The sequence below is a fragment of the Neisseria weixii genome (genome assembly GCF_002327085.1).
Taxonomy (GTDB): domain Bacteria; phylum Pseudomonadota; class Gammaproteobacteria; order Burkholderiales; family Neisseriaceae; genus Neisseria; species Neisseria weixii.
This window is the reverse complement of the sequence record NZ_CP023429.1, coordinates 1499457-1613135: the sequence shown is the minus strand read 5'-3', so window position 1 is coordinate 1613135 and position 113679 is coordinate 1499457. Positions and strand designations below refer to the sequence as shown.

Below are 113679 nucleotides of genomic sequence, written 5' to 3'. Positions count from 1 at the left end.
TGTGTCGTGATGTTGTGCTAAGCCCAGTTTAAAAACGGTTTTGGAGCCATATATATATGAGCAATAGCCGCAGCCACTACGAATCGGAAACATTGATAAGTGACCGCCAAACCCTGCCGCCGAAACGTTACGGCGTTTTCCTGTTAAATGATGATTACACGACCATGGATTTTGTGGTGGCGGTGTTAACAGAAATTTTCATGCTGGGCGAAGAACAAGCCGTCGCGGTGATGCTGCTGGTTCATCATGAGGGCAAGGGCTTGTGTGGCACGTACACACGCGACATTGCCCAAACCAAACAGCAGCAAGTCATGCAGCGGGCTAAGGCAGAAGGCCATCCGCTGCAATGTATCGTTGAGGAGATTTAATCCATGCTGTCACCAGAATTAGAACGTATTTTACAAGTACTTTATACCGAAGCACGCGGTGAACGCTATGAATTCATCAGCTTAGAGCATTTGTTGCTGGTGTTGATTGATGAAAACGAAGCCGTCAGAAACACGCTTACCGAATGTGGTGTCGATTTGAAATTATTATCCGACCAGCTTACCGACAGCGTGACTGAAAACACGCCGCAGATTCCTGAGCATTTGTTGGACAATACTGAAACGCAGCCGACATTAGGCTTTCAACGCGTGATTCAACGCGCCATGGTGCATACCCAGTCGGCAGGCAAAAGCGAAGTCTCGCCGCTGGATTTGCTGGTGGCGCTTATGAGCGAGAGCGACAGCCATGCCGTGTATTTCCTGAAGCTGCAATCCGTCACCCGCTTTGAAATCTTGCGCAGCATTGCGCATGGCGGTTTGAATGCCGCTGCGCAGGAATCTTCAGGCGGCCAAGATGCCGAAGCAGGCGGACAGGGAGAAGAAAAAGGTAATCCGTTGGCCAAATACTGCGTCAATTTAAATGACGAAGTCAACGCAGGCCGCATCGATCCGCTTATCGGCCGCAAACACGAAATGGAGCGTTTGGTGCAGATTTTGTGCCGCCGCCGCAAAAATAATCCTTTGCTGGTGGGCGAGGCTGGAGTGGGTAAAACTGCGCTGGCAGAAGGGTTGGCGCATCAGATTGTCAATGGTGGCGTGCCGGAAACACTGCAAAATGCCGTGGTGTATTCGCTGGATATGGGCGCATTGTTGGCAGGTACCAAATACCGCGGCGACTTTGAAGCGCGGGTAAAAGCCGTGTTGAAGCAATTGGAAAAAGTCGGACACGCCATTTTGTTTATCGATGAAATCCACACCATCATTGGCGCGGGCAGCACCAGCGGTGGCACGATGGACGCATCCAACCTGCTCAAACCTGCATTGGCCAAAGGTTTATTGCGCTGCATCGGCGCGACCACTTACGATGAATACCGCACCATTTTTGACAAAGACCATGCCTTGAGCCGCCGTTTCCAAAAAATCGACATTGTCGAACCGACTGTGGACGAAACCGTGCAAATCCTGCGCGGCTTGAAACCGATGTTTGAAAGCTTCCATCAAGTGCGCTACACCCAAGGCGCATTGGAAGCCGCAGCCGAGCTTTCCGCACGCTATATTACTGAACGTTTCTTGCCCGACAAAGCCATTGATGTAATGGACGAAGCCGGTGCGGCTCAACGCGTTCAGCCCAAATCCAAGCAGAAAAAAGTGATCGGCAAGGCGCAAATCGAATCGGTGATTGCCAAAGTTGCCCGCATTCCGGAAAAAACCGTGTCGCACGACGACAAGCAAGTGCTGCAATTCTTGGCGCGTGATTTGAAAAATATGGTTTATGGCCAAGACGATGCCATTGAAGCTTTGGTTGCTGCCGTGAAAATGTCGCGCTCCGGTTTGGGCTTGCCCGATAAACCGATCGGCAGCTTCCTGTTTTCAGGGCCGACCGGCGTGGGTAAAACCGAAGTCGCCCGCCAATTGGCATTCTCACTGGGTGTGCCGCTGCAACGCTTTGATATGTCGGAATACATGGAGCGCCATGCCGTATCACGCTTAATCGGTGCGCCACCGGGCTATGTCGGTTTCGATCAAGGCGGTTTGCTGACAGAGGTGGTGAACAAACAGCCGCATTGCGTGTTGTTGTTGGACGAAATCGAAAAAGCGCATCCTGATATTTTCAACGTGTTGCTGCAAGTGATGGATGCCGGTCGCTTAACCGACAACAACGGCAAAAGTGCCGATTTCCGCAACGTCATTCTGATTATGACCACCAATGCCGGTGCCGAAAGCCTGAGCCGGCCGACTTTCGGCTTTACCGGCAAGCGCGAGCGCGGTGACGAAATGCAGGCCATCAACAAAGTGTTTACGCCTGAATTCCGCAACCGTTTGGATGCGATTATCCCGTTTGCGCCGTTGTCCGAGCCGATTATTATCAAAGTGGTGGACAAATTCATGCTGCAATTGGAGCATCAGCTGCTTGATAAAAAAGTCGAAGCGGAATTCACACCGGCATTGCGTCAATACTTGGCCGAAAAAGGGTTTGACCCGCAAATGGGCGCGCGCCCAATGCACCGCCTGATTCAGGACAAAATCCGCAAAGCCCTGGCCGATGAACTGCTATTCGGCAAGCTGGCCGATGGCGGCTACGTCAAAATCGACTGGAGCCGCGAGAAAGGCGAAGTGGTGCTTAAGTTTAAAAAAAGCACTGTTAGGAAAAAGCGCAAGAGACTGTCTAAAAAAGATTGCTGATCGTGGTTGGGTAGCACTCAGGCCGTCTGAAACAGGGATAATCGGTTTCAGACGGCCTTTCGTCATATAATTAAACTGTAAGCAAATTTTGTTGATTTATCAATATGAAAATCCTGATTTGCTTGTTTGCCTTTTCCTGACGCTGTTGGTTTATGCCACGGGTACTTATGGGTTATATTGCGTTATGGCCGTGTGCAAGGCTTGTTGAAACTCGAAACATGAAAATGTGGCACTTATCCACAATTCGGCGTTTAGCAAGGCGCTGGTGCAGGCTTTGCCAGAGTGCCGTCTGAAATACGGCGGCGCAGGCGAATGCAGGGTTGAAAACCGTGTATTGAATCTTCGGCGGCTCACGCTAAGAAAGGACATTGGGCTGAAATGCTGCATAAATTCAAGTTAGAATAAATAAAAATGGTTTGAAAATACATGATCTGATCCCATAATCACTTCCAAGCTGGCATTTGTTTTATAATTAAATCTGAATTTGAAAATCATCGACAATCACCATGAAGAAAATTCTCTCAGCATTGATACTCAGCGGTTTGGCCGCCACTGCAAGCGCCGCCGATACCTACGGCTATTTGGCCTTTTGGCAAAATCCGAGCGGCGGCAGCGATGTATTGCATATTAAAACCACACGCGAAAATCTCAATCAGCTCGATGCCAGCAACGAATTGGCCGCTTATTGCCGCGGGCAGGATGCGTTGGCCGGTGTGCAGAAAGATCAGGCCACCGGCTGCCAATCGGTGATGCCGCTGCAAAATACCTGTGTGGCTGTGGCTTATCCGCGAGCGCACAATCGCATGACGACCGAAAACGTGGTGGTCATCAGCTCGCCTTTGTTTAAAAATATCCATCAAACAGCGATTACCCAATGCAGCAAAAAATTCGGTACCGAAGGGCAATGCGCCATTGAAGCTTCATATTGCACGTCAAGCGATTATTATGGCGGCGCAATCAAGACTTTATGGAGTAGAATCAAGTCGTTGTGATATTGAACATGATTTAGGCCGTCTGAAATCTTTATGATTTCAGACGGCCTAAATTTTTGAAAAGTGAAGATTAATCCATACTATGTTTCGTCTGGTCTTCAAATAAGGCGAAGGCCTTTCAATCTTTCAATGCCATAAACTTGCCCACAAACACCGCCGCCAGCTCGCCTTCAGAAAACACGTCAATTTCCAACACTATTTTACCCTTGCCGCGTTTGGCAAACATATCATTCATCTGCTGCCAACTTTCGACGGCAACAGGGCGGGTTTGGATGGTTAAATCACCGTGGGCAGGGCGTAGGTATTGGGTTTCGCCTTGTTGAATCACGATATTGCCGGCCGCTTCGGGCAGATGACTGTGAACCAACGCCCAGCCGCAGGTGGTTGCGCCTAGCGCGATGGAGCCGCCGAAAGCGGTATTTTTGTGATTGCGGTTGGAAGCATGCGGCATGGTAAGGACAACATGTTCGCGGTCGGCTTCTTGTACTTGAATCTGAAGCGCGGCGGTAGCGGGGATGTGGGTGTGTAAAAATGCTTGTAATAATTGAGTTGTCATGATTGGATTGCCTTGCAGTTTGGTATAGAATTTCATGATTGGTTAAATTGAAAGATTCAATCTTTAAGCAGGTCGGCCGTAAGAGAATGTTACTGAGATTTAAGATGGCGGCAGGCGTAAAATAAAACAAGCTTCGGAGTCAAATAATGCGGACTTTTTTCGGCGTATGTTTGTTGGTCATCGGTGGCTGGGTATTGACGCTTTTGGATATGTTGCTGTTTTTTGATATTTTGGCCGAAATCCGCGGCATGTTGTTTGGTATTTTGGCTTTGTCTGCGCTGGCGTTGATTGGCTTGGGCGTGTTGGCGATGAAAGCACGGCGTTATTATGTGCTGGGCATGACTTTGTTGCTGTCGTCTTTGGTGATGTGGGCAACGGTCATCGGTTTTGGCATTATTGATTCACACCCGCACTGGAGCCGCTATCTGCCGACGGATTTTACCGAATCGTTCAGCAATCTCTCATCGGTCTTTACGTGGCTGTTTTTGAAAACGTTGGCCGGCTTCGGCTTGGTGTGGCATTATCGTAAAACATAATATTTGTAAGGCCGTCTGAATATTTCAGACGGCCTTTGTCGCTTAATCAATCAAGCCGAATTCACCTGCTTTAAACGCGCGGATTTTTTCTAAGATTTCTTCGCGCGTGTTCATCACAAACGGACCATAACCGACCACCGGCTCATCGATCGGTACGCCGCCGAACAAGGCCAGCTTCACATCTTCGTCTTGCGCCTGTAAATCAATTTTACCGCTTTCGATTTCAAACGTGACCAGTTCGGTCGGCTTAACCATACGTCCATTCACCGACACATTGCCGCGCAGGCTCACCAGCATCACGTTGTGATTGGCGGGCAAGTAAAATTCGGCATGGCCTTGTGCGGGCAGGTCAACCGTCCATAAATTGATTTCGCTGAATGTGCGTGCCGCGCCTTGGGTACCGTTGACTTCGCCCGCAATCACATTGACTTTGGCATCGCCTTGTTGTACCACCGGAATATTTTCTTTAGGCAAGGCTTGGTATTCCGGAGCGACTTCTTTAAATTCGCGCGGCAGATTGACCCAAAACTGCAATTCTTCCAATACGCCGCCACGTTCGCTGAACTCTTTACTGTGAAATTCTTCATGCACAATACCGCGGCCGGCAGTCATCCATTGCACATCGCCTTCGCGGATAATGCCGCCGCCGCCTGAGCTGTCGCGGTGGGCCACTTCGCCTTGCAGCGCGACGGTAACGGTTTCAAAACCGGCATGCGGGTGGCTGCCTACGCCGCGCGGTGCGCCGAAATTGGGGGCAAATTCGGTGGGGACGCCGTAATCGAGCATCAGAAACGGACTGGTGTGTTTGCTCACTTCATCCATGTGGGAAAACAGCGGAGAAACGTGAAAACCATCGCCAACCCAATGTTTTGGCGGAGCTTGGTAGATTTGTCGGATGGTACGCATAATGTTCCTTAGTTTATTAAAGTGATGGAGTGATTATAGGGGCTATTTTAAAGAAAACAATTCGGTTATGGGAAACGATTGTTTTCTTAAAAGGAAACAAAAGGCCGTCTGAAACCTATTGTTTGCAGACGGCCTTAAAAGAAGCATTCGGATTATTTCACCCACGTCACCAATTCATCAAGCGGACGGCGGAATTTGTGGGTGATTTCTTTGGCGCGGTAGCCGAAGGTACAGGCTACGGAAACCCCCCATTCTTCGGGATCAAACAGGCCTTCTTCGACCAAAACGCGGTTGAATTCCTTGTAGTCCATACCTTCTACCGGACAAGAGTCAATGCCGATTAAAGCGGCACCGGTCATCATATTGGCTAGGGCAATGTAGGTTTGTTTGCCGGTCCAGTCAAAAAGTGCGCGCTCGTTTCCGTAGATTTCGATGTCGTGCTTTTGGAAATTTTCATAAATCGCCACACTTTTGGCCATTTGTTCGTCGGTCAGCCCGCGTTTTTCCAAACCGGCGCGCAAGAAACCGGAATCATAAGTGGCATTTTTCTTTGCCAGATACACCACCAAATGGCTGCACGCATCCAGCTGCCGCGCCATGCCCCAGCTGAACGGTTTCAGTTTCTCACGCAATTCAGGGTTTTGAATTACCAGAAATTTCCACGGTTCTGAACCGACCGAGCTTGGCGACAAACGCGCCAGTTCCAACAGATAATTAAAGTCTTCATCGCTGATTTTGCGTTCTGGATCGTAGTAACGGCAGGCCGAACGGAAGGTAAAAGCGTCTAATACTTGTTTTTTAGTAATACCAAACATATTGATTCCTTTAAGGGTTTGGAAGTTGGGAAAATTGTTTTCATATTATAGGCCCGTCCGGGCCGTCTGAAAAAGCATCTGAAAAAATTGGTATGTAAAGTTCAGACGGCCTCAATCTGCTGCCCGACAAATTCCACAAACGCCCGCACAATGCTGGAAGGATAGCGGTGCGCCGCGTAAATCATCGACACATCGTAGCGCGGGAAATCCACATCGGCCAATACTTCCACCAAACCATGTTGTGCCATCATCCGATTGGCCGAATAATCCGCCAATTGGCACACCGCCTTGCCTGCGACAGCCATATATTCCAAGGCAGAGCTTTCGTTGCAGGCAAACACATAGGGCACAAAATGCGCCTGCTTACCCACCATCACTTTAAGCATGTTTCCGCCATTGCGTGCCCATCCCGCCACGGGTAAAGCGGCTAATTCGGCCACGGTGTGCGGTGTGCCGGATTTGGCCAATAAATCAGGGTGTGCTACCCATTTCGCGCCGACCGACAATACTTTTTTGGCAATGAAATTGTCGCCGTGCAATCCGCCCATGCGGAACGCCACGTCAATGCCGTCGGCTGTCATGTCGAGCACGCGGTCGGTCATGGTGCAATGAATCTGCACTTGCGGAAACTGCGTTTGAAATTCGGCAATCCAATCCAGTACGGGCGTGCAACCGGGTGGGGCGGAAATGCGCAACAAGCCTTTCAGACGGCCTTGTTCGGCAAACAATACCTGTCCGGCATTGACCAGGTTATCCATGCCGGCATACACCTGCTCATACAGCCGCTGCCCGGCCATCGTCGGCTTGACACCTGATTTGAAGCGGTCAAACAATTGGATATTCAGCGATTTTTCCAGCCCGCTGATTTGGCGGCTGATGGTGGCAACCGGTACATCAAGTTTTTCCGAGGTTTTCGACAAACTGCCTTCTTGCACAACGGCAACGAAAAGGCGTAAAGCATTGAGGTTCATAAAATTTCCGTTTATGGAATACAAGTTTCCATTTTAAGGAGTTTTTATTTTGTTTTCAACAAAATAAACTGGGTGCCGTTGCATGATTCAATAAAGAAAAGAGAACGCCATGTTAGATTTTGAAACTACCGTTAAAACCCGCCAGTCTATCCGTAAATTTTTGCCGGCCGAGATGACCGAAGCGGAAATCAAACAAATCCTTACCGATGCGCAAAATGCGCCGTCAGCCTGCAATACCCAGCCGTGGCTGGTGCATATCGCTTCGGGCGAAACCTTGCAGCGCCTGCACAAAATCATCGGCGAGCGTTTCCGTGAGGGCAAATTCAGTCCGGATTTCGAGTTTGACCAAAGCAAGTTCACCGGTATTTATGAACCGCGTTGGCGTAACCAATACGCGCATGTATTCACCACCAGCTTCGGTGTGCCGCGCGAAGACAAAGCCGGCCGCCGGCCGGTCATCGAGCAAAACATCACCGGCTACGGCGCAGCGCACATGGCGTTTTTGTTTATGCCCGGCGTGGATAATCACGATGTCAACATTGCCGCCGATATGGGCATGTATTCGCAAACCTTTTTATTGTCGCTGACCGCACGCGGCTTCGGCGGTATTCCGATGCTGTTTTTAGGTTTGTTCGCCGACGACATCCGCCGCGAATTAGGCGTATCCGGTGATTACAAACTGCTGCACGGTATCGCTTTCGGTCATCCGGATTGGGACGCGCAACAGAACAAAACGCATTTAGGCCGCGTGCCGGTTGAAGAGAGTGCGGTATTGCATTGGTAATGATGAGGCCGTCTGAAAAGTTTCAGACGGCCTGATGCCCTTTGTAAAATCCCTATCTTTGGCACATTTTTTCATTATGCACTGCTCGAAATACTGCACTATATAATTGATAGGTCTACTTTCTATGCTGTTCCAATTTCGAGCTGCACTCAAATCCAGGAATTTTGCAAAGGTATCGGATTTTCTATAGCTAATTTGAGAAAATTAAATTTTGAACAATATAATAATGTGATAGAATTGATTTTATTTAATCTAGATTACTGTCATGTACGAGCAACTCAAGCTTTCAAACCAATTGTGTTTTCCGCTTTATGCCTTATCCAAAGAAATCACCCGCCGCTATACGCCTTTTCTGCAAGCGCTGGATTTGACCTATCCGCAATATCTGGTCATGCTGGTGTTGTGGGAACACGGCGAACAAAGCGTGGGCGGGCTGGGTGAAAAGCTGTACTTAGACAGCGGCACGCTCACCCCCTGCTCAAACGCCTGCAAGCCAAAGGATTGGTTGAACGCACACGCAGCGTTGAAGATGAACGCAGCGTCATTATCCGCCTCACCAACAGTGGCAGGGCCTTGGAGCACCAAGCGGTGGAAATTCCCGGAAAAATGGGCGCGTGCCTGAATTTATCGGCGGACGAAACCGCATTGTTGCGCAAAATCGCCGCCCAATCCGCCCAATAAAAGAAACGGCTCCATTATAGTTTTAGTTGTCTAACCAGATTGTGAAAATATAATTTTATTGAAAGCTAAACACACTTGGAAAAATTATCCAAAATTCAAACTTCATGATTATTCCCTTAACGCCTGTAATACCACTTCAAACGCTCTTGAATGGTGCTTTCGGCTAGGATAATAAGCATAAAATGGCTCATAAGTCATTTTAAATTCGCCCAAAATTTCAACCAGTTCGCCCGATGTTAATTCATTTTCCACCATAAAATATGGCATAAACCCAATACCCAAATGATTTTTGACCGCAGGCAAAGGATTGCTGTTTAAAATTAGCTGACCTTTTGGCACATACGACACCAATTTGCCCGCCACCCAAAAATCCCACGCAATCGGCTCACGGTCAGTCTCCAGGCGCAAGCCAAGCAAGCGATGATTATCCAGTTTTTTGATTTGTTTTGGGATTTCTTTGTTTTGCAAATAACTAGGCGTGGCAACAAGAACGGTCGTCAAAGGGGGTGAAATCTTGACCGCCACCATATCTTTTGCCAAATCATCGCCCAAACGTACGCCCATATCAAAGCCTTCACCCACAATATCCACAAAACGATTTTCGCTAAAAAGCTCAATGTTGATGTGGGGAAACTGCTCAAAAATGGGGGCGAGTTTGGGCAAAATCGCCATTTCTATGGCAACTTGGCTGGCGTTAATGCGAACCGTGCCTGTGATGTTATCTTGGTTTTCGGATATCTTTTTTATTGATAAATCAATAGCTTGTAGGTAAGGCGAAATGTCGTTTAACAGCATTAAGCCTTCGGGCGTGGGCGAGATACTCCTTGTAGTGCGATTGAGCAGGCGGATATTTAAGCGGTTTTCTAAATTACTCAAACAATGTGATACTGCCGATGCCGACACGCCCAACTTTTCACCTGCTTTGGTAAAACTTTTGTGCTGGGCAACCAGCACAAAAGCTCGTAAGTCGTTGAGATTTTGCATAAAAATGGTCAAGTGAGAATTTGGCTTATTATAAGGTATTTTTGAATTAAATTCACAAGTTTATCAAATTTTACCCCGCTAATAAAAGACAATTGGGTGGTTTATAATAACCCGAATAAAATCGCTAACAGAAGAGTATTTTATGAAAAAATTGATGCTTGCCACCGCCCTTTTTATGGCATTTTTAACCGCTTGTAGTACAGCCCCACAAGGCTTAAACATCGCCAAACAAGGTAGTTTTAGCGTGGGCGGGTCGTATGTACAACATACAGGTACTTTTAAGCCTGAAAACTTCATCGCTCCTGACGGTCAGCGTGCTTATGGCGATTTTGCCTATGTCAAATACCAAACACCTGTCAATGCCAAACGCTATCCTTTGGTTTTTCAGCACGGTGGGGCACAGTCGTCCCGCACTTGGGAGAGTACGGTAGATGGGCGTGAAGGGTTTGATAGCCTGTTTGTGCGTAAGGGATACAGCGTGTACCTTATTGACCAGCCAAGAAGTGGCAAATCCAATCTCTCCACCCAAGCCCTAACCCCCGATACCCCTTGGGCAAGCAACCCGATGTATGGCGATAAAACCTTGTGGGTTTTATCCAGAATGGGGCATTTTGATAAAGACGGCAAGCCTATTGCCAATGCCCAATTCCCACAAGGCGAAATGGCTTATCAAGCCTTTCAGCAGGCATGGACAATCGGCTCAGGACCTTTGGATAATGATTTGAACGCCGATGTTTTGGCAAAACTTGTAAACCAAACCAATGGAGCGGTTTTGGTAACGCATTCTATGGGCGGCACAATCGGCTGGCGTACCGCTTTGCGTAGCGATAAAGTTAAAGCGATTGTGGCATGGGAACCCGGCGGTACGCCATTTCTGTTTCCTGAACATGAAATGCCAAGCGTAACCAAAGCCAAATTTGAAGCATTAAGTGGTTCGGCAATGGGCGTGCCACTAGATGAATTTAAAAAATTAACCCGAATTCCGATTGTACTGTACTATGGCGATTACATCAAGGTTGGTTCAAACAATGTTGGTGAAGACAAATGGGGAACAGAACTTGAAATGGCGAAACAATTTGTTGCTACCGTCAATAAATACGGCGGCGATGCGACACTGGTTCATCTACCCCAAATCGGTATTAAGGGCAATTCACATTTTTTAATGGGCGAAAAAAACAATACTCAATTAGCCGATTTAATGGCGGATTGGCTCAAACAAAAAGGGTTGGATAAATGATAAAACACTTTAGCCTAACAACACTGCTGGGCATATCGGCTTGCACTTATGCCGATACTGACCCATCTGAACAGGCTAACAAGCAAATGGACAAGCAAGCAATAAGCGATGAACAGGTTTTAGCGAACATTTACCGCCAAATCAATCAGGCGATGTTGGATAAAAATACCGAAACGATTGGTAAACTGACTACCAACGACTTTACCCTAACCCATATCACAGGTTACAAACAAAGTAAGTTTGAATGGCTAAACCATATTGAAACAAACAAAATGCAATACCACCAAATAGACGAACAAAGCGTAATGTCCGAATAGATGGCAATACGGCTGATGTGATTGGTCGAGCTTATACTCGTGCAACCATTTGGGGAGCAAACGGTACTTGGAATTTACAGCTACATTATCAAGCAGTCAAAACCAATAATACTTGGCAAATGCAAAATGCAGTTGCCGCCTTGTTTTAACTATTTTCCACTTCAACAACGGAGCAATTTATGAATGTTAATCTCCAAACCGAACGCCAAGCCTTAAAAGACTTGGTAGATACTTTTTCTAATTTGGCGGACGAGAAAAAAGTCGCCGAGCAAATGCCATTATTTACGCCTGATGCTGTGGTGCATACCTATATCGGCGGTAAACTTGTGTTTGAGATGAATGGCACGGACGAGATTGAAAAAGTGTTCACAGAATTTTTAACCCCATTTCACAGCGTGTATCATCTTAACGGTCAGCATACAGTTACGTTTGTTGATGACAGCAATGCGACCGCCATTAACTACTGTTTGGTAAAACTTGTTGAGACCAAAGACGGACAAGAAATCTTGCAAGAACACAGTGTCCGCTATGCTGACACCTATGTCAAGCAAGACGGCAACTGGCGAATTGCCAGACGTATCGCTAATTTTATGATTAGTCAGACGCAGGTCATCGCCTAGTCATTGCCGTCTGAAATTTTCAGACGGCATATTGTTTTCATTTTTAGAAAGCATCTTTCAAATTTTCACTATTCCCCGTTTAATATGCAACCTATAAACTGGTTCAATATCTCAACACACAGGATTGTACATAAAATGCAGCCCCATGTGTTGCCCTGATCCGGAAGGGGTTGCACCCCTTCCGGATAAACCCTGATTCCGCCGCCCTGAAAGGCGGTTTCAACCGGTAAGGAAATTTTGATGAAAACCCTACTTAAAACCACCGCCACCATCCAAAAAATCAAAACCCAAGACGGCTTAAACCTGCATTTGGTTAAAAACCATCCCCAGCAAAAAGCTAAAGCCGTTTTGGTGATTTCACACGGCTTGGCCAGCCACTCCGGCGTATTCGACGGTTTTACCCAACGCATGACCGGCAACGGCATTGCCGTTTACCGTTTCGATGCGCGCGGACACGGCAAATCAGACGGCCGCGACAGTATTCACATCAACAGCTATTTTGAAATGGTCGAAGATTTGCGCCGTGTTGTGGAAAAAGCCAAAGCCGAAAATCCGAATTTACCGGTTTTCGTGATGGGGCACAGTATGGGCGGCCACATCACTGCCTTATACGGCACCAAGTATCCAAAAGGTGCGGACGGTGTGATTTTGGCAGCAGGCGTATTGCGCTACAATCAAATGAACTTCGGCTACCTGCCGCGCCCGGAGCCGGAAGGCAGTTTTGTGAACGGCTTTGAAGCCGCCCATAAGACGCTTAATCTGCCCGTACCCGATACCGGCGCAGGTTTGTCGCTGCCAAACGATCCTTTAATGCTGGAAAAATTCTCGGTATCCTTCCGAACAGCTTCAAAGAAGGCATTCAATACCTGAAAGACAACAATGACAAATTTGTTGCCCCTGTTTTGCTGGTGAGCGGTGGTGCCGATTTGTATGTGGTGCCGAAAGATGCCATCCAATTCTATGAAGAAACCAATTCAACCGATAAAAGCTTGCGCTTATACAATGGCTTAGGACATTTGCTGATGCTCGAACCCAATGGACAAATCGTTACCAACGACATCGCCGATTGGATCAACTGCCGAGTAAAATAATCCCCAATCCCACCGCTTGTTGCACTGCAAACGGTGGATTAGGCCGAATGGCAAAACAGCGTGGTTTGATCAACGCCTTTGAAGTGCCAAAAAGCAAAGAAGCCGATGCCTTGCAATCGTGGCAAAAATCCCGTGATTTTTTGCAAACCCAAGACGGCTGCATCAGCACGCAGTTGCACCAAAACCTTGACCAATGGTAAATTTCATCTGGTAGATGTCGCTCGCCGGCGTAGTGCCGATGATTTTAAAAATGGTACCGCCAAAATGCGTGAAGCCCTTGCCTGATAACCAAGTGGAAGGCGTGGTGTTTTATCCGGGTTTGTTTAAAGTGATTGAATCGGAATGCCTTTTGAGCGGAAAATGGGGAAATAAGCGATGAACACCGTCCATAATGGGCGGTGTTCTTGTTTTTCAGCCTTACAAAATTATCTTTCCAAATTCAAAAATAATCCTCTCAGAAATCACCATTCTAATTTAAAAATAAAAAATATAATAAGCCCATACTTTTTAAACAGAGAAACAAAATGGCTGATTATCTTGATAACACAAATAAAAAGATGAAACTGGCGTTGCAACTGGTGTCGGGCTACGGCGGAGAGTTCCAATCATGGCGACTTGCCGACAGCAACGAGCGTGCCTATACCGACATTGATTTTTATGTGGAAATGGCAAAAACCGCCGAGCAAGGCAAAATTCATACGCTGTTTATCGCTGATACGCCGTCCTTTGGTGGGGCTGGCGGTGGCACGGACATCAGCACCCGCACGCCTGCTTTTCCGCTTGAACCAATGGTCATGCTCTCGGCGGTAGCCTATGCCACGCAAAAAATAGGTTTGGTGGCAACTTATTCCACCACTTACAATTTACCCTACAATTTGGCACGCCAACTCAAAACACTGGACACATTAAGCGGCGGGCGTGTCGGCTGGAATGCGGTTACCACAGGCACACGCGAGACCGCCTACAATTTTGGCAACAAACCTTTGCCTGACACTGCCACACGCTACGAAATGGCGCACGAAATGGTGGAAGCGGTGCAAACCTTGTGGGGTACATTTGGTGAACACGCTTACATTGCCGACAAGCAAACAGGGCAATTTGCCGATATGAGCCAAATTAAGCCTGCCAATTACAAAGGCAAGCATTATCAAGTCAAAGGGGCATTGCCCATTCCTGCCACACCACAAGGGCAACCGCCGGTTTTTCAGGCAGGCTCAAGCCCAGAAGGGATTGAGCTGGCAGGGCGTTTTGCCAGTGGCGTGTATGCCAATCCGTTTTCCATTGATGAAGCCCGTGCCTACCGCAATGTTATTAAACAAAGTGCCATACAGCATGGTAGAAACGCCGATGACATCAATATGTTTAGCGGGTTTATGTTCACGATTGGCGATACGTACGAAGAAGCGTTGGCTCGCCGGATGCAGCTCATTGATTTTATGAGTGATGATGAATTTTATGGGCAAATCCGCTATTTGTCGGCGATGATCGGCGTGAATTTGCACGGTTTGGATGTCAATGAACCGTTGCCAAAATCCCTGCAAAATCAGGCGACACCTCACCCACACGACCCCCGTTCGCCACGAGCGGTGGAGCTCATCAAGCAAGGAATGTCGCCCAAAGAAGCCCTTGCCAATGGCGTGATTAATTATCATCCTGTGGTGGTTGGTACGGCAAAAGATGTGGCGGATTTTATGGAAAAATGGTTTAAAGCAGGGGCGACAGACGGCTTTTCGCTTGCCCCGACAGCCAAAAAGGCGTGCAAGATTTTGTGGAAAAAGTCGTGCCGATTTTACAGGAGCGTGGGATTTATCATACTGATTATGAAGGCTCAACCTTGCGAGAGCATTTGGGCGTGCCGTATCAGTATGGCTTAATTGAATCAACCAACTAAGGAGATGAATATGGGAAGATTAGCCAATAAAGCCGCCATTATTACCGGCGCCGCCAGCGGCATGGGCGAGACGACCGCCCGGGTGTTTGCCCGTGAAGGTGCGACCGTGATTATTACCGATGTGCAAGAGCAGGCGATTAAAGATTTGGTTGCCGACATTCAAGGAGAATATGGCATGTGGCGTTGGGTATTGTCCACGACATCGCAGACGAGCAGTCTTGGACAAACGTTACCCAAGAAGTTGTGGCTAAATTCGGCAAAATTGATATTTTGGCCAATAACGCCGCCATTGGCGGAAAAGACTGGAAATACGAAAATGCATCTTTGGAGGAATGGCAAAAAGTGATGAAAGACAATGCCGAAGGGGCGTTTTTGGGGATTTGTGCCGTTGTGCCTTATATGAAGAAAAACGACATCAGCGCGATTGTCAATATCAACACGCTGGGCGTACACGTGGCAGCGAAGGCATTGCCGGCATTCCGTATTCGGCGTCCAAAGGGGCGGTTGATGCCTTGACCCGTGCCATGGCTTTACGTCTTGGCAAATACAATATCCGTGTCAATTCAGTATCGCCCGGCCCGATTTTGACCCCTATGGCCAAGCAGTATTCCGGCGATGAAAAATTGGCAGAAATCGCCAGCTTCAACCCGCTTGGACGCATGGGCGACCCGCTCGATGTGGCACATACCACGCTGTTTTTGGCAAGCGATGAAGTCAAATTCATCACAGGGGCTGAGATTTTGGTGGACGGCGGCTTTAAGATTCATAAGCCTTTGTAAGACATTTGAATCAGCCTGTTCTCAATCGAGAAGTAAAAACATGCCGTCTGAAATTTTTCAGACGGCATGTTTATGATTTAAGGTTTCCAATAATGAAAATTATATTTCGATTTATCGCTATTCTTATTTTTATTTTAGAAATATAAAATACACCCATCCTAATCAAGAAACGAGAAAATATCATGCAAAACCGCATTACCGAAATCCTGAATATCAAACACCCAATCGTGCAAGCGCCGATGTCTTGGCTGACCGACGCGCGCTTGGTGGCGGCAGTGGCTGAAGCCGGCGGTTTGGGTTTTTTGGCGCCACACGCAGGGCAGACCACGAATCCGACTTCCAATGAAGACGTGATTGAGCGTATGCGCAATGAGATTCGCAAAGTGAAAGCGCTGACAGACAAGCCGTTTGGCGTGCCGTTTATTGTGTCTTACGATTTTTCCCTGATTCCACATATGGTGGATTTGTTTATTGAAGAGCGTGTACCTGTGGTGCTGGATAATGGCGCACTTGACCCAGAGATTTACGCCAAATTCAAACAGGCCGGCATCAAAATCATTTGCCGTTTGCCGAATCCGAATTTACCCGATGCTTTGAAAGCGCAGGAATTGGGCGCGGACATTTTGGTGTTGACCGGTTTTGATGAAGGCGGCACCTTGCCGGTGAAAGAAATAGGCAGTTTTTCCGTATTGGCCGAATTTGTCGGTAAAGTCGATTTGCCGATGATGTTGGCGGGCGGCATTGCCGATAAACGCAGCGTGCAGGCGGCTTATACCTTAGGTGCAGAAGGCGTGTGGATTGGCACGGCTTTTATCGCCACCGAAGAATGCCGCGCCAGCGAAAAAGTGAAAGATTGGATTGTGGACTCAAGCGCCAATGATTTATTGCTGTTCCGCACCGAGCCTTATTACTATCGCTCGCTGCCGACCGAATTGGCCAAACAATGTTTTGAATTGAGCGAAAGCGGTGCGCCGCGCAGCGAAATCGCCAAACTGATGAACGCCGGCACAGGCATGCGTTTAGGCATGCTGGAAGGCAATTTTGAACACGGCTATGTGTCGGTGGGCAACGGCATTTCCGCCATCGATAAAATCAAAACCGTGCAGGAAATGATTGATGGATTAATCAACTGAAATGCTTAAATCGAGGCCGTCTGAAAGTGATTTTTCAGACGGCCTTTTGCGTTAAAATACGCTTTTTCCGATGGAAAGAGTGTTATGAACAAATGGGACGAATGCTACGCTGCCGACGAATTTATTTTCGGCACCGAACCGCATGAGTTTATCCGCCGCATTCAGCCACATTTGCCCAAAACAGGGCGTGCATTGGATTTGGCGACCGGCGAAGGGCGCAACGGTGTGTTTCTGGCGCAGCAGGGTTTGCAGGCGGAAGGGGTGGATTTGTCAGAGGTGGGCATTGCCAAGGCGCAAAAGTTGGCGGCGTTGAAAAGCGTAGAGTTTGCCGCACGTGTCGCCGATGTTGCCCGGATGGCGATGCCGTCTGAAACCTATGCGCTGATTAGTTCGGTCAATTGCCATTTTGCCGAACCGGTGCGCAGCCGAGTGGCGCAGAACATTGTTAAGGCACTGGTTTCAGACGGCCTGTTTGCCGGTGTATTTTTCCATCCTGAGCAGGCGGCATTGGATAAAGGGCCGAGCGACATCAACATGCTGGCTGATTTGCCCACGATTCAGACGGCCTTCCGCGGCTTGGATTGGTTGATTGCCGAACATTATCGCACCGGCGAAGGCAATGATGCCAAATCGGTGATTTATTTATTGGGACGAAAGGCCGTCTGAAAATAAAGTATTCTACTTTCAGACGACCCCAGTCTTTTATCTGCAAGCCGACAGCGTTATCATACTGATCATTACGAATTAAATGACGTAAATTGATATGGAAAAACTATTCGACATCAACGAGCGCGGTTACAGTGTGCGTTGCAAATTATTTTACGAAAAAGATCTGCATGCGGTGGAAAACGTGGTAATTGTCATGCATGGTTTCGGCAGCAGCAAAGACGGCCGCTCGACGGTGAAATTCGGCGAACGCTTGATGGCCAAGTATCACCATTATGCCGCGTTGGCGTTCGACTGGCCTTGTCATGGGGCGGATGCACGTAAAAAATTGCTGTTAGATGAGTGCCTTGCTTATTTGGCTTTGGTGGTTGAGTATGCGCAAAAACATCTTGGCGCCAAGCGCGTTTATGCGTATGCCAACAGTTTCGGCGGCTATCTCACGCTGAATTACATCGCGCAAAACGGTAATCCGTTTCACAAAGTGGCGTTGCGCGCGCCGGCGATTCAAATGTACCAGACCCTACTGGACAATATGTCGGCAGACGAGCGCAGCAAGGTGGAGAAAGGTAAGGAAGTGTTGCTCGGCTTTGAGCGCAAAATGAAAATCAGCAAGGATTTTTTGGATGCTTTGCAGGCGGCGGATGTGATGCGGCATGATTATTTGGATGACGCGGATGATCTGTTGATACTGCACGGTACGGCAGACGAGATGATCGGCATCGGTGTGTCGAAAACCTTTGCTGAAAACAATGTGGTCGAACTGATTGCAGTGGAAGGCGCAGACCATCCGTTTTCCCAACCCAAACACATGGACGTGGCGATTCAGAAGATTATCGGATTTTTCGCGGATTAAGGCCGTCTGAACGCCGAATTATTTTTTGCTTATGCCATTGAGCCGCATATTTTCAGACGGCCTTTGTTATAATATTAACTGATTAATTTTTTGAACTCTGTCAACATGACCGAAAGCAACAAAGACCTGCTCGGCTCCGCTTGGATTATTGTGGCCGCAGTGGGTTTTACCATTATGAACCTGTGCATCAAAGCGGCTTCGCAGGAATTTGGTTTGAACAGCGGCGAGCTGGTGTTTTGGCGCATGAGTTTTGCCGCGCTGGTGTTGGGCTTGATGGCCAAAATGCGCGGTGAGAAATTCGGCTCGCCGCATTGGAAGCTGCATCTCAACCGCAGCGTGGTCGGCACCTTGGCGATGTTGTGCCTGTTTTATGCGGTGATGCATTTGCCGCTGGCCACGGGCGTAACGCTGGGCTATACCTCGTCGATTTTTTTGGCGGTGTTTTCTTTATTGGTGTTGAAAGAACACATCGCTCTGTATACGCAGGCGGTATTGGTATTGGGCTTTATCGGCGTTGTGGTGTTGCTGAACCCGTCGTTTGAGAGAGGTCAGGTGTTTCCGGCGCTGATTGGTTTGGCCGGCGGCGCGATGTCGGGCTGGGCGTATATGCAGGTGCGCGAGTTGTCACTTCTGGGCGAACCGGGTTGGCGCGTGGTGTTTTTCCTGTCGGTTACCGGCATGGCCGTGTCGGCGGTGTGGGCAAGTCTTTCCGGCTGGCATGCTTTGTCGTGGGGCAGTGCGCCTTATTTGCTGGGCATTGGTGTCAGTGCGACGGTGGCGCAGTTGTGTATGACTCATGCTTATAAAGTGGGTAACAAATTTACCGTGGCCTCGTTGTCATATCTGACAGTGGTGTTTGCTGCTTTGTCCGGTATGTGGTTATTAGGCGATAAAATCACTTGGCAGGAAGTGCTCGGTATGATTATTATTGTGGCTAGTGGTGTATTAAGCGGTATTAAGCCGGTTTGGATTAAGCGGCTTTTTTCAAATAAAACGAGGAGCAAAACATGATTTCTATCCGCGAGCAGTCTTACGGCCTGAATGTGGCCTTATACAACGAATTTACCTTGGATGATTTCCGCGAGTTGGAGCAGGCTTTGCTTAACTGCAAACAAAAAATCCGCCTGCCCGATATGCTCTTGGATATGACGCTTTTGAAAGATTTCACCATTGATATGGCGGTGGAGCAGATTAAGTTTTTAAACGAACATGAAGACGATTTCGGCCGCGTGGCGGTGGTGACCGACGATATTTGGATTAAGCTCGGCGCGCGTTTATCCAGTCTGATTACCAACCAGCATCCGAAATATTTTGACGATGTGGCTGAAGCACAAGCCTGGCTCTTGGAGCGTAATTCGAAATAATAATCTCAAGGCCGTCTGAATATGATTCAGACGGCCTTTCTCTTTACAAAACATAAAGGAACGGATATGCATTACTATACCATTAACCAAGATTTAAGCATGAGCCGTTTGGTGCATGGCTATTGGCGTGCGCATGAATGGCAATTAGATGCGCAAGGCTATGTGAAGCTGATTCATGAGGTGTTGGATTTAGGTATTAATACTTTCGACCATGCCGCGTGTTACGGTGGTTTCATCAATGAAGGGCAGTTTGGTGGGGCGTTGAAATTAGAAAAAAGCCTGCGCGATCAAATGACGATTGTGAGCAAATGCGGTATTTCATTCCCCAACGAAGCGATGCCGCACATGAAAAGCAAACACTACGACAACAGCGCCGAACACATTATCTGGTCGGCCGAGCGTTCCGTAAAAGAATTGAATTGCGGCCATCTCGATTTATTGCTGATGCATCGCCCGTCGCCGTGCCTGAATCCTGAAGAAGTGGCGGCCGCGTTTGATAATCTGCATTCGCGCGGCTTGGTACGCTATTTTGGTGTATCGAACTATTCTGCCCAAAAATTCAATATGTTGCAATCGTATGTCAACCAAACTTTGGCTACCAACCAAATCGAGGTTTCTCCTTTGCATATTGCGCCATTTGAAGACGGCAGCTTGGATTATCTCTTGGAAAAACGCGTCAAACCGATGGCATGGTCACCTTTGGCCGGCGGTGCATTGTTTGATGATGGCGATGAACGAAGCCAACGCGTTGCGCGAGCTTTGTTGCAGGCAGGCGAAGCCTACAACGAAACCCGCATCGACACGCTGGCCTATGCTTGGTTGCTTAACCATCCGAGCGGCATGATGCCGATTGTGGGTTCAGGAAAAATCGAGCGTGTGAAAAATGCGGCCGATGCCCTTACCATCCGCTTCAGCGAAGAAGCATGGATTAACGTATATTCAGCTGCTTTGGGGCATGAAGTGCCGTAAATATTCAAGATGAATAGACCATGTGAATAATACGGTCGGGCGGATTTTTTTACTGCAAATCAAAAACCTATGTTATGATTAGAGTAGATGTACTAATCGTCATGACAGACATCGCCATTTATCACCAGTAAATCATAGGAGCAACTTATGCTGCAAAAATCCACCATTTTGATGGCCGTATCTGCTGCTTTGGCGTTGAGCGCTTGTGCCGCCCCACACAAACACGACAAAGCGCACAAACACCACCAAGGCGAACGCGCCTGCAAAAAGACCAGCGAAGCAGAAATCGTTGCCTTATTTGAACGCTGGAATGATGCCTTGAAAACCGGTGACGAGAAAAAAGTGGTGGCCAACTACGCACCTAAATCGATTTTGCTGCCAACCGTATCCAACACGCCGCGTTTGACTGCTGCCGAGAAAGAAGATTATTTCGTACATTGGCTGCCGAACCGCCCGTCAGGTGTGATCAACAGCCGCCAAATCCAAATCGGCTGCAATACCGCGTTTGACGCCGGCATCTATACCTTCACCTACGCCAACGGCAAAAAAGTGCCTGCACGCTATACCTTCACCTACAAATGGGACGGCCAAAACTGGCTCATCACCAGCCACCATTCTTCAGGCATGCCGGAAGCGGTGAAATAAGTTTGATTTAAGATAAAAGGCCGTCTGAAACATTTTTATTCAGACGGCCTCTAAAATTTAGTTATTTCAACGCATTTGTTTTAAAATGATTTTTCCAAAGCAAGCAAGCCAACATCACACAAGCGCCGATGCCGCACCACATCATATCGGCCTGCGTATCCCACTCATAGCCTTGCGTGCCTAAAAATGCTTCCGCGCTTTGGCCGCCCAAGACTGCTGCCAGCCATTCAATCAATTCATATACCGCGCTAATGGCCATGCACACGCAAAAGCTGAGAAAAACCAACCATTTCCGGCTGGTGACTACTTGGTTTCGCCATAAAATTTCTGCTGCGATGACTGCCGGTGAAAAGCCCTGCATAAAGTGGCCGAGTTTGTCGTAATTGTTGCGCTCCCAGCCCATCGGTTCTTTCAGCCAGTCAAACAGCGGCACCTCGGCATAAGTGTAGTGCCCGCCGACAATCAATACCACTGCGTGAAACGTCATCACCCAATAGGCAAAATCGCTGAGGCGGAAGCGGCGGTAAGTGGCCAGCAGCAAAACCGCGCCGATAACGGCCGGAGATACTTCCAAGCCCCAAGTCGGGTAGTCTTTCGGGTTGATGCCCGACCAAATTAGGGCAGCGCTGACTATTGCCAGCATCAGATGATAACGGTTCATAAGTATCTTAAAAGAAATAAAGTGGCATAATAGCAAAAAGGCCGTCTGAAAAATACCTTTTCAGACGGCCTTAATTGCATGACGCTGCTTACATCACATCCAGCGTTTCAATACCGAGTAAATCCAAACCTTGTTTGAGCGTGTTGCCGGTGAGTTTGGTCAACTGCAAACGCGTGTTGCGCGCCTGACCTTCGGCTTTCAGAATCGGGCAGGCTTCGTAGAAGCGTGAGAACAATGTTGCCACTTGGTAAAGATAGGCGGCCAAGTAGTGCGGGTGGCTGCTCTCGGCGGTGCTACGCAATACGTCTTCAAATTTCAGCAATTCCAGCGCCAGTTGTTTTTCCAAAGGCTCGGTCAAGGCCGGAGGGGCGGCCGCATCCCAATCGCCGGCTTTTTTAAACACGCTTTGCACGCGGGTGTAGGCGTATTGCAGGTAAGGCGCGGTGTTGCCTTCAAAGCCCAACATCGCATCCCAATCGAACACATAATCGCTGGTGCGGTTTTTGCTCAAGTCGGCGTATTTTACAGCGCCGATGCCGACGGTTTGGCCGATTTGATCCACTTCTTCCGCGCTCAAATCAGGGTTTTTGCTTCGCACCAACTCAGTGGCGCGCTCGACCGCTTCATCGAGCAAATCCACCAGCTTCACCGTGTCGCCCGAACGGGTTTTGAACGGTTTGCCGTCCTTGCCCATCATGGTGCCGAAGCCGATGAATTCCGCTTCTACGTTTGGCGTCAGGTAGCCGGCTTTGCGCGAAGTGGTGAAAAGTTGTTCAAAATGCAAACCTTGGCGGTGGTCAACGATATACAGCAAGCGCTCGCCTTTCAGGCGGCCGACACGGTAGCGCATACAAGCCAAGTCGGTGGAGGCATACAAAAAGCCGCCGCCTTGTTTTTGCACGATAAACGCGGCCGGTTCGCCTTCTTTGTTTTTGAATTCTTCCAAAAACACCACTTTCGCACCGTCATCTTCAACCGCCAAACCTTGCGCCACCAAGTCATCGACCACCGGCTGCAAATCGTCGTTGTAAATCGATTCGCCCGCCACGTCTTCAGGGCGCAGCTTCAAGCCCAGCGTGTCGTAAACGGCTTGCGCGTGGCTTAAGGAAATCTCGACAAACTGCTTCCACAAGGCTGATACGGTTTCATCGCCGCCTTGCAGTTTCACCACATATTCGCGGGCTGTGTCGGCAAATTCCGGGCTTTCGTCAAAGCGCACTTTGGCGGCGCGGTAGAATTGTTCCAAATCGGCAAGCTCAAACGCAGCATTGTCTTTTTGCTGCTCCACCATGTAGGCCACCAGCATGCCGAATTGCGTGCCCCAGTCGCCGACGTGGTTTTGGCGGATAACTTTGTCGCCCAAAAATTCCAATACGCGCGAAATGCTGTCGCCGATGATGCTGGAACGCAAATGGCCGACGTGCATTTCTTTGGCCAAGTTCGGTGAAGAATAGTCGATAACCACGGTTTTCGGCTCGGCATTTTCAGCCACGCCCAAGCGGGTGCCGTTTAAAGCCATCTGAATGTTTTGTGCCAAAAAGTCAGCATGTAAACGCAGGTTGATAAAGCCGGGGCCGGCCACTTCGGCAGATTCGATAACGGCATTACCGGCCAGCGCGTCGGCCACTTTTTGCGCCAGTTCGCGCGGATTTTGCTTGGCCTGTTTGGCCGCACCCATCACGCCGTTGATTTGGAAATCGCCGAAGTCGGCATTTTTGGCCGGTTGCAACACAACAGGCGCACCGGCAATACCGGCGGCGGCGAAAGCGGCTTCGGCTTCACGCGCTACGGTTTGGTGTAAATTCATGGTGTTTCAGTCTCTTAAATAAATGCAAATCATGCGGTCATTTGTTCAGGCGGTATTTTAAGGGAAACCGGCGTTTTAAGACAGCATAAAGGCCGTCTGAAAGGATTATTTTTTCAGACGGCCTTTAATAGGTATATTGAGAATTGTGAAAATCGCCATCTTTGGCACATTTCTTCGTTATGCGTTGTGTTTGCTTCGAGCTATGTCCGAATCAGGGTTTGAAAGGCTTCAGGCCACCGGCGGCTGTCGTCTTGGCACGGAATGCCATCGTTGTCACCGTCCATTTTGGTGTCCGGGCAATGGCGGATAAAGAATTCGGCTTCTTCACGCGAACTCATCTGCGCACACTATTGCTGCCCGTCGCAGCTGAATTGGGCTGACGGCTTGGATGAAGCAGGCGGTTTGACGGCATGATTCCATGCTTTGCGTTCGGCTTCCATTTACGCAGCAATGGTGGCAACCATAGAATCGGACTGCTTGGTAGTGTGAACCGTTTGCGCGCGGTGGTTTTGCCAAACCTGCCAGCCGTACCAAGCGCCGCCAAGTAGCGCCGCAACTAATAAAATCGCCAGCAACACACCGCCTGCACGCGAAGGGCAGCCTTGCTTGCGGTAGGCTGCATAAAATGATGATTCGGCCTCATCGTCAAAGTCATCGGCAAAGCGCACATCTTGGGCTTCGCTGCGGCCTTGGCGGCCTTTGGCGAGATAAAAGGAAACCCGCTGGCCTTCAAAAGGGCCATCGGGGTTGCCGTTGAATGCGGAAAGCGCGACAAATATTTCGTTTTCGGTGCTTTCTTCACGTATTGCACCGAAGCGGCGGCTTTCGTTCCAACGGACAATAGTACCGTAATAACGCATAATTTTTTAAGATATGAATAATTACTTGGAATATTTTAAATCAATCTGCCCGATAATGTGATGTTTAGTTGTCAGATTTTCATTCAGACCTGATTTTATGCGTAAAGGTTTCCAAGGCCGTCTGAAAAATATTGATTTTTAGAAAAAATCACTGATTTGTTATGATTTTTTTGTTCATAGTGTCAAACGTAAGTATCTGGCGGGTAAATTGCGGGATGGAGGCAGATGGGGTGCCGACGGCTTATCTTCACAACAGCGGCTGATGGCGCATAATTGCCCGAATCACGGCGCGGTTGGGATGCAGCGCGGCTTTCAGGCGTGGCGGCAAAGGTTGGGGCAGGTTTAAGATTTCCGCGGCCAGCGATGCGGCGCAAATCGGCGCAGTCGCTAAACCGCGCGTGCCGTGGGCGGTGTTGAGCCAGACATTGGGCAGGTAAGGGCAGGGGGCGTTGAGGCGGTAATGTTTGTCCAAAGCCAGTTTGGCGTACACGTCCTGCATGGCGGCAATGTCGCCCACCGCGCCGACCATCGGCAAATGATCCAGACTGTCGCAGCGTAAAGCCGCGTGGCCGCCGGCTTCAGCCAAGGGATTGAGGCCGTCTGAAAACAGCGAATCAGCCAAAACCGGATGTAAATCATGCAAGGCAGCACGGTTTACCGATTCTTCGTGTTGATGCCACGCTTCATCGCTGCTGTTTAGAACAAACGTCGCGCCGTAGCAGTGTTGCCCTGCCAGCTCGGGCTGACGTAGCATTCGCCTGATAAGGCACAACGCAGCCTGGCCGAAAACGCGCTTGCTTTGGCGACGCCGGTTTGGCCGCGGATTTGGCGGAACGGCAGTTTGGAAACGTTGCGCTCGGGCGCGTTAGGGCTGTGGGCGCCCATACAGTAAATCAGGTGTTGTGCGGTGAAATTACCTTGTGTGGTGTGCGCCGTCCAAGCCGTGCCGTCAAATTCCGCCGAAAGCAGCGGTGCGTGTTCGTGCACGTCAATCAAGGGATGTTCCAATAAAGCGCGCACCAAAGCGGGCGGATTGAGCCACACGCCGTGCGGCCAATAGAGGCCGTCTGAACCGACATCCATGCCTGCGAGTTCCTCCGCTTCTTGTTGGGAAACGGAGCGGTATAAATGCGCATGATGGCGCTGCAAACCCAATGCCTGATTGCGCTTGCGCTCGGCTTCATTAAAATTGACGTGCAACACGCCATCGCCGCCCCAAGCGTGTTGTTCGGGCAGCAAATCGGCCAACAGCCGCCTCGTGTAGCCATAGCCTGCCAGCAGCAATTCGGTTTGCTCGGTCGGGTGCGGCGAGATTTTGGCATACAGCAAACCTTGGCGGTTGCCCGAACCGCCATTGGCAATATGTTTGGCTTCAAGCACGGTTACGCGCACGCCGTGTTCGGCCAATTCCCGCGCGGTGGCTGCTCCGGCTATGCCCGCACCGATGACGATGGCGCCGGTGGGTTTGGCTTGGTTCTCAATCGGGCTGAACCAGGGTTTGACAGCGGTTTCGCGTTGCGTGACGGGGGCGGTCTGCCATTGCAAGGCGTGCGGAAAATGCGTTTGAATATCGGCAGCATGTTCAGACGGCACCAGCCACAAATGCACATCGGGCAACACATTCGCCAGCACATTCACGGCATTGAATTGCAGGCAGCCGATTTTGCGCGCAATGGCTCCGGCTAAAGTCTGCTCTAAGGCGCAAGGGTTTTCAGACGGCCTGAATAGCGGCATTTCCCGCGCAGGCAGGCACACCGCCCAATAAAGCGGTTTAGCATGGCTCTCGAGCGTGCGCACGAGTTCGGTAAGACTGGGAATGCCGTTCCAAGCAAGGTAATTCATGATGAGGCCGTCTGAATAAAAAGCGTATTGTAATGCGGAAATACGTTTTGTTGATTGCGCTGCCGCAAAACCGCTTATTTTTCAGACGGCCTTTGCTTTATAATAGGCCGTCTGAAAAGCTGAACCTAAGGAACACGCATGACCCGAATCCGAACCAAGATCTGCGGTTTTACCCGCCCCGAAGATGCCCGCGCTGCCGCGCAGTTGGGCGTCGATGCGGTCGGATTGGTGTTTTTCGCCAAGAGCAAACGCGCGGTCAATATCCAACAGGCGCAAAAGATTGTAGCCGCGCTGCCGCCGTTTGTGACCGTGGTGGCGTTGTTTGTCAATGAAACAGCCGGGCAGATCCGCGAAACGCTGCGCCAAGTGCCGATTGATGCGATTCAGTTTCACGGCGATGAAGACGATGAATTCTGCCGCCGGTTTGACCGCCCTTATTTGAAAGCCGTGCGCGTGCAAAGCGCGGTAGACATTCAGACGGCCTCAAGCAAATTTCCCCATGCCCGCGCGGTGTTGTTTGACGCCTATCACCCCGACGAATATGGCGGCACGGGTTTGCAGTTCGACTGGAAGCTGCTTGCCGGTTACCGCGACAAACCGTGGGTGTTGGCAGGTGGTTTGAACGCCGGCAATGTGGCCGAAGCGGTTCGGATCAGCGGCGCGGCGGCGGTGGATGTGTCCGGCGGAGTGGAAAGCAGCGGCGGTATTAAAAATGCGGAAAAAATGGCGGCATTTTTGCAAGCCGTGATACAAGCGGATGCGTAGCGATGAACGGCAAGCCTATTGTTGAAACCCATCCTTTTGCGCCGATTCTGCCACCCAATGCGACGGTGATGATGATGGGCACGTTTCCGCCCAAAGAAGACAAACGTGCCATGCAGTTTCATTATCCGAATTTTCAAAACGATATGTGGCGCATTTACGGCGAGGTGTTTTTCGGCGACAAAACGCATTTTCAAAGGCCGGCTGAAAAAGCCTTTGATAGGGAAAAGATTATTGCTTTTTTACATGAGCGCGGCATTGCATCTTGTCCGACGGTGTGGAAAGCTGTGCGCGGACAGGACAACGCTTCGGATAAGTTTTTGAAAGTGGTCGAAGCGGTGGATTTGGCCGCGGTGCTGCACAAGCTGCCGCATTGCAGGCATTTGTTTACTACCGGCGGCAAAGCCACGGAAGTGCTGCTCGGTCTGCTGCCCGAGAAAACCGAACTGCCGAAAACGGGCGAAACCATTGATTATGTTTATCAAGGCCGCGCCCTAACGCTCACGCGGCTGCCGTCCACTTCGCGCGCGTATCCTTTGGGTTTTGACAAGAAAACGGCGGCGTATCGGGCGTTTTTTGAGTTTGCCGGATTGTTATAGGCCGTCTGAAAACAAGGATTTTTGCAGGCGGATAAGCGCGTTCGCACGAAAAATATGTGTATAATCGGCATTCATTAAAGTTATTGTTTTCAGACGGCCCGGAAATAAATCAGGCCGTCTGAAACCCCACAAAGGAATTCATTCATGCAAAATTATCAAGCACCCGACCAACAGGGATTTTTCGGCGAACACGGCGGCCTGTATGTATCAGAAACGCTGATTCCCGCTCTGGAAGAATTGAAACAGGCTTACGCCGAAGCGAAGCAGGATCCTGCATTTTGGGCGGCATTCGAGCATGATTTGAAACATTATGCCGGCCGCCCGAGCCCCGTTTATCATGCCGAACGTTTGAGCAAACATTTGGGCGGCGCGCAGATTTGGTTGAAACGTGAAGACTTAAACCACACCGGTGCGCACAAAGTGAACAACACCATCGGTCAGGCTTTGTTGGCCAAACGCATGGGCAAAAAGCGCGTGATTGCGGAAACCGGCGCGGGGCAGCACGGCGTGGCTTCGGCCACCGTGGCGGCGCGTTTCGGCATGACTTGCGATGTGTATATGGGTGCCGATGATATTCAGCGCCAAATGCCCAACGTATTCCGCATGAAATTATTGGGTGCCAACGTGGTGGGTGTGGAAAGCGGCAGCCGCACGCTGAAAGACGCGATGAATGAAGCCATGCGCGAATGGGTGGCACGCGTGGGCGACACTTTCTACATCATCGGCACCGCCGCCGGTCCTGCACCTTATCCTGAAATGGTGCGCGATTTCCAATGCGTTATCGGCAACGAAGCAAAAAAACAAATGCAGGAAGCCATCGGCCGCCAACCTGATGTGGCGGTGGCCTGCGTGGGCGGCGGCTCGAATGCGATTGGTTTGTTCCACCCTTATATCGGAGAAGAAAACGTGCGCTTGGTCGGCGTGGAAGCGGGTGGCCGCGGCGTGGATACGCCGCAACACGCCGCGCCGATTACTTCACGCGCGCCGATTGGCGTGTTGCACGGCTTCCGCAGCTATTTGATGCAGGATGAAGACGGCCAAGTGTTGGGCACGCATTCGGTATCCGCCGGATTGGATTACCCGGGGATTGGTCCTGAACACAGCCACCTGCACGACATCGGCCGTGTGGAATATACCGTGGCCAATGACGAAGCGGCTCTAAACGCGTTTGATTTGTTGTGTCGATTTGAAGGTATTATTCCGGCTTTGGAATCCTGCCATGCTTTGGCTTGGGCAGTAGAAAATGCACCAAAAATGGATAAAAGCCAAGTGATTCTGGTGAACTTGTCCGGACGTGGCGACAAAGACATCAACACCGTGGCAAAGCTCAAAGGGATTGAGCTGTAAGATAAAATAAAAGGCCGTCTGAAAAAAGAGCAGGAATAACTGCTCTTTTTTCATTTGCCATATGTTTCAACACACAGGGCTGCACATAAAGCGCAGCCCTGTGTGTTGCCCTGATTCGGAAGGGTTGCACCTCTTCCGGATAACTCCCGATTCTGCCGTCCTGAAGGGCGGGGTTTCAACCGGCAAGGAAGTTTTTGATGAAACTTTTTGGGCTTTTATTACTCAAATTTCATTGAGAATGATTTTTATCATCTCAATACGGCAGGTATCAAACAGTAAAGGAGACAAAGATTATGAATGACTCATTCGGCTCAAGAACCCCGCTTTACGTTATAGGGCATGATGGCGCGAATCCGGTTACGAATACTGTAGTAGTACGGGGGGAGCGTCCGGATTCCTTTGCGATGATGAGAAGGCAGGAAGAAGTATCCGGGCAGATTCAGGCGATGAACGACCGGTACTTTTTAGACAGTTTCAGAACACCTGTTCCGCCTGATTTCCAATTTGAAGCCAAACCGCAGCCCGAGCCTGAACCTGAGCACAAGGAAGCCGTAAAGCCCGATGAAGCCCCCAAACATCCTGAAGAAATTGCCGCCCAGGCCGTCGGTAATGCCGTTACCGTGACAGGCGGTGCGGCGGGCGGCATCCACCGTCATTTTATGGAGGAAGCCGATAAGCTGAAAAACACCATATCCGCCACGACGTACAAAACGGCTTGACCCGGGTAATGGCCGGTATCGAACAGGATAAAATATCGTCTGCCGAACTCAGGGATTTCTATGTGAAGCATCCCGAAGCCTTGAAAGAGGCTGTGAAAGAAATCGCCGACAATAGCGCGGAAGTGAAGCAGCAGCATGGCGATTTGAGCGGCAAGGCTTACGGCATCGGTATGCTCACCAAAATCACGGGCGGTGTTTCCCATGTAACGGACGGCTTGGAGCTGGGTAAAAGATTTGGTGCGGCATGGGACAGCGGCGATTGGAGCCCTGTGGTCGGGCAGGTGTCCAAAATCGTCGGTTCGGCGGCGGCGGGTGCGGCCAGTATGGGGCTGGTGCGTACGGGTGGGTTGATATTGGCGGCTGCTATTGGAGGAACAGGAACTGCTGTGGTCATTGGAACAGCTATAGCAGGAGCTGCTATCGGATACGGTATTTCTATTGCATTTGAGGCATTAGAAAAAGACATATCACAATCAGGCCAATATGACTTAAATAAGGTGATGAATAAAGATGGTGAACCTTATGAGGATTTGGCTGTGGTTGGAAATTTCAAATCTTCCGAATCCCTCAAGCTGTCTGCCAAAAACGAAATGACGCTAATCGGCGAGCAACATTTCAAAAACGTGGAGTTGGAAGGCAAAGACATTTCCGTTATCGGCAACGTGAGCGCAGACGAAAACGTGTCTGTCAATGGCGACAATATCCGAACCTACAGCGACGAAGCCGTTAAGGCCATGCTGGCGCCGGAAGACGCAAATCCTGCAGAGCAGATTCCGCATCAGCCTGCAGATACGCAGACTGAAACGGCAAACACGGTCAACGGAGACGAAATCCGCGCAGCCTTAGGCTTGAGGGAAGAGTATCTGGATTTGGAATATCTCGGCCAAGCTGCCGCTAAAGCAGGCGAGAACCCCACCGAATATGCCCTCAAAATCTATAATCTGGCTGAAGAATTGGTACCAAGAGTTTTACGACGAGTATGATGAAGAGTGGGAAAGGATAACGGGCATGATACCGGTACCAAACCAACCGGCCGGTCTCGGCAACGATGGTGTTTACCAAGCTGAGCCGCCGCCTGTCAATTCCATAACTGATGATTACAAAATGCCTTCGATATAAATAAACTTCTTATGGAGAACAGGCTGTCTGGAAATTTTCAGACAGCCTGTAAGGATACTGATATGGACAAAGATAAACTTGACCGTATATTTTTTTATATATTAATTCTTTTTCCAATAGTAATATTTGTTCTAACCCCGGCTGATGCTGTTGGTAGAGTGTCTGTATTGGTTAATAATGTTTTAGATGCTTATTTGTTTGGTAATGGGTATTATAAACCCGACAGATACCCTTTTGCGGCAAAAGTTACTAATATTTTTACCGTAATTTTTGCCCTTTTTATGGATTATTATGCACTATTTTATATGGTAAAGAAGCAGATATAGTACCTAAAGAAAATAGAAAAAAAGGATATGCCTTTATTTTTTTGATGCTTGTATTGTTCTTATGGGTCAGTATATTGCCTCAAGAATTTTCTAGTAGCAGTGGACGTAATTTTGGATTAAGCAGGTCATTTCATAATAACCCCTTTACTTTTCTTTTTTTAATTTTTATTAAACAAATTATGATTTATGTAGGTGTCCGAGTCTTCGGTGGCGTCATATGCAAATTATTTTCAAAGAGCAAAATATAAAGCCTATTTTGATGGGGCTTTCAGATCTCCTTTAGCATGAATCAGATTTATAGTAGGAGTAGTTAATGAGCAGAAAAACAGGTCATATGATTTTTTATATGTTGTTAATTCTGCCAACATTAATATTTTTATTTATACCCGCTCATGCAGCTGCTGACTGGGCGATTTCATTAAACAGCTTTCTAGATGATTATTTGTTTGGAAACGGTTACTACAAACCTGACCGTTATCCCTTTGCTTCTAAAGTAACCAATAGTTTTACTGTTGTTTCGGCGGTTTTTTCAGGTATCTATTGCGGAATATTTAGCAAATACGATCCTGATTCTATAACCGGAAAAGATAGGAAGAAGATGCATGTGTTTTTCTTTGTCGCTTTATCACTTCTATTATGGGTAAGCATATATCCTCAGGAATTCAGTACCAGTATAGGGAGAAGTTTCGGAACAAAACAGTCTTTTCATAATAATTATTTCTATTTTCTGTTTTTAATGACCGTGAAAGAAGTAATGATTTTTCTATCAATAAGCTATTTTGTCCGGTTGTTTTCAAAACGGTTTGAACGGATTAAAAATCCTCGTCAATAAGTATTAGCTGTTTTAAAGCGGCTGGCAATACGAGAATTTCGAGCATCTATAGAAACCATTTCAGCTGTCTGTAAAAGTGCAGGTTCTGTAGCAGAGATAAACTTTTTATTGAAAACAGGCCGTCTGAAAATTTTCAGACGGCCTGTAAGGAGAATCTTATGACAAAAAAGCAGGTGGGAACGGTATTTTTCTACATACTTATCGGTTTTCCGATATTGGTTTTTATACTTATGCCTACGCATGCAATTGATCCTTGGGCGGTTTCATTCGAGCATTTTCTGGATAAATATTTGTTTGGTAACGGGTACTTTAAGCCTGACCGCTACCCTTTCGCCGCCAAAGTGACGAACAGCCTGACGGTTTTATTGGCAGTTGTATTAGGTATACTTTATGCAACTGTTTTTAGAAATGAACCTTACCATATTCCAAAGAAAGACCGAAAAAAAGTTTTAATGGGGTTATTCGTACTTTTTTTATTTTGCTTATGGTTGAGTATCTTTCCTCAAGAATTTTCAACAACTACCGGGCGTGGTTTCGGAATAAAAAGATCCTTTCATAATGATACGGTATTTTTCTTATTTATGATTATTTGCATAAAATTTGCAATTTATACAGGTGTGGTGTTCCTCGGTCAATTTTTCTTTCAAGGTATCAGATGGCTGAAATTAAAAAAATTCAAATAATAACGGGAGGGAAGCTGTTTGTCTGATGATTACGAAATGCCTTCGGTATAAATAAACTTCTTATGGAAAGCAGGCAGTCTGAAAACGAAGTTTTCAGACTGCCTTTTTGTATCTGCGCTACATTTGTTTCACAAATTATGGTTCTGTAGTCAAAAGTAAGTTATACGATAATGTACCGGATTCGGATAAGTTTTTTATTTTTGAATTATAATGCCAAATAAAACGTGTTTGAAAATATAAAATTCTTTTTGTCATTATTATTTGCGTTTCTTTCTTTTTACATATGAACACAAAACGATTACTCCTGCGCTTTTTGCCGCGTTATGCCGTTGGGCGTATTTTGATTTACGCGCAGTTAATGCGTGTCGAAAAACCCATCGGCACCTTATTATTACTGTGGCCGACCTATTGGGCGATGTGGGTGGCGGCTGAAGGCCATCCCGGATATACCATTTTTTTCGCCTTTACCATCGGCACGTTTCTCATGCGCAGCGCCGGTTGCGTGATTAATGATTTTGCCGACCGTAATTTTGACGGCGCGGTCGAGCGTACGAAAAACCGGCCGTTTGCCCGCGGACAGGTCACCAAAGCCGAAGCACTGCTGCTGACCTTGATTTTGTGCCTGCTGGCGGCGATGTGTTTGGTGCCGATGAATACACTGACTTGGCTGATGAGTGTGCCGGCTTTGTTTTTGGCGATGACTTATCCGTTTACCAAACGCTTTTTCCCCTTACCGCAATTTTATCTGGGCTTGGCATTTTCATTCGGTATCCCGATGGCTTTTGCTGCCATCACCAACAGCGTGCCGCCGATTACATGGTTGATTTTTGTGGCTAATGCCTTGTGGACTTTGGCTTATGACACGATTTATGCCATGGCCGATAAGGAGGATGATTTGAAAATCGGCATCAAAACATCAGCCGTCACTTTCGGCCAGCATGATATTGCAGCGGTGATGCTGTGCCATTTTTGGTTTACCGCGCTAATGGTGGTGCTGGGGTTGCAAATCGGCGCGACATGGCCTTATTGGTTGATGTTGCCGGTAACGGTTTGGTGGCAGATTAACCAATACCGCGCAATTAAAACCCGAGACCGCCAAGTGTGTTTCCGCACTTTCTTAGAAAACAACCGTATCGGCTTGGCTTGGTTTTTGGGTTTGGTCGGTCATTATTTGTGGAAATTGGTTTAAGTAAACATGCCCGCCGCCGCAACGGCGGGTATGTTTGTTATGGCCGGATAAGTTTGACGGACGAAAACAGGTTAACGGAGTTTGAAAAATCTATTGATGCCGGTTTGAGAAATAGCGCGAAGCAATGATATGCTGATGGGTTAAATATTTAAATAATCCTCTCATTTTAATGGGTTAAGATTAGGATGAAGCAGGGTGGTAATGTTAAGAGCCATTAAAATGCCGCCTGAAAGCGTAAGGCTTTTAATGTAAATTGTACGCTTAGGATTGAGATTTGTGCCGACTGTCGGTACAATTCGTCTTGTTTTGCTACCTCTTAAAAGAGATTCCTATGAGCCTGATTGGCGAAATTCTACCGTTGTCCCATATTGAATTGGATGTGGAAGTCAGCAGCAAAAAGCGCTTGTTCGAACAAGTGGGTTTGTTGTTGGAAAACGAAGCAGGGCTGCCGAGCGCAGATGTATTTGAATGTCTGTTTGCCCGCGAAAAATTAGGTACGACCGGCTTGGGGCAGGGCGTAGCGATTCCGCATGGCCGTGATGCCTGTGTGCAAAAGGCGGTAGGGGCGTTTATCCGCACCAAAGAGCCGATTTCTTTCGATGCGCCCGATGGCAAACCGGTTTCGCTGGTGTTTGTGTTGCTGGTGCCGGAAAATGCCACTGGTGAGCATTTGGAAGTATTGTCGAAATTGGCCGGCAAATTTTCCCAAAAAGCCGTGCGCGAAGCTTTGATGACTGCTTCGAGCGCCGAAGAAGTGCAAAAATTATTATTAACTGAAGAGTAACATGCCGAGTATATCCGTCCGCCGTCTGTATTCTGATAATCAGCACAAGCTGCAACTGGCTTGGGCAGCAGGTAATTCAGGCGCGGATAACCGCATCGGTGTTGAGGCCGACAAGCCCGTTTTGGCGCTGGTCGGCCATTTGAATTTTATCCACCCAATCAGATTCAAGTGGTTGGTGTGGCTGAAGCCGAATACCTTAATCGCTTGGAATCGGGCGAGCTCAATTACGATTTCGGCGAATTATTCGATATTCCGATGGCCTTGGTGATTGTTGCCAACGGCTTGCCCGTGTCATCGAAATTGCGCGATTATTGCCATACCAACAGTATTCCGCTGCTGACTTCAAAGCTGGAAAGCCCGTATTTGATGGACGTGTTGCGGATTTATCTGCAACGTACCTTGGCCACATCGGTCACCAAACACGGTGTCTTTTTGGATGTATTTGAAATCGGCGTGTTGATTACCGGCCATTCCGGCTTGGGTAAGAGCGAATTGGCTTTGGAACTGATTTCGCGCGGCCACAGCCTGATTGCCGATGATGCCGTCGAATTGTTCCGAACCGGCCCCGAAGTGTTGGAAGGCCGCTGCCCGCCGATGTTGCGCGATTTTTTGGAGGTGCGCGGTTTGGGCGTATTGAATATCCGCCATATTTTCGGCGAAACCTCGATTCGTCCGAAAAAAGTTTTGCAATTAATCATCAACTTGATTCCTGCCGACGACGAATACATGAAGCAGCTTGACCGCTTGAGTATCCGTACGGAAACCGAATCCATTCTCAACGTCAATGTACGCTCCGTTATGCTGCCTGTGGCGGTGGGTCGGAACTTGTCGGTATTGGTTGAAGCTGCGGTGCGCAATTATATTTTGCAATTGCGCGGAAAAGACAGCACGCGAGAATTTTTAGAACGCCATCAAACACTACTGAAAGAAAACGAACAAAGTCATGAAAATAGTATTAATTAGCGGTCTTTCCGGTTCGGGAAAATCTGTTGCGCTCAAACAACTGGAAGACTTAGGTTATTACTGCGTCGATAATCTGCCCTTAGAATTACTGCCCTCATTGGTATCGCATCACGTTGCGCGAAATGAAGTTGATAGCTTAGGCGTGAGCGTCGACATCCGTTCCAAAATCGATATTGATCAAGCCGAAGAGCAAATCCAGTATTTGCGTGAACAAGGCCATCAGGTTGAAGTATTGTTTATCGAAGCGGAAGAGAGCGTGTTGGTGCGCCGCTTTTCCGAAACCCGCCGCGGCCACCCGTTGTCCGGCCACAATTTGACCCTGCTGGAAAGCCTGCGCGAAGAACGCGCATGGTTGTTCCCATTGCGTCAGATGGCCTATTGCATCGACACATCCAAAATGAACGCGCAGCAATTGCGCTATGCCGTGCAACAATGGATCAACATCGAGCGCCACGGCTTATTGGTGATTTTGGAATCATTCGGTTTCAAATACGGCGTGCCGAACAATGCCGATTTTATGTTTGATATGCGCAGCCTGCCCAACCCCTATTATGACCCTGAATTACGCCCGTTTAACGGCATGGATAAAGAAATTCAGGATTATCTCGATCAACAGCCGCCGGCACAAGAAATGGTTAATGACATTGATCAATTCATTAACCGTTGGTTACCGCGTATGCAGCAGGAAAGCCGAAGCTATGTCACCATCGGCATCGGTTGCACCGGCGGTCAGCACCGTTCTGTATATGTGGTGGAAAAACTGGCCGAACGCTTGGCCGGAAAATACGAATTGCTGGTACGCCACCGCCAAGCACAAAACCTTGCCAGCCGTTGATTTTCAGACGGCCTCGACAAAAAGGACAAAATCATGACTGCGAAAATCGTGTTCCCATTAGGAGTCGCTCTGCTATTAGCCGCCTGCAACACCACCACCGTCAGTCCTTACCGCTGGCATCAATCCGGCATGAGCGAAAGTGACGTTGCCCGCCAGCAACGCATCTGTGTTTCACAGGCCAATCACGATGTGAAACAAGGCAAACAGCCTAAATCGCTGGAACAATGCATGGATGAAGCCGGCTACTACCGCTACATTACCGGCAATATGTAAACACGAAACATACCAAAGGCCGTCTGAAAGGGCTAAAATCCCTTTTCAGACGGCCTTTCATGCTGAATCAGCCGATTTAAAAATAACCCATTACAGAAAGCACAACATGGCAATCCAATGGTTCCCCGGCCACATGAACAAGGCTAAAAAAGCCATCGCCGACCGCATCAAATCCGTCGATATGGTCATCGAAATGCTTGACGCGCGTCTGCCCGCTTCAAGCGAAAATCCTTTATTGGCGCAATTGTCGCGCGGCAAGTCCAAGCTTAAAATTCTGAATAAACAAGATCTTGCCGACCCAGAGCGTACTCAAGTCTGGCTCGACCACTACAACAGCCAAACCGATACCCAAGCCATCGCCCTTGATTCCACCGAAAAAAACGCACACGGCAAAATCACCCAAGCCTGCCGCAAAATGATGCCCAACCGCGGCGGCCTCGACAAACCCCTGCGCGTATTGATTTGCGGCATTCCCAATGTCGGTAAGTCCACCTTAATCAACGGCATGATTGGTAAAAAATCAGCCAAAACCGGCAACGAACCCGGTATCACCAAAGCCGAACAACGCCTGTTCCTCGCCGACGATTTCTGGCTTTATGACACGCCCGGCATGCTGTGGCCGAAAATCATCGTCGAAGAAAGCGGCTACAACCTTGCCGCCAGCGGTGCCGTCGGCCGCAATGCCTTGGACGAAGAAGAAGTCGCGCTCGAGTTGCTCGACTATCTGCGCCGCCACTATCTCGCTTTACTGCAAGAGCGCTACCAAGCCGATAAAGACCCAAGCAGCCATTGGGATGATGTGGCATGGTTTGAATGGATTGCCAAAAAACGCGGTTCCTTACTCGGCGGCGGCCGCATCAATTACCAAAAAGCCGCTGAAAATATCCTGACTGATTTCCGCGACGGTCAAATCGGGCGCATCACCTTGGAAATACCGAACCAATGGGAAACTTGGCTGAAAAAAGCCCGCCAAAAAGAAGCCGAACTCAAGGCCATGCGTGAAGTGTGGAAATTGGAGCGTAAAGGGCAAAAACCGCAGGAAAGTGGCGAATAAGATTTTGTTTAAGCCAGAGTTGATAAAAAAATATTTCAGACGGCCTTTGGATAAGGAGATAGGCCGTCTGGAAAAATATTCAGGTAGTTTTAGATTGAGAATTAATCAAGCTGTTGATTGTTAATAAGTTTTATAAATCTAGGCTTGGCGAATAGGGGATATATGAAAGTCAATCCGTTTATCTGGCAAAATTATAAAGATAGTGAACAGGGTAAAGCAGCGATTAAATTATTCGATGACTTGAATCCGCTAATTTATGAAAAATATCTAATTAACTATTTCTTAGATGCTGAAACAATCGACAATATGGTCGATGAACTATATCACTATTCAGATTATCAAGAAGATTATGAATGCTCTGTTGAAAGAATTATTCATAATCTTCTTGAAAAAGGTATTGTATTTAGAGATGAAAATGGCACGTATGATGAAATAAGCCTTAATTTTTCTTGGTATTTGGATTATATTGTGCCACTTTCATCATGGTTATATTTGCTGAGTCCTACTTATTTTAAACCTTATTTCTTTATACATAATGCGGATGAATTAATAAAAATATCAGATAGCTTTGGGCTTGAATTGCCTCCTATGCCAATTAAGCGTAATAAAAGGGCTAGGTTTGAATATTATTTCTTGATGTGTCAGATATTTCATGACTTTGAGCAGGAAAATGGGTTCAGTCCTGAAGAAATGTGTGCATTTCTCTATGATTTCTGCCCTAAATATTTTGGGCAACAAAGAGTAGATAAGCCTGAGCTGCCTGAACCAACTCAGGCTTGGTTTATTGGTTCAAATAAGCAAGATTTTGATTTTTTAGATAAATTTTCGCACGGTGATATTCATTTTTGGCAAGGAAATGTAGATACTAAGTGTAGGGGCATTCTTGTAATGTATTGTTTGTCGTCACGAAGTTATATCCATTCTATTTGGAGAGCGGAGAGAGACGGTATTGCCTCACCGTTTTTCCATTGGTACAGCAGCATTTATATCGGTAAAGGTCAAAAAATTTCTCCTATTTTTTTGAATGATTTAAAGAAAATTCTTATTTTTCTGAAAATAAGTTGGTTCGAAAAAACTTTCAGGGAGTCAATGGTTATGCATTAACTTCAGATGATTATGCAGAGCTGTTGAATCTAATAGAAAAAAATGGGGATAATATAGAGAATCTGCCGCAACTGTTCGCACCGAGTTATCAGAAAAATCTTGAGTTAAAAAATGAGCGAGATGTGGAAGTTGAGCTGATTGAGCCTTTATTGAAGGATATAGGCAAAAATAAGGTTTGGACAAGACAACTTACGGTGAAAATGGGGCGTGGAGAGCGTGTTTTTCCAGATTATGCTTTGTTGAACGAACGACAAAAAAGTTATGAGCAGGCCAGTATTTTATTGGAGGCTAAATACCATATTCAAAGTAATCAGGAATTAGAAGCGGCTTTTAGACAGGTGTGGTCTTATGGTTTGCGGCTTTCGGCTAGATTGTTGATTATTGCTGATAAAAATTCGCTTTAGTTATATGAGAGAACAGAGCAAGGATTTGACCGAAGTAGATACAGCAAATTTTATTGGAAAACTTTGGAGAAGCCAGATGAGTTTAAGAAAATTAAAATATTGGTGTCTGCTTATTTTGAGTGATGCAAAGGTTGGTTATCGTTTTGGAAACCATGTAGATTTCCAAAAACTTGATTACCAGTAATCTTAATAGTGCTGGGTTTAACCCAATATTGAATACACATGAAACATTAAAATACATCCTTTCAGGCGGCCTATCCACCAAAATGCCGTCTGAAAAAAATATTAAAACCACAAATCCTCATGAACGATCAAAAAATCCCCCCGATGCGCTGATTGAAGCCGCGCTTTTAACCCAAACCGAGCCTTTGAGCGAAAAGGCGATGCGCGAATTATGCGTGCCGCCGTTATCGCAGGATAAGCTGATTGATGTGTTGTCGAATTTGAAAACACGCTGGCAAAACCGCGCGCTGCAATTGGTGCATACGCATGAGGGCTGGCGCTTTCAGATTGCGCAGGCGGCATTTGAGCGGTTGGGCAGTTTGCAGGAGCAGCGTGCGCCGCGCTATTCGCGTGCGGTAATGGAAACGCTGGCGATTATCGCCTACCAGCAGCCAGTAACGCGTGGCGATATCGAAGGCATTCGCGGTGTGGCGGTGTCGCAAAATGTGATGCAGACTTTGCAGGATCGGGGCTGGATTGAAGTCATCGGGCATCGTGATTCAGTCGGCAGACCATCGCTTTGGGCAACCACAGCGCACTTTTTGAGTGATTTGAATTTAGACAGCTTGGAAGAATTGCCGCCGCTGACCGAGTTGGGTGAACTGGTGTTGCCGGATTTAATCGAGGCTCCTCCGACAGGCGATGAAGACGAAGAGCAAACAGAATCTGCCGGGCATTCGGGCAGCTTTTGAATTGAATCAATGCCGTCTGAATTTTTCAGACGGCATTTTTTAGTAAGTTGATAATAAATTTAATAAAATCAAGCATAAAAGGTCGTCTGAAAATTCAGGCGGCCTTTGCTTTTCTATTTATAATGTAGACTTGTTATGGTGTTTTACGCCCAGAAATCACGCGGTGCATTGGTAACGGGTTTCACAATACCGGTGCGTACCGAAAAGTCGCCGAAGCTTTCATTGGCTTCGCGGCTTTGTGCCCATGCGCCGACCCATTGGTTGATGATGTCTAAAATTTCCGGCTCGGTGATGTTTTCTTTAAACAGGCGCGGAATGCGGGTACCTTCGCGGTTGCCGCCGGTGTAGAGATTGTAGCGGCCGACGGCTTTGCCGACTAAGCCGATTTCGGCCAACATGGCTCGGCCGCAGCCGTTTGGGCAGCCGGTTACGCGCAAAACGATGTGCTCTTGCGATAAGTGATGGCGGGCAAGAATTTCATCGATTTTGTCGGAAAAGCTTGGCAGGAAGCGTTCGGCTTCGGCCATCGCCAGCGGGCAGGTCGGTAAAGACACGCAGGCCATGCTGTTTTCGCGTTGCGGGGTAACGCTGTTGCTGATTAAGCCGTGTTCGCGGGCGATTTTTTCGATGGCGTCTTTTTCAGACGGCGTCACGTCGGCCACAATCAGGTTTTGGTTGGCGGTCAAGCGGAAGTCGCTGGTGTGGATTTTGGCGATTTCGCGCATACCGGTTTTCAGTGGGCGGCCCGGATAATCGAGCAGATGGCCGTTTTCGATAAACAGCGTCAAGTGCCAGTTGCCTTCTTCGCCTTGCACCCAACCTATGCGATCGCCGCGCGAAGTGAATTCATAAGGACGCAACGGCTCGAATTTCGTGCCCATGCGGTTCTCTACTTCTTCAATGAAGGTCTGCACGCCGACACGATCGAGCGTGTAACGGGTCTTGGCGTTTTTGCGGTCGCTGCGGTTGCCCCAGTCGCGCTGCACGGAAACCACGGCAGCGGCGCAATCCAATACTTTATCCAAACCGATAAAGCCGAATTCGCGCGCGGTGTTGGGGTAGGTTTTGGTGTTGCCGTGTTCCATCGATAAGCCGCCGCCGACCAAGACGTTGAAGCCGGCCAGCTTGCCGTTTTCTTCGATGGCGACAAAGTTTAAGTCGTTGGCATGTAAATCAACATCGTTGTGTGGCGGAATCACCACTGTGGTTTTGAATTTGCGCGGCAGGTAGTTTTTACCCAAAACCGGCTCGGTGGCATCGCCGCTTTTCACGGAATCGGCCAACGGAGCAGTCACCAAGTCTTCGGTAGAGTGCAGTTTTTCACCGTCCAGCCAGATTTCGGCATAGGCGCGGGTTTTCGGCAGCAAATGCTCGCTGATTTTTTTTGCCCATTCGTAGGCTTCTTTGTGCAACCCGCTTTCGACAGGGTTGCTGGTGCACAAAACATTACGGTTCACGTCGCCTGCGGTGGCGATGGAATCCAAGCCCAATTCGTTGAGCCATTGGTGCATCGGTTTGATGTTGTCTTTCAATACGCCGTGGAATTGGAAGGTCTGGCGGTTGGTCAGGCGAATGGAGCCGTAAAGGGTGCTTTCGCCGGCAAACTTATCGATACCCAGCCATTGCTCGGGCTTGATAATGCCACCCGGCAAACGGCAGCGCAGCATCACGTTTTTCAGCGGCTCGAGTTTTTGATCGGCACGTTCGGCACGGATGTCGCGGTCGTCCTGTTCATACATGCCGTGGAAACGGATAAGCTGGAAATTGTCGCCGTTAAAACCGCCGGTCATGCCGTCTTTCAAATCTTCGGCAATGGTGCCGCGCAAGTGCTGGCTTTGGTATTTTAAGCGTTCGTTGTCAGCTAAGGGGGCATCGGGCAGTTTGGCGCGTGGGTCGGTGGTGGACATGCTGGCTCCTAGGCTCATTTTGATATGATTGTTACTTTACCTAGGCCGTCTGAAAATGAGAAAGAATGCTTGGTTGTATGATAAGTGCTTTTGGTTATATTCTTTCTATGCACAAAGCAACGATGTCCTTTACATTGTCATTACACATGATTACAATGATTCTGCCATATGCAATAGTGCTTTGGCTTTTTGGGAGATTGATTATGATGAAAAAAATGTCTTTAATCGTTGCAGGCGTATTGATGTCGGCTCATGTTTTGGCTGCGCCGGGTGTTTTTGTGCAAGGTGACGTAGGTGTATCTAAAGTCAAAATTAAAGATGAAGGTTCGCTTTCCAAAAACGGATTTACGCCTCGCCTAACTGTTGGTTACGATTTTGGCAACAACGTGCGTGCGGGTGTAGATTACACCCATTACAAAAATTTTGAATACAATCTTCTGCCTAAGGGTAACGGTAAAGCCAAATTCCAAAGCGTAGGCATATCGGCGATTTACGATTTTGATATGTATCAGTCGGTCAAGCCTTATGTGGGTGCGCGTTTGGGCATCAACCGTGTTTCAAATGACTGGGTAGAGGAAGGTAACAATTATAAAAAGGCCGGTTCTTACCGCAAGACCCGCACCGGCGCAGGTGTATTGGCCGGCGTTAGCTATGATGTGGCTCAGAATGTTGCTTTGGATGCCGGTTATCGTTATAACTACTGGGGCAAATTTGATGATGTTAAGGTTGATTCTCACGAAGCTTCTGTTGGCGTACGCGTGAAATTTTAATTGAATTTTGCCCAGCTATAAATAAAAAGCACCTGATTATTCAGGTGCTTTTTATTTATAGCTGGGCTTAGGCTGATTTATTGGTCAACGCGGCTTTCACAAATGCGTTAAACAACGGGTGGCCTTTGCGGGGATTTGATGTAAATTCCGGATGAAACTGACATGCGAAGAACCAAGGGTGGTTTGGCAATTCGATGGTTTCTACCAAGCGCTCGCGGCCCATTGATACGCCGCCGATTACCAAGCCGGCTACTTCCAATGCGGGAACGAAGTTGTTGTTGACTTCGTAGCGGTGGCGGTGGCGTTCGCGGATTTCTTCGCTGCCGTAGATTTTAGCAGCCAAGCTGCCCGGTTTGAGTTCGACGTTTTGCGCGCCCAAACGCATGGTGCCGCCTAAATCGGTATTTTCATCACGCACTTCCACGCTGCCGTCGGCGGTTTGCCATTCGTCAATCAGGGCAACCACGGGCGAGGCGCATTTCAGGTTGAATTCGGTCGAATTGGCATCCGGCAAACCGACCACATCACGCGCATACTCAATCAAAGCAATCTGCATGCCTAAGCAAATGCCCAAGTAAGGCACGTTGTTTTCGCGTGCGTAACGTACGGCGGCGATTTTGCCTTCCACGCCGCGCACCCCGAAGCCGCCCGGAACCAAAATGGCATCCATTTCTTTCAAAGCTGAAATATCGCCACCGTTTTTCTCGATTTCTTCGCTGTCAAAATAGGTAATTTGCACATCGGTTTCAGTATGAATACCGGCGTGGCGCAAGGCTTCAATCAGCGATTTGTATGATTCGGTCAGGTCGACATATTTACCGACCATGCCGATTTTGGCAACGTGCTTCGGATTTTTAATAGCGTGAACGATTTTCTTCCATTCGGTCAAGTCTGCTTGCTGCACATTCAATTGCAGTTGTTCGGTAATGATGGTGTCGATGCCTTGGTTGTGCAGCATTTCAGGGCATTCGTAGATGCTGTCTACATCGTAGCTGCCGACAATCGCGCGCTCTTCCACATTGCAGAACAGGGCGATTTTACGGCGCTCGTCCTCCGGCATAGGGCGATCCATGCGGCAAATCAAAATATCCGGCTGAATGCCGATGCCCAACATTTCTTTCACGGTATGCTGGGTCGGTTTGGTTTTGATTTCGCCGGCTGCGGTGATGTAAGGCACATAGCTTAAATGGGCAAACAAGGTATTGTTGCGGCCAAGCTGGCTGCGCATTTGGCGGATGGCTTCGAGAAACGGCAGCGATTCGATGTCGCCGACGGTGCCACCGATTTCGACGATGGCTACATCGTAGCCTGCCGCCCCTTCGTGGATACGGCGTTTGATTTCGTCGGTAATGTGGGGAATCACTTGTACCGTGCCACCCAAGTAATCGCCGCGGCGCTCTTTGGCAATCACGTTTTCATACACTTGGCCTGCGCTGAAACTGTTGCGGCGGGTAAGGGTGGCGGAGATGAAACGCTCGTAGTGGCCTAAGTCGAGGTCGGTTTCCGCGCCGTCGTCGGTGACGAACACTTCGCCGTGTTGGAACGGGCTCATCGTGCCTGGATCGACGTTGATATAGGGGTCGAGCTTGAGCATGGTGACGTTAAGGCCGCGCGACTCGAGAATGGTTGCAATAGAAGCGGCGGCTATACCTTTTCCTAAGGAAGATACAACGCCGCCGGTCACGAATATAAATTTAGTCATGATGAAATACCCATGTTGGAATACATAATTTTACCCTGAAGCAGCCGCACTGGCAAACGTGAACAGGGAAAATGGAACAGGCCGTCTGAAAAATACACATTCTGAACAGCATCCCAAAAGTTGGGCACTCCCGCCAACTGAAAAAGGCGCCATTACCGCCAAGTACACAACCAACAGTGCACCAACGACCATTTAAGTTCTCACGTAAAAAACGTTTATCGTCAATAAACCCGGCTATGAAAAACTTCAGGTGAAACTGATTAAAGGGTTATGTTGCACGAGAGCGAAACGTCCGCCGAAATAGCTGTTACATAGTGACCATATTCCCAAAAGCAGTTTCTCTGACGGCCCCGGCAAACTGAATCCAGATAGAGCAGCTAAAGCGGTAGCGAGTGAAGCAACATAAAGAGCGCTACGGTAAGGCGGTTATGCAAATACTTGGCAAAGCCTTTGGCCGCCGTTATTACAATCATGACCGTATTAATTTGAATTTAAAAAAGCCGGGTTCTGTGACTTACAGAACCCGGCTTTTAATAGACTGTCAGAGACAGATTCTTAACTTGTTCAAGGATTGGGACAATTCATATCTACTCTACGTTTCAGACGGCCTTGCTTAGTATTTATCGGATCTTAATTTAATTTGCTCATAATATCATTCAAAGCTTTTTGCCAGTCGGAGGCTTTTACCTTGAAATCACGTTCAAATTTATAATTATCCATCACGCTGTATGTCGGGCGCTGAGCGGGAACAGGGTATTCGCTGCTTGGAACGCCTTTGAGTTCAGGCATTTTGAAGCCGTCTATGTGTTTGGCTGCGGTTTGGAACACGGCTTCGGCAAATTCGTACCAGCTTACTGATTTGTTGCCGCAATAGTGGTAAATACCGCGATGCATGTCCGGTTTGCCGATAATGCTGACAATTGCAGCAGCCAAATCACCGGCATAGGTAGGGTTGCCGGTTTGGTCGTTGACAACAGATAAACTATCGCGTTCGCCCGCTAAGCGTAGCATGGTTTTGACAAAATTATTGCCGTATTCACTAAACAACCAAGACGTTCGGATAATCACTGCTTCGGGATGTGCCGCCAAGGCCAGCAGTTCACCTGCTAGCTTACTCTTGCCGTAAACGCTTTGCGGATTGGTTGAGTCTGTCGTGCGGTATGGGCTTTTAGCATTGCCGTCAAACACATAATCGGTAGAAACATGAATAAAGCGCGCGTGAATTTTTTGCGCCGCCGCAGCCAAATGATGCACGGCTTGGGCATTCACGGCAAAGGCATTATTGACATCGGTTTCTGCTTTATCAACAGCAGTATAGGCAGCTGCATTGACCACGACATCCGGTTGGAAATTGTGAACCATGTTGTTGACGGCATCGGCATCGGTGATGTTTAAAGAGCTTGAATCCGTGGCAATCAATTCCCAGCTTTCAGGCAGGCGGTCGCGCAGACAATGGGCTAATTGGCCTTTCGAGCCGGTCAGTAAAATTCGCATATGTGCTTCTCCTTGCTGTCGGAACAAAATAAATTAGTGTACTGTAATCAATCGTATTATAGGGCAAATTTGGCTGACCGATTATCCGGAAATTTATTTTCTTATTTATTTTTTTAATCAAAAAATATTTTTTAGGTTATACTCGAAAGCAAGTTTTCAGACAGCCTAAACAATGATGGCGTAATGAAAAATTTTTTGACACATTATGTGATGGAGAGAGCAATGTTTAAAAAATGGTTGGCCGTTTTGGCTGTGATGACATCGGTGTTCAGCTTGAGCGGTTGCGGTTACAACACTATGCAAACGCAAGACGAAGCAGCCAATGCAGCTTGGTCGGAAGTATTGAACCAATATCAACGCCGTGCGGATTTGATTCCGAATCTGGTGAATACGGTGAAAGGTTATGCGACTCATGAAGAAGAAGTGTTTACCAAAGTGACCGAAGCGCGCAGCAAAGTGGGCAGTATGCAATTGAGCGCGGAAGATGCCGGCAACCCTGAGAAATTGAAGCAATTCCAACAAGCGCAGGGCGAGTTGAGCGGTGCGTTGTCGCGTTTGTTGGTGGTGTCTGAAAACTATCCGCAATTGAAAGCCGACCAAAACTTTCGCGATTTGCAGGCACAATTGGAAGGTACGGAAAACCGTATTTCTACCGCACGCAACAACTACATCAAAGCGGTGCAAACTTATAACACCACTTTGCGTCAGTTCCCGCAAAACATTACCGCAAAAATTTTCGGTATGCAGCCGCGCGCGAACTTCAGTGTAGAAAATGAAGGTGCAATTTCAAATGCACCTGCCGTACAGTTTTAAGCGTTAACTTTTCATACGGCCTGTTCATTTGTTGTGGACAGGCCGTATGAAACCATGGGTGAAATGGTTTGTAACCTATAAATAAAAATCCGGAAAGGCAAAGCTATGCAGTCTGTGATTCATAAAACAGCTCTTGCACTGGCCATGGTGTTGAGCAGTTTTTTGCTGTTTGCTGCCGAATTAACCGCCATTCCGCCACTTACTGCGCCGGTGATGGACAGTGCGCAGATGATGAGTGCGGAAGCGCGTGTAGAGCTAAACACACATTTGACACGGTACAGCAAAGAAAAAGGCAGCCAGATTGTGGTGTTGACCGTGCCCGCGATTTCCCCGGAAAGCCCGTTCGATTATGCTTTGCGTGTGATGGAAACATGGCAGCCGGGTCGGAAAGACATCAACGACGGCGTTTTGTTGCTGCTGGTGCGCGATGAACGCAAAACGCATTTGGCCGTCGGCCGCGGCTTGGAAGGCGCGATTCCTGATGTGTACGCCAAGCGCATTTTAGATGATGTGATGCGGCCGTATTTACAGCAGGGCCAAACTGATGCTGCGATTTATCAGGCTGTCGGCCAAATCGAAAGGCTGATTGCCGGAGAAAGTCTGCCGGAAGCGGCTACCGGTGAATATACCGGGCCGGACGGCGAAGATGCTTGGATGATGTTGCTGTTTGTGCCTTTGGCCGGCAGTTTCTTAAAATCCATTTTCGGCCGTATTTTAGGCAGCCTGATTACCGGCGGCATGATGTTCGGTTTAACAGCAATGTTCGGCTGGGCATTGTGGATTGGCATCATTGCAGCCATCGGCGGAACCTTGTTTACTTTCTTATTGGGTTCGAGCGCCTTTATTTCCGGCGGCGGTGGCGGTTTCGGTGGCGGCTTTGGCGGAAGTGGCCCGCGCGGCGGCTGGCGAAATGGCGGAGGTGGCTTCGGAGGAGGCGGCTTCGGCGGTGGTGGTGGTAGTTTTGGCGGTGGCGGTGCTTCAGGGAGCTGGTAATGGAACAAAATAGATTCAAACGGTTATGGCAACACTGGAAATGCCCGCGCTGGCGTGTAGAGAAATTTTTTCCTACAGCAGATTTAGAACGTATCAGCCGCGAAATCGGTTTTTCAGAACAAAAGCACGCCGGCCAAATCCGTTTTGTGGTCGAATCCCGCTATACCAACAGCGAAGTGTTAGCAGGCGTGGATCCGTACACCCGAGCCTTGCAATGGTTCGGGCAACTGGGTGTGTGGGATACCGAGTATAACAGCGGTGTCTTGGTGTATGTTTCCTTTGCCGATCGCATGGTTGAAATTATTGCCGATCGCGGTGTCGGCCGCATAGTGCCGCAGGAAAAATGGCAGGCGGTCTGTGACCTGATGCGCGAATCTTTCCGCAATGAACAATATGTTCATGGTTTGGAAAGCGGCTTGGAGGCAGTGGGCAGTGCGTTGACAGAGTGTTATCCCCGCCAAGCCAATACAGTCTGCCACGACGATTTGGATAATGATGTAATGATGATCTGAGTGTTTTAAATACCTGGCTTGGTGCTGTCTCTTGCGGGTAAGTTTTAAAGTATATTTTCATTTTATAATGGGTCGTCTGAAAAATTCAGGGAATATTTGAGTTTTTCAGACGGCTTTGTGCTGCGGAGGATAAGAGTAAGTGATTGTTATCAGTTATTATTAAGTATGGCGGAATCGATAAATAACGGATGAGAAGCAGATTATTTTGTATGTTATTTACTATAAATAAAGTGAATATTATTTATTTAATGAAATTGAATTCCCTTTATCATGTTTTTATACCGTCCGATTATTTTAAATAATAGTAATGATAAATATCACTAAAATCATAGATGGGTTTCTGTCCGTTTAATTAGGATAAAATCCGTATTTTCATATCTTTTGGGAGTGATAACATGACTTATTTTTCTCGCGGTTTCCCTTCAACTGCCCATAAATTCGGTGCTTCGGCAAAATCATACGGTTTCAAAGGTTATTGTCCGCCGGCAAGTACTTATAAAATTTCCTTTGGCAACTATTGTGCACCTTCATATTCAATCAAATCGTTTTCGGCTTATTCGGCCTATACTTTTCCGGTGAAGTCCGCATATAAAACGACTCGTTATACTTTTGACTTCGATTGTATGCCGAATAAACCGATTAATATTAAACTGTACTATGAACCGAAGCTGGAACCGAAGCTGGATCAGTGCAAGCCGAATAAACCGATTAATACCAAACCGTACTGTGAACCTAAACCGGAACCTAAACCGGAACCTAAACCGGAACCTAAACCGGAACCTAAACCGGAACCTAAACCGGAACCTAAACCGGAACCTAAACCGGATCAGGGCAGCCAGTGCAAGCCGTGCTTGGATGATGGCAACCAAACCAATGAAGAAAACGTAAAAAAACCGGATCAGGGTAATGTTATCCAGGTGGTGAAACCTGAAGACGGAGCAAGCTATACTGAAGGAACCGACGGAAAAGATACCATTTTGGGTACCGACGGTGAAGATGTGATTCACGGCTTAGCGGGTGACGACTATCTTCAAGGCGGCAAGGGAGCCGACAAAATGTACGGCGGCAAAGGCAATGATGTGTACTATGTTGACGACAAATGCGATAAAGTTGTCGAAGAAAGCGATTCGGGTGATGACACGGTACGCAGTTGGATTGACTATACTCTGCCGGAAAACGTGGAAAATCTGTATCTGATGGGCAGCGGTGATTTAGACGGCACCGGCAATGAATTGAACAATACCGTCAACGGTAATTCTGGTGACAACAGCCTCTACGGTTTGGGTGGTGATGACTGCTTGGTAGGCAAAGACGGTAACGACCGCCTTGACGGCGGTGCGGGCAACGACGTGTTAATCGGCGGAAAAGGCAACGATACCTATTTCTTTGACAAAGGTTACGGTTACGACATCATTGAAGACAACGGCGGTAAGGACACCTTATCGTTCGGTAGTGATATATGCGCGGAAAATGTGATTCTGCGCAAGGAAGGCGACGATTTGAGCATTACCTTCGCAAACAGTACCGACAGCATTCTGGTCGGTGATTGGTTTGTCGGTTCCGACAACCAAATCGAGAATTTCACATTTTCTAATGGCAAAACTTATGCCGTTTCAGGTTACGATACCGGTTCGTTGGTGTTGGCCCAAATTCAAGAACAGGCAGCGGCAGCTTGTGTATAATGCCGTTGTGCAGTAAATAACTTGCCGTTAGGAGCCGTCTGAAAATTTTCAGACGGCCTTTTTGCAAACAAATCAAACGGCTGAAAAGTTTCTTTGCTATAATTCCCATCTCTGATAAACCGTTGCAGGGAATTAAAATGTCTGAAATCAGTTTGAAAAATATTTATTCAGGTAAAGTACGTGACTTATATGAAATCGACGACAAATGCATGCTGATGGTCGCTTCTGACCGTTTGTCGGCTTTTGACGTGATTTTGGATGACCCGATTCCCACCAAAGGCGAAATCCTGACGCAGATTTCTAATTTCTGGTTTCAAAAACTGGCGCATATTATGCCGAACCATTTTACCGGCGATACCGTGTACGATGTTTTACCGGAAAACGAAGCCAAAGCATTGGAAAAGCGTGCCGTCGTGGTGAAGAAACTCTCGCCGGTGAAAGTTGAAGCGATTGTGCGCGGTTATTTGGCCGGCAGCGGTTGGAAAGATTATCAGAAAAACGGCACGGTATGCGGCATTAAGTTACCTGAAGGTATACAGGAAGCGCAACAGCTGCCGGAAGTGATTTTTACCCCATCGACCAAGGCCGAAGTCGGTGATCATGATGAAAACATCAGTTTTGAGCAGTGTGAGCAAATCATCGGCAAAGAGTTGGCAGCCGAAGTGCGGGCAAAAGCTATTCAGCTTTATACTGAAGCGGCCGAATACGCCAAATCACGCGGTATTATAATTTGCGATACCAAGTTTGAATTCGGTTTGGATGAAAACGGCACGCTAACCTTGATGGACGAAGTGCTGACCCCTGATTCAAGCCGCTTCTGGCCGGCCGGCCAATACCAAGTCGGCACCAATCCGCCTTCATTCGATAAACAGTTTGTGCGCGACTGGTTGGAACAAAGCGGTTGGAACAAACAAGCGCCGGCGCCGAAAGTACCGACAGAAGTGATCGAAAAAACCGTAGAAAAATATCAAGAAGCGCTGAATTTATTGACGCGTTAGTGTGTGATGAGGCCGTCTGAAAAAGAATTGTTTTTCAGACGGCCTTTTGTCATTTGAATAAAATGACTGTATAGATTTAGTGGCGGTTTGCCGTTATAATTGCGGACTGGACGGCTCTCAAATGCCGTCTGAACATTAATCAACCCGCCGCATCAGCCTGAAACCCTAACCATGCACATTCACGCTTTAGTGTGCATCATTAGTGTTTTAGCGGTGCGGCATCACCGAAAGGACAAGCATGTTCGATAAACACATCAAAACCTTCCAATACGGCGATCAAACCGTTACTTTGGAGACCGGCGAAATCGCACGTCAAGCTGCTGCGGCCGTTAAAGTATCCATGGGCGACACCGTGGTATTGGTTGCGGTAACCACCAATAAAGACGTGAAAGAAGGCCAAGATTTCTTTCCGTTGACCGTGGATTACTTAGAGCGTACTTACGCCGCCGGCAAAATTCCGGGTGGCTTTTTCAAGCGCGAGGGCAAACAAAGCGAAAAAGAAATTCTGACCAGCCGTCTGATTGACCGTCCGATTCGCCCGCTGTTCCCGGAAGGCTTCTACCACGACATTCAAATCGTGGCGATGGTGGTATCGGTTGACCCTGAAATCGATTCCGATATTCCTGCTATGCTGGGCGCGTCTGCTGCATTGGTATTGAGCGGCGTACCGTTTGCCGGCCCGATTGGCGCCGCACGCGTGGGTTATGTGAATGGCGCATACGTTTTGAACCCGACTAAAGCGCAATTGGCTGAATCTCAATTGGATTTAGTGGTGGCGGGCACTGAAAAAGCCGTGTTGATGGTGGAATCTGAAGCCGATATCCTGCCTGAAGACGTGATGTTGGGCGCGGTGGTTTACGGCCACGATCAAATGCAAGTGGCCATTCAAGCCATCAACGAGTTTGCCGATGCGGTCAATCCTGAAGTGTGGGATTGGAAAGCGCCGGAAACCAATCAAGAGTTGGTGGCTAAAGTGCGCGAAATCGCCGGTAATGCCATTGGTGAAGCTTTCAAAATCCGTTCAAAACAGGCGCGTTCGGCCAAATTGGACGAAGCTTGGGCAGCCGTAAAAGAAGCGTTCATTACCGAAGAAACCGACACTTTGTCGGCCAACGAAATTAAAGGCATTTTCAAACATTTAGAAGCCGATGTCGTGCGCAGCCAAATTTTGGACGGCCAACCGCGCATCGACGGCCGTAACACCCGCACCGTGCGCCCGCTGAACATCCAAACCGGAGTATTGCCGCGCACCCACGGTTCTGCTTTGTTTACCCGTGGCGAAACCCAAGCCTTGGCTGTGGCCACTTTGGGCACTGCGCGCGACGAGCAAATCATCGACGCTTTGAGCGGCGAATACACCGACCGCTTTATGCTGCATTACAACTTCCCGCCGTATTCTACCGGTGAGGTCGGCCGTGTCGGTGCACCGAAACGCCGCGAAATCGGTCACGGCCGCTTGGCCAAACGCGCTTTGTTGGCGGTATTGCCTGAGCCGGAAGATTTCAGCTACACCATGCGCGTGGTGTCTGAAATCACCGAATCAAACGGTTCGTCTTCAATGGCTTCTGTATGCGGCGGCTGCTTGAGCCTGTTGTCTGCCGGTGTGCCGTTGAAAGCACACGTTGCCGGCATCGCCATGGGCTTGATTTTGGACAACAACAAATTTGCTGTATTGACCGATATTTTAGGCGACGAAGACCACTTGGGCGATATGGACTTTAAAGTAGCCGGTACCACCGAAGGCGTGACTGCGCTGCAGATGGACATCAAAATCCAAGGCATCACCAAAGAAATCATGCAAATCGCCTTGGCGCAAGCCAAAGAAGCGCGTTTGCACATCTTGGCGCAAATGCAGGAAGCAGTGGCCGGCCCGCAAGAATTGTCGGCACACGCGCCGCGCCTGTTCACCATGAAAATCAACCAAGACAAAATCCGTGATGTCATCGGTAAAGGCGGCGAAACCATTCGTGCGCTGACCGCTGAAACCGGTACCGAAATCAACATCGCCGAAGACGGCACCATCACCATCGCAGCAACCACACAAGAAGCCGGCGAAGCTGCGAAAGCCCGCATCGAGCAGATTACTGCCGAAGTGGAAGTCGGTAAAGTGTATGAAGGTGCTGTGATAAAAATCTTGGACAACAATGTCGGCGCGATTGTGTCTGTCATGCCGGGTAAAGACGGCCTGGTACACATCAGCCAAATTGCCCACGAGCGCGTGAAAAACGTGAGCGACTACTTGCAAGTCGGCCAAACTGTGAAAGTGAAAGCCTTGGAAGTAGACGACCGCGGTCGCGTACGATTGTCTATGAAAGCATTGTTGGAAGCGCCTTCCGCTGAATAATCGCTATTTAGTGCAAACGGCTTGATTCATGTTAACATGAATCAAGCCGTTTTTTTATGGCGGATATTTTCAGACGGCATGAAATGGTGTTGTCGTTTTAAAACTGTAGGAAATTGTCGGGTTGCTTACACTTTTATGCAAAACAGCTTTTATTTTTTGCCTAAATGATTGTTTTAGGATTTTTGAGCATTATCAAGAACCATGAGGCTTTGCTGCCTTTCGGCATTCTTGGCAACACTCAAAAATCCCCAAATGGGTATTCAAGCAAAAAAGCAAAAGTGTAAACAACGCTGGGATTTTCTACATTTTTCAAGAGAATTGAAAGCTTTCAGACGGCCTGACCTTTACAAGGCTTTGCAAAACTCCCTGAAAAGCCACAGCACAAAGAACCGACGCCATTCCCACGCAGGTGGGAATCCATTTTTGAGCATTACAAACTATTGAATAAAATAGGTTTCATAAATGCTAAGATGGGTTTCCACCTGTATGGAAATGATGCGGGTGTTGAGTTTGCTGGCTTTTGAAAGGGTTTTGCAAAGGTCTCAGCCGGTTTATTTAATGCTTAAAATTTCAATACTTGGCCATTGCTCGGCACATGCACGTGCGAGCCTAAGCGGTTGGCTTTCACATATTTGCGCATATCATCGCTGCTGATGGTGGCATGATTGACTGCATCCATATGTACGGTAATGATTTGCGCGTTTGGTGCTGCGCGGTAGGCTTTGCCTACATCTTCGGTACCCATGATGATGCCTTCTTTGAATTGAGGCATACGGGCAAAGCCGGTGTTCATCACGATAATTTCCGGTTTGTATTGCGCTAAAGCGTGATCAACGTGGTAGTTCCACAAAGTATCGCCGATGACATACAGGCTTTTCTCACCTTGGGCTTGAAACACGACACCCATCGCATCGCCCAACATTTCTGCTAATTGCGGGTTGGCATACATTTCATCGCTGCCGTGTTGGCCGCCGGTTTTACTCAAACGCACGTTTTTGAACTCGGTGTTTTGACCGACTACACGCACGTCTTTAAAACCTTGACCACGGATAATTTTGGCATCGTTGGCGTTTTGCACGAATACCGGCAAATCTTTCGGCAGTATTTTTTGCGCCGCTTCGTCCCAATGGTCGTCATGGGTGTGGGTCACGACAATTGCATCTACGCCTTTGATGATGTCGGCAGTGGATTGCGGCAATGCATTCAGGGGGTTACGTAATTGGCTGTTGACCGTGCCTGCAAAACCGGCATAGGTGCCTTTAGGTGCGAGATACGGGTCAACCAAAAAAGTGGTACCGCCGTAATTGATTTTAGCGGTGGCGTTGCGGATATGCTGATAGCTCACTTCGGCCATGGCAGGTGTAGCAGCAAACAGAGCAGAAGCAGCCAATACGGCGGTAAACAAGGTATTCGGTTTCATGATTTTTTCCTTAAACGTGATGATTGAATCGATGAAACGTATTGTACGCAGCATGAGGCCGTCTGAAAATTGACATTCAGTTCAAAAAACATAACAATCGGGTCAAACTCAATCAAAGAATCTCATTATGCTGACCATCGCCTTGCTGCTTTATCCTGAAGTGAATCCGTTTCATTTTTCCGTGCCGTATATGGCATTTCAAGATGCAGCCGAAGACGGCTTGTTTGAGGTGAAAATCGTTACCCCACAGGCAAGCCGTTACATTATCAAATCATGCAGCCACCTATTGATGGTGGTCTGGATTTGATGGTGCAATGTGATATTGTGGTGGTACCGGGATGGAAAGACGAGCAAACGCAACCTGTACCGGAACTACTGACCGCACTTCAGACGGCCTATCAGCGCGGCGCCTATATTGTCGGATTGTGTTACGGTGCGTATGCCTTGGCTTATGCCGGTTTGCTAGACGGCAAAAAAGCGGCGACGCATTGGAAAGGCGAGGCCGATTTCAGCCGCCGTTTCCCAAAAGTAAAATTGGATGTGAATTCGATTTATGTGGAAGACGGCAATATTATGACCTCTGCCGGAACCGCGGCTGCATTAGATTGCTGTCTGCACATTATCCGCAAGTTTTACGGCGCGAAAGCTGCCAATAAGACTGCGCGTTTGCTGGCGGTGCCGCCGCATCGTGAAGGCGGGCAGGCGCAGTTCATCGAGCGGCCGCTGGCGCAATCGACGAAAGACACACAAATCAATGCGCTGTTGGATTATTTGCGAGACCATTTGCATGAGCCGCAAAATATTGATGAAGTGGCCGAACGCGTTTCCATGAGCCGCAGCACCTTTACCCGTCATTTTAAAAAAGCTACAGGCATGACGTTTCTCGAATGGCTACATAAAGAGCGGCTGCAACGCAGCTTGGATTTGTTGGAAAATTCGGGTTTGAGCGTTGAGCAGATTGCCGAGAAAACAGGCTTTCAGAATACGGTGTCGTTTCGGCAGCAGTTTTTCAAATATTATCAAGTCAATCCGCATGTTTGGCGCAAGATGTTTCGTGATGATGGATAAACATTTGAAAATAAAACGGAATATTTGAAACCTCAATGTGTGCTAAGAAAACAATGTTTGTCATTCCCGCGCAGGCCGGAGCGAAGAACTTTAAATTACTGTAATAGTTCATAATTCCTGAAACCCATAGGCCTGAATTCCCATCTGCGCGGGAATGACGGTGTAAAAGATTTCTAAAAGTTTACGAGTTTTACAAAAATATCAGGCCGTCTGAAACCCAATGGTTTTCAGACGGCCTGCTTCATAATATCAACTTACCCCAAAATTATTGGCGCGAAGCGGCTGATGGTATCGCGCAAAACAATCAGTTTGCCATGGAAAAAGTGGCTAGATCCGGCAATAGCAATCACCGGAATATCTTGCGGTTCGGCCCATGCCAACACTTTTCCGATTTCGACCACTTCGTCTTCCGCACCGTGAATGATTAAGGTTTTGTTGGGATTCGGTGCCGCTTCAGGCTCGGCGCGGTCTGTGTAGTGGCGCAGGGCGGCGCCCATCAGCAACAGCATATCCGGCTCGCGCTCCTGTGCGGTGAAATTGGCGACATAACCGCCGAACGAGAAACCGGCCAACACAAATTGTTCCAATTCCGGATGCTGCGAACGGGCGTAATCGATGACGCAGATGCAATCATCGGTTTCCCCTTTGCCGTAGTCGTGCTTGCCGCCGCTGTTGCCCACGCCGCGCAAGTTGGGCAGGTAGCAGTGAAAACCAAGTTGGGTGAGGGCTTTAGCGGCAGTTTGAATGACTTTATTGGTGTTGGTGCCGCCTTGCAGCGGGTTGGGGTGATTCACCACCGCCACGCCGCGCGCCGTGCCTTGGGCAGGCAGGTGAATGGTTTCGAGCGCGCCGACCGGGCCTTGAATGGCGATAACTTCGGGTTTCAACATGATGATTTCCTTTTGATTAAGGGGAGGCCGTCTGAAAATGTTCAGACGGCCTTCATGTTATAAATAAAAATGTTTGCCGTTGTTTTGATTGTGGGCTTTTAAATCGGCCAACATGCGTTTGAAATTCAAATCGTATAATTCGCTGAATTTGTCGGCGCGTTTTTTCAGGTTATCGAGATTTTGCTCTTTCGGGCTGCGTTGAAACGCCATCACTACCATATTGCCGTGACTTTCTGCCGGTAATTCCAACACACGCCCGTCGAATACTTTCAGTAATCGTTCGACAAAACGCTGATAGCGCTTGTCGCCGCTCCACCAATTAGTTACAAATACACCGTCGGGCGACAGCGCTTGGCGGCAGTTTTCAAAAAACGGTTCGCTCACCAAATCATCAATAATCTGTTCGCCGTCGAAACCATCAACCAAAATCACATCGGTATTGTGGCGGAACACCTTAATATATTCCGCACCGTCGGCTTGCACAATTTCAAATTTTTCACCTTCAAACGGCAATTCAAACAAACTGCGTGCCACGGCAATCACTTGAGGATTGATATCGACGGCGGTTTGCTTGGTATCGGGCAGGTAGGCATCAATCCAGCGTGCAAACGAGCCGCCGCCCAAACCGATTTGGGTAATGTGGCGCGGCGTATTTTCGGCAAACAACAGCCAGCCCATCATGGCGCGACTATACGACAAAACCAATTCGGCAGGGTGATTGAGATTCATTGAGCTTTGAATCGTCGGGCTGCCCAAATGCAGCGAGCGGATATTGCCTTCTTCTGAAATACCGACTTCGGGTAAATGCGCTTGCGGCGCGCGCAGGCGGCGGTAGGGGTGTTGGGGCATGGTGGAATCGTGAAATATTGGGAAAGTCGGTTATTTTAACAGATTTTGCGGTCTTTTTCAGACGGCCGAGACTTTTACAGAATAATTGGCCGTATGGATTTCTATTATGTGATTAGCGTGAAATGAGAGAAAGTATATTCAATTTAAAATCAAAGATTTTGGGCGTGGGTAGATTTTTTTCACGGCAGAGCCCTTGTCAATAGCAAGGGTTAAAGGCATAATGCTTTCTTCGTTAGCCGGTATAGCTCAGTTGGTAGAGCACCTGACTTGTAATCAGGGGGTCCCGAGTTCGACTCTTGGTGCCGGCACCAGTTTAAAACTGTATTGCTTTATATGCATATGCAGTCAGTTAAGCCGGTATAGCTCAGTTGGTAGAGCACCTGACTTGTAATCAGGGGGTCCCGAGTTCGACTCTTGGTGCCGGCACCAAAATCAAACAGCTTAATCATGAATGTGGTTAAGCTGTTTTTTTTATTTTTTGACACACATTTGACACGAAAGCCTTATAATGGCCTCGTTTTAACCTATATAAGGCCGTCTGAACAAGGCGGGAAAACCAGACGACATGATTACTGTGAACACACTGCAAAAAATGAAAGCCGAAGGCAATAAAATTGCCATGCTTACCGCCTATGAAGCGAGCTTTGCTGCGTTGATGGATGAAGCGGGCGTGGATGTTTTGCTGGTGGGGGATTCTTTGGGTATGACCGTACAAGGGCGCACTTCCACGCTGCCGGTAAGTTTGCGCGATATGTGTTACCACACCGAAGCCGTGGCACGCGGCACGAAGAACGCCATGATTGTGAGTGATTTGCCTTTTGGTGCCTATCAGCAAAGCAAAGAGCAAGCCTTTAATGCAGCAGCTGAATTGATGGCGGCCGGTGCGCACATGGTGAAGCTGGAAGGCGGGGTGTGGATGGCGGAAACCACTGAATTTCTGCAAATACGCGGTATTCCGGTGTGTGCGCATATCGGTTTGACGCCGCAATCGGTGTTTGCATTTGGCGGTTATAAAGTGCAGGGACGGGGCGATAAGGCGCAGGCTTTGTTAAACGATGCCAAAGCGCATGATGAAGCAGGGGCGGCGATTGTGTTGATGGAATGCGTGCCGGCACAATTGGCCAAACAAGTGACCGAAAGCGTGGTTTGCCCGACCATCGGTATTGGTGCAGGTGTGGATTGCGACGGTCAGGTACTGGTGATGCACGATATGCTGGGCGTGTTTCCGGGCAAAACAGCCAGATTTGTGAAGAATTTTATTCAGGGCAAAGACAGTATACAAGCGGCTGTAAAAGCCTATGTCGATGAAGTGAAAGCGCAAACCTTCCCTGCGCCCGAACATACCTTTGCTGATTAATCAGTAAATCAACCACAAACATGCCGTCTGAAAACTTATTATAGTTCAGGCGGCATATTTGCTTTGATCGCCGGCATTTGGTTATCATCTGCGCTAAGCGTATAATTGAGCCGTTATTTTCAAACGGCCTTGCCGCCTTTAAGGATTATTCAAATTATGCAAATCATTCATACCATTAAAGAATTGCGCGAATGGCGTAAGCAGGCCGGTAAAGTGGCTTTTGTGCCGACCATGGGCAACCTGCACGAGGGGCATCTGGCTTTGGTGCGCGAAGCGAAAAAACGCGCCGATAATGTGGTGGTCAGTATTTTTGTGAACCGTCTTCAGTTTGGCCAAGGCGAAGATTTTGATAAATACCCGCGCACTTTGCAGCAAGATGCCGATAAATTGGCCAATGAAGGCGTGGCGGTGGTGTTCGCACCGGATGAAAAAGAGCTGTATCCCAATGTCGAGCAGCGTTACAACGTTGAGCCGCCGCATCTGCAAAACGAATTATGCGGCAAATTCCGCCCCGGTCATTTCCGCGGTGTGGCAACGGTGGTGAGCAAATTATTTAATATTGTCGAAGCGGATGTGGCTTGTTTCGGTAAGAAAGATTATCAGCAATTGGCGATTATTAAAGGTTTTGTCGAAGATTTAAACTTTAATATTGAAATTGTGCCGGTCAATACCGGCCGTGCCGCCGACGGCTTGGCTTTATCAAGCCGCAATCAATATTTAAGCGAAACCGAGCGCGCCGAAGCGCCGCGTTTATACCGCGAATTGCAAAATGCTGCGGGACAATTGCAGTCCGGTAATGTTGCATATACGCAAATCGAGCAAACGGCAATAGAAAACCTAAATCAAGCCGGTTGGGTGGTGGATTATGTTGAAATCCGCCAAGCGGAAAGCTTGGAAGTGGCGCGTGTGGGCGACAAACATTTAGTGGTGTTGGCAGCGGCTCGATTGGGCAGCACGCGTTTGATTGATAATTTAGAAGTTTCATTAGATTTGTAAATATATTTATGGTTATAATAAAGGCCGTCTGAAGATATTCAAGCGGTCTTTTTTTATGACCAGTGGGAATTTTTATTCATTTTGGGTTATAATGTCAGCATAAAGGCAGTTTTATTATCTCTGCGCATCATAAAAATAAGCGAAACATACTCACGATAAAATAAAAAAGGAAACGCTATGGGAATGCTGGCAATTTTATTGATTCTTGTCTTATTGGCCGGCGTGGTTATTATCTGCAAGCAGAAGTTAATTGCCGGCAAACAAGACTATCAAGAATCCTTTATGGCCTTAAAAATTTCCTTGTCATGCCGTCATCAGGCTGCCAAACATGTTTTGGATGCTTCCCAGCTTTATCTGCTCAATGCCACCGATTTAAACGAAAATCTAACCAAAGCCTGCCAAGAAGCCGAGCAGGTATTGTCACGGACGGAACGCTCGGTGTCGGAAGAATCATTAATTACATTAAGCAAAGCCGAGAGCAAACTCACCACTTTGCTGCGCCAGTTGCAAAATCATTTGCGCAACGAATTGAAACACCGCGAAGATGCCCGCTTGAGCAATCAGCTTGAGATGCTAGAGGCGGCAGAAACCGAAGTCTTGCATACACGCCGTGCTTATAATCGCTCGGCAGAGTGCTACAACCATTTATTGCGAAAATTGCCGATGTCGTTGTGTGCGTATGTGTTGGGACACAAAAACTGTGTCGGTTTGATTAAATTTGAAGACGGCAACACCGCTCAAATGAGCAAGTACTTAATGTAAAATCCACCATACAAAGCCGTTTGAAACAGAATATTGAAATATTTTGTTTCAAACGGCTTTGTTATATGTTTTGGTTATAAATGATAGCAGAAGCATTCTTTGTGTTTGCCGCCAGTATCCATTAGAATAGCCGTTTTAAAGATACACACAGGATCAAGCGATGTTGAAAAAATTCTTATTGGGCAGTATGACGGCTTTGGTATTGGCAGCTTGCGGTGGCGAAGGTGGTTCTGCTGCTTCAAGTACGGCACCTGCTGCTAATGCTTCAGGATCTTTGATTGAACGCATTAACAATAAAGGCACCATCACCGTCGGCACCGAAGGCACTTACGCACCGTTTACTTATCACGACAAATCCGGCAAATTGACTGGCTACGATGTTGAAGTGACCCGCGCCGTGGCTGAAAAATTGGGCGTAACCGTTGAATTTAAGGAAACCCAGTGGGATGCCATGATGGCCGGCTTGAAAGCAGGCCGTTTTGACGTAGTGGCCAACCAAGTGGCTTTGACCAGCCCTGAACGCCAAGCAACGTTTGATAAATCCGAGCCGTACAGCTGGAGCGGTCCGGTTTTGGTGGCGCGCAACGACAGCACGATCAAATCGGTTGAAGAAATTGCCGGTAAAAAAGCCGCCCAATCTTTAACCAGCAACTACGGCGAACGCGCTACTGCAGCCAAAGCCGAAATCGTACCGGTTGACGGTTTGGCACAATCTTTGATGCTGATTGAGCAAAAACGTGCCGAAGTGACATTAAACGATGAATTGGCGGTATTGGATTACTTGAAAAAAAATCCGAACGCAGGCGTGAAAATCGTATGGACTGCCCCTGCTGAGGAAAAAGTCGGTGCCGGTTTGATTGTCAATAAAGGCAACGATGAAGTTGTGGCTAAATTCAGCGAAGCAATGAAAGAATTGCAAGCAGACGGTACTTTGAAAAAGCTGGGTGAACAATTCTTCGGAAAAGACATCAGTGTTAAATAATTTACTGGCTTCATTGCCGTTTATGACCGAGACACGCGCTGATTTGGTAATCAGCGCGTTTTGGCCTATGGTCAAGGCCGGATTTTTGGTATCCATGCCGCTGGCGATTGCTTCGTTTATCATCGGCATGGTAATTGCCATCATCGTGGCGGTGATTCGTGTGATGCCGTCTGAAAGTTGGCTGCACAAAATTTTACTGGGTTTGGCGAAGTTTTATGTTTCCGCCATTCGCGGCACACCGATGCTGATTCAATTGGCTGTAGTGTTTTATGGTTTGCCGGCGGTAGGGGTGTACATTGATCCGATTCCGGCGGCGATTATCGGTTTTTCTCTCAACGTCGGCGCATATGCTTCCGAGACCATCCGCGCGGCGATTTTGTCGGTGCACAAAGGCCAATGGGAGGCTGGGTTTTCCGTTGGCATGACCTATATGCAGACGTTCCGCCGCATTATCGCGCCGCAGGCTTTCCGCGTATCCGTACCGCCTTTGAGTAATGAATTCATCAGCTTATTTAAAAGTACGTCGCTGGCTTCGTTTGTGACGGTAACGGAATTGTTCCGTACCGCTTCCGAGGTGGCCAATCGCGCCTACGACTTTTTGCCGGTGTATATCGAAGCGGGCTTGGTGTATTGGTGTTTCTGCTGGGTATTGTTCCTGATTCAAGCAAAAATCGAAAAACGCTTCGACCGCTATGTGGCTAAGTAAGGGAAAATGATGATTAAAATCCGTAATATCCACAAAACATTCGGTGAAAACACCATTTTGCGCGGTATTGATTTGGATGTAAACAAAGGCCAAGTGGTGGTAATTTTGGGGCCTTCGGGTTCGGGTAAAACCACGTTTTTGCGCTGTTTGAACGCATTGGAAATGCCCGAGCAAGGACAAATCGAATTCGATAATGCCGCGCCTTTAAAAGTCGATTTTGCCCAAAAACCGAGCAAAGCCGAAATTTTGGCCTTGCGCCGCAAATCGGGCATGGTGTTCCAACAATACAATCTTTTTCCACACAAAACCGCTTTGGAGAATGTGATGGAAGGATCGGTATCGGTGCAGGGCAAAGCTAAAACCGAAGCGCGTGCCGCTGCTTTGGCCTTGCTGGACAAAGTAGGATTGGGCGATAAGGTCGATTTGTATCCGTATCAATTGTCGGGCGGCCAGCAGCAGCGTGTCGGCATTGCCCGCGCATTGGCGATTCAGCCGGAATTGATGCTGTTTGACGAACCGACTTCCGCGCTTGATCCGGAATTGGTGCAAGATGTGTTGAACACCATGAAAGAGCTGGCGCAGGAAGGCTGGACGATGGTGGTCGTCACCCACGAAATCAAGTTTGCCATGGAAGTAGCCGATATTGTGGTGGTGATGGATGGCGGCGTGATTGTCGAGCAGGGCGCGCCGGAAGTGTTGTTTGACAATCCGCAACACGAACGCACCCGCCGCTTTTTGCAGCAAATTCGTGCCCAGCATCGATAATTTGTTATCAGGCCGTCTGAAAGAGTATCGTTCAGACGGCTCGAGACCTTTGCAAAATTCCCATCTTTGTCACATTTCTTCGTTATGCGCAGCTCGAAAGCTTGCTTATCTTCATGATCTGTCTGCGCTTTCTGTTCTCACTTCGAGCTGCATTCAAATCCTGGTTTTGCAAAGGTCTCTGCCTTTATGAATTTGAATTACGCGAATGCGTGAATTTTTCATGTCTTTTTGACTTCAGGTCATTAATCAATTCATTTATCAGGCTGCGCCGTAAAACTTCGCCGTTCACGGCGGAGATATAAGGCGCGGACTGCGCTAGCAGTCCTAAAATTGTTGGCATTCAGTCAGGCGTATTTTGCTGCTCAATGTACTGCCGAATAATGGTAATCGGCGCACCGCCACAGCTACCTGCAAAATAAGATGGGGACCACAACGCATCACCCCATAATTTTTCTTTGATGCTGGGATAATTTTTCTTTCTAATCATGCGACTGGATACACCTTTTAGGCTATTCACGAGTTTTGAAATAGACACTTTGGGCGGATAATTCACAAGCAAATGGACATGGTCATCTTCGCCGTCAAATTCCACAAGCTGCGCTTCAAAATCGGTACAAACGCTTTCAAAAACACCGCGCATCATGCAGATACTCAAAGCCTTTAAATTTGAACTGATGCCCAACGGCGAACAAATCCGCAAGATGAAACAGTTTTGCGGTTGTTCGCGCTTCGTGTTCAATCGTGCTTTGGCGTATCAAAACGAGCGGTATCAACAAGATAACTCGTTTAAATTCAGTTACACCAAAATCGCTAACCTGCTGCCTGAATGGAAACATGAGCTGGTTTGGTTAAAAGATTGCCACAGTCAAGTTTTGCAGCAGAGTTTGAAAGATTTGGAAAGGGCATTCAAAAACTTTTTCGCTAAACGTGCAGACTTTCCTAAATTCAAACGCAAGGGTGATAAGGACAGTTTCCGCTTGCCGCAAGGCTGCAAATTGGAGCAAAACAATAACCGTATTTGGCTGCCAAAAATTGGTTGGGTGCGTTATCGCAACAGCCGACACGTTTCAGGCAGCCTGAAAAACGTAACCGTTAGCCAAAAATGCGGCAAATGGTTCGTTTCCATTCAAACCGAAACCGAGCAGGAAATTCCACAGCCAAACGGCGGCGAAATCGGGATTGATATGGGGGTTGCCAAGTTTGCAACGTTGTCTGATGGGCAGTTTTTTGAACCAATCAATGCGTTCAAAACCTTGAAAGGCAAACTGGCGAAACTGCAAAAGCAGTTCAAAAACAAAACCAAATTTTCTAAAAATTGGCAGAAACTCAAAGCCAAAATTTCAAAGTTACACCACAAAATTGCCAATATTCGCAAAAACTACCTGCACCAAATCAGCAGCGCAATCAGCCAAAACCACGCGATTGTGTATGTGGAAGATTTGCAAGTGACGAATATGTCCAAATCTGCCAAAGGTAACGCAGAGCAGTACGGTAAAAATGTTGCAGCCAAATCGGGTTTGAACCGTGCGATTTTAGACCAATCTTGGTTTGAGTTCCGCCGTCAGTTGGACTATAAGCTATTGTGGCGCGGAGGGCATTTGGTGGCTGTTCCGCCGCAAAATACCAGCCGTTGTTGTCCAGCTTGCGGACATACCGCCAAAGATAACCGCCTAACACAGAGCTTGTTTGAATGTGTGGAATGCGGCTATCAAAATAATGCTGATGTAGTTGGAGCAGTCAATGTGTTAAAGCGCGGTCAGGCAATCTTGGCAGCGCAACAGTAAAACGAAGTTTCAGGGCAGGGCGTGTCCGTAGCGTCTGTGAAGTGAACCGTGCAGTAAGGCGGTCAGCAGCAGAAACCCACCGAAGCGATTTGTGAATGGCAGGGTGCCGTTCACAAACGCCGTAGGAATTCCCTCCCTTCAGGGAGGGAAGGACGTCAAGCTTGACGACAAATAAACTTCATTTGAGGAATCTACCATGAGTAAAACCTTACCTTTGCGTGCCGATACCGTCGGCAGCTACCTGCGCACTGAAAACCTGAAAAAAGCGCGTACCGGATTTGCCGAGGGCAAAATCAGCCGTGAAGAGTTGACCCGCGTGGAAGACCAAGAAATTGCCAAACTGGTGCAAGACCAATTGGATGAGGGCATTCAAGTGATTACCGACGGTGAGTTCCGCCGCTCATGGTGGCATATCGACTTTTTGGAAAACCTCAACGGCATCGAAGGCTTTGTACCGGAGCAGGCTTATGCGTTTAAAGGCACCGAAGTGCGCAAATACAATACGCGCTGCAAGGGTAAGTTGTCTTGGAACGAAAACCATCCGTTTATCGCCCATTACAAAGCCTTGGCCGAAATCGTCGGCGACCGGGGCATTGTGAAATACACCATTCCCAGCCCGAACCAATTGATGTATCCGTTTATTTGGGATACCGGCGTCTATGAAAGCAAAGCCGCATTCTGCGAAGACGTGCGCCAAATCTATAAAGACGTGATTAAAGCGTTTTACGATGCCGGCTGCCGTTATCTGCAAATCGATGATGTGTATTGGGGTACCTTGTGCAACAATTTCAGCAATCCTGAATTTGATTTTGAAGCCAGCAAACAATTCGCATTGGAAAACATCCAAGCCATTTTGGCCGACAAACCGGCCGACATGACCATCACCACCCACGTTTGCCGCGGCAACTACAAATCATCTTATTTGTTGAGCGGCGCATATGATCCTGTAGCGCCCGAATTGTTCGGTCAAACTGCGTATGACGGCTATTTTTTGGAATACGACAACGAGCGTTCTGGTGGTTTCGAGCCGTTGAAATACTTCAACGACAACCCACACAAAGGCCGCATCGTGTTGGGTCTGATTACTTCCAAATTCCCTGAGTTGGAAAGCAAAGACGAAATCAAATCACGCATCGCCGAGGCTGCAAAAATCGTGCCGCTCGACCAATTGGCCTTGTCACCGCAATGTGGTTTTGCTTCAACCGAAGAAGGCAACATCATGACCGAAGCCGAGCAATGGGCGAAAGTTCGCTTGGTGGAAGAAATCGCTGCTGAAGTGTGGGGTGAAGACTAAGGTTAAAATATAGGCAAGGCCGTCTGAAACCCAATGTTTCAGACGGCCTTGTTTTCAGCCTAACGAATCACGCTATTCCAATCCTGTTCAAAATAGCTGACTAAAATTTGATTGTTCAAATAATTGGGCTGCACATCGCGCCGTGCCATATCGGGCGGAAAGTGGAACATTGCCGCGGTGGTTTCGGCATTGAGAAAACGCGTCGGTACATCATAACGCTGGGGAATCGGAAAATCATTGTCCGCTGCCGCCAACACAAAGCCCCATTCGCCAAACGAAGGGACATAAACATGATAAGGCGCGGTGTACAAACCTGCCGCCTCCAGCGTGGCGACCACCGACCAATAAGCATTTGGTGCAAAATATGGCGAAGTTGACTGCACTACAATACGGCCTTGCGGTTTCAGATGGCGTGCCACCAAGCGATACATCGGCACGGAATAAAGTTTGCCCAAGGAAAAATTCGACGGATCAGGCAAATCAATAATCACGACATCAAACTTATCTTGATTGGTCTCCAGCCATTTGGCCGCATCATCGTTGACGACGTTCATTTTCGGGTGCGACAACGCGTTTTGGTTGAGTGCGCTTAAGGTGGCGGAAGTTTGAAAAGTGGCGGTCATGTCGGGATCCAAATCCACCAGTGTGACTTTTTTTACTTCGGGATATTTCAATACTTCCCGCGCGGCCAAACCGTCGCCGCCACCGAGTATCAGGATGTTTTCCCGCTGCGCACTCATCTGCATGGCAGGCAAGGCCAAAGCCTCGTGGTAGCGCACTTCATCGCGCGATGAAAACTGCAAATTGCCGTTGATATACAGGCGCGTATCGTCTTTCCAACGTGTCACGACTAAGCGCTGATAGGGAGAATGGCTTTCATACACAATCGGGTCGCCGAAGTAGCGTTGCTCGGCTTGGAAGGTGATGCGGTCGGCGTATAAAAATGCTGCCGCTAAAATCAGCAGCACCGCCGTCGCGCGGATTTGCAACGATTTGTAGTTTTTCAATTCTGCTTTAAACACGTGCGCGGTCAACGCTGCGACGGCCGCATTGAGTAAGCCGAACAACAGGGCCGAGCGCGCCATGCCCAGCTTAGGGGCGAGTATCAACGGAAACAAAAGCGAGACGGCCAACGCGCCCAAATAATCGAAGGTCAACACTTTTGCCACCAACTCTTTGAAATCCGCTTTTTGCTGGTTCAACACGCGCATCACCAGTGGGATTTCCATACCGACAATGGTGCCGACAATCAACACAAGCGCATAAAGCAAAGTGCGAAACGGTGCGGCAGAAAAACCGAATGCCACAAACAAAGCCAGTGCGGAAACGCCGCCGATGATGCCCACCAGCAATTCGATTTCGATAAAACGCGCCAGCGTATCTTCGTCTTTGACGTATTTCGACAAATGCGCACCAATGCCCATCGAAAAAAGATACAGGCCGATGATGGATGAAAATTGCAGAATGCTGTCGCCCAAAAGATAGCTGGCGAGCGCGGCTAAAATGAGTTCGTAAGCCAAGCCGCAACTGGCGACGACGAAAACGGAAATAATAAGCGTGCGGTTGAGTTTCATGTTTCAGACGGCCTGTAGCGGATAAGACGGCGATATCGTGTTTTAAAGGTATTGAGGCCGTCTGAAAAACACAACTTAAAAAATCAACGTTTCAGACGGCATGTGCATTGTCAGCAGCGCATAGTCAATGGCATAATCAGCAAAAATTTCCGGTAATTATACCAAATCAAAGGATGTCTATCGTGAGCATTTCTCCAGCCCAGTATTTTCTGTATCTGCAATACATGCTTGCCGGCGTGGCGATGACGGTGGTGTTTGCCGCGGTTTATCTGCGCATCACACCCGCCGAAGAATTGCGCCTGATTAAAAACGGCAATTTGGCCTGCGCGTTGTCATTCGGCGGCGCATTGGTCGGCTTTTGCGTGACCCTGGCATCGAGCATTTCCCACAGTGTCGGCTTCACCGATTTTATTTTATGGGGCTTGGGTGCGGCGGTGGCGCAGATTTTGGTGTATTTTGCCTCGACCTGTATGATTAAAGGCGCCAATGAAGAATTGATTAACAATAATGTCGCGGTGGGCGCGCTGTTCGGCGCGGTTTCGGTGTCTATCGGCTTATTAAACGCGGCGTGTCTGACCTAATATTCGGGAGCAAAAAATGGCTTTATTCGATTTTATCAAAAAACAATTTATCGACGTCATCCAATGGCCGAATCCGGACGAGCGCCTGCTGATGTGGCGCTTTCCCATGCAGGATGAGGAAATCCAAAACGGCGCCAGTCTCACCGTGCGTGAGGCGCAGATGGCGATGTTTGTCGATGAAGGCGTGACGGCAGACGTATTCGGTGCGGGACGCTACACGCTCAATACGCAGACGCTGCCCGTGCTCACCAACTTGAAAAACTGGGATAAATTATTCCAATCGCCATTTAAATCAGACGTTTATTTCTTTAACACCAAGCAGCAGCTTGCCCGCAAATGGGGTACCGCCCAGCCGGTAACCGTGCGCGATTCGGAATTCGGCGCGGTACAGTTGCGCTCGTTCGGCATGTATTCCTACCGCGTGAACGATCCGGCCAAATTCTTCAAAGAAGTTACCGGTGTGGCTGCGGCATACAGCGGCGAAGAACTGGAAGCGCAATTGCGCAATATCGTGGTGACGCAATTGGCCACCGCCTTCGGTACATCGGGCATTCCGTTTCTCGATATGGCGGCTAATCAAGTGCTGCTGTCGCAAAAAATGGCCGAATTGTTGGCCGCCGAATTTGCCAAACTGGGCTTAATACTGGAAAACTTCACCGTTGAGAGTGTTTCCCTGCCTGAAGCCATTCAAGCGGCCTTGGATAAAAAAATCTCCATGGGCGTGATTGGCGATTTGGGCAGGTATGCCCAATACCAAACTGCCGAAGCCATTACCAAAGCCGCAGAAAACGAAGGCGGTTTGGCCGGCATCGGTGCGGGCATCGGTGTCGGCGCGGGTGTGGGGCAAACCATGGCCGGCGCGATGGCCGGTATGCTTCAACCGAACCAAGCCCAAGCGGCACCGGCCAATCCGGTTCAGACACCGGCAGACTCTGCCGAAGATCCGCAAAGCAAGCTGGCCAAACTTAAAACCTTGCTTGATGAAGGCCTGATTTCGCAAGAAGACTACAACCAAGCCAAAGCCGAAGTGTTGAAAAAATTAATCGGCAAAGATGAATAGGCCGTCGGAAAAGGTTTTGGTGTTCAGACGGCCACCGTTGGGGAAAACAACACAATGGAAAGTCTAATTATTTTTGTCATTGTGGTTTGTTTTGTGTGTATGCTGTTGGTTGGAAAGGGCTCTAATCAGCCGAGTAGACGCAAAAAAACACGACAAAATAGCAATCAAAAGAAGCAAAGTAATCTAAATAAGGAAGAAAAAACTGCACTTAAAGGTGCGATAGGCGAGCAGATTATTAAAGTACAAGTTTTATCAAAGCTTGATACAGCACGTTACCGTTATTTTCATAATCTAATTGTGCCTATAGATGGTGGTAGTACACAAATCGATAATATTGTTATTTCACCTTATGGAATTTTTGTGATTGAAGCAAAATATTTTCAAGGTTGGATTTTCGGGGCGCCAAATCAACCTAGATGGACGCATACCTTACCTTCCGGCAGTAAGTTTTCGTTTCAAAATCCGTTAAGGCAAAATTATAAGCATATCAAAGCATTATCTAAATTGTTAGGGCTTTCGGACAAAGAATTCCATTCGATTGTTGCATTTACTCATCGTAATTGTCAGTTGAAAACAACATTTCCGGAAAATGTATGTTTGGTTTCTGATTTTATTCCTTATGTTCAGAAACATGACAAGGAAGTTTTCAGTATTGAGCAATGCACTGAATTTTGTAGAATTTTATCAAACCCTGATTTTGAAGCGACGCCTGAGCGGATTGAACATCATGTTCAATCATTAAAACAAAAGAGACTTCAGCCGTTCACCATGTCGTCTGAACTTTCCCGATAAAACAAAATATCCATGTCAACAACGCCATTTTTCAAAACCGATTGCCCAAGCTGCGGCGCACCGGTAGAAGCGTATTCGGCCACCGCGGTGACGCTGGTGTGCGGCTACTGCAACAGCATGCTGGTGCGTCAAGACGACAGCATCGTCGATACCGGCCGCGATTCCGCGCTGCTGGAAGATTTCAGCCCGCTGCAAATCGGCACGACGGGACGTTACCTGCGCGGGTTTTCGATTATCGGCCGGCTGCAGGCGCGTTATGATGGCGGGGTGTGGAACGAATGGTATGTGTTGTTTGACGACGGGCATAACGGCTGGTTGTCGGAAGCAGGTGATTTGTATGTGATGACCATGGCCGAACGCTTGCCCGAATCAGCGCCGAAGTTTCACGATATTCGTGCCGGATTCAGCACCTTAAACCACAACGGCAAGCAGTTTATGGTGGCCGACGTGCGTGAAATCAGCTTGAGCCAGGCTGCGGCTCAGGGCGAATTGCCGTTTCGGATTCAGGGCGAAACGGTCAGCCGCGTGGCCGACTGGCGTTGCGAAAACCTGTTTCTGACCTTGGATTATGCCGAAGCCGAGCCGCAAGCCTTTGTCGGCCGCACGGTCAAACTCGATGATTTGTATTTGGCCCATACCCGCAGCGACGATCAAATCCGCGAAACCGCAGGCCGTCTGAAAGGCTCGCGGCAGGCGGAAGATTGTCCGAATTGCGGCGCACCGGTGCATTGGGTCAACGGTATGGCCGAGCATATTGTCTGCCCGAGTTGCGCCAGCCGGTTGCAGGCAAGTGAAGACAAAATCAATCTGATTGAAGCCAACCACATGCGGCAGGCGCAGGAAAAGCTGTTTATGCTGCCGGTGGGCAGCAAAGGCCGTCTGAAAAACCGCGATTATTATGTGATGGGTGCGGTGCGTTACAGCGAAACCGACGCGCAGGAAACCTTTGACAAAATGTTCGGCATGGCCACTCACGCGTTGGTACCGGAGAGCTGGTGGGTGGAATATTTACTGTATCACCCGCAGCACGGGTTTAACTGGTTGGTGCAAACGGAAGACGGCGAATGGAGCATCGCCGAAACACTCAACGAATGGCCGCGCTTGAACCAATACAACCAGCCGCAAGGTTGCGAAAAGCTTTACGATTACGGCGGCCGTGTCGAAGTGGCGGCAGGCGCGTTTTATTGGCAGGTGCGGCAGGGCGATTTGAACTATTACACCGATTACCGCCAAGGCAGCGGCAAATTGAGTGCCACATTGTCGCCAAATGAGTTGGCGTGGAGTAAAAACACACCCATCCGCTACGATGAAATCGTCCAAGCCTTCGGTTTGACACAAAGCCGCGCCCCACAATACACCGCCAATATGCGCTCCGACGGCGTGAGCAACGGCTTGCGCTTATTGATGGTGGGCATTTTGCTGTTGGTTAACGCACCGGCATGGCTGATGATGAACTCGGAGCAAATGTTTGACGAATCGATGATTCCGACCATCATCGGTATCGCATTTATTTGGTTTTTAGGCCGCAGCAGCGACGACGATTAGGAAAACAACATGTCTAAAATCGCTTATATTATGTTTGCTTCGCTGATTGTGCTGATGGTGACGCTCAACAATTATTCCATCGTCAGCGACAGTGATTCCGGCGGCTCGCGTACCCACGGCGGCGGCTATGTGGGCGGCTATGTCGGCGGTTCGGCCGGAGGACACAAATAATGCAGCCCGAAAACCACGGTTTGCTGGATTTATACGGCTGCCATGTCGAATCACTGAAAGACGAAGGCCGTCTGAAAAACTGGCTTACCGAAGCAGCGCAAGCAGTGGATGCGACCATACTCGGCAGCCATTTTCACACCTTCGGCGGCGAAGGCGGTGTGACCGGTGTATTGTTATTGGCCGAATCACACATCAGCATCCACACTTGGCCGGAGCACGGTTTTGCCGCGGTGGACGCGTTTGTCTGCGGCAGCAGCGAGCTGGAAACCGTGCACCAACTCTTGCAATCAGCTTTACAGGCCAGGCACAGCGAATGGACGGTACACCGCCGTGGCAGCGGTTTGGGCTGATTTTTGATTCATTAAGGCAGTTTTCAGACGGTCTGAGACTTTGGCTAAAGCATGCTTAAATGTTCAATGCCCAAAAACAAAACAATGTCATCCCGCAAAGGCCGGAATCCATTTTTGAGTGCGGCAAGTTGTTGCATAAATATCTATCTCAAATTTTAAGATAGATTCCGGCTTTTGCGGTAATGACGTCGTTTTTATATACGTTGACGTTAACAGGATGATTTCAAAAATCTCAGGCCTTAACCTTTCTTCCGAACACCACCCATGAACACCACCCGCCGCCAGTTTCTCGGCTATACCGCAGCCTTAACCACCGCCTCCCTGTTTTCCTATCTCGGCTACCGCCATTTGAATAACGCACCGACGGTATCGGTCAACCGTGTCGGTTTGCCGATGGGGCATTTGCTGCGTGACGGCAAATTGTCGGTTGAACCGAAAAAACATTATCAATGCGATACTCTGATTTTGGGCAGCGGTGCAGCGGGCTTGAGCGCACTGTGGTATTTGGCGAAACACGGCCACCGAGATATATTGCTGGCTGAAGGTTTTGAGCCGGACGGTAACAATGCCGCCTACCGTTTTTCAGACAGCCTGATTGCCCCCCGCGGTGCGCATTATTTGGCCATGCCGTCAAAAGAAAGCAGCCATATCCACGATATGCTGAGCGACTTTGATATTTTGCAGGCCGACGGCAGCTATCGCGAGACGGATTTGGTGCATGCGCCCGAAGCGCGTTTATTTTACGGTCAAATGTGGCAGGCGGATTTGCTGCCTGAAGACGATGACGACAGCCGCCGCTTTTTTGCTTTGATAGGCCGTCTGAAAAATGCCTACGGTAGTGACGGCAAAAAATCTTTGCCATTCCCATTGCTTTGTCTTCTCAAGATACACAATGGCGCGCGCTCGATAAACTGACTTTTGCGCAATGGCTGAATCAGGAACGTTACCAATCGCCGACCTTGCGCTGGTATCTCGATTACTGCTGCCGCGATGATTACGGGCAGGGGATTGGGCAAGTGTCGGCGTTTGCCGGATTGCATTATTTTGCCAGCCGCAACAGCGCTGATACGGTGTTGACTTGGCCGCAGGGCTTGGCGTATTTGTCGGCCAAGTTACGCGAAAAAAGCAGCTTGCAAACTTTGCATTCATGGCCGTCTGAAAACATAATCCGATTGTCGCAGCCGGCTTCTGTCGAGGCAACCGCTGTCAAGATTCGTGAGCATTCAGACGGCGTGGACGTTTTGTTGTACGACCATGCCAGTAGCGAAACCTATGCCGTCACCGCCCGCCATGTCATCAGCGCCATGCCTTTAATGGTGGCGGCGCGCATCATCGACACACCGCAGCAATATGGTTTGCACACGCCCGAATACGCCCCGTGGCTGGTGGCTAATTTTGTGCTCAACCGATTTCCCAAAGAACAAGGCAACAGCGAATTAGCGTGGGACAACGTGGTTTACGGCAGCCCGTCGCTGGGCTATGTGGTGGCCACGCATCAACATATCCGCGTGGACAAACCTGAGCACACCATTTTCACCGCCTACACTGCGCTTAACCACGACACCCCGCAAAACATCCGCCGTTGGCTGCAGAGGGGCGACGACCAAGCATTGTTGGATATGGCTGCCCAAGATTTATTGAGCGTGTACGGCAAATCATTTTGGCAACATGTCGGCCACATCGACCTCACTTTGCGCGGCCATGCCATGAGCGTACCGAAAGTCGGCTATCTTGACGATGAAAACTTACTGGCGCTGCGGCAGCATCACTCCAAATTATTGTTTGCCCACAGTGACTTAAGCGGCTATTCGGTTTTTGAAGAGGCGGCTTATTGGGGGATAGAAGCAGCGAAGAAGGTGTTGGCTTAAAGATTAATGAATATAAAAGGCCGTCTGAAAGATTTTATCTTTCAGACGGCCTGAGCTGTAAGAAAAGCTCCTTCAAAAGCCAGTACACATAAAATTGCCGTCATTAGTTTCTGCAAAGGTCTCGACTTATTTTAAAACCGGTATTATTTATCCACTTTAATCGCTTGCGGCTCGTAAATCGTTGATTCATCGCCGTAATACAGCTTGCCAATTTTAATCGGAATGCGGCCTTGTGATTTGCGGTGTTTGTTGGAATCACGCAGGGAATAAGCGCAGCCGCAGTATTCCTGTTGGTAGAAGTTTTCGCGCTTGCTGATTTCAATCATGCGTGCGCTGCCGCCGCTTTTGCGCCAGTTGAAATCCCAATACACCACGTCGTCGAACAAATCCGCCGCGCGGTGGCCGCAGCCGTTGATTTGCTTCATGTCTTTCCAGCGGGAAATGCCCAGAGAGCTGGTGAACACGGGAAAACCGTTGTCGTGGGCGTATTGCGCGGCTTTGACGAAGCGCATGTCGAAACACATGGTGCAGCGGATACCGCGCTCCGGCTCGAATTCCATGCCTTTGGCCAGCTCGAACCATTCTTTGCGGTCGTTTTCATAGTCGTCGTCTTTATCGACAAAAGGGATGCCGAATTTTTCCGCAAAACGCAGGTTTTCTTCTTTGCGCAGCATGTATTCTTTGTGCGGATGGATATTCGGATTGTAGAAATAAATGGTGTAATCGATACCGCTGGCGAGCATGGCTTCCATCACTTCGCCGGAACATGGTGCACAGCAGGAATGCAACAGCACTTTTTTGTGACCTTCGGGCGGCGTGAGTACGGGGCGGTCAATGTCGGTGACGATTAATTTTTCGTTTGGCTCATGGTTTGATTCTGTGTATTGAAATGTTTCAGACGGCCTGATGAATGGGTAGGCTGAGGCTTGTGTAAAACCCCGGATTTGAGTGCAGTTCAAAGTTAGCGCAGCGCCGAAAGTGAAGACATCACAAAAATAGGCAAGATTTCGAGCAGCGCCTCACGAAACGAAGAAATGTGTCAAAGATGCGTTGTGTCAAGGTATCAGGCCGTCTGAAAGGATAAATGGATGGGCTATTTTAGCAAATTATATGTTCAACTGAAAGGCCGATAAAACATCAAGGCCGTCTGAAGTCTTTGTTTTTGCAATCATTCAGACGGCCTTGATGTGTGGTTTATGGTTGCGCCGGTAATTCAAATTCGCCGGAATCGGTGGTATTCACTTGATTTATTTCTTCAATGGAAAATGGATTTTCCACCGGTTTCATTTTGGGATTGTTTTCCATCGCCGATTCGGTTTGGCTAAACAAAGCTTCGGCATTCGGTTGGGTGGATAATTCTTTCAACAAGCCCTGATATTCTTTGGAATGCTTCATCAATTCGGCGGCAGCGGTACGCAGGTTATCGACATCTTCACCCGGCAGGTAGAAACTGGTCGGAATATTCAACACCGTCTCACGCAGCGGCGACTCAGGCAAATCGCGCAGGCTCAGGCTGACAAAGGTCAGCGAAATCGGATTGCCGTTGGCATCTTTATATTTGGCTTCGTTCCAGCGGTCGGTAAAGGCGCGGAAGCGGCGCAGCGATTCCTGCGAATATTTGCCGATCGGAATGTCGATAATCGCATTCACCACATCGCGCATACCGGGCACAACGGCGGTTTTGTCCAAACCGCTGTTGATTTGATTTTGCGCGTTGACATTAATCACCACAATGCGTTTGATTTTATGCGTGCCTATTTGTTGCACCAGCATATTGCTTGAATACACTTCGGTCATGTCGAGCAGGCTGCGCATACCGAGATTATCGGTCAGGCCGCCATCGAGCAGGTGGATGTAAGGGCGCGATTGGCTGTCGCTGTATTGCGCGATGCTTTCGGCAACTTCTTTACGCGTGATGCTCTGTTGAGTGTTTTTGTTTTTCTGCATGGCCGTCTGGATACGTTTCGGCGGCGTATAGTTGCAATTGCCGCCGTTGTTATTGAGCGTAAGCGGCGCAAACACCACTGGTACGGCACTCGAAGCCGCTACCGCACGAGCAATACTCAATTTGCTTAAGTTCAAGCACATCGGGTCGAAATATTCTTGGGTGAAATTGATGCGTTCACCTATGCCCATGTCTGTTGCGCTGATGATGGCAAACGGGCCTTTGCGGCGTTTTTCCAAATCTTCAAACGTGGTTTTGCCAAATAAATAGGTTTCAAACTGTTCTTGCAGCAAATCGCCACGGCCGAATTCAGGCGAAGCCAAGCGTGGGATATTGGTGGCGGAAAATGCCTGTTTGATGACTTGGCTTTGGAAATTCTGGCTTAAGAAACGTTTATAAAAGCCCGGAATCGTATTCGTACCATGCAGCGAGTAATAAGCCGCTAATACTGAGCCGCCGGATACGCCCACTACTAAATCGACGTTTTCCAGTAGGGATTTTTTCTGGCCGTTGATGCTGACCTGTTGCTGGTGGAGCTGCTCTAACACACCGTAGCCCAACGCCGCTGCACGTGTGCCGCCGCCGGAAAACATCAATACCATTAAGGTATCGTCTTGATTTTCTTTATTGGCGTTTTCAAAACGATAGCCTTGGTTCAAATCCACTTTACTGATGGTTTCGAGCGGTTGGAATTTGACCAGCGAACAAGCCGGAAGCATGGCGGCGAGCGAGACCGTAAGGATGAGTTTGGCAGTTTTTTTCAACATGATGATTTAATCGGAAATAAAGAGAAAAATATTGAATCTGTTTTTCAGACGGCCTTGTTTATTCTAGCCGAATTATATTTGAGTAAGTACATTATTGTATGTATCGAGGCATAAAAAAGCCCGACAATGTCAGGCTTTAACATAAGGCTGCATTGGGAAAAGTTATGAAGCTTTATCGCCGATTTTGCTTTCTTTTCCGGAAAGCAGATTGATAATATTGCTTTTATGACGATACAGCACCAAGACCGCAATCACCGTTGTAGCCCATATCCAAGACGGGTAAGGCATGAAGAAATAGGCCGCAATCGGGCTGATTAACGCGGCCGCTATAGCTGCCAGTGAGGAAACTTTAAAACCGAAAGCCACGACCAGCCATACAATGGCGCATACCAAACCGGTCGGCCAAGAAAGCGCCAGCAATGCCCCAATGCCGTGGCCACGCCTTTGCCGCCTTTGAAGCGGAAGAATATCGGCCACATGTGTCCGACCAACACGGCCACTGCACACGCGCCGATGGTAGTCATGGTAAGGTTGATTTCGGTTTCCATCCACCGAACCAACCACACAGCCGCAAAGCCTTTAAACGCATCGCCCAGCAAGGTTAATGCAGCCGCTTTTTTCTTGCCGCTGCGCAAAACATTGGTCGCGCCCGGATTGCCGGAACCGTAGGTGCGCGGATCATTCATGCCGTATGCTTTCGACACAATTACCGCAAAAGACAATGAACCGATTAAATAAGCCGAAACCACCGCTAAAACATTGTACATTTTGTATGCTTTGCTTAGAATGAAAGGGGTATTCTATCCAAAAAACGGGACAATGCAAATGGATAAAATTTTTTTACGCGGCATGAAAGCCGACACGCTGGTTGGCATCTACGATTGGGAACGCGAGCGCCTGCAAACGCTGGTGCTGGATTTAGATATAGGCGTGCCGGAAAAATCTGCGCTGAGCGACGACATCGGCGACACGGTACACTACGGCGAAGTCTGCGAAGCTGTGCGCAACAGTCTGCGCGAACAGGATTTTTTGTTGCTGGAAGGTTTGGCCGAGCATGTGGCCAAGTTGGTTTTGGAAGATTTCAATGCGTTGTGGGTGCGCGTGAGAATTGTCAAACCGGGCATTCTGCCGGACGTAAAAGAAGTGGGCGTGGAAATCGAGCGCAGCAAAAATTGATTTCAGACGGCCTGTTTGTCTTAATTAAAGAAAGCATATCATGGATTTAAAAGAAACCTGTATCAGCAGCGAACCGATTTACGAAGGATCGTTTATCCGCATCAGCCGTGACCAAATCCGTTTGTCCAACGGTAAAGAAAGCCAGCGCATGGTAATCCGACATCCCGGCGCGGCTTGTGTGTTGGCCGTGACGGATAATGATGAAGTGGTGCTGGTGCGTCAATGGCGCTATGCCGCCGACCAAGCCGTATTGGAATTGCCGGCGGGTAAATTGGATGTAGAGGGCGAAGACCCGGCCGAATGCGCTTTACGTGAATTGGCCGAAGAAACCAACTATACCGCCGACAGCGTGAAGCTGCTGCACACTTTCTACACCGCAATCGGCTTTTGCGATGAAAAAATGTATCTCTACCAAGCCGACGGCGTGCGCATAGGCAGCACCTTGAGCAATGATGAAGACGAAATTACCGAAACCGTGTTACTCAGCCGAGAAGAAGTGAAAGCTGCGTTGAAGCACGATGAAATCAAAGATGCCAAAACCTTAGTCGGTCTGCAATATTGGTTGATGAATAGTTAAAAGGTTAATTGAAGTAACAGGCCGTCTGAAAGATTATCTTTCAGACGGCCTGATTTTATACTTTACAAGCAGCAGCTGCCGAAACGTAATTTCTTGCTGAACACCAATTCATGCGTTTTTTGTTTGAAGACTAAAATATTGGTGGCATCTTCCAAAGCGCGGATGCTGTGCGCCTCGTTCGGCTCAAGACGGACTACCTGCAAGCCTTGCGTGTCGAGTGTGCCTTCGGAAGTGATGATTTGTGCGCGGCCGTTGAGCACCAGTAATAACACAATCGCATCGGTTTCGTAAGTCGGGATTTCATTGTTTTTCTGTAAAGAAAGCTGTACGATTTCTTGGTCGTTGTCGCTGGAAATCACGCCGTCGAGCAGGGCTTTGGGTCGAGGGTATATTGTTTCATGATGTTTCCTTAAGCGTAAAAGTCAGCGGTTAGTATAATCTTTTATTTTGTTTCAATATTAAATATTCCAAGCTGTTTTGACATAAAACAAGGCCGTCTGAAAATTTTCAGACGGCCTGTAAATCACCCAATTAAAGTTTGAACAGTCACAAGCCCATCGCATGTTTGATCAGACGGTTTTTGACGAATGGCGCAGCGTTAACCAAATCCAAACCGGTGTTGCGCAGCCAAGGCAGCGCGGGCAGGGTGTTGTCGGCAAACAGACGGAACAGGCCGTCGCAGCCGTATTGCATGGTGCGTACCGGTTCGAGGCGGTTTTGCGCAAAACGTTTTAAAAATTGATACGCGCCGATGTCGGCTACGCCTTGGCTGAGTTTTTGCAATTCAAGCACGTCGCCGAAGCCTAAATTTACGCCTTGCCCCGCCAAAGGGTGAATGGTATGCGCGGCATCGCCAATCAATAAAATGCGCGACGCAAACGTGGTTTCAGGGCGGCGCAAAATCAGGTTGAAAGAAAACGCGGGCGAGAGCGGCGAGAGTTTGCCCAATATGCCTTCGCCTTGCGCAGTGATGGCCGCGGCCAAATCTTCGGGGCTGAGCTTGGTAAGTTTTTCCGGCTCGGCGGTGCTCCACACCACAGAAATTTTATGGTCGGGCAGCGGCAGATAAGCCAGCACCTCGCCGTTTTTAAACCATTGAAACGCCGTACCGTGATGGTTTTTTTCAGTGATAAAGTTGGCCACCACACCATGATGGCCGTAAGGATTTTCGCGCACTTTAATCCCTGCCTGCGTGCGTACCCAAGAATGGGCACCGTCGGCACCGATGATGAGTTTGGCCTGCACCGTGCCGCCGTTTTCCAAGCGCACAGTTGCCATTTGAATATCGGTTTCCAATTCGACCGCTTTTTGCGTGATGACCGGAATATCCAATGCACGGATTTGCTGCCACAATCCAGCCAATAGCCAACGGTTTTCCGCAATGGCGGTGAGCCGCGGCACGGGAATGTCGGCGGCTTTGAATTCGATGCGCCCGCCGTTGTCGCCGCGTACATCCATGGTTGCAACCGGCTGAATGCGGTTTTCAGACGGCCACGCATCCAATGATTGCAGCAAAGCCTGATTGGCGGGGCTAATCGCAAAAATGCGTGCGTCCCAACCGTTTTCCAAGCGGCTTAAATCGGTTTCGGCAGGGCGGATTTCCAGCAGGGCGGCATCACGGCCTTGGCGTTTGAGCGCCACAGCCGCTGCGGCACCGACCAAGCCGCCGCCGATAATCAGAATTTCGTGTTCAATCATGGCATGGTTTTCTAAAACGGATATGGTGCAGATTATAGCCTGTTTCAGACGGCCTTACTAACACACAAGGCCGTCTGAAACATAGACAAATCCCAAACCGCGCATTTACAATCGCATTCATCATCATTCGGGGATTAGCGCATGAATATTTTGATTTGTAACGACGACGGTTACCTCGCGCCGGGCATCGCGATTTTGGCACGGGTAGCGGCCGAATTTGCCAACGTGCGCGTGGTTGCGCCTGAGCGCGACCGCAGCGGTGTGAGCAATTCTTTAACGCTCGACCGGCCTTTACGTATCCGCCAGGCCGAAAACGGCTTTTATTATGTCAGCGGCACACCGACCGATTGCATCCATCTCGGTTTGCATGCGCTGCCGGAATTCCAACCCGATTTGGTGCTTTCCGGTATCAATAATGGTGCCAATATGGGTGATGATACGTTGTATTCGGGCACGGTTGCTGCGGCAACCGAAGCTTATTTGATGGGTATTCCGGCGGTAGCGGTTTCATTAAACGATTTCAGCGGCCGCTATTGGGATACCGCCGAAAAAGCCGCGTGGCTTCTGCTTGAGCATTTGCTGAAAAATCCGCCGCAACGGCCCATGCTGTGGAACATCAATATTCCTGCCGTGGCACCGGAAGATATTCAAGGCATCAAAATCACGCGCTTGGGAAGGCGCCACCACACGCAAAGCATTGTGCCGACGACCAATCCCCGCGGTGAGCCGGTGTATTGGATTGGTCCTGTCGGCGATATTTCCGACCGCGAAGAAGGCACGGATTTCGGTGAATGCGAAGCCGGCTTTATCACGGTGACACCGTTGCAAATTGATTTGACTTCACATGAAGAGCTAAGCGGTGTACGAATATTTTGGCAAAATGCGCCGCATAAACCGGCTTCAGAATAAGCGTGAAAACCGGTTTACTTTGGTTAATGTAAAAAATTTCAGACGGCCTGAAGCATAAAAAGGCCTAAAGAGAAATAACGAGGGTAAACGCGGCCGATTTTGGGGCGTTTCAATTTCAACGGCAGCGACCAAAGTAAAATTGTGGGCAATTCGTCAGGCGGCGAACGCGGACATTTGCATTTAGTCAAAACTTTATTGAGCGGCGGTAATGTGTTGTTGTTGGACGAACCGTCAAACGATTTGGACGTGGAAACCTTACGCGCTTTGGAAGATGCTTTGTTGGAATTTGCGGGCAGCGTGATGGTGATTTCGCACGACCGCTGGTTCTTGGACAGAATTGCCACGCATATTTTGGTGCGTGAAGGCGACAGCAAATGGGTATTCTTTGATAGAAGCTATCAAAAATGCGAATTCGATAAGAACACCATTTAGGCGAAGAAGGCGCGAAACCGAAACGCATTAAATACAAACCTGTAATGCGTTGATTTGATTATATTTCAGGCAGCCTGAAATATATCTGGTGAATTAAAATTGCAACGATACAGCGTTGCCCACTCCTTTATGTACTTCTATATACACGGCAGTTGTGGTCGCCTTGTCTCGTTTTTATTTTAATCCACTATACATTAAAGAAAAGGTGTTTAGTCATGAAATTCAAAATAAACAAGAAAAATGAAACACTTACTGAAACCAATCGCCATACTGAAAAATGGTTTAGACGTGGTTTGTGGCTGTTGTCGTTTATTTTTGCGTCTTTTTTAATTGGACTGGGTGGCAAAATTGTCAATGATTTACCCAAAGTGGAAAGTCAGCGCGAATGGGAAAGTTACGTTAGCCCAGACAAATTGAATACGATAGACAACGCAAAAAAATCTTGGGAAGCCAAACGCGACCAACATGAAAAATCGCTAGCGCAAGCCAAATTGGCATTAGAAAAACAAGAAAACGAAACGCAAGCACAACGTGAAAAATTTGCAGCTTCATTGGCAACACGCCACACAACAGGGATTCTTTCTGAAAACGAGCGCGTGTTTGAACGCACCAAAGAATACGAGCAACTAATAGACAAAGAACGTCAGTTAAATAATCAAGTTGCCCATATTCGCCAAGAAATTGCCGCAACCGAAGCACAAATGACTGAAGTGGAACGCGGACGCGAACAATTAGAAGCCGAAGGACGTAAACTTAAAGAAATAGACGACCGCAAAATTGAGCTGAAAATCTTTTTGTATCGTTTGGCTTTGACTTTGCCGTTGTTGTTGGTGGCGGCGTGGTTGTTTAAAACGCAGCGGCATTCGCGTTGGTTTCCGTTTGTTTGGGGATTTATTTTCTTTGCGCTGTTTGCGTTTTTTGTGGAGCTTGTGCCGTATTTGCCGAGTTACGGTGGTTATGTGCGTTATTTTGTGGGGATTGTGGGGACGTTGGTGGTTGGCAAATACGCGATAAATGCGATGTATCGTTATTTGGAGCAGAAGCAGGCGCAAGAAGCGTTGCCAGCTACTGAACGCGCAGCGTTAAATTACGAATTGGCGCAGAGTCGTTTGAGTAAACACATTTGTCCAGCGTGTGAGCGTCCGTTGGATTTTAGCAATCCGCAAATGGATTTTTGTCCGCATTGCAGCACGCGCCTGTTTCAAACGTGTGTACATTGCCAGACGCGGACCAGCGCGTTTAACCGCTACTGCTACCAGTGTGGCGCGGCAACAAAATCGCAAGAAAATATTTCCTAAAAATTTTCAGACTGCCTTAATTTATTGGATTTCAGGCAGCCTGAAACAAATCAATCAGCAGATTGGTTTGTCATTTTACCCATGCAACACTTGAGAATGGGGCGTATTTTGATTATGATATGCCCCAACAGAAATAGAAAACCCAAAACGAAGGTCATCCATATGTTGAAAAAAACCGCATTCTATGCCGGCTCGGCTACTTTGGCATTATTCTTAAGCGCGTGTGCCAGCCAGCAACCTGCACCTGTTGTCGCCGGTACTTCTTCCACCGCCCCGACTTCAACGGCAGCCAATCCATACGGCGACAATCCATACGATCCGAATGCGGCTTCCACCGTGGCCACAGATGCGTCATATGTTCCACCGACCGTACCACCTTTTTCTACCCCTGCTTACACCGGCTCGACCAGCGGCACTTACGTGCCTTCTTACGCACCGGTTGACGTGAATGCGGCAACGCATACCGTGGTGCGTGGCGATACCGTTTACAATATTTCCAAGCGCTACAACATCAACCAAAACGATTTGCGTTCATGGAATAATTTGGCTGACAACACCATCAGCGTGGGTCAGGTTTTGCGTGTGAAACCGGCAGGTTATGTGGCACCGGCTACCCCGGCTAGCACCACAGCGAATACGCCAACAGCTGCTCCGGTCCCTACTCCGGCTACAACCGCTGCCGTATCGACCGGCGCAACCCGCACCGTAAGCGGCATTACTTGGCAGCGCCCGACGGTGGGCAATGTAATTACCAATTTCGGCGGCAACAATAAAGGTGTAAACATTGCTGGTAATGCCGGTCAATCTGTGGTTGCGGCTGCGGACGGTAAAGTCGTGTATGCCGGTTCAGGCTTGCGCGGATACGGTAATTTGGTGATTGTGCAGCACAATTCTACTTTCCTGACTGCCTACGGCCATAACCAAAGCCTGATGGTTAACGAAGGCCAAACCGTGAAACGCGGCCAGATTATTGCCAAAATGGGCAGCACCGATGCACCGCGCAACCAATTGCACTTTGAAGTGCGCCAAAACGGCAAGCCGGTAAACCCGACTACTTACGTTCCGTTCTAAACCAACTGATTTTATTGAATCCGGATAAGGCCGTCTGAATCATGCATCTGCATGATTCAGACGGCTTTTTTTTAATTTTTCTTGCCTGAAACAAAATATCGGGAGCATAGTATTTTTTGATTGGACAAATGCCCAATCAAAAACAGAATAATCACAAGGAGAATCTCATGAACAGTATCACCATGCAGTTGGTGCGTGCCGGCATCAAGCTTTATCCAAGCCATGGATATGACGGCTTAACTGCTGAAGTCATCTCCAAAAATCTCAACATTTCTCCACAAACATACGAATCGATGTTCCCCGATAAAGATGAATTTATCAAAATCATGTTGCAGGAATTCAATGCCTGTCCGTTGGGCAGATTGTCATCCGATTTTGCGCCGCAAATGCCGCCGATAGAGCGTTTTCGTCAAATTGTATGGCGCTTGGCGGTGGCTTTGCGCTGCAACTTGGATTGGACGCACCGTATGCTGTTGGATGGCTGCTTAGGTGTCAAAATCATTAGGAGGGCCTTAAAAATACAAAATGAAATCATCGCTTTAGGCCTGATTAATTTGCTGCGTGAATGTTATGAGGGACTGGAAATTTCCGAATTGGAATTGCAAAACCGCTATGAGTTTTTAAAAGGTGCGGTATTCCTGCCGCTCATTATCACATATCGTGATGAGAAAATGGGGTATTGTCGGAAGATATCAGCAGCAATGTACCCGACCTGATGGCCGATACGCATATCCAGCAACATATCAGTTGGGCGTTTAAAGTATTATTCAATGATTGAATGCAATAGGCCGTCTGAACGTGCATGGCTTTCAGACGGCCTATCTGGTTTATTGAAAAAACATGAATTTGAACAAAGTTCTATGTAAACCCAAGAGTGAAAACACCATGTTATATTGATGGATGATAAGTATTTTTATTCTAAAAATTTTCTTGATAGGGAAAAATTTTTTCATCATAATTGGACGGGTGTCCAATAAAAAGGAAGTTGCCATGTCTGAACAAAGCGCACATGACAAATTCATTGCTGCCGGCAGCAAACTGTATCCCAAGTTAGGTTATTACAAGCTTTCGGTGCGCGTGTTGGCGGTTGAGGCGGGGTTAAGCTCGGGTATGTTTCATCATCTTTTTACCAATAAAGATGCCTTTATTCTTGAGTTGCTCAATCATCACAACAATGACATTTCTGCCAATCTCGACATGGCGGCGCTCTCGGATAATCCCTTTGAAAAGCTGCGCGCCATGGCGCAAGTTTTGGCCGAAAACATCCGCAATAATTTACAAATGATTCACCGCATGTTTGCCGATAGCGCGAATGGCGTTGATGTCATCAACCATTTTATCCGCACCACCATCGGGCAACGCATGGAATTATTCAGGAAAGTATTAGAAGAGTGCGGCAAGCTGGACAACGGTGTTCCGGCAACCGATATACAACGCTTGGGCTATTTCAGTGCGGCCGTAAATGCGCCGATGATTATCGGTTCGCGCTTTGGCCAAATGGATTTGCTGCCTCATACCATCAAAGGCCGGGTGGCGGATATTCTCACCGATGAGGCCATTACCGAACGCATCGACTGGTGTCTGAATGCGATGTTTCCCCATCACGCAAAATTCACCGATAAACAGGAAAAATCATGAAAAAAATCATCACGATTACCGTGGTTGCGGCATTGGCTGTCGGCGGTTTTTATTATTGGCAGCACCAACAAAGCGGCAAGTTGCCGGAAAATATTGCTCAATCCAACGGCCGCTTGGAATTAAACCGCATTGATGTCGCCAGTCTGTATGGCGGCCGGGTGTCGAAAATGAATGTGGAAGAAGGAGACGATGTGAAAGCAGGCGATGTGTTGGCGGAATTGTCTTCCGATACAAGCTCCAGTCGTTTGGCAGAAGCGCAGGCAGCGGCACGCCGTCAGCAAGAAGCGGTCACGCGTGCGCAAGCCGCCAAAGCACAGACGCAACAATCCGTTGCCCGAGCACAAGCCAATGTCGATTCAGCCCGTCAGCAGCAACGCGTGGCTAAATTGGAATTAGACAATGCCCGAAAATTGTTGGCCGACCAATTGGTTTCGCGTTCGGAAGTAACGAAACGCCAAGCCGATTATGAGCGTGCGACTGCCGGTGTGAAAGCCGCCGAAGCCGCCCGTGACGAAGCGCAAGCCGTTGTGGTGCAAACCGGTGCACAAATCGCCGAAGCGCAAGCAGGGGTGGAACAAGCCCAAGCACAAGTCAAATCCGCCACGTCCGCCAATGACGATATGAACATCCGCGCCCCGATTGACGGACGCGTGGAATACAAAATCGCCGAAGTCGGCAACGTGATTGCAGCAGGCAACAAAATCGTCAGCCTGTTGGATCCGAGCGATGTGTCGATGAACATTTTTCTGCCAACCGACAGCATGAGCCGTCTGAAAGTCGGTGATGAAGCCCGCATCAAGCTTGATGGCATCGATGCCGTGTTCCCTGCGGCTGTCAAATTCATCGCCACTGAGGCGCAATTCACACCAAAATCAGTGGAAACCGAAAGCGAGCGAGCCAAATTGATGTTTAAAGTGAAATTGCAAGTACCGTCTGAAACCGCTATGCGCTACAACCGTCTATTGAAAGGTGGCTTAACCGGCAATGGTTTTGTGAAAACGCAAGAAGGCGAATGGCCGTCTGAATTGGCGGTGAAGCTGCCGCAATAAGTTTCAATATTTTCAGACGGCCTTGAGGTAACGCAGGCCGTCTGAACCACATGAGTGAAATAAGCATGACAACAACCGCCGTTTCCCTTTCTGCTGTTTCCCACCACTACGGCAAAGTGCTGGCACTGGATAACGTATCGCTTGAAATCGGGCGTGGTCAGACCGTAGGTTTAATCGGCCCCGATGGCGTGGGCAAATCGACTTTATTGTCGTTGATTGCCGGTGTGCGCGTGATTCAAGAAGGCAGTGTGTCGGTGCTGGGTGGTGACATGGGCAACAAAGAGGCGCGGCGCGAATTGTCGCACCGCATTGCCTATATGCCGCAAGGGTTGGGACAGAATCTTTACCGCACCTTATCCGTATATGAAAATATCGATTTTCATGCGCGTTTGTTTGGTTTAAAGGCTCAAGAACGGGAACAGCGGATTACGCGTTTGGTAGCGGCAACGGGCTTGGATCCGTTTGTCGATCGTGCGGCAGGCAAGCTTTCCGGCGGTATGAAGCAGAAATTAAGTCTGTGTTGTGCCCTGGTACACAATCCTGATTTATTGATTTTGGACGAACCGACCACCGGTGTCGATCCCTTGTCCCGTCGCCAATTTTGGACGCTGGTTAACGATTTGCGCCAAGAAAACCAAGGCATGACGGTGATTGTGGCCACCGCTTATGTGGAAGAAGCGCAGCAATTCGAGCAGCTTTTGGCGATGGACGACGGCAAATTGTTGGCCAACCAATCGACGCAATCGGTTTTGGAGGAATACGGCACCGAAGTGCTGGAAGAAGCCTACATCAAAATGCTGCCCGAAGAAAAACAGACCGAAGGCATTTTAAATATTACGCCATTTGCCCCTGATTCCGATTTGCCACCGGCAATTGAAGCACACGGCTTAACCAAGCGTTTTGGCAATTTTACCGCCGTTGACCGGGTCAGCTTTACTATTCCGCAAGGCGAGATTTTCGGATTTTTGGGCAGTAACGGCTGCGGTAAATCCACCACCATGAAAATGCTTACCGGCTTACTGGAAGCGACCGAAGGCATGGCAGAATTGTTGGGCAGACCGATTGATGCAGGCGGCACCGACGTGAAAATGCGCGTGGGCTATATGTCGCAAGCGTTTTCGCTGTATGAAGAACTGAGTGTGCGCCAAAACTTGGATTTGCATGCCAAGCTTTACCAATTGGGTGACAAGGGCAAAGCGGCGGTAGATAGCGCATTACAGCAGTTTGAATTGGCTGAAGTGGCCGATACCGCGCCGTCATCGCTGCCTTTGGGCATCCGCCAGCGCCTGCAATTGGCCGCAGCGTGTCTGCATCATCCCGAAGTATTGATTTTGGACGAGCCTACTTCGGGCGTTGACCCTGCTGCCCGCGATATGTTTTGGCGCCATCTGCTCAAGCTCTCGCGCGAAGACAAAATCACCATTTTCGTCTCCACCCACTTTATGAACGAAGCCGAACGCTGCGACCGCATTTCCTTTATGCACAAAGGCCGTGTGTTGGGCGTGGGCACGCCGGAAGAATTGACCCGGGAGCAAAACGCACCGGATTTGGAAGAAGCATTTGTGCAGTATTTGATTGAAGCAGAAGGTGAAAACGAATCCGGTGAAAAAGTAGGTGGGCCAATCCAATCTGCGTCGGCTGCTTCAGACGGCCCGACCTCAACCGAATCACAACAGCCGGCTTTTCCAAATCAGGCGGCCAACGGCGAAACGGCCACACAATTGGCTGCCCGCGTGATTCAGGCCGACAGACAGCAAGACAGGCCGTCTGAAAACAAACAAGCCGAATCTGATTCATACGGCCTTGTCACCGATTCCGCACAGGCTGTGTCATTTCCTACAGAAAATGACACACAACATGTGACTGGCTCAAAACCACCATCTGTTCGGCAAAATAATGACTTTGCTTCTACGGAATATATCTCTATGCCGTCTGAAAACCAAACGGCAGAGACGCGCTCATTTAATCAACTTTCAGACGGCCCGTATACGCGAAGGCCGTCTGAAAACGCCAATCCCAAGCGCGACACCGAATCATTGAAATACTGGCTGGCAACGGTGTTCACCTTTGCACGGCGCGAAACCAAAGAATTAATCCGCGACAAAATCCGTTTGGTGTTTGCCGTATTCGGGCCGGTAATTATGCTGGCCGCAATGGCATGGGGCGTGTCGTTTGATGTGCAAAATCTAAAGTTTGCCGTGTACGACCGAGATCAAACCAGCGCAAGCCGTGAATTGGTGGAATATTTTTCCGGTTCGCGTTATTTCATCGAGCAGCCGCCGTTGCAAAGCGAAGCCGAAATTCAGACGGCCTTGGAAAGCTCGCAAGCAGTAATGGTGATGGATATTCCACACGGCTTCGGGCGCGATGTGGCGCGTGGTTTGTCGCCGGAAGTGGCTTTTTATATCGATGGTGCCATGCCGTTTAATGCTGCCAATATTCAAGGTTATGTCGCCAGTTTGGCCGGGGCATACAGCCGCGCTAAAATTGAAGCGCAAGGCTTGCCGGTAAATTTGAATCCGCCGGCTGTGGTCGAACCGCGCATGTTGTATAACCAAGATTTCAACAGCATCAACGCGATTGCACCGGGTGTGGTGATGCTGGTGTTGATTATGGTGCCGGCGATGATGGCGGCAGTAGGCGTGGTGCGTGAAAAAGAGGTTGGGTCGATTGCCAATTTTTATGCGTCGCCCGCCAGTGTGCCGCAATATTTAATCGGTAAGCAGCTGCCTTATATCGGCGTCGGCCTGATTAACTTTGCCGCCTTGGCGATGATGTTGGTGTTTTGGTTCGGTGTGCCGCTCAAAGGCTCGTTACTGGGCGTATTGATTGGCACAGTCTTGATTGTAACGGCTTCAACCGCTATGGGTTTGGTGATTTCCAGCTTTGTGCGTTCACAATTGGCGGCGATTTTCGCGGCGGCGATTATTTCTATTATCCCCACCATCAATTATTCGGGTTTCCTGTATTCACTTTCTGCCATGAGCGGGGCTTCGGTCATGTTCGGCAAAATCATGCCTGCCTCTTGGTATCGCAACATTACCGTCGGCAGCTTCACCAAAGGCCTAAACACAGCCGATTACACTACTGAATATGCAGCTATTGCGGCATTTGCGGCGGTGATGTTGGTTTTTGCCTGTATGCTTTTGAAAAAAAAGGAGAAATGATGAGATCCTTGCGTAATATTGTTACGCTGATGTTTAAGGAATTCCGCAGCCTGTTAACAGACCCGGTGCTTTTGGTATTGATTGGATTTATGTTTACCGGCTCAATTATCAGCTCGGCGCAAATCAGCACCGATGTGAAAAATGCGACGGTCGGCATCATCGATCAAGACCGCTCACCTTTGTCGCTGCGCATTCGTGATGCCATCTTGCCGCCTTATTTTAAAATGCCGGTGGAAATCAAGCGAGAAGCTGCCGACGAGCTGATGGATAAAAACAGTTTGATTTTTGTGTTGGAAATTCCCCGAATTTTGAACGCGATGTTCAAGCCGGACGCAGCCCGTCATTGCAGCTTTTAACCGATGCCACCATGATGACGCAGGCCGGTTTGGGGTCGGCCTATCTGACCCAGATTATCAATCGCGAAATTCAGGAATTTGTCGGCATGCCTTCGGTGCCGGCGGTCTCGCCGGTCATGAATATCCAGTTTAACCCCAATGGCGACAGCGTGTGGTTTCTGCCGATTATGCAGGAAGGCAACAATGCAGCTTTGCTGATTTTGATTTTGGTCGGTGCGGCGGTGATTCGTGAGCGCGAACGGGGCACCATCGAGCATCTCTTGGTAATGCCGGTGCGTAGTTTTGAATTGATGATGTCGAAGATTTTGGCCAATAGTTTGGTGATTATGGTGGTGGAATTATTGTCGGTATGGCTGCTTGTGCATCATGTACTGGGTGTGCCGATTAATGGTTCAATCGTGCTTTATGCGGCAGGCTTGTGGCTGTTTCTCTTTTGCGTGGCAGCCTTGGGTGTGATGCTGGCTACTGTCGCCCCGAGCATGGCTCAATTCGGTTTGCTGATTATCCGATCCACATGGTCACGCTGCTGTTTTCAGGGTCAACATCTTCACGCAGCAATATGCCTGAAGCAGCACAAAGGATTAGTGAATATTGGCCGCAAACGCAATTTGCCAATTTTTCGCAAAACGTAGTATTCCGCGGGGCGGGTTTGGATATTGTATGGCCGCAAATGCTTGCCTTAATGCTGCTGGGCTTGGCTTTTTGGGCTATGCCTTACTGCGTTTTAGAAAAATGCTTGAGCAGCAGGGATAATGTTTTCAGACGGCATAATGCCTTGGCGCAATCAAGAGTTTGCAGGCGGCTTATAGTGAACTGAAATAAGAAATTTGCTTCGTTGGCTGAGGCTTGCCGCATTTTGATGCTGCCCGGTCTCTTGCTGTTTAAGACAGTTATATTTTTCAGACGGCCTCAATGGGTAGGCAAGCCATCTGAAAAGAAGATAAATATGCAAAGAAAAAGCCGCCTGCAAAGAATGAGACGGCTTTTTCTGATTGGAGGCAGCCCGATAGAATCAGATTGAAGCCATTCGGAAGAATACATTGGAAACAATGTATCAAGGCTATATCTCTGAAATTAAAAACTGCTTAACGGTTAAGTAACCGGATAAAAATCACCATAACAGCCATTCCGATTGCAAGCCGCCAATAAAACATATCTTTGCCTGGAAAGAAAAATTTAAATCCTATCCCAATAATTAAGGAAGATATGGTAATAATTAATAACAGAAGGCATAATTTTTTCATGGTTAACCGGTTGTTCGTCTTAGAAATAGGGGCTGCCGACCGATGTTCCTATTGCGCTGGTTGCAAAAGCACCTCCGGCAGTCATTGCTGCCGAACGGATACCGTTCACTGGGCTGAATGCACCTCCTACTCCGCCAAGTGCTACCGCACCCAGAAATTTGTTGGGATCTTTGCCTCCCGCGGCTAAATAGCCGTATCCGACACCATATGCGCCGGCTACTGCACCTACTGCATTCGCAACCCAACCTCCGGATACATTTTGGATTTCTTCGGTACCCAGAACTTGCATGATAATTGTCTCCTATCAGATTAAAGCTTGAAACCAAACAGAATTTTCGATTTTTCAAAAATCCTGCACAATAAGAGAAAATATGAGGGTTAAGGTTTTTATGTTTTTTATAAAAAATCATTAAATTCAATTAATTTAAATTATAAAAGTTAAATCATTATGAAGATTGAATTTTGATTGTTACAGGAATACTTAAAGACCGTCTGAACACAAAAAGGACATTCGATGAAAAAATCCGTATCAATATCCGCTTTATGCGCTGCTGTGTTATTGGCCTTAACCGCTTGTCAAAGTACGCAGATTCCGCTTCATTCGGAGATTAATGTGCCGCAATCGTTTAACGAAAGCGAAGCCGCAAAAGGCAGCGAACAAATCGCCCAATGGTGGCAGCATTGGCACGATCCGGTGCTGAGCCGTTTGATTGGACAAGGTTTGGCGCAGGGCTATGACGTCAAAATCGCCATCAGCCGCTTAAACGAAACACGTGCCACCAGTCGGGCAGCCATCGCTGATTTGGGCCCGCAAGCCGGCTTGAGCGGGCAGGGTGCGGTGATGCGCGGAGAAGCGGATAACCCGCTCTCAGGCGTGCCGGCACAACTTCCGCAGGCAGGCACATTGGGCAATGACACGGTGGACATCAAAGGCAACCAGTTAGTCGGCGGCATATCCGCTTCGTGGGAGCCGGATATTTTCGGTCAGAAACGCAGCGACGCCGATGCCGCCTATTACGCCGCTTTGGGGCAGCAAGAGCAGGTCTATGGCGCGCAAATGTTGGTGGCCGGTGATATTGCCGAAAACTATTTTAAAGCACGTGCGGTGCAAGGCCGTCTGAAAGTCGCAGATACCAGTATTAACACACTCAAGCGCTTGCAGCAATATGTGCAGGGGCGTTTTAAAGCCGGTCATGTCAGTGGCTATGAAGTGAATGAAGTCGGTGTGCGGCTGACTGCCGCTGAAGCCAAACGTGCCACGCTGCAGGCCGAATATGAGGCTTATGTGCGCAGTATTGCCGTGTTGACGGGGAATGTACCGCAACGCTTTGATTTACCGCCATCAGGTGTCGATGTATTAGCCAAGCAACCGGCCGCACCGAGCGGGCAAACGCCGCAAGGCATGCTGGAGCGCCGCCCCGATTTACGCGCCCATACCGCGCAAGTGAATGCTTATGCCGCCAAACTGGCCAGTGCCAAAGCCGATTTATTGCCGCGGTTCAGCATTAATTTTTTGGGACAAGGCGCGCGCATCGGCATTGACGGCAGCGATGCCCTGAAAGGCTGGGCAAGCCTGTTGAGCGTAGGTATTCAAATGCCGATTCTCACCAATGGCCGGATTAAAGCCAATATTGCCGCTGCCGATGCCCGCCTTCAGACTGCCTTGCTGCAATATGACCTTCAACTTTTGATCGCATTGGGTGAAGTGGACAGCGCCTATCAAAGCGTGCATGCCATGCAGCGTCAAACCGCGCTGATGCAAACCGCCCACCGCCAGGCCGCACAGCACGCGAGCGACACGGAAAAGCTGTTCCGCAACGATTATAAAACCTTAGATCACGCCTTACGCGCGCATTTGAACGAAAACCAAATGCAGGAAAACCTGATTCAGGCGCAGCTTGCGCACGCGAAAATGCTGGTGTCACTTTATAAGGCTCTAGGCGGCGGTTGGTCGGATAGCCTAAACTCATCGGAATCGGGTGTGTGATATAGAAGGCCGTCTGAAAAGAATCGGATAGAATGCCAATTTATTTTCAGACGGCCTTTTTTGACAACGTGTCGTGTTTGTCACATATTTTTAAGTTTACAAATTTTAACGCACTAAAAATCTGCTCAAAAATCAGTCAAAAAAATCAATCTGCCCCTTTTCAGACGGCCGCACGATAAAATCAAAATTACCTGATTTCATAAGCCTTTAGCCATTTCGCTATTTGATGGAGTCTTCAGCTGCGCTCACGCCAAGGCTTGAATTTTCTAGATTATGGCTGTCAAGAGGGTAAAAATGTAAAAATCTTCAGGCCGTCTGAATCTTGCAAACAATCCAAAAAAAACATGCTTTGTCAAGACTAGATGTTCAAATTGAAATACATTATATTGTGTGCCGTAAGATTAATTTATACCGTATCTTGTGTTTTCAGCTAGGACTTTGATGATGAATGCAACCACTCACTTGCAAGTAACCAAACGCGATGGCCGCTTGGAGCCGATTGATTTAGACAAAATCCACCGTGTTGTCACTTGGGCGGCCGAAGGCTTGAATAATGTATCGGTGTCGCAGGTCGAGCTGAAATCCCACATTCAGTTTTACAACGGCATCCGCACCGACGACATCCACGAAACCATCATCAAGGCGGCAGCCGACCTGATTTCGCAAGATTCGCCCGATTATCAGTATCTGGCCGCACGTTTGGCCATTTTCCACCTGCGGAAAATCGCTTACGGCGAATTCGAACCGCCGCATCTTTTCGACCATGTGAGCAAGCTCACCGAGGCCGGCAAATACGACCGCCATATTCTCGAAGACTATACGCGTGAAGAATTTGATGAGCTGAATGCCTACATCGATCATTGCCGCGACATGACCTTCTCATACGCTGCGGTGAAGCAGTTGGAAGGCAAATATTTGGTGCAAAACCGAGTGACCCGCCAAATCTACGAAACGCCGCAGTTTCTGTATATTTTGGTGGCAATGTGTCTGTTCAGCAAATACCCGAAGGCCACACGCTTGGATTATGTGAAGCGCTTCTACGATGCCGTTTCTACCTTTAAAGTATCGTTGCCTACGCCGATTATGAGCGGTGTGCGTACGCCAACCCGCCAATTCTCAAGCTGCGTATTGATTGAGTGTGACGACAGCTTGGATTCCATCAACGCCACCACCAGCGCGATTGTGAAATATGTATCACAACGTGCGGGCATCGGCATCAATGCCGGCCGCATCCGCGGTTTGGGCAGCGAAATCCGCGGCGGTGAAGCGCAGCATACCGGCTGTATTCCGTTTTTCAAAATGTTCCAAGCGGCAGTGAAATCCTGCTCGCAAGGCGGTGTGCGCGGTGGTGCGGCAACTTTGTTCTATCCGATGTGGCACATCGAAGTCAAAAATCTGCTGGTGTTGAAAAACAACCGCGGCGTAGAAGAAAACCGCGTGCGCCATTTGGATTACGGCGTGCAAATCAATAAATTGATGTACACCCGCCTGATTAAAGGCGGCAACATTACCTTATTCTCACCAAACGAAGTGCCGGGTTTGTATGACGCATTTTTCGCCGACCAAGACGAATTCGAGCGTTTGTATACCCAATACGAGCAAGACCCGAACATCCGCAAACGCAGCGTACCGGCCACCGATTTGTTTTCATCACTAATGCAAGAGCGCGCAGGCACAGGCCGCATCTACATTCAAAACGTCGATCACTGCAACACCCACAGCCCGTTTGACCCGAGCGTGGCACCGGTGCGCCAGTCTAACCTGTGTCTGGAAATCGCCTTGCCGACCAAACCTTTGGACAACATCCACGACGAAAACGGCGAAATTGCCTTGTGTACCTTGTCTGCCTTCAACTTAGGCACATTGAACGACTTGGACGAATTCGAAGAAATGGCTGATTTGACCGTGCGCGCCTTGGATGCCTTGCTGGATTACCAAGATTATCCGGTGAAAGCCGCTTATCAAGCGACCATGAACCGCCGCACCTTGGGCATCGGCGTGATTAACTACGCGTATTACTTGGCCAAAAACGGCGTGAAATACAGCGACGATTCCGCCATCGGCCTGACCCACCGCACTTTTGAAGCGATGCAATATTATCTGCTGAAAGCATCGGTCAATCTGGCCAAAGAATACGGCGCTTGCCCGTTGTTTAACGAAACCGTTTATTCGCAAGGCAAACTGCCGATTGACACTTACAAAAAAGATTTGGACGCCATCTGCCAAGAGCCACTGCATTACGATTGGGAAGCCTTGCGCGCCGACATCGTTAAATACGGCTTGCGCAACTCAACCCTGACTGCCCTGATGCCGTCTGAAACCAGCTCGCAAATCGCCAACGCCACCAACGGCATCGAGCCGCCGCGTGGATTGGTGACGGTGAAAGCATCGAAAGACGGTATCTTGAAACAAGTCGTGCCGGAGTTTGAAAACCTGAAAAATGCCTACGAAACCCTGTGGCAAATGCCGAGCAACGACGGCTATCTGAAATTGGTGGGCGTGATGCAGAAATTTGTCGATCAAGCGATTTCAGCCAACACCAGCTACGACCCGGGCAAATTCGAAGGCGGCAAAGTTTCCATGAAACAAATGCTGAAAGACCTGCTCACCGCCTACAAATACGGCGTGAAAACCCTGTATTACCACAACACGCGCGACGGTGCGGACGATACGCAGGCTGATTTGCAGGATGACGGCTGCGCGGGCGGGGCTTGTAAGATTTGATGAAGTTAGAGTTTTAAATTGCTTATGTATATTAAGGCTTTCTTTCGAAGGCCTTTGCTTGAAGCAATAAGCTCTGGTTCTTTGAAATAAAGCTTTATTTACATAAATTATTACCATATTCATAGGTATTATGAAAAAAAGCTTTATTAAAAACATCACTTCAAACCCAGTAAACTTAGGCATAGTTTGTTTGGCTATTTGTCTCAAACTGGTTTTTGTTCTCTATTTCATGAGCTCAAGTATTTCTAATATTGGAAGTCTTGAATTTAAGAAAAAGGGCGATGAGGTTTTAATCAAATATACGAAGCAGTAACACGATTTAAGTATGCCCGTATGAGCATTTTCAGACGGCTTTTGTACGATAGACAAGAGAGAATACAATGTCTTGCGACCATTTAACCATGTCATACAGCACATTCACCAAAACACCGAACGATGCATTAAAAGAACCAATGTTTTTCGGCCAGTCGGTGAACGTAGCGCGTTATGACCAGCAAAAATACGAAATTTTTGAAAAACTGATTGAAAAACAATTGTCTTTCTTTTGGCGTCCGGAAGAAATCGATGTGTCGCGCGACCGCATCGACTATTCCAATTTGCCGGAACACGAAAAACACATTTTCATCAGCAATTTGAAATACCAAACGCTGCTGGATTCGATTCAAGGCCGCAGCCCAAATGTAGCGCTGCTGCCGTTGGTGTCGATTCCGGAGTTGGAAACGTGGATTGAAACATGGTCGTTTTCCGAAACCATCCACTCGCGCAGCTACACCCACATCATCCGCAACATCGTCAACGATCCGTCGGTTGTGTTTGATGATATTGTGCAAAATGAATACATCATCGCGCGTGCGGAAGACATTGCCTGTTATTACGATGAATTAATTGAATATACGCAGTATTACAATCTGTTCGGCGAGGGCAAGCACAATGTCAAAGGCAAAACGGTTGAAGTTTCGTTGCGCGAGTTGAAGAAAAAGCTGTATTTGTGTTTGATGTGTGTGAATGTGCTTGAAGCGATTCGTTTCTACGTGTCGTTCGCCTGCTCGTTTGCCTTTGCCGAGCGCGAATTGATGGAAGGCAACGCCAAAATCATCAAGCTGATTGCGCGTGATGAAGCCTTGCACTTAACCAGCACGCAGCACATGCTGAACTTAATGCGCGCCGGTGTCGATGATCCGGAAATGGCGCAAATTGCAGCGGAGCTGGAAAACGATTGCTTTGAATTGTTCAAAAAAGCGGCCGAGCAGGAAAAAGAATGGGCGGCTTATTTGTTTAAAGACGGCTCGATGATTGGCTTGAACAAAGAAATTTTGGGTCAATACGTCGAATACATCACCAATCTGCGTATGCAGGCGGTGGGTTTGAAACCGGCATTTGAAGGCGCGAGCCAAAACCCGATTCCGTGGATTAACGCGTGGCTGTCGTCCGACAATGTACAGGTCGCGCCGCAGGAAGTGGAAATTTCTTCTTACCTGATCGGGCAAATCGATGCGGAAGTCAACGCCGACGATTTGGGCGATTTCGAGCTGTAACACTTCACTTACAAAAGGCCGTCGGATTGAGCATTTCTTTCAGACGGCCTTTTATCAAACTATGGCCATTATTAGCACACATGACAAAATTTTTGAGCTGCAAGACGGCGAAACCCTGCTGGAAGGGCTGGAACGTACCGGCCACGAGGTTGAGTACCAATGCCGCAGCGGCTATTGCGGTTCATGCCGTCTGAAAATCATCAGCGGCAAGGTCGGCTATGATGATTTTCCGTTGGCCTTTATCACACCCGGCGAAATCCTGCCTTGTTGCTGTCGGGTCACGGAAGACATCACGCTTGATTGCCGTACTAAAATTCACGAGCCAGATTTGTTTGATGTGGATTTGTTTGACAAAGAATAAAAAATCATTGAAAAGGCCGTCTGAAATATTGGGTTTCAGACGGCCTTTTGATGATAAATCATTCAAAACCAGCCAATCATTTTATTTTAAGGCTTCATCATCCAGCGATTTCAGCCAAGCCAGTTTTTCGCCGATTTTGATTTCCAAGCCGCGTGGCACGGGTTGGTAAAATTCAGGCTCGTCCAAGCCGTCGGGCATATAGGTTTCTCCGGCGGCATAAGCATGCGGTTCATCGTGGGCATAGCGGTATCCGCGACCATAGCCTAATTCTTTCATCAGCTTGGTCGGCGCATTGCGCAAATGCACCGGCACTTCATCGCTGGCATTTTCCCGCACAAATGCGCGCATTTGGTTGTAGGCATTGTAACCCGCATTTGATTTTGCCGCCGAAGCCAAATACAACACGGCTTGTGCCAAAGCCAGTTCGCCTTCGGGGCTGCCCAAGCGTTCGAAAGTGGTGGCGGCATCGTTGGCAATCTGAAAGGCGCGCGGGTCGGCTAGGCCGATGTCTTCCCAAGCCATGCGCACAATGCGTCGTGCCAGATAGCGCGGGTCGGCGCCGCCGTCGATCATGCGGCAGAACCAATACAGTGCGGCATTGGGTGGGAGCCACGCACGGATTTGTGCAGGGCGGAGATCTGGTTGTAGAAGCTCTCTCCGCCTTTATCGAAACGGCGGATTTGCGCCCCAAGCTTTCTGCGAGAAAAGCGGCATCTAAGGTTTTCAGACGGCGCGTATCGGCAGCGCGGAGCAGTTGTTCCAATAAATTCAGCATGCGCCGTGCATCGCCGTCGGCCGTGTTCACCAATAATTCGCGTGCTTCAGCATCAATTTCAAAATCTTGATATTCGGGCAAGGCCAGCACTTTTTCAATTAATTGCTGCAAATCTTGTGCAGATAAGGATTGCAACACATACACTTGCGCACGGCTGAGCAAGGCCGGATTGACTTCAAACGATGGGTTTTCCGTGGTCGCGCCGATAAAGGTCAGCAAGCCGCTTTCCACATGCGGCAGAAAAGCATCCTGCTGCGCTTTGTTGAAACGGTGTACTTCATCGACAAACAAAATCGTCGCGCGCCCCTGTTGCAGGGCGGTTTCGGCTTTCAGGATGGCCTCGCGGATGTCTTTTACGCCCGAAAATACAGCCGATACAGGCAGAAACTGCGCATGGAAACTTTGCGCGAGAATGCGTGCCAATGTGGTTTTGCCGACACCGGGCGGCCCCCACAGCAGCATGGAATGCGGTTTGCCGCCTTCTACCGCCACGCGCAACGGTTTGCCTTCGCCGATTAAGTGCTGCTGGCCGATGACTTCGTCTAAAGAATGCGGCCGCAGGCGTTCGGCGAGCGGGGCGTCGGGTTGACGGGTAAATAAATCGTTCATGACAGATTCCGTTTCAGACGGCATTGTGGTTTTCTTGCCGGATATTATAGCGCAAGCGTTCGCATGATTCAGAGCCTTGCTGTATAATATGCCGGAAATTTAAACCGTGGCGCCGATTAGGCGGCATACGTTAAAAACAGGCGATTCGGGCGAGGTAGCCATGCCCGTTATCATATTGATTTGAATGTTCCGTTTGGAAGGTTACAGAATGAAAAAAATCTTGGCAGCCGCTGTGTCGGCTTTATTGTTGGGCGCATGTGCGAGTGGTACAGGTACGTCCATCAACGGCTTGGGCAGCGGTACCGGCATCGGCAGCAGCGTGGTGAAAATGGCGGTGGAAAACCAATGCCGCACCGAATTGAACAAGCGCAACGAATGGCGCATGGTGGCTTTGGCCATGTCGGCCGAAAAACAAGAAGAATGGGAAAGCAAAATTTGCGGCTGTGCCAGCGAAGAAGCTCCTAACCAACTGACTGCCAATGAAATGATGCAGGTTTTGAATCCAAGCACCCGTACACAAGCTTTGGCGACTGTGACCGCTAAAACCGTGACTGCTTGCGTAAAACGCATTTACCGCTAATTATATTGTTCAGACGGCCCGAAAATACTTCAGGCCGTCTGAAATCTTTAATGATTAAACAGATACAGAGTAGAAAACATGAAATACATCAGCACGCGCGGTGCCACTGCGCCGAAATCGTTTAGCGAAGTATTATTGATGGGCTTGGCACCCGACGGCGGCTTGATGCTGCCCGAGCATTATCCGCAAGTGGGCGAGGTGACCCTGCAAGAATGGCGCACGCTGAGCTACCCTGAGCTGGCGTTTAAAATCATCAGCCTGTTTGCTACCGATATTCCAAGCGATGATTTGCGCGATATTGTCAACAGCACCTATACCGAAGCTACGTTCGGCACCAAAGAAATTACGCCTGTGCGCAGCCTTTCAGACGGCATCAAAATTGAAGCTTTGTCTAATGGCCGACCTTGGCCTTTAAAGACATGGCGATGCAGTTTTTGGGTAACGCGTTTGAATATGTGTTGAACAAAGAAGGCAAGCAAGTCAACATTTTAGGTGCGACCAGCGGCGATACCGGTTCGGCGGCGGAATATGCTTTGCGCGGCAAAAAAGGTGTGAATGTATTTATGCTCTCGCCGGAAGGCAAAATGAGTGCGTTCCAACGCGCGCAAATGTTCAGCCTGCAAGACGAAAATATTCACAACATTGCCGTAGAAGGCATGTTTGATGATTGCCAAGACATCGTTAAAGCCGTGCAAAACGATGCCGAATTCAAAGCCAAATATCATGTCGGCACGGTTAACTCGATTAATTGGGCCGTATTGTGGCGCAAGTGGTGTACTATTTCGCCGGTTATTTCAATGCCACCACCAGCAATGAGCAAAAAGTGAGCTTCTGCGTACCAAGCGGCAATTTTGGTAACGTGTGCGCCGGCCATATTGCGCGCCAAATGGGTTTGCCGGTGCATCGCTTAATCGTGGCAACCAATGAAAACGATGTGTTGGACGAGTTTTTCAAAACCGGCCGTTACCAACCCCGCACCACCGAAAACACTCACGTTACCTCAAGCCCGTCGATGGACATTTCCAAAGCGTCGAACTTCGAGCGTTTTGTGTTTGATTTGATGGATCGCGATGCCGATACAATCCAAAACCTGTGGGCTGAAGTGGCATCAGGTAAAGGCTTTGATTTGAAAGGCCATTTAGAAGAAATCCACGAAAAATACGGTTTTGTATCGGGTAAATCGACCCACGCCGACCGCTTGGCGACCATTCGTCAAGTGTACGAGCAAGACGGCGAATTGATTGACCCACACACCGCCGACGGCGTGAAAGTGGCGCGTGACGTGCGCGAAGCGGGCGAAACCATCGTTTGCTTGGAAACTGCGTTGGCGGCCAAATTTGACCAAACCATTTATGAAGCGGTGGGTAACGTGACCATTCCTCGTCCGGACGGTCTGGCAGGCTTGGAAGATCTGCCGCAACGCGTCGAAGTGGTGAAAAACGATGCTGAGCTGGTGAAAGACATCATCCGCAAAGCATTGGATTAATCACTCATAAGGCCGTCTGAACCTGATTGATTCAGACGGCCTGAACCATGAAATATGGGCGCTTGGCCTCATAAACAGCCCGGTACCCTGATTGAAAACGGTTATATTTCAAAACAGTTAGAAAAAGTGCCGGCAACGGCTTTTGTTCATAGGAAAAGATTCATGTCATCAAAATTTTATACTGAAAAGGTGTTGTCAGTGCATCACTGGACAGATGCTTATTTCTCTTTCACCTGCACCCGCGATGAATCATTGCGCTTTGAAAACGGCCAATTTGTAATGATTGGCTTGATGGTAGACGGCAAACCATTAATGCGCGCCTACAGCGTGGCATCGGCCAACTGGGAAGAGCATTTGGAATTTTTCAGTATTAAAGTGCAAGATGGTCCGTTGACCAGCCGTTTGCAGCATTTGCAAGTAGGCGATGAAGTGTTGATCAGTAAAAAACCGACCGGCACTTTGGTGGCAGGCGACTTAAATCCGGGCAAACATTTGTACCTGCTGAGCACCGGCACCGGCCTTGCCCCATTCTTGAGCGTGACCAAAGACCCTGAAATTTACGAGCAGTTTGAAAAAGTGATTTTGGTGCACGGCGTACGTTACAAGCAGGATTTGGCTTATTACGGCCATTTCACCAAAGAGTTGCCGGAGCATGAATATTTGGGCGGAATGGTGAAAGAAAAATTAATCTACTATCCGGTGGTATCGCGCGAAGAATTTGAACATCACGGCCGCCTGACCGATTTGATGAAGAGCGGTAAATTGTTTGAAGACATCGGGTTGCCGCCGATGAATCCGCAAGACGACCGCGCAATGTTGTGCGGCAGCACCGCGATGAACAAAGATACCGCCGCCATTCTCAACAGTTTCGGCCTGACCGCGTCGCCAAAAGTAGGCCAACGTGGTGATTACTTGATTGAACGCGCGTTTGTGGATCAATAATCGCTGACCGCGTTTAGCCTTCATAAGGCCGTCTGAACATATTATGCTTTCAGACGGCCTTTCATTCTAAAATAAAGGAGAAAAAATGAATACCGTTCAAATCAAAAACGTGACGCTGGGTGCAGGCAGCCCGAAAATTGCCGTGCCGCTGGTGGCCAAAAATTCGGAAGGTCTGCAGCAAGCGATTGCTGGCTTGGCCGGATTGAGTTTCGACATTGTGGAATTTCGTGTCGATTTTTTAGACATTGCCGCCGATGCCGTGTTGGCGCAAACGGAAATGGTGCGCCAAGCTTTGCCGGATACGCCGCTGCTGTTTACCTTCCGCCGTGCAGTAGAAGGCGGCGAATGCCCTTGCGACGACAATTATTATTTTGACTTGGTTCACCTCGCGATTGAATCGGGTTTGGTGGATATTATTGATATTGAACTGTTTGCCGGTGATGAAAAAGTGCAAGCAGCGGTGCAGGCTGCGAAGGCTAAAGGTGTGGCAGCGCTGTTGTGCAATCATGATTTTGACAAAACACCGGAAAAAGAAGAGATTACAGGCCGTCTGAAAAAAATGGAAAGCTTGGGTGCGGACATCTGCAAAATCGCGGTGATGCCGCAAAGCGCTGCCGATGTGTTGACCTTGTTGGACGCCACGCAAGAAGTGTATCAAACCGCCAAGCAACCGATTGTCACCATGTCGATGGGCAAGCTCGGTGTAATCAGCCGTTTGGGCGGGCAAACCTTCGGCTCGGCCATGACCTTCGGTGCCGCAGCCAAAGCGTCGGCGCCGGGGCAGATTGGTGCAAATGATTTGCGCCGTATTTTGGATACCTTGGCTTAAGTCATTTTATATGAATAGGTCGATACCTTGGCAAAACCCCGGATTTGAACGCAGTTCGAAGTCGGAGCAGCACTGAAAGCGCAGACATATCATGGATAGGCAGGCTTTCGAGCAATGCATAAGCATAACGAAGAAATGGGCTAAAGATGGGGAATGTGCAAAGGCCGAAGGCCGTCTGAATTTCAGACGGCCTATTGATTAGAAAGGCAGCATGAATTGGTATATTAAAGCATTTGCCGAATTGAGCCATCTCGAGTTGTGGCAGATTTATCAAAGCCGCGTCGATGTTTTCGTGGTGGAACAAAATTGCCCTTATCCGGAAGTAGACGATAAAGATTTAGCTGCGCTGCATGTATTCGCCGAAAAAGACGGTCAATTAGCCGCTTACTGCCGTATTATCTCAGAAGATACGCTGATTAAAATCGGGCGTGTGTTGGTGGTATCGTCATTTCGGCAGATGGGTTTGGGCAGGGTGTTGATGCAGCAAGCCTTGCAGGTGGTGCAACAGCGTTTTCCCCGACAGGAAATCTATATTGAAGCGCAGCTTTATCTGCAGCGGTTTTATGAATCTTTGGGTTTCCACAAAATCTCGGATGAATATTGGGAAGACGGTATTCCGCACATCGATATGATGTGGTGTAAAGATGAGGCCGTCTGAAAAAGTAGGAATATAAGCAATTCAATGTATTCATTTTAAATAAATTGAGGCTATAATGCTTCATTATAAAGCCGCTTCAGACGGCCTCATTAAACGGAAACTCTTCATGAAGCTCACTTATTTTGTCGTGTCGGCAGTTATCGGCACGACGTTGCCTGCTTATGCCAATCAATCGCTGTATGCCACCGGTAAGCTTGAGAATGGCTTGACTTATCATATTTTCAAAATTCCGTCGGCCGGTAAGCGGCTGATGACACGCATGAATGTCGGCGTGGGCGCAGCCGATGAAAATGACGGAGAAGAGGGCATTGCCCACATCACCGAGCATATGGTGTTTCAATCTTCGCCGCAAAACCCGCAAGGCTTGTCCGGCTGCCTGATGAAAGACGGCTGGCAGATGGGGCGGCATTTCAATGCGCAAACCACTTACGACTATACCGCTATATGCTGACGCCACCACGCGGGATCAAACAGCTTGATGAAACCTTATTGATTTACCGTCAAATTTTGCAGCCTAAGCAATTTTCCGCTGCCGATTGGGAAAAAGAGCGGCAAGTGATTTTGAGCGAGTGGCGCCAACAGCAAAGCCTGCAACACCGCCTAGGCCGTCAGCAGCATGAATTGATGTATAAAGGTGCGCGCCAAGGGCGGTATGCACCGATTGGGCGTTTGGAAGCCATCAAGAAAGCCGACATGAAAACCGCCAGCGATTTTCACAACCGTTGGTATGGTGTCAACAATGCCGTGTTGGTGGTGATGGGTGATATAAGTATTGACGAAACTTCCGCCCTGATTCAAAAAGCATTCGGCAGTTTGCAGCCGATTACCTTGAGTGAGCGCCGTCACGAAGAATATGAGCCGACTTTGCAAAACGGTTGGCACATTGCGCAAGTAGCCGACCGCGATAACGTCGAAAACAAATTATCGCTGGTATTCCGCTTCAAAAAACAGCCGGCCTCAGCTTACGAAGAGCATGCTTATCAGCGTTTGCTGGATAATTTCGCCGCGTTTATCGTCAACCGCCGCATCCAACAATCGGGCGAAGATGTGGTATTGAAAATGGATACGTTGGGACGCAATACCGGCGCTTTGGTGTTGCAATCTGAAACTGCGCCGACTCAGCATAGTGAAATGTTGGACGTATTGCGTCATTTGCGCCAAGATATTTTAAATACACCGGCCACCAACGAGGAATTGGCGGAATACCGCAAAGCGCTGCACAGTAATTTGTCGCCTCAAAAGGCCGGTATTCCCAATGACTTAGGTAAAGTTGCAGCGATGAGCGATGAAACCGTATTGCGTGGTTTCCCCCTGCCTGATGCCGAAATCCAAACCATAGACCGCAGCCAGCTTTACCGTATTAACGCCAAAGTGGTGAATGAGCGCATTGCCGGTTGGTTGAACGCGCCCGATAAAATGATTCAGGTGCAAGCGCAGGCAGATGAGAAAGTAAAATTACCTGAAGTATCGAAATTGAATCATGTGATCAGGCCGTCTGAAAGCAGTTCAGACGGCCTAAGCGAACCGCGTTTTGCTGAAAACCAAGGCGGCAGAATTGTGGCCGAACGCCATGATGCCAAATTAAACCTGCATTACCTGACTTTAAGCAACGGTGATACGGCAGTGGTGATGAAATTGCCGATGGCAGGAAACAACCTGTATTTCAAAGCCTTATCCAATGTCGGCTATTGGAATCAGCCGCAACGGGTCTGGCAGGCAGAGATTTTGGCCGATGTGTTGGCACGTTCAACACCGCAGGGGATGGGGGCGGCCAATTTCAAACAATGGCAGCAAAAGCAGGGCATAAAACAATACCGTTTCCGTTTGGATGGTTATCACCAAACCACCGATGCGCAAGCAGCCAAAAGCGCGTTGCAACCGGTGTTGCAGCTTTACCGGCAACAGCAGACTGCACCTGATTTGAGCGGCTGGCAACAGGCTGTGAAGCGGGAAGAGTCGCGCTTTAAGGTGGCGCAATATGCCAAATCAAGTCGGCAACGCGATGCCTTTAACACGCTGCAATATGGCCGCAATGCGCTGATGCCGTCTGAAAGCCGCGCTTATAATGAATTGAATGAAGCCGCTTTCCGACAACAATGGCAAACGCTGGCTATTGCGCCGACTACTTACTACATCGTCAGCAATCTGCCGATTGAAAACGTGAAGCCTTGGGTAGCGCAATATTTAGCCGATATTCCGCGCCAAGCCGTGCAGCCGACTAAATATCCTTGGCAAAGCGGTCGTCAAATGCAGCAAATTGCCGTTAACGATACGCAAGGCACGGATGTGCAAGCCTTGTCGTGGCAAACCCTGCCGAAACTTTCACCGGCGCAATATGAGCAAATCAAGCTGTTGAACAATATCGCCAATGCACGTTTGAAAAATGAATTACGCAGCAAACAGCAAAGTGTTTACGGTGTGAAATTTCAGGCTGAGCCGAATATCGGGCAAAACCGCATGCAAAGCCACCTGTCGTTTAATGCGTCAAGCGAACAGGCTCAAGCCGCTTGGCAGGCAGCGCAAAAGGTGTTGAACGGCTTGCCTGACAATATCGGCTTTAGCGAAGCGCGCAATTTGCGCAAGCTCTTTGTCGAACAGGAAAATGCCCGCCGCCTTAAGCCCGAATTGTGGTTGGAACGTTTGGTGACCAGCCATCAAAACTACGGCGATGCGCGTTATTTGACCGAGGTTCCCAATATTCCGGCAACTTTCAGCCGTAACCGGTTGCGCGAAACGGCGAAATGGATGTGGTCGGCGGAAAATGAGAAAGTTTTGATGATGACACCGCGGCCATAATCGGCTGATAACAATGCCGTCTGAACAGAGTTTCAGACGGCATTGTTCCACATTCTCCGATAGCTTTCAGACGGCCTGATTAGATTTGCCACCATCTCGAGGAATCAGTAGCGCAATAGATAAGCAGGAAAGCAAAGCGAGTACCAACATCAACCATAAAGCAGCTTGTGCAGCTTGGTGTACGCCTGATGCTTGCAAGGCGCTGAACACCGTGGCGCCGCTGGCAATGCCGAAAGATGCACCGAGTGCACTCGCCATTTTATATACCCCGGCCGCGACACCGGCTTTCTCAAACGGCGCATTCACCATCGCGCAATCGGCTGATGGTGTGGCATAGCAGCCCAAGCCGAAACCGAACAGCGCAAACGAAATCACCACTTGAACCATGTAGGTTTCGTGGCTGACATTGGTCATGGATAAGCCCAAAATGCCTGTGGCGGTAATCAACACGCCAATAAACATAGGTTTTTTATAGCCGAATTTTTGCAACAGTTTCTCGCTGGCCCTAATCATGATTAATACCATGGTCAAATAGCCAGAGATTTCAGACCGGCTTCAAACGGCGTTAAACTGTGACCTTTTGCAGATAAGTGTTGATGATGAAAATGGTGCCGGCGGTGCAGTTGAGCAGGAAATTGGATAAACATGCACCGTTGTAGCCACGGTTTTGAAACAGTGAAAAATCCAAAAAAGCCGCCGATTTTAAGCGGATTTCAGTGAGGAAAAACACAATGGCCATCACGATAAAGCTGGCCAGCATGGCTAAGCTGAACGGATGACTAAAGCCTAAGCGGAAACCTTTGGTAATCAATAAATTGAGTGCGAGTAAGCCTAATACGCAGGAAAACAGGCCGGTGTAATCGTAGCGGCGGATCGCGGTTTGCGGCGATTTGCTTTCCGGTGTGCCGCGCATCAGCAGCATGCCGATGATGGAAATCGCAATCGAGAGTAAGAAAATACTCTGCCAGCCTAGATAAGTGGCGATGGTGCCGCCGACAAAAGAAGACAAACCCGAGCCGCCGAACGAACCGATTGCCCAAAAGCTAAACGCCCGCTGCCGCGCCGCGCCGTGGTAATAGTTTTTAATGACGGAAAGCGTGGCCGGCATGATGCAGGCCGAAGCCAAGCCCTGAAACACACGTCCGAGCCCGAAGCTGACAGGACCTTGGGCGAAATACAAAAATAAGCAGGCAATGATGTTGAGCAGAAAGCCGATATAAGTCAGGCGCACGCGGCCGAATTTATCCGCCAGCCCGCCCATCAATACGATAAAGCAACCGGAAAACAGCGAGCCTAAACTAATCACCGCATTGAGCGACGTATCGGGCATGGCAAGGCTGCGCTGAATGTCGGGGGCGACGTTAAATACGGCCTGATAAAACAGCCAAAACGTCAGCACCCCAATACCATGCCGAAAAGCAGCCGGTCGTTGCCTTCAAATGGTTGAGAATGGTTTTGCATAGTGATACATCCTAAAATATATTCAGACGGCCTGAAGACGCAGATAGGCCGTCTGAAAGATTAACGTAAATATTTTTCAGTCAATGCACACCAATAGGCCGCTGCCGGCACAATAATCTCATCATTGAAATCATAAAGCGGATTATGCACCATACACGCGCCCGGTTCGTCACCGTTGCCGACGAAACAGTAATTTCCGTTAGGATTAGCTTCCAGCATAAAGGCAAAATCTTCGCTGCCCATCAATGGCGGAGCGGTATGCACTTTTTCTTCACCGAATAATTCGGTTGCCACTTCTCGGGCAAAACGCGTGGCTTCACGGCCGTTGATTAAAGGCGGGCAGCCGTTGATGTGTTCTATGGTGGCAGTAGCGCCGAAACTGTTGGCCTGTGCTTGGGCCATTTCGCTGATGCGGCGGCACACCAATTCGCGCACTTCCGGCTTCAAGGTGCGCACAGTCAGTTTCATCAAGGCTTTGCCGTTGACCACATTAGGCGCATTACCTGATTGAATACAGCCCACGGTTACCACGGCCTGATCGAGCGGGCTGACATTGCGCGAAACGATGCTTTGCAGAGCGATGGTGATGTGGCAGGCAACCAAGGTCGCATCAATGCCTGACTCGGGCATGGCGCCGTGGCCGCCGACACCTTGAATGTGAATATGAATTGTATCCGACGAAGCCATGGTCGAGCCTTCGCGGAAGTAAAATTCGCCGGTCTTCATTTTCGGCATATTGTGCAAACCGAAAATCATGTCGCAAGGAAACAAATCAAACAAACCGTCATCCAGCATCACCCGGCCACCGTAAAGCAATTCTTCCGCAGGCTGGAAGATAACGCGTAAGGTGCCATTAAAATTGCGGGTTTCCGCCAAACGTTGGGCCGTCGCCAATAAAATGGTGGTGTGGCCATCGTGGCCGCAACCGTGAAATTTGCCGTCTATTTTACTGCACCAGCCGTGGGTATTTTCTTCATGAATGGGCAATGCATCCATATCTGCGCGCAGACCGATGATTTTTTTACCGCCGCCGTTTTTTAACGTACCGACTACGCCGGTTTTGGCCAAGCCGCGATGCACTTCATAGCCCCATTTTTGCAGTAAATCGGCAATGATGTCGCCGGTGCGCTGTTCTTCAAAGCCAAGCTCGGGGTGTTGGTGGATTTGGCGGCGCAGACGGGTGAATTCTTCTTCTCTTTGTTGCAGTATTTGCAGATGGCTCATGATATTTCCTTTGGATTTTTAGGAATTATTGTAGGTAGAAAAGTTCAACCATCGTAACAATTTTGTTAACAATGTGCAAATGCAAAAAGGCCGTCTGAAATATTTCAGACGGCCTTTGATAATGTAATTTTTTATTGAGCTTTCAAGCGGGCAATGCGGTTATCCAAGGATGGGTGGGTGCTCAACAGCGAATCTTTGCTTTCACTGGCAATACCCATGGCGTTCATCTCTTGCGGCAAATCGCTTGCGGCACCTTTCAATCGTTGCAAGGCGGCAATCATTTTGGGCGCGCCTACCAATTTTGCAGCACCTGCATCAGCGCGGTATTCCCGTTGGCGGCTGAACCACATCACGATAAGGCTGGCCAAGAAGCCGAAGACGATTTGCAACACCATGCTGACCATGAAATACATACCGTTGGATGTGCTGCCGTCCTCATTGCGGGCAACTATGCCGGAAACGATGCGGGCGAAGAACACGACAAAAGTATTGACTACGCCTTGAATCAAGGTCAGCGTTACCATGTCGCCATTGCCGACGTGTGCCATTTCGTGCGCCAAAACAGCTTCTACTTCGTCGCGAGTCATATGGTCGAGCAGGCCGGTGGATACGGCAACCAATGAGTTGTTTTTGCTGGCGCCGGTGGCGAATGCGTTTGGTTCCGGTGAATGGTAAATGGCTACTTCCGGTGTTTTTAAATTCCATTGGCGCGCTTGGGCTTCAACGGTGGACAATAACCAAGCTTCTTCTTCGCTGCGCGGCTGGGTAATCACCTCCGCACTAACCGAGCGTTTGGCCATGGTTTTGGAAAGCAGCAGGGAAATAATCGAACCGCTGAAGCCGACAACGGCAGAATAAACCAACAGGCTGCCGACTTCATCGGAGCTGTTGATGCCTAAAATAGCCAAGACGATGCGGATAACGATCAGGACGGCAATGTTGGTAGCAAGAAACAAGAAAATGCGTTTCACCGGATGGATTCCTTTATGTTGGTGTGTGGTTTGTTTTTATGCTGCCCGAGGTGGCGCAGATCTGACGGTATTGATTGTCTCAAAAAGGTTGATTTTAGGGAATAAGCTTTTGAGCAAAGGTATGCAAATCTGAATGTTAGTATCTGTGGGAAAGTAGGGGTTTATGCAAATTTTAGCGGAATATTTATCCCTGTTTCCATAATCGAAAGGCCGTCTGAACGTTTCAGACGGCCTTGATTCAGTCATATAAAATTAGGATTGGCGTTGTTTCTCCGCCATCATTTCATGCAGGGTTTTTTTCGCAGGTTTCATCGGCACGCGGCTATCAGTCCAGCCCAATTGCTTGTTTGGGGTTAAAGCACGGAATTTGGTTGCTGCCCAACCGAATGCACGGTAGGCTTTTTTGCCGCTGAAAATGCCGTTAAACGTGCGCCATGCCATTTGTTCGCCAAAGGTATGCGCGGCACCTTGGCCGCGAATCGGATGCGGTACCACTTCGCTTGGGGAACGTTGGGCTTCTACGCGCAGACGCTGCATTTGTTCGGTAATCGGGATGCGTACCGGGCACACTTCCACACATGCGCCGCACATACTGCATGCGGTCGGCAGATCGCTGGTGCTTTCCAAACCCAGCAAGTGCGGTGACAGGATTTCGCCAATCGGCCCCGGGTATGTGGTACCGTAAGCGGCACCGCCGATTCGGGTGTACACGGGACAGTGGTTCATACACGCACCGCAGCGGATACATTGCAAAGTGCGGCGCATTTGTTCTTCAACATAGGCTTGCGTACGGCCGTTGTCGAGCAATACCAAGTGCATTTCCTGCGGTCCGTCCAGCTCTTCGCTGCGGCGCGGGCCGGTAATCATATTGAAGTAAGTGGTGATGTTTTGACCGATGGCGGAGCGTGGCAGCAAGCTATACAGCGGCGGCACGTCTGACAATTTGGCTACAACTTTTTCAATGCCGGTAATGGCAATATGCACCGGCGGCACGGTAGTTGACAAGCGGCCGTTGCCTTCGTTTTCAACCAAACATAAGGTACCGGTTTCGGCGACGGCAAAGTTCACACCGCTCAAGCCCACGTCGGCAGTGCGGTAAATATCGCGCAAAGCCATGCGGGCAAAGCCGGTGAGCTGGTCAACGTCATCGGTCAGCGGGGTATCTAAGTTTTGATGGAACAATTCGCTGACTTGCTCTTTGGTTTTGTGAATAGCGGGCATCACAATGTGGGTCGGCTTTTCGCCGGCCATCTGAACGATGAATTCGCCCAAATCACTTTCTACCGCGCGAATACCTCTGTCTTCTAAATAATGGTTCAGCTCGATTTCTTCGCTGACCATCGATTTGCCTTTGACCATTAATTTGCCGTTGTGGGCATTCATAATATTGTGAATGATGGTGCAGGCTTCGGCAGGGGTTTCTACCCAGTGTACTTTTACACCCAAGCGGGTGAGGTTGGCTTCGAGTTGCTCCAGCAAATCAGGCAGGCGTGACAGCGAGCGTTGGCGGATGTGTTCGCACAAATCGCGCAGGGTTTGCAATTCTTCTTCGTCTGACAACACGGCTTTGCGCTTGGTCATCAGCATATCCATCGCCGTGCGCAGGCTTTTGCGCAACGGTTTGTCCTGCAGCGAAATGGCGGTGTTTTGTTTGAAGGTTTCCGGCTTCATGTGGAATCGGATGGTTTGGCTGCTCATGCGGTTTCCTCCAAATCGGCAGGTGAAATGTGGTCGGGCAGAATTGCCAGCACCACCAAATCGCGCGGGCCGTGCGCGCCGTAGGCCAGCGTTAATTGGATGTCGGCGGTTTTCGATGGGCCGGAGATGAGAATGATATTGGTCGGCATACCGTTTTCAACCAGTTTTTCGCCTTCAACGGCGTGGTGGAATTCACCATACATTTTGCTGGTATCAAACAGGCAGAAATGCACCGGCGGCACCAAACTTAAGCTGCGCGGTTGCTCGGGGCTCGATTCCAGCATGATGGTGCCGGTGCGGGCGATGCCGCATTTTGAGCCGCTGAAACCGGCATCGACTTGCAGGAAAAATTCGTCTTTCCAGTCTTCGATTTTACGGTCGAACGACAAGGTTTGAATGTTGCTGGCTTCCAAGGCGGCTTGGGCTTTGAGGCCGTCTGAAGTTTGTAATGGCAATAAGATGTTTTTCAGGCCTTTTTCTTCGGCGGCCTGGCGGAACACTTGCGGCCAATTGTCACGGGTTACCCAGTAAATCTCGGTTTTCACCGCGCGCATGGTCACCGCCCAATGTTTCAGACGTGCCGTTTCGCTTTCCCAGGTCATTTCGTTTTGACGGTAGTAATCAGCGGTATTCGGCTCAATCATCGGGTAGGCATCGGCTTTTCTCAGCTTGGCCAGGATATTGTCGCGTGCGTTCATGCTTTGCCTCCTGTACGTTCTAATAAGAAGGTGGCAATGTGTTTCGGTGCCGGCATGTCGGGTTCGTCTTTAGCAATTTTACCGCCGATGTTCATCATGCAGCCGCAGTCGGCACTGATGATTTCGGTGGCTTGGGTTTCTTTCAATGCAGCCACTTTATCGCTGACCATGGCACCGGAAATGTCGGGATGTTTTACCGAGAATGTGCCGCCAAAGCCACAGCACTCGCTCTCATGGTCGTGTACGATGCGTTCGACATTTTCCATACCGTCAATCAATTCCCAGCCGGAAAGATGCACATTCATTTCACGGCGTGCCGCGCAAGAGGTATGCACAGCCACTTTTACCGGCGCACCTTTGTCTTCAGGGTGATAGCCGATGGCCAATAGGAAATGAGTAAATTCGATCACACGCCCGGCAACGTCTTTGGCTTTGGCTTCGTAAGGTGTGTTT

Annotated in this window: 113 protein-coding genes, 2 tRNA genes and 10 pseudogenes (1 of these 125 cut by a window edge); 93 read left to right on the top strand and 32 right to left on the bottom strand. The window is 48.7% G+C overall.

The window, feature by feature from the left end; genetic code table 11:
* The first annotated feature begins 56 nt into the window (after window positions 1-56).
* The 3 genes from clpS to CGZ65_RS08140 all read left to right on the top strand — a co-directional run bounded on the left by clpS (window position 57) and on the right by CGZ65_RS08140 (window position 3661).
* Entirely contained in the window at window positions 57-368 is a 312-nt protein-coding gene (clpS, locus tag CGZ65_RS08150) for an ATP-dependent Clp protease adapter ClpS (RefSeq protein WP_096295490.1), read from the top strand.
* A gap of 3 nt (window positions 369-371) precedes the next feature.
* Window positions 372-2669 carry an ATP-dependent Clp protease ATP-binding subunit ClpA gene (gene clpA / locus CGZ65_RS08145; protein WP_096295489.1) on the top strand — a complete coding sequence of 766 codons (2298 nt, stop codon included), beginning with the start codon at window positions 372-374 and terminating at the stop codon, window positions 2667-2669.
* A 506-nt stretch (window positions 2670-3175) separates the two neighbouring features.
* Window positions 3176-3661, top strand: coding sequence for a DUF4189 domain-containing protein (locus CGZ65_RS08140; RefSeq protein ID WP_096295488.1), 486 nt, complete (start codon window positions 3176-3178; stop codon window positions 3659-3661).
* Between the two features lie 118 nt (window positions 3662-3779).
* On the opposite strand, the gene CGZ65_RS08135 is transcribed toward CGZ65_RS08140, so the two are convergent.
* Window positions 3780-4217: a YiiD C-terminal domain-containing protein gene (locus CGZ65_RS08135; protein WP_096296143.1), complete on the bottom strand. Its 438-nt coding sequence runs from the start codon at window positions 4215-4217 to the stop codon at window positions 3780-3782.
* Between the two features lie 146 nt (window positions 4218-4363).
* Between CGZ65_RS08135 and CGZ65_RS08130 the strand changes: the two genes are divergently transcribed.
* Window positions 4364-4753: a hypothetical protein gene (locus tag CGZ65_RS08130; protein ID WP_096295487.1), complete on the top strand. Its 390-nt coding sequence runs from the start codon at window positions 4364-4366 to the stop codon at window positions 4751-4753.
* 42 nt (window positions 4754-4795) lie between these two features.
* Here the strand turns inward: CGZ65_RS08130 and CGZ65_RS08125 are convergent, their stop codons facing one another.
* The 3 genes from CGZ65_RS08125 to CGZ65_RS08115 all read right to left on the bottom strand — a co-directional run bounded on the left by CGZ65_RS08125 (window position 4796) and on the right by CGZ65_RS08115 (window position 7445).
* Window positions 4796-5659 carry a pirin family protein gene (locus tag CGZ65_RS08125; RefSeq protein ID WP_096295486.1) on the bottom strand — a complete coding sequence of 288 codons (864 nt, stop codon included), beginning with the start codon at window positions 5657-5659 and terminating at the stop codon, window positions 4796-4798.
* A gap of 152 nt (window positions 5660-5811) precedes the next feature.
* Window positions 5812-6474 carry an NAD(P)H-dependent oxidoreductase gene (locus CGZ65_RS08120; RefSeq protein ID WP_096295485.1) on the bottom strand — a complete coding sequence of 221 codons (663 nt, stop codon included), beginning with the start codon at window positions 6472-6474 and terminating at the stop codon, window positions 5812-5814.
* A gap of 101 nt (window positions 6475-6575) precedes the next feature.
* Window positions 6576-7445 (bottom strand): LysR family transcriptional regulator, encoded by an 870-nt coding sequence (locus CGZ65_RS08115; protein WP_096295484.1) that lies wholly within the window; start codon window positions 7443-7445, stop codon window positions 6576-6578.
* Between the two features lie 109 nt (window positions 7446-7554).
* Between CGZ65_RS08115 and CGZ65_RS08110 the strand changes: the two genes are divergently transcribed.
* The 3 genes and pseudogenes from CGZ65_RS08110 to CGZ65_RS15160 all read left to right on the top strand — a co-directional run bounded on the left by CGZ65_RS08110 (window position 7555) and on the right by CGZ65_RS15160 (window position 8910).
* Window positions 7555-8229: a nitroreductase gene (locus CGZ65_RS08110; protein ID WP_096295483.1), complete on the top strand. Its 675-nt coding sequence runs from the start codon at window positions 7555-7557 to the stop codon at window positions 8227-8229.
* A 265-nt stretch (window positions 8230-8494) separates the two neighbouring features.
* Window positions 8495-8656, top strand: a pseudogene (locus CGZ65_RS15165) (MarR family winged helix-turn-helix transcriptional regulator); the annotation flags it as partial.
* Between the two features lie 74 nt (window positions 8657-8730).
* Window positions 8731-8910 (top strand): hypothetical protein, encoded by a 180-nt coding sequence (locus CGZ65_RS15160; protein ID WP_415906949.1) that lies wholly within the window; start codon window positions 8731-8733, stop codon window positions 8908-8910.
* Between the two features lie 108 nt (window positions 8911-9018).
* Here CGZ65_RS15160 and CGZ65_RS08100 read toward each other — a convergent pair whose 3' ends face one another.
* Entirely contained in the window at window positions 9019-9906 is an 888-nt protein-coding gene (locus tag CGZ65_RS08100; protein WP_198345260.1) for a LysR family transcriptional regulator, read from the bottom strand.
* Window positions 9907-10036: 130 nt separating this feature from the next.
* On the opposite strand from CGZ65_RS08100, the gene CGZ65_RS08095 reads away from it, so the two are divergent.
* The 18 genes and pseudogenes from CGZ65_RS08095 to CGZ65_RS08035 all read left to right on the top strand — a co-directional run bounded on the left by CGZ65_RS08095 (window position 10037) and on the right by CGZ65_RS08035 (window position 21459).
* Entirely contained in the window at window positions 10037-11131 is a 1095-nt protein-coding gene (locus tag CGZ65_RS08095; RefSeq protein WP_096295482.1) for an alpha/beta hydrolase, read from the top strand.
* A gap of 86 nt (window positions 11132-11217) precedes the next feature.
* The gene (locus tag CGZ65_RS08090; RefSeq protein ID WP_157742752.1) at window positions 11218-11448 is read left to right on the top strand and encodes a nuclear transport factor 2 family protein; all 231 of its coding nucleotides are present in this window, start codon (window positions 11218-11220) and stop codon (window positions 11446-11448) included.
* Window positions 11449-11627: 179 nt separating this feature from the next.
* On the top strand, window positions 11628-12068 hold the full coding sequence (locus CGZ65_RS08085) for a nuclear transport factor 2 family protein (RefSeq protein ID WP_096295480.1): 441 nt from the start codon (window positions 11628-11630) through the stop codon (window positions 12066-12068).
* Window positions 12069-12308: 240 nt separating this feature from the next.
* Window positions 12309-12938, top strand: coding sequence for an alpha/beta fold hydrolase (locus CGZ65_RS08080; protein WP_198345259.1), 630 nt, complete (start codon window positions 12309-12311; stop codon window positions 12936-12938).
* Window positions 12890-13159: a serine aminopeptidase domain-containing protein gene (locus CGZ65_RS14675; protein ID WP_198345385.1), complete on the top strand. Its 270-nt coding sequence runs from the start codon at window positions 12890-12892 to the stop codon at window positions 13157-13159. The genes CGZ65_RS08080 and CGZ65_RS14675 overlap by 49 nt, the downstream gene beginning before the upstream one ends.
* A 47-nt stretch (window positions 13160-13206) precedes the next feature.
* On the top strand, window positions 13207-13359 hold the full coding sequence (locus CGZ65_RS12880) for an antibiotic biosynthesis monooxygenase family protein (RefSeq protein WP_157742751.1): 153 nt from the start codon (window positions 13207-13209) through the stop codon (window positions 13357-13359).
* 14 nt (window positions 13360-13373) lie between these two features.
* A complete protein-coding gene (locus tag CGZ65_RS12875; protein ID WP_157742750.1) occupies window positions 13374-13538 on the top strand; it encodes a hypothetical protein in 165 nt (54 codons plus the stop codon).
* Between the two features lie 178 nt (window positions 13539-13716).
* Window positions 13717-15033 (top strand): NtaA/DmoA family FMN-dependent monooxygenase, encoded by a 1317-nt coding sequence (locus tag CGZ65_RS08075; RefSeq protein WP_198345258.1) that lies wholly within the window; start codon window positions 13717-13719, stop codon window positions 15031-15033.
* Window positions 15034-15054: 21 nt separating this feature from the next.
* Window positions 15055-15165 (top strand): annotated as a pseudogene (locus CGZ65_RS15155) (oxidoreductase); the annotation flags it as partial.
* Between the two features lie 62 nt (window positions 15166-15227).
* Window positions 15228-15566 carry an SDR family oxidoreductase gene (locus tag CGZ65_RS14665; protein WP_269768590.1) on the top strand — a complete coding sequence of 113 codons (339 nt, stop codon included), beginning with the start codon at window positions 15228-15230 and terminating at the stop codon, window positions 15564-15566.
* Window positions 15567-15574: 8 nt separating this feature from the next.
* Window positions 15575-15829 (top strand): SDR family oxidoreductase, encoded by a 255-nt coding sequence (locus CGZ65_RS14660; protein ID WP_269768589.1) that lies wholly within the window; start codon window positions 15575-15577, stop codon window positions 15827-15829.
* A 182-nt stretch (window positions 15830-16011) separates the two neighbouring features.
* Window positions 16012-16962, top strand: a complete 951-nt coding sequence (locus tag CGZ65_RS08065; RefSeq protein ID WP_096295479.1) for an NAD(P)H-dependent flavin oxidoreductase — start codon at window positions 16012-16014, stop codon at window positions 16960-16962.
* A gap of 84 nt (window positions 16963-17046) precedes the next feature.
* The gene (locus CGZ65_RS08060; protein WP_096295478.1) at window positions 17047-17628 is read left to right on the top strand and encodes a class I SAM-dependent methyltransferase; all 582 of its coding nucleotides are present in this window, start codon (window positions 17047-17049) and stop codon (window positions 17626-17628) included.
* Between the two features lie 97 nt (window positions 17629-17725).
* Window positions 17726-18481 carry an alpha/beta hydrolase gene (locus CGZ65_RS08055; RefSeq protein WP_096295477.1) on the top strand — a complete coding sequence of 252 codons (756 nt, stop codon included), beginning with the start codon at window positions 17726-17728 and terminating at the stop codon, window positions 18479-18481.
* Window positions 18482-18586: 105 nt separating this feature from the next.
* The gene (locus CGZ65_RS08050; RefSeq protein WP_096296141.1) at window positions 18587-19492 is read left to right on the top strand and encodes a DMT family transporter; all 906 of its coding nucleotides are present in this window, start codon (window positions 18587-18589) and stop codon (window positions 19490-19492) included.
* Window positions 19489-19845, top strand: coding sequence for a SpoIIAA family protein (locus CGZ65_RS08045; RefSeq protein ID WP_096295476.1), 357 nt, complete (start codon window positions 19489-19491; stop codon window positions 19843-19845). Before CGZ65_RS08050 ends, CGZ65_RS08045 begins: the two co-directional genes overlap by 4 nt.
* 66 nt (window positions 19846-19911) lie before the next feature.
* The gene (locus tag CGZ65_RS08040; protein WP_096295475.1) at window positions 19912-20814 is read left to right on the top strand and encodes an aldo/keto reductase; all 903 of its coding nucleotides are present in this window, start codon (window positions 19912-19914) and stop codon (window positions 20812-20814) included.
* Window positions 20815-20961: 147 nt separating this feature from the next.
* Window positions 20962-21459 (top strand): DUF4440 domain-containing protein, encoded by a 498-nt coding sequence (locus CGZ65_RS08035; RefSeq protein WP_198345255.1) that lies wholly within the window; start codon window positions 20962-20964, stop codon window positions 21457-21459.
* Window positions 21460-21520: 61 nt separating this feature from the next.
* On the opposite strand, the gene CGZ65_RS08030 is transcribed toward CGZ65_RS08035, so the two are convergent.
* The 3 genes from CGZ65_RS08030 to CGZ65_RS14145 all read right to left on the bottom strand — a co-directional run bounded on the left by CGZ65_RS08030 (window position 21521) and on the right by CGZ65_RS14145 (window position 24235).
* Window positions 21521-22120 carry a DUF2238 domain-containing protein gene (locus CGZ65_RS08030; protein WP_096295474.1) on the bottom strand — a complete coding sequence of 200 codons (600 nt, stop codon included), beginning with the start codon at window positions 22118-22120 and terminating at the stop codon, window positions 21521-21523.
* Between the two features lie 88 nt (window positions 22121-22208).
* Window positions 22209-23927 (bottom strand): arginine--tRNA ligase, encoded by a 1719-nt coding sequence (gene argS / locus CGZ65_RS08025; protein WP_096295473.1) that lies wholly within the window; start codon window positions 23925-23927, stop codon window positions 22209-22211.
* A gap of 200 nt (window positions 23928-24127) precedes the next feature.
* Window positions 24128-24235, bottom strand: coding sequence for an excalibur calcium-binding domain-containing protein (locus tag CGZ65_RS14145; RefSeq protein WP_232507592.1), 108 nt, complete (start codon window positions 24233-24235; stop codon window positions 24128-24130).
* Here CGZ65_RS14145 and CGZ65_RS14140 point away from each other — a divergent pair.
* The gene (locus tag CGZ65_RS14140; protein ID WP_232507614.1) at window positions 24198-24341 is read left to right on the top strand and encodes a hypothetical protein; all 144 of its coding nucleotides are present in this window, start codon (window positions 24198-24200) and stop codon (window positions 24339-24341) included. The two genes, CGZ65_RS14145 and CGZ65_RS14140, sit on opposite strands and share 38 nt — an antisense overlap.
* A gap of 26 nt (window positions 24342-24367) precedes the next feature.
* Here the strand turns inward: CGZ65_RS14140 and CGZ65_RS14135 are convergent, their stop codons facing one another.
* Window positions 24368-24787, bottom strand: a complete 420-nt coding sequence (locus tag CGZ65_RS14135; protein ID WP_096295472.1) for a cold-shock protein — start codon at window positions 24785-24787, stop codon at window positions 24368-24370.
* A gap of 247 nt (window positions 24788-25034) precedes the next feature.
* Window positions 25035-26629 (bottom strand): annotated as a pseudogene (mnmC1, locus tag CGZ65_RS08010) (FAD-dependent 5-carboxymethylaminomethyl-2-thiouridine(34) oxidoreductase MnmC1).
* A gap of 138 nt (window positions 26630-26767) precedes the next feature.
* Here mnmC1 and CGZ65_RS08005 point away from each other — a divergent pair.
* The 18 genes and pseudogenes from CGZ65_RS08005 (at window position 26768) to scpB (ending at window position 40536) form a co-directional block, all read left to right on the top strand.
* Entirely contained in the window at window positions 26768-27394 is a 627-nt protein-coding gene (locus tag CGZ65_RS08005; RefSeq protein WP_096295471.1) for a phosphoribosylanthranilate isomerase, read from the top strand.
* Window positions 27395-27396: 2 nt separating this feature from the next.
* Window positions 27397-27990 (top strand): DNA glycosylase, encoded by a 594-nt coding sequence (locus CGZ65_RS08000; protein ID WP_096295470.1) that lies wholly within the window; start codon window positions 27397-27399, stop codon window positions 27988-27990.
* Between the two features lie 144 nt (window positions 27991-28134).
* Window positions 28135-29337, top strand: coding sequence for a tryptophan synthase subunit beta (gene trpB, locus CGZ65_RS07995; protein WP_096295469.1), 1203 nt, complete (start codon window positions 28135-28137; stop codon window positions 29335-29337).
* Between the two features lie 293 nt (window positions 29338-29630).
* Window positions 29631-30056 carry a hypothetical protein gene (locus tag CGZ65_RS12870; protein ID WP_157742749.1) on the top strand — a complete coding sequence of 142 codons (426 nt, stop codon included), beginning with the start codon at window positions 29631-29633 and terminating at the stop codon, window positions 30054-30056.
* Window positions 30057-30064: 8 nt separating this feature from the next.
* Window positions 30065-31039, top strand: coding sequence for a hypothetical protein (locus tag CGZ65_RS07980; protein WP_096295466.1), 975 nt, complete (start codon window positions 30065-30067; stop codon window positions 31037-31039).
* 198 nt (window positions 31040-31237) lie between these two features.
* Window positions 31238-31501 carry a hypothetical protein gene (locus CGZ65_RS07975; protein WP_157742748.1) on the top strand — a complete coding sequence of 88 codons (264 nt, stop codon included), beginning with the start codon at window positions 31238-31240 and terminating at the stop codon, window positions 31499-31501.
* Window positions 31502-31814: 313 nt separating this feature from the next.
* Window positions 31815-32333: a hypothetical protein gene (locus CGZ65_RS07970; RefSeq protein ID WP_096295464.1), complete on the top strand. Its 519-nt coding sequence runs from the start codon at window positions 31815-31817 to the stop codon at window positions 32331-32333.
* Between the two features lie 158 nt (window positions 32334-32491).
* The gene (locus CGZ65_RS07965; protein ID WP_096295463.1) at window positions 32492-33016 is read left to right on the top strand and encodes a hypothetical protein; all 525 of its coding nucleotides are present in this window, start codon (window positions 32492-32494) and stop codon (window positions 33014-33016) included.
* Between the two features lie 283 nt (window positions 33017-33299).
* Entirely contained in the window at window positions 33300-34205 is a 906-nt protein-coding gene (gene ubiA, locus CGZ65_RS07960; RefSeq protein ID WP_096295462.1) for a 4-hydroxybenzoate octaprenyltransferase, read from the top strand.
* A gap of 331 nt (window positions 34206-34536) precedes the next feature.
* Window positions 34537-34989 (top strand): PTS IIA-like nitrogen regulatory protein PtsN, encoded by a 453-nt coding sequence (gene ptsN / locus CGZ65_RS07955; protein WP_096295461.1) that lies wholly within the window; start codon window positions 34537-34539, stop codon window positions 34987-34989.
* 1 nt (window position 34990) lies between these two features.
* Window positions 34991-35952 (top strand): annotated as a pseudogene (hprK, locus tag CGZ65_RS07950) (HPr(Ser) kinase/phosphatase).
* Entirely contained in the window at window positions 35933-36787 is an 855-nt protein-coding gene (gene rapZ / locus CGZ65_RS07945) for an RNase adapter RapZ (protein ID WP_096295460.1), read from the top strand. The pseudogene hprK and the gene rapZ overlap by 20 nt, the downstream one beginning before the upstream one ends.
* Before the next feature lie 33 nt (window positions 36788-36820).
* Window positions 36821-37060, top strand: coding sequence for a protocatechuate 3,4-dioxygenase (locus CGZ65_RS07940; RefSeq protein ID WP_096295459.1), 240 nt, complete (start codon window positions 36821-36823; stop codon window positions 37058-37060).
* Window positions 37061-37166: 106 nt separating this feature from the next.
* Window positions 37167-38114, top strand: coding sequence for a ribosome biogenesis GTPase YlqF (gene ylqF, locus CGZ65_RS07935; RefSeq protein WP_096295458.1), 948 nt, complete (start codon window positions 37167-37169; stop codon window positions 38112-38114).
* A 162-nt stretch (window positions 38115-38276) separates the two neighbouring features.
* Window positions 38277-39218 (top strand): hypothetical protein, encoded by a 942-nt coding sequence (locus CGZ65_RS07930; protein WP_096295457.1) that lies wholly within the window; start codon window positions 38277-38279, stop codon window positions 39216-39218.
* Window positions 39176-39622 carry a hypothetical protein gene (locus tag CGZ65_RS07925; protein ID WP_157742747.1) on the top strand — a complete coding sequence of 149 codons (447 nt, stop codon included), beginning with the start codon at window positions 39176-39178 and terminating at the stop codon, window positions 39620-39622. The genes CGZ65_RS07930 and CGZ65_RS07925 overlap by 43 nt, the downstream gene beginning before the upstream one ends.
* Before the next feature lie 25 nt (window positions 39623-39647).
* Entirely contained in the window at window positions 39648-39806 is a 159-nt protein-coding gene (locus CGZ65_RS12865) for a hypothetical protein (RefSeq protein ID WP_157742746.1), read from the top strand.
* Between the two features lie 82 nt (window positions 39807-39888).
* Window positions 39889-40536: an SMC-Scp complex subunit ScpB gene (gene scpB, locus CGZ65_RS07920; RefSeq protein ID WP_096295455.1), complete on the top strand. Its 648-nt coding sequence runs from the start codon at window positions 39889-39891 to the stop codon at window positions 40534-40536.
* Window positions 40537-40679: 143 nt separating this feature from the next.
* On the opposite strand, the gene cysI is transcribed toward scpB, so the two are convergent.
* Window positions 40680-42443, bottom strand: a complete 1764-nt coding sequence (gene cysI / locus CGZ65_RS07915) for an assimilatory sulfite reductase (NADPH) hemoprotein subunit (RefSeq protein ID WP_096295454.1) — start codon at window positions 42441-42443, stop codon at window positions 40680-40682.
* Window positions 42444-42508: 65 nt separating this feature from the next.
* Between cysI and CGZ65_RS07910 the strand changes: the two genes are divergently transcribed.
* Window positions 42509-43213, top strand: a complete 705-nt coding sequence (locus tag CGZ65_RS07910) for an opacity family porin (protein ID WP_332457907.1) — start codon at window positions 42509-42511, stop codon at window positions 43211-43213.
* Window positions 43214-43280: 67 nt separating this feature from the next.
* Here the strand turns inward: CGZ65_RS07910 and CGZ65_RS07905 are convergent, their stop codons facing one another.
* Together CGZ65_RS07905 and rfbD are read right to left on the bottom strand one after the other, a co-directional pair.
* Window positions 43281-44915, bottom strand: a complete 1635-nt coding sequence (locus tag CGZ65_RS07905; protein WP_096295452.1) for a CTP synthase — start codon at window positions 44913-44915, stop codon at window positions 43281-43283.
* A 630-nt stretch (window positions 44916-45545) separates the two neighbouring features.
* On the bottom strand, window positions 45546-46409 hold the full coding sequence (gene rfbD / locus CGZ65_RS07895) for a dTDP-4-dehydrorhamnose reductase (RefSeq protein ID WP_096295450.1): 864 nt from the start codon (window positions 46407-46409) through the stop codon (window positions 45546-45548).
* A 222-nt stretch (window positions 46410-46631) separates the two neighbouring features.
* On the opposite strand from rfbD, the gene CGZ65_RS07890 reads away from it, so the two are divergent.
* The 6 genes from CGZ65_RS07890 (at window position 46632) to pnp (ending at window position 53751) form a co-directional block, all read left to right on the top strand.
* Window positions 46632-47222 carry a LemA family protein gene (locus CGZ65_RS07890; protein ID WP_096295449.1) on the top strand — a complete coding sequence of 197 codons (591 nt, stop codon included), beginning with the start codon at window positions 46632-46634 and terminating at the stop codon, window positions 47220-47222.
* 105 nt (window positions 47223-47327) lie between these two features.
* Complete coding sequence (locus CGZ65_RS07885; RefSeq protein ID WP_123803854.1) at window positions 47328-48215, top strand: TPM domain-containing protein; 888 nt, start codon at window positions 47328-47330, stop codon at window positions 48213-48215.
* A complete protein-coding gene (locus CGZ65_RS07880; protein WP_096295447.1) occupies window positions 48215-48727 on the top strand; it encodes a TPM domain-containing protein in 513 nt (170 codons plus the stop codon). Before CGZ65_RS07885 ends, CGZ65_RS07880 begins: the two co-directional genes overlap by 1 nt.
* An 851-nt stretch (window positions 48728-49578) precedes the next feature.
* The gene (locus CGZ65_RS07875) at window positions 49579-50409 is read left to right on the top strand and encodes a calcium-binding protein (RefSeq protein ID WP_232507403.1); all 831 of its coding nucleotides are present in this window, start codon (window positions 49579-49581) and stop codon (window positions 50407-50409) included.
* Between the two features lie 137 nt (window positions 50410-50546).
* On the top strand, window positions 50547-51407 hold the full coding sequence (locus CGZ65_RS07870; RefSeq protein WP_096295446.1) for a phosphoribosylaminoimidazolesuccinocarboxamide synthase: 861 nt from the start codon (window positions 50547-50549) through the stop codon (window positions 51405-51407).
* 238 nt (window positions 51408-51645) lie between these two features.
* Window positions 51646-53751: a polyribonucleotide nucleotidyltransferase gene (pnp, locus tag CGZ65_RS07865; RefSeq protein ID WP_096295445.1), complete on the top strand. Its 2106-nt coding sequence runs from the start codon at window positions 51646-51648 to the stop codon at window positions 53749-53751.
* A 562-nt stretch (window positions 53752-54313) separates the two neighbouring features.
* Here pnp and CGZ65_RS07860 read toward each other — a convergent pair.
* Window positions 54314-55171 (bottom strand): MBL fold metallo-hydrolase, encoded by an 858-nt coding sequence (locus CGZ65_RS07860; RefSeq protein ID WP_096295444.1) that lies wholly within the window; start codon window positions 55169-55171, stop codon window positions 54314-54316.
* A 127-nt stretch (window positions 55172-55298) separates the two neighbouring features.
* On the opposite strand from CGZ65_RS07860, the gene CGZ65_RS13370 reads away from it, so the two are divergent.
* Both CGZ65_RS13370 and CGZ65_RS07855 read left to right on the top strand, forming a co-directional pair.
* A complete protein-coding gene (locus tag CGZ65_RS13370; RefSeq protein ID WP_198345254.1) occupies window positions 55299-55478 on the top strand; it encodes a type 1 glutamine amidotransferase family protein in 180 nt (59 codons plus the stop codon).
* Window positions 55445-56239 carry a GlxA family transcriptional regulator gene (locus CGZ65_RS07855; protein WP_198345253.1) on the top strand — a complete coding sequence of 265 codons (795 nt, stop codon included), beginning with the start codon at window positions 55445-55447 and terminating at the stop codon, window positions 56237-56239. Before CGZ65_RS13370 ends, CGZ65_RS07855 begins: the two co-directional genes overlap by 34 nt.
* Window positions 56240-56493: 254 nt before the next feature.
* Here CGZ65_RS07855 and CGZ65_RS07850 read toward each other — a convergent pair whose 3' ends face one another.
* Together CGZ65_RS07850 and CGZ65_RS07845 are read right to left on the bottom strand one after the other, a co-directional pair.
* A complete protein-coding gene (locus CGZ65_RS07850; protein WP_096295443.1) occupies window positions 56494-57129 on the bottom strand; it encodes an alpha/beta hydrolase in 636 nt (211 codons plus the stop codon).
* 57 nt (window positions 57130-57186) lie between these two features.
* Window positions 57187-57978, bottom strand: a complete 792-nt coding sequence (locus CGZ65_RS07845) for a polyamine aminopropyltransferase (protein ID WP_096295442.1) — start codon at window positions 57976-57978, stop codon at window positions 57187-57189.
* Window positions 57979-58213: 235 nt separating this feature from the next.
* Between CGZ65_RS07845 and CGZ65_RS07840 the strand changes: the two genes are divergently transcribed.
* From CGZ65_RS07840 to CGZ65_RS07805, 8 genes are all read left to right on the top strand, one after another.
* Window positions 58214-58289: transfer RNA gene (locus tag CGZ65_RS07840), tRNA-Thr, on the top strand.
* Window positions 58290-58331: 42 nt separating this feature from the next.
* Window positions 58332-58407 (top strand) — tRNA-Thr (locus CGZ65_RS07835).
* A gap of 136 nt (window positions 58408-58543) precedes the next feature.
* Complete coding sequence (gene panB, locus CGZ65_RS07830) at window positions 58544-59335, top strand: 3-methyl-2-oxobutanoate hydroxymethyltransferase (protein WP_096295441.1); 792 nt, start codon at window positions 58544-58546, stop codon at window positions 59333-59335.
* 156 nt (window positions 59336-59491) lie between these two features.
* Window positions 59492-60331: a pantoate--beta-alanine ligase gene (gene panC / locus CGZ65_RS07825; RefSeq protein ID WP_096296138.1), complete on the top strand. Its 840-nt coding sequence runs from the start codon at window positions 59492-59494 to the stop codon at window positions 60329-60331.
* 177 nt (window positions 60332-60508) lie between these two features.
* Window positions 60509-61093 (top strand): LemA family protein, encoded by a 585-nt coding sequence (locus CGZ65_RS07820; protein ID WP_096295440.1) that lies wholly within the window; start codon window positions 60509-60511, stop codon window positions 61091-61093.
* A gap of 160 nt (window positions 61094-61253) precedes the next feature.
* A complete protein-coding gene (locus CGZ65_RS07815; protein WP_096295439.1) occupies window positions 61254-62075 on the top strand; it encodes an amino acid ABC transporter substrate-binding protein in 822 nt (273 codons plus the stop codon).
* The gene (locus CGZ65_RS07810; protein WP_096295438.1) at window positions 62065-62781 is read left to right on the top strand and encodes an amino acid ABC transporter permease; all 717 of its coding nucleotides are present in this window, start codon (window positions 62065-62067) and stop codon (window positions 62779-62781) included. Before CGZ65_RS07815 ends, CGZ65_RS07810 begins: the two co-directional genes overlap by 11 nt.
* A gap of 9 nt (window positions 62782-62790) precedes the next feature.
* Window positions 62791-63546 (top strand): amino acid ABC transporter ATP-binding protein, encoded by a 756-nt coding sequence (locus tag CGZ65_RS07805; protein WP_096295437.1) that lies wholly within the window; start codon window positions 62791-62793, stop codon window positions 63544-63546.
* 340 nt (window positions 63547-63886) lie between these two features.
* On the opposite strand, the pseudogene tnpA reads toward CGZ65_RS07805, so the two are convergent.
* Window positions 63887-64198 (bottom strand): annotated as a pseudogene (tnpA, locus tag CGZ65_RS07795) (IS200/IS605 family transposase); the annotation flags it as partial.
* On the opposite strand from tnpA, the gene CGZ65_RS07790 reads away from it, so the two are divergent.
* A complete protein-coding gene (locus CGZ65_RS07790) occupies window positions 64188-65330 on the top strand; it encodes an RNA-guided endonuclease InsQ/TnpB family protein (RefSeq protein WP_096295435.1) in 1143 nt (380 codons plus the stop codon). The pseudogene tnpA and the gene CGZ65_RS07790 sit on opposite strands and share 11 nt — an antisense overlap.
* 196 nt (window positions 65331-65526) lie before the next feature.
* Entirely contained in the window at window positions 65527-66624 is a 1098-nt protein-coding gene (locus tag CGZ65_RS07785; RefSeq protein ID WP_096295434.1) for a 5-methyltetrahydropteroyltriglutamate--homocysteine S-methyltransferase, read from the top strand.
* A 59-nt stretch (window positions 66625-66683) separates the two neighbouring features.
* Here CGZ65_RS07785 and CGZ65_RS07780 read toward each other — a convergent pair whose 3' ends face one another.
* Window positions 66684-68198 (bottom strand): polyamine aminopropyltransferase, encoded by a 1515-nt coding sequence (locus CGZ65_RS07780; protein ID WP_096295433.1) that lies wholly within the window; start codon window positions 68196-68198, stop codon window positions 66684-66686.
* Window positions 68199-68380: 182 nt separating this feature from the next.
* Here CGZ65_RS07780 and CGZ65_RS07775 point away from each other — a divergent pair, with 182 nt between their 5' ends.
* From CGZ65_RS07775 to CGZ65_RS07750, 7 genes and pseudogenes are all read left to right on the top strand, one after another.
* A complete protein-coding gene (locus CGZ65_RS07775) occupies window positions 68381-68779 on the top strand; it encodes a DUF350 domain-containing protein (protein ID WP_232507402.1) in 399 nt (132 codons plus the stop codon).
* A gap of 16 nt (window positions 68780-68795) precedes the next feature.
* A complete protein-coding gene (locus CGZ65_RS07770; RefSeq protein ID WP_096295432.1) occupies window positions 68796-69839 on the top strand; it encodes an SPFH domain-containing protein in 1044 nt (347 codons plus the stop codon).
* A 54-nt stretch (window positions 69840-69893) separates the two neighbouring features.
* Window positions 69894-70631 (top strand): NERD domain-containing protein, encoded by a 738-nt coding sequence (locus CGZ65_RS07765; RefSeq protein WP_096295431.1) that lies wholly within the window; start codon window positions 69894-69896, stop codon window positions 70629-70631.
* A gap of 12 nt (window positions 70632-70643) precedes the next feature.
* The gene (locus tag CGZ65_RS07760) at window positions 70644-72176 is read left to right on the top strand and encodes a DUF4178 domain-containing protein (protein ID WP_096295430.1); all 1533 of its coding nucleotides are present in this window, start codon (window positions 70644-70646) and stop codon (window positions 72174-72176) included.
* Window positions 72177-72185: 9 nt separating this feature from the next.
* Window positions 72186-72347: a hypothetical protein gene (locus CGZ65_RS13365; RefSeq protein ID WP_195690046.1), complete on the top strand. Its 162-nt coding sequence runs from the start codon at window positions 72186-72188 to the stop codon at window positions 72345-72347.
* Entirely contained in the window at window positions 72347-72697 is a 351-nt protein-coding gene (gene speD / locus CGZ65_RS07755; protein ID WP_096295429.1) for an adenosylmethionine decarboxylase, read from the top strand. The genes CGZ65_RS13365 and speD overlap by 1 nt, the downstream gene beginning before the upstream one ends.
* A 264-nt stretch (window positions 72698-72961) precedes the next feature.
* Window positions 72962-74565, top strand: a pseudogene (locus CGZ65_RS07750) (NAD(P)-binding protein).
* A gap of 143 nt (window positions 74566-74708) precedes the next feature.
* On the opposite strand, the gene CGZ65_RS07745 reads toward CGZ65_RS07750, so the two are convergent.
* The 3 genes and pseudogenes from CGZ65_RS07745 to plsY all read right to left on the bottom strand — a co-directional run bounded on the left by CGZ65_RS07745 (window position 74709) and on the right by plsY (window position 78044).
* Window positions 74709-75473 (bottom strand): epoxyqueuosine reductase QueH, encoded by a 765-nt coding sequence (locus CGZ65_RS07745; RefSeq protein ID WP_415906981.1) that lies wholly within the window; start codon window positions 75471-75473, stop codon window positions 74709-74711.
* 286 nt (window positions 75474-75759) lie between these two features.
* Window positions 75760-77277, bottom strand: a complete 1518-nt coding sequence (locus CGZ65_RS07740) for a patatin-like phospholipase family protein (protein WP_096295428.1) — start codon at window positions 77275-77277, stop codon at window positions 75760-75762.
* 162 nt (window positions 77278-77439) lie between these two features.
* A pseudogene (gene plsY / locus CGZ65_RS07735) lies at window positions 77440-78044 on the bottom strand (glycerol-3-phosphate 1-O-acyltransferase PlsY).
* Window positions 78045-78102: 58 nt separating this feature from the next.
* Between plsY and folB the strand changes: the two are divergent.
* On the top strand, window positions 78103-78453 hold the full coding sequence (gene folB / locus CGZ65_RS07730; protein WP_096296135.1) for a dihydroneopterin aldolase: 351 nt from the start codon (window positions 78103-78105) through the stop codon (window positions 78451-78453).
* Between the two features lie 40 nt (window positions 78454-78493).
* Entirely contained in the window at window positions 78494-79030 is a 537-nt protein-coding gene (locus CGZ65_RS07725; RefSeq protein ID WP_096295427.1) for an NUDIX hydrolase, read from the top strand.
* 62 nt (window positions 79031-79092) lie between these two features.
* Here the strand turns inward: CGZ65_RS07725 and CGZ65_RS07720 are convergent, their stop codons facing one another.
* Together CGZ65_RS07720 and CGZ65_RS07715 are read right to left on the bottom strand one after the other, a co-directional pair.
* A complete protein-coding gene (locus CGZ65_RS07720; protein WP_232507401.1) occupies window positions 79093-79389 on the bottom strand; it encodes a cupin domain-containing protein in 297 nt (98 codons plus the stop codon).
* Between the two features lie 187 nt (window positions 79390-79576).
* Complete coding sequence (locus CGZ65_RS07715) at window positions 79577-80728, bottom strand: FAD-dependent monooxygenase (protein ID WP_096295426.1); 1152 nt, start codon at window positions 80726-80728, stop codon at window positions 79577-79579.
* 141 nt (window positions 80729-80869) lie between these two features.
* On the opposite strand from CGZ65_RS07715, the gene surE reads away from it, so the two are divergent.
* From surE to CGZ65_RS14120, 10 genes and pseudogenes are all read left to right on the top strand, one after another.
* On the top strand, window positions 80870-81637 hold the full coding sequence (gene surE / locus CGZ65_RS07710) for a 5'/3'-nucleotidase SurE (protein ID WP_096295425.1): 768 nt from the start codon (window positions 80870-80872) through the stop codon (window positions 81635-81637).
* 87 nt (window positions 81638-81724) lie between these two features.
* Window positions 81725-82122, top strand: a pseudogene (locus tag CGZ65_RS07705) (energy-dependent translational throttle protein EttA); the annotation flags it as partial.
* 99 nt (window positions 82123-82221) lie between these two features.
* Complete coding sequence (locus CGZ65_RS07700; protein WP_232507400.1) at window positions 82222-83367, top strand: double zinc ribbon domain-containing protein; 1146 nt, start codon at window positions 82222-82224, stop codon at window positions 83365-83367.
* Between the two features lie 162 nt (window positions 83368-83529).
* The gene (locus CGZ65_RS07695) at window positions 83530-84438 is read left to right on the top strand and encodes a peptidoglycan DD-metalloendopeptidase family protein (protein ID WP_096295423.1); all 909 of its coding nucleotides are present in this window, start codon (window positions 83530-83532) and stop codon (window positions 84436-84438) included.
* A 167-nt stretch (window positions 84439-84605) separates the two neighbouring features.
* Complete coding sequence (locus CGZ65_RS07690) at window positions 84606-85154, top strand: TetR/AcrR family transcriptional regulator (protein WP_096295422.1); 549 nt, start codon at window positions 84606-84608, stop codon at window positions 85152-85154.
* A gap of 274 nt (window positions 85155-85428) precedes the next feature.
* On the top strand, window positions 85429-86076 hold the full coding sequence (locus tag CGZ65_RS07685; RefSeq protein ID WP_157742745.1) for a TetR/AcrR family transcriptional regulator: 648 nt from the start codon (window positions 85429-85431) through the stop codon (window positions 86074-86076).
* The gene (locus CGZ65_RS07680) at window positions 86073-87125 is read left to right on the top strand and encodes an HlyD family secretion protein (RefSeq protein WP_096295420.1); all 1053 of its coding nucleotides are present in this window, start codon (window positions 86073-86075) and stop codon (window positions 87123-87125) included. Before CGZ65_RS07685 ends, CGZ65_RS07680 begins: the two co-directional genes overlap by 4 nt.
* Before the next feature lie 65 nt (window positions 87126-87190).
* A complete protein-coding gene (locus CGZ65_RS07675) occupies window positions 87191-90292 on the top strand; it encodes an ABC transporter ATP-binding protein/permease (protein WP_096295419.1) in 3102 nt (1033 codons plus the stop codon).
* 8 nt (window positions 90293-90300) lie between these two features.
* Window positions 90301-90648, top strand: coding sequence for a hypothetical protein (locus CGZ65_RS14125; protein ID WP_232507399.1), 348 nt, complete (start codon window positions 90301-90303; stop codon window positions 90646-90648).
* On the top strand, window positions 90636-91280 hold the full coding sequence (locus tag CGZ65_RS14120; protein WP_232507398.1) for an ABC transporter permease: 645 nt from the start codon (window positions 90636-90638) through the stop codon (window positions 91278-91280). Before CGZ65_RS14125 ends, CGZ65_RS14120 begins: the two co-directional genes overlap by 13 nt.
* 631 nt (window positions 91281-91911) lie before the next feature.
* Here CGZ65_RS14120 and CGZ65_RS07665 read toward each other — a convergent pair.
* Window positions 91912-92181 (bottom strand): hypothetical protein, encoded by a 270-nt coding sequence (locus tag CGZ65_RS07665; protein WP_096295418.1) that lies wholly within the window; start codon window positions 92179-92181, stop codon window positions 91912-91914.
* Window positions 92182-92406: 225 nt separating this feature from the next.
* On the opposite strand from CGZ65_RS07665, the gene CGZ65_RS07660 reads away from it, so the two are divergent.
* The 4 genes from CGZ65_RS07660 to yfaE all read left to right on the top strand — a co-directional run bounded on the left by CGZ65_RS07660 (window position 92407) and on the right by yfaE (window position 98499).
* Window positions 92407-93879, top strand: a complete 1473-nt coding sequence (locus CGZ65_RS07660) for a TolC family protein (RefSeq protein ID WP_096295417.1) — start codon at window positions 92407-92409, stop codon at window positions 93877-93879.
* A 444-nt stretch (window positions 93880-94323) separates the two neighbouring features.
* Complete coding sequence (nrdA, locus tag CGZ65_RS07655) at window positions 94324-96603, top strand: class 1a ribonucleoside-diphosphate reductase subunit alpha (RefSeq protein ID WP_096295416.1); 2280 nt, start codon at window positions 94324-94326, stop codon at window positions 96601-96603.
* Between the two features lie 401 nt (window positions 96604-97004).
* Window positions 97005-98138, top strand: coding sequence for a class Ia ribonucleoside-diphosphate reductase subunit beta (nrdB, locus tag CGZ65_RS07650; RefSeq protein WP_096296134.1), 1134 nt, complete (start codon window positions 97005-97007; stop codon window positions 98136-98138).
* A gap of 61 nt (window positions 98139-98199) precedes the next feature.
* Window positions 98200-98499, top strand: coding sequence for a class I ribonucleotide reductase maintenance protein YfaE (gene yfaE / locus CGZ65_RS07645; protein WP_096295415.1), 300 nt, complete (start codon window positions 98200-98202; stop codon window positions 98497-98499).
* 81 nt (window positions 98500-98580) lie between these two features.
* On the opposite strand, the pseudogene CGZ65_RS07640 reads toward yfaE, so the two are convergent.
* Window positions 98581-99883 (bottom strand): annotated as a pseudogene (locus CGZ65_RS07640) (replication-associated recombination protein A).
* 208 nt (window positions 99884-100091) lie between these two features.
* On the opposite strand from CGZ65_RS07640, the gene CGZ65_RS07635 reads away from it, so the two are divergent.
* From CGZ65_RS07635 to CGZ65_RS07605, 7 genes and pseudogenes are all read left to right on the top strand, one after another.
* Window positions 100092-100463 (top strand): hypothetical protein, encoded by a 372-nt coding sequence (locus CGZ65_RS07635; RefSeq protein ID WP_096296133.1) that lies wholly within the window; start codon window positions 100092-100094, stop codon window positions 100461-100463.
* Window positions 100464-100541: 78 nt separating this feature from the next.
* A pseudogene (gene thrC / locus CGZ65_RS07630) lies at window positions 100542-101949 on the top strand (threonine synthase).
* A gap of 162 nt (window positions 101950-102111) precedes the next feature.
* A complete protein-coding gene (locus CGZ65_RS07625) occupies window positions 102112-102891 on the top strand; it encodes a ferredoxin--NADP reductase (protein WP_096296132.1) in 780 nt (259 codons plus the stop codon).
* Window positions 102892-102976: 85 nt separating this feature from the next.
* On the top strand, window positions 102977-103720 hold the full coding sequence (gene aroD, locus CGZ65_RS07620) for a type I 3-dehydroquinate dehydratase (protein ID WP_096295414.1): 744 nt from the start codon (window positions 102977-102979) through the stop codon (window positions 103718-103720).
* Between the two features lie 211 nt (window positions 103721-103931).
* Window positions 103932-104378, top strand: a complete 447-nt coding sequence (locus tag CGZ65_RS07615) for a GNAT family N-acetyltransferase (RefSeq protein ID WP_096295413.1) — start codon at window positions 103932-103934, stop codon at window positions 104376-104378.
* Between the two features lie 106 nt (window positions 104379-104484).
* A complete protein-coding gene (locus tag CGZ65_RS07610) occupies window positions 104485-104829 on the top strand; it encodes an insulinase family protein (protein WP_157742744.1) in 345 nt (114 codons plus the stop codon).
* Complete coding sequence (locus CGZ65_RS07605) at window positions 104823-107174, top strand: M16 family metallopeptidase (protein ID WP_096295411.1); 2352 nt, start codon at window positions 104823-104825, stop codon at window positions 107172-107174. The genes CGZ65_RS07610 and CGZ65_RS07605 overlap by 7 nt, the downstream gene beginning before the upstream one ends.
* Window positions 107175-107240: 66 nt before the next feature.
* On the opposite strand, the gene CGZ65_RS14655 is transcribed toward CGZ65_RS07605, so the two are convergent.
* The 7 genes from CGZ65_RS14655 to CGZ65_RS07570 all read right to left on the bottom strand — a co-directional run.
* Window positions 107241-107687, bottom strand: a complete 447-nt coding sequence (locus CGZ65_RS14655; RefSeq protein ID WP_157742743.1) for an MFS transporter — start codon at window positions 107685-107687, stop codon at window positions 107241-107243.
* 52 nt (window positions 107688-107739) lie between these two features.
* A complete protein-coding gene (locus CGZ65_RS14650) occupies window positions 107740-108573 on the bottom strand; it encodes an MFS transporter (RefSeq protein WP_157742742.1) in 834 nt (277 codons plus the stop codon).
* A gap of 122 nt (window positions 108574-108695) precedes the next feature.
* Entirely contained in the window at window positions 108696-109859 is a 1164-nt protein-coding gene (locus CGZ65_RS07590; protein WP_096295408.1) for a M20 aminoacylase family protein, read from the bottom strand.
* Window positions 109860-109990: 131 nt separating this feature from the next.
* Entirely contained in the window at window positions 109991-110830 is an 840-nt protein-coding gene (gene htpX, locus CGZ65_RS07585; protein ID WP_096295407.1) for a protease HtpX, read from the bottom strand.
* Window positions 110831-111082: 252 nt separating this feature from the next.
* Window positions 111083-112528, bottom strand: coding sequence for a LutB/LldF family L-lactate oxidation iron-sulfur protein (locus CGZ65_RS07580; protein ID WP_096295406.1), 1446 nt, complete (start codon window positions 112526-112528; stop codon window positions 111083-111085).
* Window positions 112525-113226 carry a LutC/YkgG family protein gene (locus CGZ65_RS07575; RefSeq protein ID WP_096295405.1) on the bottom strand — a complete coding sequence of 234 codons (702 nt, stop codon included), beginning with the start codon at window positions 113224-113226 and terminating at the stop codon, window positions 112525-112527. Before CGZ65_RS07575 ends, CGZ65_RS07580 begins: the two co-directional genes overlap by 4 nt.
* Window positions 113223-113679, bottom strand: partial view of a (Fe-S)-binding protein gene (locus CGZ65_RS07570; protein WP_096295404.1) — the 3' portion only. It continues 323 nt past the right edge of the window; the window shows 457 of its 780 coding nt (coding positions 324-780); its start codon lies off the right edge, out of view — the gene reads right to left on this strand; the stop codon is at window positions 113223-113225. The genes CGZ65_RS07575 and CGZ65_RS07570 overlap by 4 nt, the downstream gene beginning before the upstream one ends.

Coding starts and splice junctions, on each gene's coding strand:
- CGZ65_RS07770 (WP_096295432.1), top strand. CDS start 68,796: ATGGCTTTATTCGATTTTATCAAAAAACAATTTATCGACGTCATCCAA.
- CGZ65_RS07785 (WP_096295434.1), top strand. CDS start 65,527: ATGAGTAAAACCTTACCTTTGCGTGCCGATACCGTCGGCAGCTACCTG.
- CGZ65_RS08085 (WP_096295480.1), top strand. CDS start 11,628: ATGAATGTTAATCTCCAAACCGAACGCCAAGCCTTAAAAGACTTGGTA.
- CGZ65_RS08005 (WP_096295471.1), top strand. CDS start 26,768: ATGACCCGAATCCGAACCAAGATCTGCGGTTTTACCCGCCCCGAAGAT.
- CGZ65_RS07930 (WP_096295457.1), top strand. CDS start 38,277: ATGAAAGTCAATCCGTTTATCTGGCAAAATTATAAAGATAGTGAACAG.
- yfaE (WP_096295415.1), top strand. CDS start 98,200: ATGGCCATTATTAGCACACATGACAAAATTTTTGAGCTGCAAGACGGC.
- CGZ65_RS07675 (WP_096295419.1), top strand. CDS start 87,191: ATGACAACAACCGCCGTTTCCCTTTCTGCTGTTTCCCACCACTACGGC.
- CGZ65_RS08035 (WP_198345255.1), top strand. CDS start 20,962: ATGCTGCAAAAATCCACCATTTTGATGGCCGTATCTGCTGCTTTGGCG.
- CGZ65_RS13365 (WP_195690046.1), top strand. CDS start 72,186: ATGTCTAAAATCGCTTATATTATGTTTGCTTCGCTGATTGTGCTGATG.
- CGZ65_RS07805 (WP_096295437.1), top strand. CDS start 62,791: ATGATTAAAATCCGTAATATCCACAAAACATTCGGTGAAAACACCATT.
- CGZ65_RS08135 (WP_096296143.1), bottom strand. CDS start 4,217: ATGACAACTCAATTATTACAAGCATTTTTACACACCCACATCCCCGCT.
- CGZ65_RS08075 (WP_198345258.1), top strand. CDS start 13,717: ATGAAACTGGCGTTGCAACTGGTGTCGGGCTACGGCGGAGAGTTCCAA.
- CGZ65_RS08055 (WP_096295477.1), top strand. CDS start 17,726: ATGGAAAAACTATTCGACATCAACGAGCGCGGTTACAGTGTGCGTTGC.
- CGZ65_RS07725 (WP_096295427.1), top strand. CDS start 78,494: ATGGATTTAAAAGAAACCTGTATCAGCAGCGAACCGATTTACGAAGGA.
- clpS (WP_096295490.1), top strand. CDS start 57: ATGAGCAATAGCCGCAGCCACTACGAATCGGAAACATTGATAAGTGAC.
- rfbD (WP_096295450.1), bottom strand. CDS start 46,409: ATGCGAATTTTACTGACCGGCTCGAAAGGCCAATTAGCCCATTGTCTG.
- CGZ65_RS07790 (WP_096295435.1), top strand. CDS start 64,188: ATGCAGATACTCAAAGCCTTTAAATTTGAACTGATGCCCAACGGCGAA.
- CGZ65_RS07690 (WP_096295422.1), top strand. CDS start 84,606: ATGAACAGTATCACCATGCAGTTGGTGCGTGCCGGCATCAAGCTTTAT.
- folB (WP_096296135.1), top strand. CDS start 78,103: ATGGATAAAATTTTTTTACGCGGCATGAAAGCCGACACGCTGGTTGGC.
- CGZ65_RS07660 (WP_096295417.1), top strand. CDS start 92,407: ATGAAAAAATCCGTATCAATATCCGCTTTATGCGCTGCTGTGTTATTG.
- CGZ65_RS12875 (WP_157742750.1), top strand. CDS start 13,374: ATGTCGCTCGCCGGCGTAGTGCCGATGATTTTAAAAATGGTACCGCCA.
- CGZ65_RS08120 (WP_096295485.1), bottom strand. CDS start 6,474: ATGTTTGGTATTACTAAAAAACAAGTATTAGACGCTTTTACCTTCCGT.
- CGZ65_RS07850 (WP_096295443.1), bottom strand. CDS start 57,129: ATGTTGAAACCCGAAGTTATCGCCATTCAAGGCCCGGTCGGCGCGCTC.
- CGZ65_RS07615 (WP_096295413.1), top strand. CDS start 103,932: ATGAATTGGTATATTAAAGCATTTGCCGAATTGAGCCATCTCGAGTTG.
- CGZ65_RS07880 (WP_096295447.1), top strand. CDS start 48,215: ATGGAACAAAATAGATTCAAACGGTTATGGCAACACTGGAAATGCCCG.
- speD (WP_096295429.1), top strand. CDS start 72,347: ATGCAGCCCGAAAACCACGGTTTGCTGGATTTATACGGCTGCCATGTC.
- CGZ65_RS13370 (WP_198345254.1), top strand. CDS start 55,299: ATGCTGACCATCGCCTTGCTGCTTTATCCTGAAGTGAATCCGTTTCAT.
- CGZ65_RS07685 (WP_157742745.1), top strand. CDS start 85,429: ATGTCTGAACAAAGCGCACATGACAAATTCATTGCTGCCGGCAGCAAA.
- CGZ65_RS07860 (WP_096295444.1), bottom strand. CDS start 55,171: ATGAAACCGAATACCTTGTTTACCGCCGTATTGGCTGCTTCTGCTCTG.
- CGZ65_RS08030 (WP_096295474.1), bottom strand. CDS start 22,120: ATGAACCGTTATCATCTGATGCTGGCAATAGTCAGCGCTGCCCTAATT.
- CGZ65_RS07905 (WP_096295452.1), bottom strand. CDS start 44,915: ATGACTAAATTTATATTCGTGACCGGCGGCGTTGTATCTTCCTTAGGA.
- CGZ65_RS08125 (WP_096295486.1), bottom strand. CDS start 5,659: ATGCGTACCATCCGACAAATCTACCAAGCTCCGCCAAAACATTGGGTT.
- CGZ65_RS08040 (WP_096295475.1), top strand. CDS start 19,912: ATGCATTACTATACCATTAACCAAGATTTAAGCATGAGCCGTTTGGTG.
- CGZ65_RS07885 (WP_123803854.1), top strand. CDS start 47,328: ATGCAGTCTGTGATTCATAAAACAGCTCTTGCACTGGCCATGGTGTTG.
- aroD (WP_096295414.1), top strand. CDS start 102,977: ATGAATACCGTTCAAATCAAAAACGTGACGCTGGGTGCAGGCAGCCCG.
- CGZ65_RS08115 (WP_096295484.1), bottom strand. CDS start 7,445: ATGAACCTCAATGCTTTACGCCTTTTCGTTGCCGTTGTGCAAGAAGGC.
- CGZ65_RS07890 (WP_096295449.1), top strand. CDS start 46,632: ATGTTTAAAAAATGGTTGGCCGTTTTGGCTGTGATGACATCGGTGTTC.
- ubiA (WP_096295462.1), top strand. CDS start 33,300: ATGAACACAAAACGATTACTCCTGCGCTTTTTGCCGCGTTATGCCGTT.
- CGZ65_RS12880 (WP_157742751.1), top strand. CDS start 13,207: ATGGCAAAACAGCGTGGTTTGATCAACGCCTTTGAAGTGCCAAAAAGC.
- CGZ65_RS08090 (WP_157742752.1), top strand. CDS start 11,218: ATGGACAAGCAAGCAATAAGCGATGAACAGGTTTTAGCGAACATTTAC.
- CGZ65_RS07820 (WP_096295440.1), top strand. CDS start 60,509: ATGGGAATGCTGGCAATTTTATTGATTCTTGTCTTATTGGCCGGCGTG.
- clpA (WP_096295489.1), top strand. CDS start 372: ATGCTGTCACCAGAATTAGAACGTATTTTACAAGTACTTTATACCGAA.
- nrdB (WP_096296134.1), top strand. CDS start 97,005: ATGTCATACAGCACATTCACCAAAACACCGAACGATGCATTAAAAGAA.
- CGZ65_RS07975 (WP_157742748.1), top strand. CDS start 31,238: ATGGACAAAGATAAACTTGACCGTATATTTTTTTATATATTAATTCTT.
- CGZ65_RS07980 (WP_096295466.1), top strand. CDS start 30,065: ATGGCCGGTATCGAACAGGATAAAATATCGTCTGCCGAACTCAGGGAT.
- CGZ65_RS08000 (WP_096295470.1), top strand. CDS start 27,397: ATGAACGGCAAGCCTATTGTTGAAACCCATCCTTTTGCGCCGATTCTG.
- CGZ65_RS08060 (WP_096295478.1), top strand. CDS start 17,047: ATGAACAAATGGGACGAATGCTACGCTGCCGACGAATTTATTTTCGGC.
- CGZ65_RS14655 (WP_157742743.1), bottom strand. CDS start 107,687: ATGATTAGGGCCAGCGAGAAACTGTTGCAAAAATTCGGCTATAAAAAA.
- CGZ65_RS08095 (WP_096295482.1), top strand. CDS start 10,037: ATGAAAAAATTGATGCTTGCCACCGCCCTTTTTATGGCATTTTTAACC.
- argS (WP_096295473.1), bottom strand. CDS start 23,927: ATGAATTTACACCAAACCGTAGCGCGTGAAGCCGAAGCCGCTTTCGCC.
- trpB (WP_096295469.1), top strand. CDS start 28,135: ATGCAAAATTATCAAGCACCCGACCAACAGGGATTTTTCGGCGAACAC.
- rapZ (WP_096295460.1), top strand. CDS start 35,933: ATGAAAATAGTATTAATTAGCGGTCTTTCCGGTTCGGGAAAATCTGTT.
- CGZ65_RS07580 (WP_096295406.1), bottom strand. CDS start 112,528: ATGAGCAGCCAAACCATCCGATTCCACATGAAGCCGGAAACCTTCAAA.
- CGZ65_RS08045 (WP_096295476.1), top strand. CDS start 19,489: ATGATTTCTATCCGCGAGCAGTCTTACGGCCTGAATGTGGCCTTATAC.
- CGZ65_RS08110 (WP_096295483.1), top strand. CDS start 7,555: ATGTTAGATTTTGAAACTACCGTTAAAACCCGCCAGTCTATCCGTAAA.
- CGZ65_RS07855 (WP_198345253.1), top strand. CDS start 55,445: ATGCAGCCACCTATTGATGGTGGTCTGGATTTGATGGTGCAATGTGAT.
- ylqF (WP_096295458.1), top strand. CDS start 37,167: ATGGCAATCCAATGGTTCCCCGGCCACATGAACAAGGCTAAAAAAGCC.
- CGZ65_RS07870 (WP_096295446.1), top strand. CDS start 50,547: ATGTCTGAAATCAGTTTGAAAAATATTTATTCAGGTAAAGTACGTGAC.
- CGZ65_RS08080 (WP_198345259.1), top strand. CDS start 12,309: ATGAAAACCCTACTTAAAACCACCGCCACCATCCAAAAAATCAAAACC.
- CGZ65_RS07695 (WP_096295423.1), top strand. CDS start 83,530: ATGTTGAAAAAAACCGCATTCTATGCCGGCTCGGCTACTTTGGCATTA.
- cysI (WP_096295454.1), bottom strand. CDS start 42,443: ATGTCCACCACCGACCCACGCGCCAAACTGCCCGATGCCCCCTTAGCT.
- scpB (WP_096295455.1), top strand. CDS start 39,889: ATGCCGTCTGAAAAAAATATTAAAACCACAAATCCTCATGAACGATCA.
- panB (WP_096295441.1), top strand. CDS start 58,544: ATGATTACTGTGAACACACTGCAAAAAATGAAAGCCGAAGGCAATAAA.
- CGZ65_RS07635 (WP_096296133.1), top strand. CDS start 100,092: ATGAAAAAAATCTTGGCAGCCGCTGTGTCGGCTTTATTGTTGGGCGCA.
- CGZ65_RS14135 (WP_096295472.1), bottom strand. CDS start 24,787: ATGCGTTATTACGGTACTATTGTCCGTTGGAACGAAAGCCGCCGCTTC.
- CGZ65_RS14660 (WP_269768589.1), top strand. CDS start 15,575: ATGGCTTTACGTCTTGGCAAATACAATATCCGTGTCAATTCAGTATCG.
- CGZ65_RS07910 (WP_332457907.1), top strand. CDS start 42,509: ATGCTTGGTTGTATGATAAGTGCTTTTGGTTATATTCTTTCTATGCAC.
- CGZ65_RS08050 (WP_096296141.1), top strand. CDS start 18,587: ATGACCGAAAGCAACAAAGACCTGCTCGGCTCCGCTTGGATTATTGTG.
- CGZ65_RS08130 (WP_096295487.1), top strand. CDS start 4,364: ATGCGGACTTTTTTCGGCGTATGTTTGTTGGTCATCGGTGGCTGGGTA.
- CGZ65_RS07965 (WP_096295463.1), top strand. CDS start 32,492: ATGACAAAAAAGCAGGTGGGAACGGTATTTTTCTACATACTTATCGGT.
- CGZ65_RS07740 (WP_096295428.1), bottom strand. CDS start 77,277: ATGTTGAAAAAAACTGCCAAACTCATCCTTACGGTCTCGCTCGCCGCC.
- CGZ65_RS07715 (WP_096295426.1), bottom strand. CDS start 80,728: ATGATTGAACACGAAATTCTGATTATCGGCGGCGGCTTGGTCGGTGCC.
- CGZ65_RS07815 (WP_096295439.1), top strand. CDS start 61,254: ATGTTGAAAAAATTCTTATTGGGCAGTATGACGGCTTTGGTATTGGCA.
- nrdA (WP_096295416.1), top strand. CDS start 94,324: ATGAATGCAACCACTCACTTGCAAGTAACCAAACGCGATGGCCGCTTG.
- CGZ65_RS07575 (WP_096295405.1), bottom strand. CDS start 113,226: ATGAACGCACGCGACAATATCCTGGCCAAGCTGAGAAAAGCCGATGCC.
- CGZ65_RS07610 (WP_157742744.1), top strand. CDS start 104,485: ATGAAGCTCACTTATTTTGTCGTGTCGGCAGTTATCGGCACGACGTTG.
- pnp (WP_096295445.1), top strand. CDS start 51,646: ATGTTCGATAAACACATCAAAACCTTCCAATACGGCGATCAAACCGTT.
- CGZ65_RS07845 (WP_096295442.1), bottom strand. CDS start 57,978: ATGCCCCAACACCCCTACCGCCGCCTGCGCGCGCCGCAAGCGCATTTA.
- CGZ65_RS07590 (WP_096295408.1), bottom strand. CDS start 109,859: ATGAGCCATCTGCAAATACTGCAACAAAGAGAAGAAGAATTCACCCGT.
- CGZ65_RS07665 (WP_096295418.1), bottom strand. CDS start 92,181: ATGCAAGTTCTGGGTACCGAAGAAATCCAAAATGTATCCGGAGGTTGG.
- CGZ65_RS07765 (WP_096295431.1), top strand. CDS start 69,894: ATGGAAAGTCTAATTATTTTTGTCATTGTGGTTTGTTTTGTGTGTATG.
- ptsN (WP_096295461.1), top strand. CDS start 34,537: ATGAGCCTGATTGGCGAAATTCTACCGTTGTCCCATATTGAATTGGAT.
- CGZ65_RS07760 (WP_096295430.1), top strand. CDS start 70,644: ATGTCAACAACGCCATTTTTCAAAACCGATTGCCCAAGCTGCGGCGCA.
- CGZ65_RS08140 (WP_096295488.1), top strand. CDS start 3,176: ATGAAGAAAATTCTCTCAGCATTGATACTCAGCGGTTTGGCCGCCACT.
- CGZ65_RS07780 (WP_096295433.1), bottom strand. CDS start 68,198: ATGAAACTCAACCGCACGCTTATTATTTCCGTTTTCGTCGTCGCCAGT.
- panC (WP_096296138.1), top strand. CDS start 59,492: ATGCAAATCATTCATACCATTAAAGAATTGCGCGAATGGCGTAAGCAG.
- surE (WP_096295425.1), top strand. CDS start 80,870: ATGAATATTTTGATTTGTAACGACGACGGTTACCTCGCGCCGGGCATC.
- CGZ65_RS12870 (WP_157742749.1), top strand. CDS start 29,631: ATGAATGACTCATTCGGCTCAAGAACCCCGCTTTACGTTATAGGGCAT.
- CGZ65_RS07625 (WP_096296132.1), top strand. CDS start 102,112: ATGTCATCAAAATTTTATACTGAAAAGGTGTTGTCAGTGCATCACTGG.
- CGZ65_RS08065 (WP_096295479.1), top strand. CDS start 16,012: ATGCAAAACCGCATTACCGAAATCCTGAATATCAAACACCCAATCGTG.
- CGZ65_RS07605 (WP_096295411.1), top strand. CDS start 104,823: ATGCTGACGCCACCACGCGGGATCAAACAGCTTGATGAAACCTTATTG.
- CGZ65_RS07940 (WP_096295459.1), top strand. CDS start 36,821: ATGACTGCGAAAATCGTGTTCCCATTAGGAGTCGCTCTGCTATTAGCC.
- CGZ65_RS07970 (WP_096295464.1), top strand. CDS start 31,815: ATGAGCAGAAAAACAGGTCATATGATTTTTTATATGTTGTTAATTCTG.
- CGZ65_RS07680 (WP_096295420.1), top strand. CDS start 86,073: ATGAAAAAAATCATCACGATTACCGTGGTTGCGGCATTGGCTGTCGGC.